Annotated in this window: 104 protein-coding genes, 4 tRNA genes and 1 pseudogene; 42 read left to right on the top strand and 67 right to left on the bottom strand. The window is 73.3% G+C overall.

Annotated features, from left to right (window positions below; translation table 11 throughout):
- Nucleotides 1-189 precede the first annotated feature (189 nt).
- From J7523_RS14265 to J7523_RS14210, 12 genes are all read right to left on the bottom strand, one after another.
- Nucleotides 190-609 (bottom strand): prepilin-type N-terminal cleavage/methylation domain-containing protein, encoded by a 420-nt coding sequence (locus J7523_RS14265; RefSeq protein WP_291887799.1) that lies wholly within the window; start codon nucleotides 607-609, stop codon nucleotides 190-192.
- Between the two features lies 1 nt (nucleotide 610).
- Nucleotides 611-1,843, bottom strand: coding sequence for a type II secretion system F family protein (locus J7523_RS14260; protein WP_291887797.1), 1,233 nt, complete (start codon nucleotides 1,841-1,843; stop codon nucleotides 611-613).
- Complete coding sequence (locus J7523_RS14255) at nucleotides 1,843-3,420, bottom strand: type IV pilus twitching motility protein PilT (RefSeq protein ID WP_291887795.1); 1,578 nt, start codon at nucleotides 3,418-3,420, stop codon at nucleotides 1,843-1,845. The genes J7523_RS14260 and J7523_RS14255 overlap by 1 nt, the downstream gene beginning before the upstream one ends.
- A 170-nt stretch (nucleotides 3,421-3,590) precedes the next feature.
- On the bottom strand, nucleotides 3,591-5,264 hold the full coding sequence (locus J7523_RS14250) for an ATPase, T2SS/T4P/T4SS family (protein WP_291887793.1): 1,674 nt from the start codon (nucleotides 5,262-5,264) through the stop codon (nucleotides 3,591-3,593).
- A gap of 108 nt (nucleotides 5,265-5,372) precedes the next feature.
- A complete protein-coding gene (locus J7523_RS14245; RefSeq protein ID WP_291887791.1) occupies nucleotides 5,373-6,266 on the bottom strand; it encodes a shikimate dehydrogenase in 894 nt (297 codons plus the stop codon).
- Between the two features lie 75 nt (nucleotides 6,267-6,341).
- Complete coding sequence (gene mltG, locus J7523_RS14240; protein ID WP_291887789.1) at nucleotides 6,342-7,490, bottom strand: endolytic transglycosylase MltG; 1,149 nt, start codon at nucleotides 7,488-7,490, stop codon at nucleotides 6,342-6,344.
- A gap of 58 nt (nucleotides 7,491-7,548) precedes the next feature.
- Nucleotides 7,549-8,112, bottom strand: coding sequence for a Holliday junction resolvase RuvX (ruvX, locus tag J7523_RS14235; RefSeq protein ID WP_291887787.1), 564 nt, complete (start codon nucleotides 8,110-8,112; stop codon nucleotides 7,549-7,551).
- Nucleotide 8,113: 1 nt separating this feature from the next.
- Nucleotides 8,114-10,792, bottom strand: coding sequence for an alanine--tRNA ligase (gene alaS, locus J7523_RS14230; protein ID WP_291887785.1), 2,679 nt, complete (start codon nucleotides 10,790-10,792; stop codon nucleotides 8,114-8,116).
- Nucleotides 10,793-10,872: 80 nt separating this feature from the next.
- Complete coding sequence (locus tag J7523_RS14225; RefSeq protein WP_291887783.1) at nucleotides 10,873-11,229, bottom strand: hypothetical protein; 357 nt, start codon at nucleotides 11,227-11,229, stop codon at nucleotides 10,873-10,875.
- Complete coding sequence (locus J7523_RS14220) at nucleotides 11,229-11,594, bottom strand: DUF948 domain-containing protein (RefSeq protein WP_291887781.1); 366 nt, start codon at nucleotides 11,592-11,594, stop codon at nucleotides 11,229-11,231. Before J7523_RS14220 ends, J7523_RS14225 begins: the two co-directional genes overlap by 1 nt.
- Before the next feature lie 156 nt (nucleotides 11,595-11,750).
- Nucleotides 11,751-12,377, bottom strand: a complete 627-nt coding sequence (gene rpsD / locus J7523_RS14215; protein WP_291887779.1) for a 30S ribosomal protein S4 — start codon at nucleotides 12,375-12,377, stop codon at nucleotides 11,751-11,753.
- A 214-nt stretch (nucleotides 12,378-12,591) separates the two neighbouring features.
- Nucleotides 12,592-13,965, bottom strand: a complete 1,374-nt coding sequence (locus J7523_RS14210) for a replication-associated recombination protein A (protein WP_291887777.1) — start codon at nucleotides 13,963-13,965, stop codon at nucleotides 12,592-12,594.
- Between the two features lie 137 nt (nucleotides 13,966-14,102).
- Here J7523_RS14210 and J7523_RS14205 point away from each other — a divergent pair, with 137 nt between their 5' ends.
- Nucleotides 14,103-16,346, top strand: coding sequence for an MMPL family transporter (locus tag J7523_RS14205; RefSeq protein ID WP_291887775.1), 2,244 nt, complete (start codon nucleotides 14,103-14,105; stop codon nucleotides 16,344-16,346).
- Nucleotides 16,347-16,442: 96 nt separating this feature from the next.
- Here J7523_RS14205 and J7523_RS14200 read toward each other — a convergent pair whose 3' ends face one another.
- From J7523_RS14200 to J7523_RS14180, 5 genes are all read right to left on the bottom strand, one after another.
- A complete protein-coding gene (locus J7523_RS14200; RefSeq protein WP_291887773.1) occupies nucleotides 16,443-17,243 on the bottom strand; it encodes a GNAT family N-acetyltransferase in 801 nt (266 codons plus the stop codon).
- Nucleotides 17,240-19,030: an aspartate--tRNA ligase gene (gene aspS, locus J7523_RS14195; protein ID WP_291887771.1), complete on the bottom strand. Its 1,791-nt coding sequence runs from the start codon at nucleotides 19,028-19,030 to the stop codon at nucleotides 17,240-17,242. The genes J7523_RS14200 and aspS overlap by 4 nt, the downstream gene beginning before the upstream one ends.
- 119 nt (nucleotides 19,031-19,149) lie before the next feature.
- The gene (locus J7523_RS14190; protein WP_291887769.1) at nucleotides 19,150-20,208 is read right to left on the bottom strand and encodes an Rv2578c family radical SAM protein; all 1,059 of its coding nucleotides are present in this window, start codon (nucleotides 20,206-20,208) and stop codon (nucleotides 19,150-19,152) included.
- Nucleotides 20,209-20,256: 48 nt separating this feature from the next.
- Entirely contained in the window at nucleotides 20,257-21,642 is a 1,386-nt protein-coding gene (gene hisS / locus J7523_RS14185; RefSeq protein ID WP_291887768.1) for a histidine--tRNA ligase, read from the bottom strand.
- Between the two features lie 45 nt (nucleotides 21,643-21,687).
- A complete protein-coding gene (locus tag J7523_RS14180) occupies nucleotides 21,688-22,419 on the bottom strand; it encodes an MBL fold metallo-hydrolase (RefSeq protein WP_291887766.1) in 732 nt (243 codons plus the stop codon).
- A 159-nt stretch (nucleotides 22,420-22,578) separates the two neighbouring features.
- Here J7523_RS14180 and J7523_RS14175 point away from each other — a divergent pair, with 159 nt between their 5' ends.
- The 3 genes from J7523_RS14175 (at nucleotide 22,579) to J7523_RS14165 (ending at nucleotide 25,800) form a co-directional block, all read left to right on the top strand.
- Entirely contained in the window at nucleotides 22,579-23,364 is a 786-nt protein-coding gene (locus J7523_RS14175) for a peptidylprolyl isomerase (RefSeq protein ID WP_291887764.1), read from the top strand.
- On the top strand, nucleotides 23,361-25,127 hold the full coding sequence (locus J7523_RS14170) for a DUF349 domain-containing protein (RefSeq protein ID WP_291887762.1): 1,767 nt from the start codon (nucleotides 23,361-23,363) through the stop codon (nucleotides 25,125-25,127). Before J7523_RS14175 ends, J7523_RS14170 begins: the two co-directional genes overlap by 4 nt.
- A gap of 112 nt (nucleotides 25,128-25,239) precedes the next feature.
- A complete protein-coding gene (locus J7523_RS14165; protein WP_291887759.1) occupies nucleotides 25,240-25,800 on the top strand; it encodes a hypothetical protein in 561 nt (186 codons plus the stop codon).
- Between the two features lie 13 nt (nucleotides 25,801-25,813).
- Here the strand turns inward: J7523_RS14165 and J7523_RS14160 are convergent, their stop codons facing one another.
- The 10 genes from J7523_RS14160 to pdxT all read right to left on the bottom strand — a co-directional run bounded on the left by J7523_RS14160 (nucleotide 25,814) and on the right by pdxT (nucleotide 36,237).
- Nucleotides 25,814-28,105, bottom strand: coding sequence for a bifunctional (p)ppGpp synthetase/guanosine-3',5'-bis(diphosphate) 3'-pyrophosphohydrolase (locus J7523_RS14160; RefSeq protein WP_291887755.1), 2,292 nt, complete (start codon nucleotides 28,103-28,105; stop codon nucleotides 25,814-25,816).
- A 166-nt stretch (nucleotides 28,106-28,271) separates the two neighbouring features.
- Entirely contained in the window at nucleotides 28,272-28,859 is a 588-nt protein-coding gene (locus tag J7523_RS14155) for an adenine phosphoribosyltransferase (protein ID WP_291887751.1), read from the bottom strand.
- Entirely contained in the window at nucleotides 28,856-29,950 is a 1,095-nt protein-coding gene (gene secF / locus J7523_RS14150) for a protein translocase subunit SecF (RefSeq protein ID WP_291887749.1), read from the bottom strand. Before secF ends, J7523_RS14155 begins: the two co-directional genes overlap by 4 nt.
- On the bottom strand, nucleotides 29,950-31,845 hold the full coding sequence (secD, locus tag J7523_RS14145; RefSeq protein WP_291887747.1) for a protein translocase subunit SecD: 1,896 nt from the start codon (nucleotides 31,843-31,845) through the stop codon (nucleotides 29,950-29,952). Before secD ends, secF begins: the two co-directional genes overlap by 1 nt.
- 129 nt (nucleotides 31,846-31,974) lie before the next feature.
- Nucleotides 31,975-32,385 carry a preprotein translocase subunit YajC gene (gene yajC, locus J7523_RS14140; protein WP_291887745.1) on the bottom strand — a complete coding sequence of 137 codons (411 nt, stop codon included), beginning with the start codon at nucleotides 32,383-32,385 and terminating at the stop codon, nucleotides 31,975-31,977.
- Nucleotides 32,386-32,495: 110 nt separating this feature from the next.
- Nucleotides 32,496-33,548 (bottom strand): Holliday junction branch migration DNA helicase RuvB, encoded by a 1,053-nt coding sequence (gene ruvB, locus J7523_RS14135; protein ID WP_291887742.1) that lies wholly within the window; start codon nucleotides 33,546-33,548, stop codon nucleotides 32,496-32,498.
- A complete protein-coding gene (gene ruvA, locus J7523_RS14130) occupies nucleotides 33,541-34,152 on the bottom strand; it encodes a Holliday junction branch migration protein RuvA (protein WP_291887809.1) in 612 nt (203 codons plus the stop codon). Before ruvA ends, ruvB begins: the two co-directional genes overlap by 8 nt.
- Before the next feature lie 82 nt (nucleotides 34,153-34,234).
- Entirely contained in the window at nucleotides 34,235-34,801 is a 567-nt protein-coding gene (ruvC, locus tag J7523_RS14125) for a crossover junction endodeoxyribonuclease RuvC (RefSeq protein ID WP_291887739.1), read from the bottom strand.
- Nucleotides 34,802-34,854: 53 nt separating this feature from the next.
- Nucleotides 34,855-35,610, bottom strand: coding sequence for a YebC/PmpR family DNA-binding transcriptional regulator (locus J7523_RS14120; RefSeq protein ID WP_291887737.1), 756 nt, complete (start codon nucleotides 35,608-35,610; stop codon nucleotides 34,855-34,857).
- A 15-nt stretch (nucleotides 35,611-35,625) separates the two neighbouring features.
- A complete protein-coding gene (pdxT, locus tag J7523_RS14115; RefSeq protein WP_291887734.1) occupies nucleotides 35,626-36,237 on the bottom strand; it encodes a pyridoxal 5'-phosphate synthase glutaminase subunit PdxT in 612 nt (203 codons plus the stop codon).
- 61 nt (nucleotides 36,238-36,298) lie between these two features.
- On the opposite strand from pdxT, the gene kynU reads away from it, so the two are divergent.
- On the top strand, nucleotides 36,299-37,552 hold the full coding sequence (gene kynU / locus J7523_RS14110) for a kynureninase (RefSeq protein WP_291887732.1): 1,254 nt from the start codon (nucleotides 36,299-36,301) through the stop codon (nucleotides 37,550-37,552).
- Between the two features lie 7 nt (nucleotides 37,553-37,559).
- Here the strand turns inward: kynU and J7523_RS14105 are convergent, their stop codons facing one another.
- From J7523_RS14105 to J7523_RS14065, 9 genes are all read right to left on the bottom strand, one after another.
- Entirely contained in the window at nucleotides 37,560-38,186 is a 627-nt protein-coding gene (locus tag J7523_RS14105) for an NUDIX domain-containing protein (RefSeq protein WP_363267040.1), read from the bottom strand.
- A complete protein-coding gene (pdxS, locus tag J7523_RS14100; protein ID WP_291887728.1) occupies nucleotides 38,183-39,115 on the bottom strand; it encodes a pyridoxal 5'-phosphate synthase lyase subunit PdxS in 933 nt (310 codons plus the stop codon). The genes J7523_RS14105 and pdxS overlap by 4 nt, the downstream gene beginning before the upstream one ends.
- 99 nt (nucleotides 39,116-39,214) lie before the next feature.
- The gene (locus J7523_RS14095; RefSeq protein ID WP_291887726.1) at nucleotides 39,215-39,880 is read right to left on the bottom strand and encodes a hypothetical protein; all 666 of its coding nucleotides are present in this window, start codon (nucleotides 39,878-39,880) and stop codon (nucleotides 39,215-39,217) included.
- Nucleotides 39,877-41,067, bottom strand: a complete 1,191-nt coding sequence (locus J7523_RS14090; RefSeq protein WP_291887806.1) for a glycosyltransferase family 4 protein — start codon at nucleotides 41,065-41,067, stop codon at nucleotides 39,877-39,879. Before J7523_RS14090 ends, J7523_RS14095 begins: the two co-directional genes overlap by 4 nt.
- Before the next feature lie 38 nt (nucleotides 41,068-41,105).
- The gene (locus J7523_RS14085; RefSeq protein WP_291887724.1) at nucleotides 41,106-42,068 is read right to left on the bottom strand and encodes a phosphatidylinositol mannoside acyltransferase; all 963 of its coding nucleotides are present in this window, start codon (nucleotides 42,066-42,068) and stop codon (nucleotides 41,106-41,108) included.
- The gene (gene pgsA / locus J7523_RS14080) at nucleotides 42,065-42,676 is read right to left on the bottom strand and encodes a phosphatidylinositol phosphate synthase (protein WP_291887722.1); all 612 of its coding nucleotides are present in this window, start codon (nucleotides 42,674-42,676) and stop codon (nucleotides 42,065-42,067) included. The genes J7523_RS14085 and pgsA overlap by 4 nt, the downstream gene beginning before the upstream one ends.
- Nucleotides 42,677-42,683: 7 nt before the next feature.
- On the bottom strand, nucleotides 42,684-43,256 hold the full coding sequence (locus J7523_RS14075) for an HIT domain-containing protein (protein ID WP_291887719.1): 573 nt from the start codon (nucleotides 43,254-43,256) through the stop codon (nucleotides 42,684-42,686).
- Between the two features lie 3 nt (nucleotides 43,257-43,259).
- A complete protein-coding gene (thrS, locus tag J7523_RS14070) occupies nucleotides 43,260-45,272 on the bottom strand; it encodes a threonine--tRNA ligase (protein WP_291887717.1) in 2,013 nt (670 codons plus the stop codon).
- A gap of 169 nt (nucleotides 45,273-45,441) precedes the next feature.
- A tRNA-Val gene (locus J7523_RS14065) sits at nucleotides 45,442-45,514 on the bottom strand.
- Between the two features lie 257 nt (nucleotides 45,515-45,771).
- On the opposite strand from J7523_RS14065, the gene J7523_RS14060 reads away from it, so the two are divergent.
- Nucleotides 45,772-46,200, top strand: coding sequence for an SsgA family sporulation/cell division regulator (locus J7523_RS14060; protein ID WP_291887714.1), 429 nt, complete (start codon nucleotides 45,772-45,774; stop codon nucleotides 46,198-46,200).
- Nucleotides 46,201-46,272: 72 nt separating this feature from the next.
- Here J7523_RS14060 and J7523_RS14055 read toward each other — a convergent pair whose 3' ends face one another.
- A complete protein-coding gene (locus J7523_RS14055; protein WP_291887711.1) occupies nucleotides 46,273-47,136 on the bottom strand; it encodes an aminotransferase class IV in 864 nt (287 codons plus the stop codon).
- A gap of 185 nt (nucleotides 47,137-47,321) precedes the next feature.
- Between J7523_RS14055 and J7523_RS14050 the strand changes: the two genes are divergently transcribed.
- From J7523_RS14050 to J7523_RS14030, 5 genes are all read left to right on the top strand, one after another.
- Nucleotides 47,322-47,393, top strand: a tRNA-Gly gene (locus J7523_RS14050).
- A 55-nt stretch (nucleotides 47,394-47,448) separates the two neighbouring features.
- A tRNA-Cys gene (locus J7523_RS14045) sits at nucleotides 47,449-47,519 on the top strand.
- 29 nt (nucleotides 47,520-47,548) lie between these two features.
- Nucleotides 47,549-47,623, top strand: a tRNA-Val gene (locus J7523_RS14040).
- A gap of 143 nt (nucleotides 47,624-47,766) precedes the next feature.
- A complete protein-coding gene (locus tag J7523_RS14035; protein WP_291887708.1) occupies nucleotides 47,767-48,156 on the top strand; it encodes a metalloregulator ArsR/SmtB family transcription factor in 390 nt (129 codons plus the stop codon).
- Nucleotides 48,153-49,832: a SulP family inorganic anion transporter gene (locus J7523_RS14030; RefSeq protein WP_363267051.1), complete on the top strand. Its 1,680-nt coding sequence runs from the start codon at nucleotides 48,153-48,155 to the stop codon at nucleotides 49,830-49,832. Before J7523_RS14035 ends, J7523_RS14030 begins: the two co-directional genes overlap by 4 nt.
- A 23-nt stretch (nucleotides 49,833-49,855) precedes the next feature.
- Here the strand turns inward: J7523_RS14030 and J7523_RS14025 are convergent, their stop codons facing one another.
- The gene (locus J7523_RS14025; RefSeq protein WP_291887705.1) at nucleotides 49,856-52,138 is read right to left on the bottom strand and encodes a S1/P1 Nuclease; all 2,283 of its coding nucleotides are present in this window, start codon (nucleotides 52,136-52,138) and stop codon (nucleotides 49,856-49,858) included.
- Nucleotides 52,139-52,468: 330 nt separating this feature from the next.
- On the opposite strand from J7523_RS14025, the gene J7523_RS14020 reads away from it, so the two are divergent.
- Nucleotides 52,469-52,852, top strand: a complete 384-nt coding sequence (locus J7523_RS14020; RefSeq protein WP_291887702.1) for a hypothetical protein — start codon at nucleotides 52,469-52,471, stop codon at nucleotides 52,850-52,852.
- Between the two features lie 60 nt (nucleotides 52,853-52,912).
- Here the strand turns inward: J7523_RS14020 and J7523_RS14015 are convergent, their stop codons facing one another.
- The 16 genes and pseudogenes from J7523_RS14015 to J7523_RS13940 all read right to left on the bottom strand — a co-directional run bounded on the left by J7523_RS14015 (nucleotide 52,913) and on the right by J7523_RS13940 (nucleotide 69,569).
- A complete protein-coding gene (locus J7523_RS14015) occupies nucleotides 52,913-54,685 on the bottom strand; it encodes a thiamine pyrophosphate-requiring protein (RefSeq protein ID WP_291887699.1) in 1,773 nt (590 codons plus the stop codon).
- 2 nt (nucleotides 54,686-54,687) lie between these two features.
- Entirely contained in the window at nucleotides 54,688-55,494 is an 807-nt protein-coding gene (locus tag J7523_RS14010) for an SDR family NAD(P)-dependent oxidoreductase (RefSeq protein WP_291887696.1), read from the bottom strand.
- A gap of 1 nt (nucleotide 55,495) precedes the next feature.
- A complete protein-coding gene (locus J7523_RS14005; protein WP_291887693.1) occupies nucleotides 55,496-56,704 on the bottom strand; it encodes a zinc-dependent alcohol dehydrogenase in 1,209 nt (402 codons plus the stop codon).
- A gap of 106 nt (nucleotides 56,705-56,810) precedes the next feature.
- Nucleotides 56,811-57,707, bottom strand: coding sequence for an SDR family oxidoreductase (locus tag J7523_RS14000; protein WP_291887690.1), 897 nt, complete (start codon nucleotides 57,705-57,707; stop codon nucleotides 56,811-56,813).
- 212 nt (nucleotides 57,708-57,919) lie between these two features.
- Entirely contained in the window at nucleotides 57,920-58,360 is a 441-nt protein-coding gene (locus J7523_RS13995; protein ID WP_291887687.1) for an Hsp20/alpha crystallin family protein, read from the bottom strand.
- Between the two features lie 167 nt (nucleotides 58,361-58,527).
- Nucleotides 58,528-59,049 (bottom strand): annotated as a pseudogene (locus tag J7523_RS13990) (metallophosphoesterase).
- Nucleotides 59,050-59,069: 20 nt separating this feature from the next.
- A complete protein-coding gene (locus J7523_RS13985; protein ID WP_291887684.1) occupies nucleotides 59,070-59,825 on the bottom strand; it encodes a glycosyltransferase family 2 protein in 756 nt (251 codons plus the stop codon).
- A 127-nt stretch (nucleotides 59,826-59,952) separates the two neighbouring features.
- Nucleotides 59,953-60,150 carry a hypothetical protein gene (locus J7523_RS13980; RefSeq protein ID WP_291887682.1) on the bottom strand — a complete coding sequence of 66 codons (198 nt, stop codon included), beginning with the start codon at nucleotides 60,148-60,150 and terminating at the stop codon, nucleotides 59,953-59,955.
- A gap of 14 nt (nucleotides 60,151-60,164) precedes the next feature.
- The gene (locus tag J7523_RS13975; protein WP_291887679.1) at nucleotides 60,165-60,482 is read right to left on the bottom strand and encodes a hypothetical protein; all 318 of its coding nucleotides are present in this window, start codon (nucleotides 60,480-60,482) and stop codon (nucleotides 60,165-60,167) included.
- 173 nt (nucleotides 60,483-60,655) lie between these two features.
- The gene (locus tag J7523_RS13970; protein ID WP_291887676.1) at nucleotides 60,656-62,596 is read right to left on the bottom strand and encodes an alpha-amylase family protein; all 1,941 of its coding nucleotides are present in this window, start codon (nucleotides 62,594-62,596) and stop codon (nucleotides 60,656-60,658) included.
- A gap of 55 nt (nucleotides 62,597-62,651) precedes the next feature.
- A complete protein-coding gene (locus tag J7523_RS13965) occupies nucleotides 62,652-63,572 on the bottom strand; it encodes a sucrase ferredoxin (RefSeq protein ID WP_291887673.1) in 921 nt (306 codons plus the stop codon).
- Nucleotides 63,569-64,837 (bottom strand): cupin domain-containing protein, encoded by a 1,269-nt coding sequence (locus J7523_RS13960; RefSeq protein WP_291887670.1) that lies wholly within the window; start codon nucleotides 64,835-64,837, stop codon nucleotides 63,569-63,571. The genes J7523_RS13965 and J7523_RS13960 overlap by 4 nt, the downstream gene beginning before the upstream one ends.
- Nucleotides 64,834-65,085: a BatC protein gene (locus J7523_RS13955; protein WP_291887667.1), complete on the bottom strand. Its 252-nt coding sequence runs from the start codon at nucleotides 65,083-65,085 to the stop codon at nucleotides 64,834-64,836. Before J7523_RS13955 ends, J7523_RS13960 begins: the two co-directional genes overlap by 4 nt.
- A gap of 217 nt (nucleotides 65,086-65,302) precedes the next feature.
- A complete protein-coding gene (locus J7523_RS13950; protein ID WP_291887801.1) occupies nucleotides 65,303-66,601 on the bottom strand; it encodes a DUF6421 family protein in 1,299 nt (432 codons plus the stop codon).
- Between the two features lie 686 nt (nucleotides 66,602-67,287).
- On the bottom strand, nucleotides 67,288-68,151 hold the full coding sequence (locus J7523_RS13945) for a YrhK family protein (RefSeq protein WP_291887664.1): 864 nt from the start codon (nucleotides 68,149-68,151) through the stop codon (nucleotides 67,288-67,290).
- The gene (locus J7523_RS13940; protein ID WP_291887661.1) at nucleotides 68,148-69,569 is read right to left on the bottom strand and encodes a glutamate decarboxylase; all 1,422 of its coding nucleotides are present in this window, start codon (nucleotides 69,567-69,569) and stop codon (nucleotides 68,148-68,150) included. The genes J7523_RS13945 and J7523_RS13940 overlap by 4 nt, the downstream gene beginning before the upstream one ends.
- Nucleotides 69,570-69,797: 228 nt before the next feature.
- On the opposite strand from J7523_RS13940, the gene J7523_RS13935 reads away from it, so the two are divergent.
- Together J7523_RS13935 and J7523_RS13930 are read left to right on the top strand one after the other, a co-directional pair.
- Nucleotides 69,798-71,291 carry an SDR family oxidoreductase gene (locus J7523_RS13935; protein ID WP_291887659.1) on the top strand — a complete coding sequence of 498 codons (1,494 nt, stop codon included), beginning with the start codon at nucleotides 69,798-69,800 and terminating at the stop codon, nucleotides 71,289-71,291.
- A gap of 56 nt (nucleotides 71,292-71,347) precedes the next feature.
- Nucleotides 71,348-72,139: a transglutaminase family protein gene (locus J7523_RS13930; protein ID WP_291887656.1), complete on the top strand. Its 792-nt coding sequence runs from the start codon at nucleotides 71,348-71,350 to the stop codon at nucleotides 72,137-72,139.
- Nucleotides 72,140-72,157: 18 nt separating this feature from the next.
- Here J7523_RS13930 and J7523_RS13925 read toward each other — a convergent pair whose 3' ends face one another.
- Nucleotides 72,158-72,682, bottom strand: a complete 525-nt coding sequence (locus tag J7523_RS13925; RefSeq protein WP_291887653.1) for a MarR family transcriptional regulator — start codon at nucleotides 72,680-72,682, stop codon at nucleotides 72,158-72,160.
- Between the two features lie 88 nt (nucleotides 72,683-72,770).
- Between J7523_RS13925 and idi the strand changes: the two genes are divergently transcribed.
- Genes idi through J7523_RS13890 form a run of 7 tightly spaced genes read left to right on the top strand, consistent with a single transcriptional unit; the run spans nucleotide 72,771 to nucleotide 78,404 of the window.
- Complete coding sequence (idi, locus tag J7523_RS13920; RefSeq protein ID WP_291887650.1) at nucleotides 72,771-73,331, top strand: isopentenyl-diphosphate Delta-isomerase; 561 nt, start codon at nucleotides 72,771-72,773, stop codon at nucleotides 73,329-73,331.
- Complete coding sequence (locus J7523_RS13915; protein WP_291887647.1) at nucleotides 73,328-74,362, top strand: polyprenyl synthetase family protein; 1,035 nt, start codon at nucleotides 73,328-73,330, stop codon at nucleotides 74,360-74,362. The genes idi and J7523_RS13915 overlap by 4 nt, the downstream gene beginning before the upstream one ends.
- Nucleotides 74,359-75,270 carry a squalene/phytoene synthase family protein gene (locus J7523_RS13910; protein WP_291887644.1) on the top strand — a complete coding sequence of 304 codons (912 nt, stop codon included), beginning with the start codon at nucleotides 74,359-74,361 and terminating at the stop codon, nucleotides 75,268-75,270. Before J7523_RS13915 ends, J7523_RS13910 begins: the two co-directional genes overlap by 4 nt.
- Nucleotides 75,267-76,862, top strand: coding sequence for a phytoene desaturase family protein (gene crtI, locus J7523_RS13905; RefSeq protein ID WP_291887641.1), 1,596 nt, complete (start codon nucleotides 75,267-75,269; stop codon nucleotides 76,860-76,862). The genes J7523_RS13910 and crtI overlap by 4 nt, the downstream gene beginning before the upstream one ends.
- Nucleotides 76,859-77,185 carry a lycopene cyclase domain-containing protein gene (locus J7523_RS13900; RefSeq protein ID WP_291887639.1) on the top strand — a complete coding sequence of 109 codons (327 nt, stop codon included), beginning with the start codon at nucleotides 76,859-76,861 and terminating at the stop codon, nucleotides 77,183-77,185. Before crtI ends, J7523_RS13900 begins: the two co-directional genes overlap by 4 nt.
- On the top strand, nucleotides 77,182-77,508 hold the full coding sequence (locus J7523_RS13895) for a lycopene cyclase domain-containing protein (protein WP_291887637.1): 327 nt from the start codon (nucleotides 77,182-77,184) through the stop codon (nucleotides 77,506-77,508). Before J7523_RS13900 ends, J7523_RS13895 begins: the two co-directional genes overlap by 4 nt.
- Nucleotides 77,505-78,404, top strand: a complete 900-nt coding sequence (locus J7523_RS13890) for a prenyltransferase (protein WP_291887635.1) — start codon at nucleotides 77,505-77,507, stop codon at nucleotides 78,402-78,404. The genes J7523_RS13895 and J7523_RS13890 overlap by 4 nt, the downstream gene beginning before the upstream one ends.
- A gap of 6 nt (nucleotides 78,405-78,410) precedes the next feature.
- On the opposite strand, the gene J7523_RS13885 is transcribed toward J7523_RS13890, so the two are convergent.
- The gene (locus J7523_RS13885; protein WP_291887632.1) at nucleotides 78,411-79,241 is read right to left on the bottom strand and encodes a phosphatase PAP2 family protein; all 831 of its coding nucleotides are present in this window, start codon (nucleotides 79,239-79,241) and stop codon (nucleotides 78,411-78,413) included.
- Nucleotides 79,242-79,508: 267 nt separating this feature from the next.
- On the opposite strand from J7523_RS13885, the gene J7523_RS13880 reads away from it, so the two are divergent.
- Nucleotides 79,509-80,084 carry a DUF6529 family protein gene (locus J7523_RS13880; protein ID WP_291887629.1) on the top strand — a complete coding sequence of 192 codons (576 nt, stop codon included), beginning with the start codon at nucleotides 79,509-79,511 and terminating at the stop codon, nucleotides 80,082-80,084.
- A gap of 12 nt (nucleotides 80,085-80,096) precedes the next feature.
- Entirely contained in the window at nucleotides 80,097-80,573 is a 477-nt protein-coding gene (locus tag J7523_RS13875) for a Rieske (2Fe-2S) protein (RefSeq protein ID WP_291887626.1), read from the top strand.
- A 96-nt stretch (nucleotides 80,574-80,669) separates the two neighbouring features.
- Here J7523_RS13875 and J7523_RS13870 read toward each other — a convergent pair whose 3' ends face one another.
- The 4 genes from J7523_RS13870 to J7523_RS13855 are packed head-to-tail and all read right to left on the bottom strand — an operon-like array spanning nucleotide 80,670 to nucleotide 84,146.
- Nucleotides 80,670-81,332 carry a class I SAM-dependent methyltransferase gene (locus tag J7523_RS13870; protein WP_291887624.1) on the bottom strand — a complete coding sequence of 221 codons (663 nt, stop codon included), beginning with the start codon at nucleotides 81,330-81,332 and terminating at the stop codon, nucleotides 80,670-80,672.
- Nucleotides 81,329-82,180, bottom strand: coding sequence for a ChbG/HpnK family deacetylase (locus tag J7523_RS13865; protein ID WP_291887622.1), 852 nt, complete (start codon nucleotides 82,178-82,180; stop codon nucleotides 81,329-81,331). Before J7523_RS13865 ends, J7523_RS13870 begins: the two co-directional genes overlap by 4 nt.
- Nucleotides 82,177-82,941, bottom strand: a complete 765-nt coding sequence (locus J7523_RS13860; protein WP_291887619.1) for a glycosyltransferase family 2 protein — start codon at nucleotides 82,939-82,941, stop codon at nucleotides 82,177-82,179. Before J7523_RS13860 ends, J7523_RS13865 begins: the two co-directional genes overlap by 4 nt.
- A complete protein-coding gene (locus tag J7523_RS13855; protein ID WP_291887616.1) occupies nucleotides 82,938-84,146 on the bottom strand; it encodes a mannosyltransferase family protein in 1,209 nt (402 codons plus the stop codon). Before J7523_RS13855 ends, J7523_RS13860 begins: the two co-directional genes overlap by 4 nt.
- Nucleotides 84,147-84,258: 112 nt before the next feature.
- Between J7523_RS13855 and J7523_RS13850 the strand changes: the two genes are divergently transcribed.
- Nucleotides 84,259-85,131, top strand: a complete 873-nt coding sequence (locus tag J7523_RS13850; RefSeq protein WP_291887614.1) for a hypothetical protein — start codon at nucleotides 84,259-84,261, stop codon at nucleotides 85,129-85,131.
- A 4-nt stretch (nucleotides 85,132-85,135) separates the two neighbouring features.
- Nucleotides 85,136-86,254 carry a glutamate--cysteine ligase gene (locus tag J7523_RS13845; protein ID WP_291887611.1) on the top strand — a complete coding sequence of 373 codons (1,119 nt, stop codon included), beginning with the start codon at nucleotides 85,136-85,138 and terminating at the stop codon, nucleotides 86,252-86,254.
- Between the two features lie 194 nt (nucleotides 86,255-86,448).
- Here the strand turns inward: J7523_RS13845 and J7523_RS13840 are convergent, their stop codons facing one another.
- On the bottom strand, nucleotides 86,449-87,678 hold the full coding sequence (locus tag J7523_RS13840; RefSeq protein ID WP_291887608.1) for an FAD-dependent oxidoreductase: 1,230 nt from the start codon (nucleotides 87,676-87,678) through the stop codon (nucleotides 86,449-86,451).
- 161 nt (nucleotides 87,679-87,839) lie between these two features.
- Between J7523_RS13840 and glgX the strand changes: the two genes are divergently transcribed.
- The 3 genes from glgX to treZ are packed head-to-tail and all read left to right on the top strand — an operon-like array spanning nucleotide 87,840 to nucleotide 94,377.
- The gene (gene glgX / locus J7523_RS13835; protein ID WP_291887606.1) at nucleotides 87,840-90,092 is read left to right on the top strand and encodes a glycogen debranching protein GlgX; all 2,253 of its coding nucleotides are present in this window, start codon (nucleotides 87,840-87,842) and stop codon (nucleotides 90,090-90,092) included.
- A complete protein-coding gene (gene treY, locus J7523_RS13830) occupies nucleotides 90,089-92,599 on the top strand; it encodes a malto-oligosyltrehalose synthase (RefSeq protein WP_291887604.1) in 2,511 nt (836 codons plus the stop codon). The genes glgX and treY overlap by 4 nt, the downstream gene beginning before the upstream one ends.
- On the top strand, nucleotides 92,596-94,377 hold the full coding sequence (gene treZ, locus J7523_RS13825; protein ID WP_291887601.1) for a malto-oligosyltrehalose trehalohydrolase: 1,782 nt from the start codon (nucleotides 92,596-92,598) through the stop codon (nucleotides 94,375-94,377). Before treY ends, treZ begins: the two co-directional genes overlap by 4 nt.
- Before the next feature lie 13 nt (nucleotides 94,378-94,390).
- Here treZ and zapE read toward each other — a convergent pair whose 3' ends face one another.
- Complete coding sequence (gene zapE, locus J7523_RS13820; RefSeq protein ID WP_291887598.1) at nucleotides 94,391-95,452, bottom strand: cell division protein ZapE; 1,062 nt, start codon at nucleotides 95,450-95,452, stop codon at nucleotides 94,391-94,393.
- 365 nt (nucleotides 95,453-95,817) lie between these two features.
- Between zapE and J7523_RS13815 the strand changes: the two genes are divergently transcribed.
- The 8 genes from J7523_RS13815 to J7523_RS13780 all read left to right on the top strand — a co-directional run bounded on the left by J7523_RS13815 (nucleotide 95,818) and on the right by J7523_RS13780 (nucleotide 103,257).
- Entirely contained in the window at nucleotides 95,818-97,476 is a 1,659-nt protein-coding gene (locus J7523_RS13815) for a nitrite/sulfite reductase (protein WP_291887597.1), read from the top strand.
- Nucleotides 97,473-97,622 (top strand): hypothetical protein, encoded by a 150-nt coding sequence (locus tag J7523_RS13810; protein ID WP_291887595.1) that lies wholly within the window; start codon nucleotides 97,473-97,475, stop codon nucleotides 97,620-97,622. Before J7523_RS13815 ends, J7523_RS13810 begins: the two co-directional genes overlap by 4 nt.
- Complete coding sequence (locus tag J7523_RS13805; RefSeq protein ID WP_291887593.1) at nucleotides 97,619-98,314, top strand: phosphoadenylyl-sulfate reductase; 696 nt, start codon at nucleotides 97,619-97,621, stop codon at nucleotides 98,312-98,314. Before J7523_RS13810 ends, J7523_RS13805 begins: the two co-directional genes overlap by 4 nt.
- Nucleotides 98,296-99,228, top strand: coding sequence for a sulfate adenylyltransferase subunit CysD (gene cysD, locus J7523_RS13800; protein WP_291887591.1), 933 nt, complete (start codon nucleotides 98,296-98,298; stop codon nucleotides 99,226-99,228). Before J7523_RS13805 ends, cysD begins: the two co-directional genes overlap by 19 nt.
- On the top strand, nucleotides 99,228-100,661 hold the full coding sequence (locus J7523_RS13795; RefSeq protein WP_291887589.1) for a GTP-binding protein: 1,434 nt from the start codon (nucleotides 99,228-99,230) through the stop codon (nucleotides 100,659-100,661). Before cysD ends, J7523_RS13795 begins: the two co-directional genes overlap by 1 nt.
- Entirely contained in the window at nucleotides 100,658-101,878 is a 1,221-nt protein-coding gene (gene cobA, locus J7523_RS13790) for a uroporphyrinogen-III C-methyltransferase (protein ID WP_291887587.1), read from the top strand. Before J7523_RS13795 ends, cobA begins: the two co-directional genes overlap by 4 nt.
- A 78-nt stretch (nucleotides 101,879-101,956) precedes the next feature.
- Nucleotides 101,957-102,775, top strand: coding sequence for a dihydrofolate reductase family protein (locus tag J7523_RS13785; protein ID WP_291887585.1), 819 nt, complete (start codon nucleotides 101,957-101,959; stop codon nucleotides 102,773-102,775).
- Nucleotides 102,772-103,257, top strand: a complete 486-nt coding sequence (locus J7523_RS13780) for a hypothetical protein (protein ID WP_291887583.1) — start codon at nucleotides 102,772-102,774, stop codon at nucleotides 103,255-103,257. The genes J7523_RS13785 and J7523_RS13780 overlap by 4 nt, the downstream gene beginning before the upstream one ends.
- A 64-nt stretch (nucleotides 103,258-103,321) precedes the next feature.
- Here J7523_RS13780 and J7523_RS13775 read toward each other — a convergent pair whose 3' ends face one another.
- Together J7523_RS13775 and gndA are read right to left on the bottom strand one after the other, a co-directional pair.
- Nucleotides 103,322-104,548 carry a hypothetical protein gene (locus tag J7523_RS13775; RefSeq protein WP_291887580.1) on the bottom strand — a complete coding sequence of 409 codons (1,227 nt, stop codon included), beginning with the start codon at nucleotides 104,546-104,548 and terminating at the stop codon, nucleotides 103,322-103,324.
- Complete coding sequence (gene gndA, locus J7523_RS13770) at nucleotides 104,545-105,996, bottom strand: NADP-dependent phosphogluconate dehydrogenase (protein WP_291887578.1); 1,452 nt, start codon at nucleotides 105,994-105,996, stop codon at nucleotides 104,545-104,547. Before gndA ends, J7523_RS13775 begins: the two co-directional genes overlap by 4 nt.
- A gap of 171 nt (nucleotides 105,997-106,167) precedes the next feature.
- On the opposite strand from gndA, the gene J7523_RS13765 reads away from it, so the two are divergent.
- The 5 genes from J7523_RS13765 (at nucleotide 106,168) to J7523_RS13745 (ending at nucleotide 112,359) form a co-directional block, all read left to right on the top strand.
- Nucleotides 106,168-106,752: a DUF3000 domain-containing protein gene (locus tag J7523_RS13765; protein WP_291887577.1), complete on the top strand. Its 585-nt coding sequence runs from the start codon at nucleotides 106,168-106,170 to the stop codon at nucleotides 106,750-106,752.
- Nucleotides 106,753-106,887: 135 nt separating this feature from the next.
- The gene (locus tag J7523_RS13760; RefSeq protein WP_291887574.1) at nucleotides 106,888-107,406 is read left to right on the top strand and encodes a LuxR C-terminal-related transcriptional regulator; all 519 of its coding nucleotides are present in this window, start codon (nucleotides 106,888-106,890) and stop codon (nucleotides 107,404-107,406) included.
- A gap of 73 nt (nucleotides 107,407-107,479) precedes the next feature.
- Nucleotides 107,480-108,820 (top strand): ribonuclease D, encoded by a 1,341-nt coding sequence (locus tag J7523_RS13755; protein ID WP_291887571.1) that lies wholly within the window; start codon nucleotides 107,480-107,482, stop codon nucleotides 108,818-108,820.
- A gap of 144 nt (nucleotides 108,821-108,964) precedes the next feature.
- Nucleotides 108,965-110,224 (top strand): thiolase family protein, encoded by a 1,260-nt coding sequence (locus tag J7523_RS13750; RefSeq protein WP_291887567.1) that lies wholly within the window; start codon nucleotides 108,965-108,967, stop codon nucleotides 110,222-110,224.
- A complete protein-coding gene (locus J7523_RS13745; protein WP_291887564.1) occupies nucleotides 110,221-112,359 on the top strand; it encodes a 3-hydroxyacyl-CoA dehydrogenase NAD-binding domain-containing protein in 2,139 nt (712 codons plus the stop codon). The genes J7523_RS13750 and J7523_RS13745 overlap by 4 nt, the downstream gene beginning before the upstream one ends.
- A gap of 58 nt (nucleotides 112,360-112,417) precedes the next feature.
- Here J7523_RS13745 and J7523_RS13740 read toward each other — a convergent pair whose 3' ends face one another.
- A complete protein-coding gene (locus tag J7523_RS13740; protein ID WP_291887561.1) occupies nucleotides 112,418-112,786 on the bottom strand; it encodes a DUF4180 domain-containing protein in 369 nt (122 codons plus the stop codon).
- Nucleotides 112,787-112,869: 83 nt separating this feature from the next.
- Between J7523_RS13740 and J7523_RS13735 the strand changes: the two genes are divergently transcribed.
- Nucleotides 112,870-113,532 carry a maleylpyruvate isomerase N-terminal domain-containing protein gene (locus J7523_RS13735; protein ID WP_291887558.1) on the top strand — a complete coding sequence of 221 codons (663 nt, stop codon included), beginning with the start codon at nucleotides 112,870-112,872 and terminating at the stop codon, nucleotides 113,530-113,532.
- Nucleotides 113,533-113,550: 18 nt separating this feature from the next.
- Here J7523_RS13735 and pflA read toward each other — a convergent pair whose 3' ends face one another.
- Both pflA and J7523_RS13725 read right to left on the bottom strand, forming a co-directional pair.
- Nucleotides 113,551-114,447, bottom strand: coding sequence for a pyruvate formate-lyase-activating protein (gene pflA / locus J7523_RS13730; protein WP_291887555.1), 897 nt, complete (start codon nucleotides 114,445-114,447; stop codon nucleotides 113,551-113,553).
- A 32-nt stretch (nucleotides 114,448-114,479) separates the two neighbouring features.
- The coding region (locus tag J7523_RS13725) for a pyruvate formate lyase family protein (RefSeq protein ID WP_291887552.1) at nucleotides 114,480-115,254 on the bottom strand (775 nt) is incomplete at its 5' end.

The following is a 115,254-nucleotide window of genomic DNA, read 5'->3' as shown; positions in this document are numbered from 1 at the left end:
GGTCCTTCTCGTCGATCGACTTACGAATGCGAGCGATCATGTGCTCGTCCCCATTTCATTCTCGATGTCCAGATGAAGCCGCAGCACCCTGCCGTGGCAACGTGCCCACCGCACCCTTCGGCGTCCGCGGGCACCCTCGTGAGGCGGCCGGAAGAATGTCCGAAGAGTTCACCCGGACGGCGGCGCCCGTCAGGGCAGCGCGAACGTGACCGCCCCCGCGCAGCTCACGACCGAGGCGTCGGCGAACCCACCCGCGCTCGTGTCGTAGACCCACGCGTGCGAGGCTCCGATCCCCCCGGGGTGGTCCCCGACGAGGCAGAAGTCCTCTCCCGTCACCGAGACGGCGACGGTGTTGCCGGGGCTCATCCGCAGGTCGTCGACCGCGCTCGCCACGGTCGGCAGCGCCCCCTCCTGCGTCCGCGACGCCTCGAGCGCGGTGGCGACGGTCCGCAGGTCCGACTTCAGGCTCGCGTCCGCGGCCTTCTTCCGCTGCCCCACGAGGGCCGGGATCGCGATGGCCGCCAGGATCCCGATGATGATGATGACGACGAGCAGCTCGACGAGCGTGAAGCCCTCGTCCCCCGGGGCGCGGCGCTGTGACGGTCCCATGTCAGTTGATGAGGTTGAAGACGGAGAAGATCGGCATGTAGAGCGCGATGATCATGCCGCCGATGAGCGAGCCGAGGACGACGATCATGATCGGCTCGATGAGCGACGTCAGCTGCTCGGTCGTCGCCTCGACCTCCTGGTCGTAGAACTGGGCGATCTTCTCGAGCATCGTGTCCAGCGCGCCGGTGTCCTCACCGACCGCCATCATCTGCACGACCATGGGCGGGAAGACCGGGTGGGCGGACAGCGGACCGCTGAGCGAATGGCCGGCGCGGACGGACTCCTGGACCGACTTCGCGGCACGCTCGATCACGAGGCTCCCGCTCGTCTCGCCGACGATGTCGAGGGCCTGCAGGAGCGGCACACCGGCGTGGATCATCGTGCCGAAGTTCCGGGTGAACCGGCTCACGGCGATCTTCTTGAACAGGTTGCCGAACACCGGCACCTTGAGCTTCAAAGGGTCGAGCCTCTCGCGCACCGCGCGGTCGTTCTTGTGACGGCCCCACCAGATCGAGAAGGCGACGACGGCCGCCAGGAGCGGCAGCGCCGCGATCTTGAGGAACTGCGACAGCGCCACGAGGACCTTCGTCGGCGTGGGCAGCTCACCGCCCAGGCTCGCGAACATGCCCGCGAACACGGGGACGATGAACAGCAGCATGCCGACGACGGCGAGGATCGCGATGACGAAGACGACCACCGGGTAGGTCATCGCCGACTTCACCTTGCCGCGGAGCTTGACCTCCGCCTCGAAGTTCTCGGCGACGGACACCAGGACCTGGTCGAGAAAACCGCCGACCTCGCCGGCCTTCACCAGGTTGATCATGAGCGGGGGGAACACGTCCGCGTGCTTGCTCAGCGCCACGGAGAACCCGACACCCACCTCGACGTCGCCACGGACCTGGGCGAGCCTCTTGGCGAGCGGCTTGCTCTCCGTCTGCTCGGCCAGGATGGTCAGGGCACGCAGCAGGGAGAGCCCGGCGTTGATCATCGTCGCGAGCTGCCGGGCCATGATCGCCAGGTCCTTCAGCGAGATCTTGTCGCTGAACCCCGGGATCGAGATCTCCTTCTGCAGCCCGGAGTTCCCGACCTCGCTGATCGACATCGGCGCCAGACCCATGGTCTTGAGCCGGTTCGCCACCGCCGCCTGGTTGGGCGCGTCGATCCGGCCCTTGACGATCTTGCCGCCGCGGTCCCGGACCGCGTACTCGAACGTCTTCGTGGTGCCCGCGGCCATCAGCGCGCTCCGTCCGCGTAGAAGTTGCCGCCCATGCCGGCCTTCGCGAGGCCGGCACCTGCGGTGCCACCCGACGCTCGGCCGGTCAGCCGGTTGAAGTCCTCGATGTGGTGGCACTTGTCGAGGCCGGTCTCGTACGAGATCTTCCCGGTCTTGACGAGGTCGGCGAGGTGCTGGTCGAGCGTGTGCATGCCCTGCGCGGCACCGGCCTGCATGGCCGAGTAGATCTGGTGCGTCTTGCCCTCGCGGATCAGGTTCCGGATCGCGGGCGTGGCGACGAGTACCTCGGTCGCGACCGCACGGCCAGGGCCGTCGTCGCGCTTGCACAGCGTCTGGCAGACGACGCCCTGGATCGCGCCCGCGAGCTGCGTGCGCACCTGCGCCTGCTGGTGCGCGGGGAACACGTCGATGACACGGTCGATCGTCTGCGCCGCGTCCTGCGTGTGGAGGGTCGCGAACACAAGGTGACCCGTCTCGGCCGCGGTCAGCGCGACCGAGATCGTCTCGAGGTCACGCATCTCGCCGACCAGGATGATGTCGGGGTCCTGGCGGAGCACGTGCTTGAGGGCGTTCGCGAACGAGTGCGTGTCCGCACCGACCTCGCGCTGGTTGATCAGCGACTTCTTGTGCCGGTGAAGGAACTCGATCGGGTCCTCGACCGTCATGATGTGGTCCTCACGCGTGCGGTTCGCGAGGTCGACGATCGCCGCGAGCGTCGTGGACTTGCCCGAGCCGGTCGGGCCCGTGACCAGCACGAGCCCGCGAGGCAGGCCGGCGAACGTGCCGACGACTGCGGGGATGCCGAGCTGCTCGAGCGGCTTGATCTCGTACGGGATCACACGGAACGCCGCGCCGATGGACTCGCGCTGCTGGTAGATGTTCACCCGGAACCGCGCCAGGCCGCGGACGGCGTACGACAGGTCGAGCTCGAGGTTGGCCTCGTACTTCTCGCGCTGCTTCTGCGTGAGGATCGCGTACAGCGCTCGGCGCAGCGGTTCGGGCGACATCGTCCCGTACTGCTCGAGCGGCCGCAGCGAGCCCGAGACGCGGATCATCGGTGCGGACCCGGTGGTCAGGTGGACGTCCGACGCGCCGAGCCGGACCATCTCGGCGAGCACGGCGTCGATCGGCAGGTCGTCCTCGTGCTGGGTCGCTCGCGAGCGGTCGCGCCCCGCCGGCTTCGCGGGCGTGGCGGGGGGCGCGGGGGCGTGCGGCGCGGGCACGTGGCCGGGAGCTCCCGGGGCGGGCGCGGCGGCGCCCTGGGCGGGAACCTGGTGGCCCGGGGCAGCCGCGGCGGCGCTGTGCGAGGGCGGCGGAGCCTGTGGCGGGACCGGCGCCGGCAGGAACGTCGGACGCGACCCCGCGAGCGCGCTCAGCTCCGAGATCCCGGGCGTCGGGTTCGCCTGGTAGGCGGCGCCAGGCGCGGGCGGCACGGGCGCCGCGTAGTGCTGTGGGGCGCCGGGGGTGAGCTGAGCGCTCTGCGAGGGGATGGGCGAGTACGTCGGCGGAGAGGCGACGGTGCCGGCCTGCGGCCCGACCGGCCGGTACGGCGGCAGCGGCCGCGAAGGCTCCCCCACGTCTCTCTGGTAGTGCTCGCTCACGTCGTTTCCTCCACCTGTCGGCTACGAGCTCGTGCGGCCGTTCGACGTCGCACCGGGCGCTCGCCCTGCTGTTCGGATCATCGGCGGCCACCGTGCCGGACTTGAGGCATCCGCGAGGCTCACCCGGTCGGCGCAACGCTCTGTGGTCACGCGACGACGCGCAGGATCTCCTCGATCGACGTGTGACCGAGCGCCACCTTGTGCCAGCCGTCGTCGCGGAGCGTGATCATGCCATTGGCGACTGCCGTGGCGCCGATGTCGGCGCTCGACGCGTGCGCCACAGCAAGCCGCTCGATCTCCTCCGTGACCGGCATGACCTCGTGCAGGGCGAGCCGGCCGCGGTACCCCGTCTTCGAGCACGCCACACAGCCCACCGGACGCATGAGCTCCGGAAGCGGCTCACCGGGCATCCAGGGGAACCGGGCAGCCTCCATCTCTTCCGCGGTCGGCCGGTACGGCTCCTTGCACTTGCCGCACAGCCGGCGGGCGAGGCGCTGGGCGACGACCGCGTCGAGAGCCGACCCCACGAGGAACGGTTCGATGCCCATCTCCGTCAGACGCGTGACAGCCGACGGCGCGTCGTTCGTGTGCAGCGTCGACAGCACGAGGTGCCCGGTGAGGGCCGCCTCGATGGCGATCTGCGCGGTCTCGTGGTCACGGATCTCACCGAGCAGCACCACGTCGGGGTCGGAGCGCAGGATCGAGCGCAGGGCGGACGCGAAGGTCAGGCCAGCCTTCGGGTTGACCTGCACCTGGTTGATGCCCGGCAGCCGGTACTCGACCGGGTCCTCGACGGTGATGACGTTGATCTCGGGCTTCGACACCGCGTTGAGCGTCGCGTACAGCGTGGTCGACTTGCCCGACCCGGTCGGACCGGTGACCAGGATCATCCCGTACGGCTTGGTGTACGAGTTCCGGTACGTCTCGTAGTTGTGGTCGAGGAACGACAGGTCGCGCAGGTCCAGGCTTGCGGTCGAGTTGTCGAGGATGCGCATGACGATCTTCTCGCCCCACACCGTCGGCAGCGTCGCCACGCGGAGGTCGATCTTGCGACCGTTGTGCACCACGGACATGCGGCCGTCCTGCGGCTTGCGCTTCTCGGCGATGTCGATGTCGCTCATGATCTTGACGCGGCTGATGACGCCGCCCTGGATCTGCTTGGGCGACCTCTGGGTCTCGTGGAGGACGCCGTCGATGCGGTACCGGACGCGCAGGTCATGCTCGGTCGGTTCGATGTGGATGTCCGAGGCGCGGTCCGTGATCGCCTGCGTCACGAGCAGGTTCACGTAGCGGACGATCGGGGCGTCGTCGTCGGCGACCTCGCCCATCTTCGACAGGTCGGCCTCAGGCTCGGCGTTCTCGTCCTCGAACGCCGACGAGAGGTCCTCCATCTCGTCGTCGGCCCGGCAGAACCTGTCGATGGCACGCAGCAGGTTGTCGTACGTCGCGACGACCGAGACGACGGGCATGCCCGAGACGGTGCGGACGTCGTCGACGGCCATGACGTTGCCGGGGTCGGCGGTCGCGAGCACGATCGACCCGTTGCTGAACCCGACGGGCAGCACGGTGTAGCGGCGGCACAGGGCGGCTGGAACGATCGAGACGGCCGACCGGTCCACCGCGAACTCGTCGAGGTCGACGAAGTCCATCCCGACCTGCGCGGCCAGCGCCTTGACGAGCTGGCCCTCGGACAGGATCCCGAGCTCGACGAGGGTGCGCCCCAGGGACAGGCCGCGGGTCATCTGCTCGTCCATCGCCGCGATGAGCTGCGTCTCCGAGACGAGGCCTTCGTCGAGCAGGATCTCCCCGAGCTGCTTCACGCGTGCTCCCTCCGGTCCAGTCCCGGCGTTGTGCCACACCGGTCCACTGCCCTCATCGGCAGCCGGACGGCTGACCCTGAGGGGTTCGGAGGGATACGTCCGTGAGAGCTAGGCCACCAGACGCGCCTCGAGCGCGGCGGCCATCGCGTCGACGGGGCCCGGTCGGCCCGTCATGAGCCTGACCTGCTCGACCGCCTGGTGCAGCAGCATGCGCTCTCCCCCGACGACGACGCCGTCACGGGCTGCCCACGCCGCGGACAGCGCGGTCGGCCGCGGGTCGTACGCGACGTCCAGCAGCACGCCGGCCGGACGGGCGGGGGGCAGCGCGGCGGCGAGGTCGTCGGCGGCGTGCGGCGGCAGCGTCGAGACGACGACGTCCGCTCGACCGACCTGACCGGCCGCGTCGTCGAGCGACCGGAGCACCGGCTGCACGCCCATGCGGTGCGCCGCTCGCAGGAGCCCGCCCGCGCGCTGCACGGAACGCACGTAGACGACCGGGGTCGCGCACCCGAGTTGGCCGAGGGCCGCGAGCGTCGACGCCGCGGTCGCGCCCGCCCCGAGCACCGCGGCCGTGCCGACCCGTGCCGAGGCGCCGCCGGGCAGCCCCTCGCCGAGCGCGGTCACGAGGCCGTACACGTCGGTGTTCGCGCCCACGAGCACGCGGCCTGCACCCGACCCCTGGAGCAGCACCGTGTTGACCGCCCCGACGACCTCCGCGAGCGGCTCCACGTGGTCGAGCAGGCCGAGCACGGTCTGCTTGAGCGGCATGGTGAGGCTCAGTCCCGCCCACGTCTCGTCCAGGGTCGTGACGAACGCCGCGAGCCCGTCCGAGGTGACGTCGACCGCGTCGTAGCGCCAGTCCGTCAACCCCAGAGCGGCATACGCCGCACGGTGCAGTGTGGGCGACAGCGAGTGCGAGATGGGGTGCCCCAGGACGGCCGCACGTGAGCGGGTCCGCATCCCTACCTGCTCGACCGGAGGCTGCGGTGCGTGACGATCCATGGCCCGGAGCATAGGTGTCCGATGGGCGACCACTCGTGCGTGGTCGCCCGTCGGATGGGTCAGCGCCGCCCGAGGTCAGTTGCCCTGCTGGGCCTGCCACTCGCGCAGCTTGTCGACGTTCGCGTTGTGGTCGTCGAGGTTGTTCGCGAAGAGCGTCTCGCCGGTGGTGAGGTTGACGGTCACCCAGAACAGCCAGTCACCGGGCGCCGGGTTCAGCACGGCGTCGATGGACGCCGCACCGGGGTTGGAGATCGGTCCCGGCGTGAGGCCGAGGTGCTTGTACGTGTTGTACGGGTTCGACGCGTCCTGCGTCATCGCGGTCGTGAGGTCCTTGCCCGAGATGCCGAGCCCGTACGCCACCGTCGCGTCGATCTGCAGCGGCATCTGCTTGTCGAGCCGGTTGTCGATCGCGCGCGCGACCTTCGGCCGGTCCTCGTCGAGCTTCGCCTCGCGCTCGACGATCGACGCCTTGGTCAGCACCGTCTCCCACTGGTCGTTCGGGACGGCCTTGGACGTCAGCACCTCGACCGTCTTGGCGGTCATCTGCTGCAGCACGCTCGCCGCGCTGGCACCGGGCTCGACGGGGTACGTCGCGGGGAACAGCCAGCCCTCGAGGTTGCCGCCGGCCTCCGCAGGCAGACCGATGGCCGCCGGGTCGGCAGCGGCCGCCTGGAGGTCCTCGAGCGGGATGAGCGTGACCTCGTTGATCTTCGAGAGGGTCTGCTGGACCGTCTGGCCCTCAGGGATCGTGACGCCCATGGTCGCGCGGCTCGAGGGGTTGAGGAGCGCGAGGACCGCGTCCGACGCCTTCATCTCGAGCAGCAGGTTGTACGTGCCGGGCTGGATCTTGATGGCGTCGGGGTTCGCGGCGTAGGCGCGGTTGAACGCCTTCTCGGTGGCGACCACGCCCGCGACCTGGAGCGTGTGCGCCATCTGGGCGCCCGTGTCGCCCTGGGCGACCACGACGCGCGCCGCCGGGTGGCCGGGGCCCGGGTAGTCCTCCACCCCGGCCTCGTTCGAGCTGCCGTGGAAGAAGCCGCCGACGAGCTCCGAGACCACGTATCCCGCACCCGCGACGAGCACGAGCGCGACGATCAGCACCCAGATCGAGCGACGACGCCGCTTCTGGCGCTCGCGCTGCGCACGCGCGCGACCCCGGGACCGGGAGCGGCGCGAGTCCGGCGACGACGATCTGGCGGCGGGGTCGCCGAAGAGATCTGTCACCTGGTCACTCCGCTCCACCGGTGCCCACCAGTCGGTCTGGCTGTTGCTCACGTGTGCGTCACTCCAGAGTCGTTCCTCCGTCACCTGCAGTCCCCCCGCGCGCCGCTGGGCCGTGCTGAGGTGGATCGGCGTCGACCCGTTCTCCGGGACGCCGCCCCGTCGCACGCTCCGCGTCCAGCGCGTACTGCAGAATCACCACCGCGGCCGCCTGGTCGACGACCTGCCGGTGGCTGCGTCCGGATCGGCCGGACGCATGCAGCGCCTGATGTGCGGACACCGTGCTCATCCGTTCATCGACCAACCGCACCCTCACGGGTGCGACGGCCTGCGCCAGTTGGACAGCGTACGCGCGCGCGGCACCGGATGCGGCACCTTCGGTACCGGACAAGTGCCGAGGAAGTCCGACGTACACAACTGCCGCACCACGTTCGCCCACCTCGTGCACGATCTGCGCGAGGTCCGCAGGCAGGCCTCGGCCGGGCTTTGCCTTGGCGCGCGCGAGCGTTGCGACGGGGGTCGCGACCAGGCCGTCCGGGTCGCTCGTCGCGAGCCCCACCCGGACGGACCCGACGTCGACCGCGAGCCGGACGCCGCGGACGACCTCCTCCTCGTCGCGTGGCACGTCAGTCGCTCAGCGCGCCGACGACCGCCGCGAGTGCGTCACCGAGCCTGGCCGCGTCCGTGCCGCCACCCTGCGCGAGGTCGTCCTTGCCGCCACCGCCGCCGCCGAGGATCCCGGAAGCGGTCTTGACGAGAGCGCCGGCCCGCACGCCTGCGGCGCGCGCCGCGGCGTTGGTCGCGACCACGACGACGGGCCGGTCGTTGCTCGTCCCGCCGACCGCCACGACCGCGGGCGCGGACTCGCCGAGCCGGTTGCGCAGGTCGAGCACGAGCGTGCGCACGTCGTCGGCCGAGACCTCGCCCGCGTCGTGCGTGACGACCCGGGTGCCGCCGACCGTCTGCGCACCGTCGACGAGCGAGCCCGCCGACGCCAGCAGCTGGCCCGCGCGCATCGTCGCGAGCTTCTTCTCGGAGTCCTTGACCCGCGCGAGCAGCGACGACACGCGGTCCGCGAGCTCGTCCGGCCGCGCGCCGAGCAGCCCCGAGAGCTGGCCGACGAGCGCCCGCTCCTTGGCCTGGTAGCCGTACGCACCGGCACCGACGAGCGCGTCGACGCGGCGCACGCCCGAGCCGATCGCCGACTCCGACAGCAGCGTGACGAGGCCGAGTTCGCCCGACCGCTTGACGTGCGTCCCCGCGCACAGCTCGAGCGACCAGCCGTCGCCGATGTCGACGACCCGGACCTCGTTGCCGTACTTCTCGCCGAACAGCGCCATCGCACCCTTGGCGCGCGCCTCGTCGATCGCCATCACCGAGTCGGTGACCTCGAGGTCGTCCTGGAGGCGCTGGTTGACGCGCTCCTCGATCTCGGCGACGACCTCGCTCGGCGTCGCGGACGGCGAGCGGAAGTCGAACCGCAGGCGGCTCGGCGCGTTGAGCGACCCGGCCTGCGTCGCGGACTCGCCGATCGACTCGTGCAGCGCCTTGTGCACCAGGTGCGTCGCCGTGTGGGCGCGCGCGATCGCGCGACGACGGCCGAGGTCGATCTTCGCCGTGCCACGCTCGCCGAACGTCACCGTCCCGTCGACCAGCCGGCCGTGGTGCACGGACAGGCCCTTCACGGGCGCCTGCACGTCGTCGACCTCGATGCGCGCACCGCCGTCGAGCACGATCACGCCGGTGTCGGCCTGCTGGCCGCCCGCCTCGGCGTAGAACGGCGTCACGTCGAGGACCACCTCGACGTCCGCCGGCGCGGTCGCCGCCGGGGCCGGCACGCCGTCGACCAGCAGTCCCACGACCTGCGACCGGGCCTCCGAGTCGGTGTACCCGATGAACTGGACCGGCTTCGCGGTCGCCTCGCTGAGCGTCGAGTGCAGCTCCTGGTAGGCCGCCGTGTCGGCGCGCCCCGCACGCTTCGCGAGCGCGTCGGCCCGCGCACGCTCGCGCTGGGCCTGCATGAGCGTCCGGAACGCCTGCTCGTCGACGGACACGCCCTGCTCGGCCGCCATCTCGAGCGTGAGGTCGATCGGGAAGCCGTACGTGTCGTGCAGCGCGAACGCCTGGTCGCCCGACAGCACCGGCGTCGGCGCACTCTTCGCCGCCTGCACGGCGGTGTCGAGGATGGTGGTGCCCGCCGCGAGCGTGCGCCGGAACGTCTCCTCCTCGGCGTACGCGACCTGGCTGATCCGGTCGAAGTTCTGCGCGAGCTCGGGGTACGACGCGCTCATCGCGTCGCGGCTCATCGGCAGCAGCACCGGCAGCGCGGGGTCGTCGACACCGAGCAGGCGCATCGCGCGGATCGAGCGGCGCAGCAGGCGGCGCAGCACGTAGCCGCGGCCCTCGTTCGACGGCGTGACGCCGTCGCCCATGAGCATGAGACCCGACCGGACGTGGTCCGCCACGACACGCATGCGCACGTCGTCGTCGTGGTTCGCGCCGTAGCGGCGGCCCGACATCTGCACCGCGCCGTCGATGACCGGGCGCACCTCGTCGATCTCGTACATGTTGTCGACGCCCTGCAGCAGGTACGCGACCCGCTCGAGGCCCATGCCGGTGTCGATGTTCTTCTGCTTGAGCTCTCCGAGGATCGGGAAGTCCTCCTTGCCCCCGCCGTCGCCGCGCTCGTACTGCATGAAGACGAGGTTCCAGATCTCGAGGTACCGGTCCTCGTCGACGACCGGGCCGCCCTCGGCCCCGAACTCGGGACCACGGTCGACGTAGATCTCCGAGCAGGGGCCCGCCGGGCCGCGCGCACCCGTGGACCAGAAGTTGTCCTTCATGCCGCGGCGCTGGATCCGCTCGTCGGGCAGGCCGGCGATGCGCTTCCAGAGCGCGACCGCCTCGTCGTCGTCGTGGTAGACGGTGACCCAGATCTTGTCGGGGTCGAACCCGTACCCGCCCTCGGCCTGCGACGACGTCACGAGGCGCCACGCGTGCGTGATCGCGCCTTCCTTGAAGTAGTCGCCGAACGAGAAGTTCCCGTTCATCTGGAAGAACGTGCCGTGGCGGGTGGTCTTGCCGACCTCCTCGATGTCGAGCGTGCGCACGCACTTCTGCACGCTCGTCGCGCGCGGCCACGGCGGCGTCTGCTCACCGAGCATGTAGGGGATGAACGGCACCATGCCCGCGATCACGAACAGCGTCGACGGGTCCGGCGAGATGAGGGGGGCCGACGGCACGACGGCGTGGCCCTGGCCCTCGAAGTAGTCGAGCCAACGCTGGCGGATCTCGGCGGTACGCATGGTGTCCTCGTGTGTCGTTCGGTCCTGTCCCGGTCGGGACATCGTGCTCGGTCGTGCGCCGCTCGGCGACGGCATTCGGGTCAGAAGAAGGCGTACCCGTCGTCGTCGTCCGGGTCCTCCGTGGGGCCCGTCCAGTCCTCGCGGGCACGGCGTGCGCCCCAGGTGCGGCGCAGGTCGGCGACCCGCTCCGGCCGCTGCGCGCGCAGCGCCTCGACGTCCACGTCGCCGACCAGGTCGTGCCGGAGCTGCTCCTCGCGCTCGGCCATCCCGGTGCGGAACTCGTGCTGCGCCGTGCGGACGGCCGTCATGAACCGGCCTACCCCCTGGACGGCGTCGGTGGTGCCTGCCGGGACGTACGCGTCGACGAGCTGGCGGCCCTTGCGGACCACGAGCACGGTCGCGACGACGCCGACCCCGACCCATACGAGCCTGCGCATCACTTGCCCCGACGGGGAGCCGTGAGCCCGGACAGCGCGCGCCGCACGCCGTACGAGAACGCCGCGACCTTGATCATCGGCGCACCGACGGTCGCGGCGAACAGCGACGTGAGCGCCGAGACGTTCTCCGACACCTGTGCGGCTGCCGTCGTCACGGTGTCGATGTTGCCGAGCTGCGTGTTCGACGACGCGACGAGCGTCGCCGTCTCGTCGAGCACGGGCACCGTGTGGTCCGTCAGCTCCTTGAGAGAGGCGGTGGCGCCGTCGAACGCCCGCCCCAGCTTGACGAGCGGCACGGCGAGGAACCCGACGAGCCCCACGAACGCGACCGCCGCGATGAGGCCTGCGACGTCACCGACCGACATGCCACCCCTCCAGTCCGGGGTCCCGACGACCCCGCCCGAAACCCTACCCACGAACCCGCCGCGCACGCGCACGACGCCACCGACCGCGCCGACCGTCCCCTGACGCACGAACGCCCCGCGTGCGACGTGCGCAGCGGGGCGTTCGTGGAGCCTGGGTCAGCGGGCGTAGTACTCGACGACCAGCTGGACCTCGCAGGTCACGGGGACCTCGGCGCGCTTGGGGGCGCGGACCAGGACGGCGCTCAGCTTCTCGAGCTGCACGTCGAGGTAGCCCGGGACGGCCGGCAGGACGTCGCGGTGCGCACCGGCGGCGGCGACCTGGAACGGCACGGTGGCCTGGCTCTTCGGCTTGATCTGCAGCGTCTGGCCGGGCTTCACGCGGAACGACGGGCGGTCCACGATCTTGCCGTCGACGAGCACGTGGCGGTGCACGACGACCTGGCGGGCCTGCAGGATGGTGCGGGCGAAGCCCGAGCGCAGGACGAGCGCGTCGAGACGCGTCTCGAGGTTCTCGACGAGCGCCTCACCGGTCAGGCCCGGCGCCTTGCGGGCGTCCTCGTACGCACGGGCGAGCTGCTTCTCGCGGAGCGCGTACTGCGCGCGCAGACGCTGCTTCTCGCGCAGACGGACGGCGTAGTCCGACTCGGTCCGGCGACGGGCACGGCCGTGCTCACCGGGCGGGTAGGGGCGCTTCTCGAAGTGCTTGACGGCCTTGGGCGTCAGGGCCAGGCCGAGCGCGCGGCTCAGGCGGACCTGGCGACGCGAGCGGGTCACACTGCTCACAGAGATACTTCCTGTCGTTGTTGACGTCACACCCGCGACGGAGACCCGGCGGGCGTGGGGCCGACCGTGGTGCGCGGCGGGTGCTGCGCGGCTAAGGCCCCAGGTGGTCGTCCTCCTGCTCTCGCTGACCGGTGCGCTGCATGCAGGCGCGCCCGTCCCGAGGACGACCTGGCTACCTTACCGTCTTGACGGCCCCGAGCCGAATCCGGGCCGTTCAGTCGCGGGACTCGAGGATCGAGCGCACCCGCTCCAGCCGTTCCGCGACCTGCCGCTCGTAGCCCCGGTCGCTCGGTTGGTAGTACCGCGTGCCGACCAGCTCGTCCGGCAGGTACTGCTGCGCGGCGACCGCGTGCGGCTCGTCGTGCGTGTACACGTAGCCCGTGCCGTGCCCGAGCTGGCGCGCGCCAGGGTAGTGCGCGTCGCGCAGGTGCGACGGCACCGAGCCGAGCCGGCCGGCCTGCACGTCCGCCAGCGCCTTGTTGATGCCGTTGTACGCCGCGTTCGACTTCGGCGCCGTCGCGAGGTGCACGACCGCCTCGGCGAGGATGATGCGCGCCTCGGGCATGCCGATCAGCGCGACCGCCTGGGCCGCCGCGACGGCCGTCTGCAGCGCGCTCGGGTCGGCCATCCCCACGTCCTCGGCGGCCGAGATCACGATCCGGCGGGCGATGAACCGGGGGTCCTCCCCCGCCGCGATCATGCGGGCGAGGTAGTGCAGCGACGCGTCGACGTCCGAGCCGCGCACCGACTTGATGAACGCACTGATCACGTCGTAGTGCTGGTCGCCGTCGCGGTCGTAGCGCACCGCCGCCACGTCGATCGCCCGCTCCACCGTCGCCAGGTCGACGAGCACCGGGTCCTCCCCCGCCTGCTCGTCCGACAGCGCCGCGCCGGCCGCCGCCTCGAGGATCGTCAGCGCCTTGCGCGCGTCGCCGCCTGCGAGCCGCAGCAGGTGCTCCTCGGCGTCCTCCGCGAGCGTGACGGCCCCGCCGAGCCCGCGCTCGTCGGCCACCGCCCGGCGCACCAGCGTGCGCACGTCGTCCGTGCCCAGCGGCTGCAGCGTGAGCAGCAGCGAGCGGGACAGGAGCGGGGAGTTGACCGAGAACGACGGGTTCTCGGTGGTCGCGGCGACGAGCGTGACCCAGCGGTTCTCCACGCTCGGCAGCAGCGCGTCCTGCTGGGCCTTGGTGAAGCGGTGCACCTCGTCGATGAACAGGACCGTCTCCGACCCGTCCGTCGCGAGGCGACGGCGGGCGTCCTCGATGACCGCGCGCACGTCCTTGACGCCCGCGGTGACCGCCGAGAGCTCGACGAAACGGCGGCCCGACGTCGCGGCGATCAGGTACGCGAGCGTCGTCTTCCCGGTGCCCGGCGGGCCCCACAGCACGACCGAGGTCGGCGCCGCGCGGCGAGCGGCGTCGTTCGCGGGCTCGACCAGCCGGCGCAGCGGCGACCCCGCGACGAGCAGGTGCGACTGGCCCGCGACCTCGTCGAGCGTGCGCGGCCGCATGCGCACGGCCAGCGGCGCGTTCGCCCCCACGGCCGGCACGCCGGTGGCGGTCGACGTGACGGAGTCGAACAAGTCCATGCGGGCAGGGTACGCACGCCCACCGACGGTGTCGGACCGCGCCTCGGCACGTCCCCGCCGCGCGGGCGGGCGGCGCGGGTGACCCATCCGCCCCGCGGCGGCCGAGGGCGTGCGCCGCCGGGCGTCGACCTGCGACGATGACCGGCGTGTTCGCGCGACTCGGCCGCACCGTGGCCCACCACCCCCGTCTCACCGTGCTCGTCTGGGTGGTGGTCGCCGTGGCGGGCTACGCCCTCGCGGTGTTCGGCGTGCACGGCGAGAGCCTGTTCGACCGGCTGACGTCGGGCGCCCCCGGGGTCCCCGGGTCGCAGAGCGAGCAGGCGCAGGCCATCCTCGAGGCCAGCGGCGCACGCGGGTCGTCGCTCACGCTCGTGCTGCAGGGCGTCGACCCGGCCGACCCCGAGGTCGCGACCGCGTTCGCGCCCGCACGCGAGGACCTCGCGGCGATCGACGGCGTCACCGCCGTCATCGACCCGCTCGCGCTGCCCGGCGGAGTGACGAACCAGGCGGCGGCACCGCTCGTCGCGAAGGACGGCGACGGCTTCCTCGTGGTCGTCGAGCTCTCCCCCGACCTCGGCGAGGACGCGCGCAAGACGGCCCTCGACGACGTCGAGCAACGCCTCGAGCAGGTGCCCGACGACCTGCGCGACGTCGCCCCGGACGTCACCGGGATCGTCGGCGGGACCACCCTGATCGTCGGCGCGATCAACACGCAGGTCGAGACCGACCTGCGCACGGGCGAGACCATCGCGCTGCCGATCGCGCTGCTCATCATGGTGCTGGTGTTCGGCGGGTTCCTCGCCGCCGCGATGCCGATGGCCGGTGCGCTCGCCTCCATCGCCGGCGGCCTCGCCGTGCTGCTCGGCTTCTCGTACGTGCTCGACCTCGACGCGTCCGTCGTCAACGTCGTCACGCTGCTCGGCCTCGGCCTGTCGATCGACTACGGGCTGCTCATCGTGTCCCGGTTCCGCGAGGAGCTGCACCGTCTCGTCGACGAGGACGGCGGCGAGGGCAGCCGTCGACGGCGTGGCGACGGCGCCGTGATCCAGGCGCTCGAACGGACCATGGCGACCGCCGGGCGGACCGTGACGTTCTCCGCGGTCATCGTCGCGATCTCGATCGCGGGGCTGCTCGTGTTCCGGCCGCAGATCCTGCGCGCGGTCGGTGCCGCCGGCGTCGCCGTGATCGTCGTCGCCGTCGCGACCGCCGTGACGCTCGTGCCCGCGCTGGTGGTGCTCGCGGGCCGGCGGCTGATCCGGCCGAGCATCCTCGCGCGGATCCCCGGGCTGCGCTCGATCCTCGCCCGGACGTCGGACGTGCAGTCCGAGGAGGGCGCGTTCTCGCGGAGCACGGAGCGCGTGCAGCGCCACCCGTGGTGGGTGCTGCTCGGGTGCCTCGCGCTGCTCGGGCTGCTCGCGCTCCCCCTGCGGCACATCGAGCTGCGCAACTCCACGACGGAGCTGCTGCCCGCCGGCAGCACGCAACGGGAGTTCGTCGACCTGCTCGCCGACCAGTACCCCGCGTCGACCACGCCCGCCGTCACGGTCGTCGCGGAGGCCACGCTCGACGAGGCGACCGCATGGGCCGCGACGCTCGAGGACCTCGACGGCGTCGCGTCGGTCGACCCGCCGTCCGTGATCGGCTCGCACGTCGTGATCGGCGTGCGGCCCGACACCGACGACCCAGGCGGTCCGGTCGCGCGGGAGGTCGTGCAGGAGGTCAGGGCCCTTGACGCACCGTTCCCGACCTGGACAACGGGTCAGGCCGCGACGCAGATCGACTTCACCGACGCCCTGAAGGACCGGGCGCGCCTGGCGATCGGCATCGTCGCGCTGGCGACCCTCGTGCTGCTCTTCCTCATGACGGGGTCGGTGGTGATCCCCGTCAAGGCGCTGCTGACCAATGCGGTCTCGCTCGCCGCGTCGCTCGGGGTCCTCGTGTGGGTCTTCCAGGACGGGCACCTGTCCGGCCTGCTCGGCTTCACGTCCACGGGCGGCATCGAGACGTACGTGGTCGCGATGGTCATCGCGTTCGCGTTCGGGCTCGCGATGGACTACGAGGTGTTCCTGCTGTCCCGGATCAAGGAGCTGTACGACGCCGGTCGGCCCAACGACGTCGCGGTGCGCCTCGGCCTGCAACGGTCCGGGCGGATCATCACGTCGGCCGCGGCGATCGTCATCGTCGTGTTCGCCGGCTTCGTCGCCGGGCGGATGCTCGTGATCAAGGAGGTCGGCTTCTCGCTGGCCGTCGCGGTGCTCGTCGACGCGACCCTCGTCCGGCTCCTGCTCGTGCCCGCGACCATGACGATCCTCGGCCGGGCCAACTGGTGGGCGCCGCGGTTCCTGCGCCGGCTGCACGCCCGGTTCTCGATCACGCACTGAGAGAGGCACCGTGCCGGTTCTGCCCGTCGACGAGGACACCGCGTCGGGATCCCACGACAGGCCCGGCGAGAACGCAGCTGGTGGGACCGGCCGGACTCAGGCAGGAGGCCGCTCGGCACCCGCGGGCCCGAACGAGGCGAGCTCCGCGTCGATCGTGAAGCCCAGCCGGGTGTAGAGCCGGCGGGCCACCGCGTTCTGGGCATACATCCCGAGGCTCACGAACGCCACGCCGTCGGCGAAGGCCTGGCGCACCGCCGCCCTGGTCAGGGCCGTTCCGAGGCCGCCCGTGCGCGCGTCCGGCACGACACCGAGCCCGTGCACGTGCCACGACGCACGACCGCGGACGCCCCGCGACGTCGCACCGACGACGCCGAGCAGACCGCCCGGTCCGTCGACGCCCCACCAGCCCGCCTCTCCGGGCCGCGTGGGGTCGGCGGACGTTCCCGGGTTCCCCAGCGCCAGGCAGGCACGGATGGCGTCCGCCTCCGTACCGGGATCGAGTCGCCGCACGGTCGGCTCATCGTCGTGCGCAGGCGGTGCCTGGTCCGTCGACAGCCAGTCCCACACGGAGAACGGCGCAAGTCCCAAGGCGAGCAGCACCGCGGCGGGCACCTCGGCCGCGCGCGTGACGTTGAGCCACGCGGCATGGTCGACGAACCCCGCACGCGCGAGCGGCGAGCCGGGCTCCTGGCGGCGCGCGACGACGTCGGTCAGGAGCCGCCCGGCCTCGGGACCGGCGCCGAGGACCAGCACGAACGGGCCTCGCGGCGACGGAGACGCGAGCAGCACCGCACGGTCGTCGCCGACGACGACGGCGTCCTGCCAGCGCGCGTCGAGCCCGTCGAGCATGCGGTGCCGTCGCCAGCCCTCGGGGAGCCCGTCGAGCAGGCTGCTCACGCGGTCGGCTGCTCCCCCGCCGCCGGCGCAGCCGGCTTCGGCTTCGCGTCGACCCCGGCCTCCCGGCGCTGCTCGGGCGTGATGGGCGCCGGCGCGGCCGTCAGCGGGTCGTACCCGCCGCCCGACTTCGGGAACGCGATGACGTCGCGGATCGACTCCGACTTCGTCAGGAGCGCGACGATCCGGTCCCAGCCGAACGCGATACCGCCGTGCGGCGGGGCGCCGAACTGGAACGCGTCGAGCAGGAAGCCGAACTTCTCCTGCGCCTCGGCGGGACCGATGCCCATGACGTCGAACACGCGCTCCTGCACGTCACGACGGTGGATACGGATCGAGCCGCCGCCGATCTCGTTGCCGTTGCAGACGATGTCGTACGCGTAGGCGAGCGCCGCGCCCGGGTCCTGCTCGAACGTGTCGATCCACTCGGGCGTCGGCGACGTGAACGCGTGGTGCACGGCCGTCCAGGCGCCGCCGCCGACCGCCACGTCGTCGTCCTCGCCCGTGGGCTTGAACAGCGGCGCGTCGACGACCCAGACGAACTCCCACGCGTCCTCGTCGATGAGCCCGCCGCGACGGCCGATCTCGAGGCGCGCGGCACCGAGCAGCGCGCGCGCGTCGGACACGGACCCGGCGGCGAAGAAGATCGCGTCGCCCGGGCTCGCGCCGACGGCCGCGGCCAGACCTGCACGCTCGGACTCGGTGATGTTCTTGGCGACCGGGCCGCCGAGCTCGCCGTCCTCACCGACCGTCACGTACGCGAGGCCCTTCGCGCCGCGCTGCTTCGCCCAGTCCTGCCACGCGTCGAAGCCACGCCGCGGGGTCGAGGCGCCACCGGGCTGGACCACGGCACCGACGTACGGGGCCTGGAACACGCGGAACGGCGTCTCGCGGAAGTACTCGGTCAGCTCGGTGAGCTCGAGCCCGAACCTCAGGTCCGGCTTGTCGCTCCCGTAGCGGGCCATCGCGTCGGCGAACGTCATGCGGCGGATCGGCGTGGGGATCTCGACGTCGATGAGGCGCCACAGCGCGACGATGATCTGCTCGCCGAGCGCGATCACGTCGTCCTGCTCCACGAAGCTCATCTCGACGTCGAGCTGCGTGAACTCCGGCTGCCGGTCGGCGCGGAAGTCCTCGTCGCGGTAGCAGCGGGCGATCTGGTAGTACCGCTCGAGACCGCCGACCATGAGGAGCTGCTTGAACAGCTGGGGCGACTGCGGGAGCGCGTACCAGGAGCCGGGCGCCAGCCGCGCGGGCACCAGGAAGTCGCGGGCGCCCTCCGGCGTGGAGCGTGTGAGCGTGGGCGTCTCGACCTCGACGAAGTCCTGCGCGTCGAGCACCGCGCGAGCCGCCTGGTTCGCCTTGGCGCGCAGGCGCATCGCCCGCGCCGGCGCAGGCCGGCGCAGGTCGAGGTAGCGGTGCTTGAGGCGCGCCTCCTCGCCGACCGGCTCGTCGAGCGACGACGACACCTGGAACGGCAGCGGCGCGGCCTCGTTGAGCACCACGACCTTCGACGCGACGAGCTCGATCTCGCCCGTGGCGAGGTGCGGGTTCTCGTTGCCCTCCGGGCGGCGACCCACGACGCCCGTCACCTGCAGCACGTACTCCGCGCGGAGCCCGTGCGCCACGGACTCGTCCCGGATGACCACCTGCGCGATGCCCGACGCGTCCCGCAGGTCGACGAACGCCACGCCGCCGTGATCCCGGCGGCGGTCCACCCAGCCCGTGAGGGTGACGGTGGTGCCGATGTGCTCGGCTCGCAGCGAGCCGGCCGTGTGGGTGCGGAGCACGGAAGGTCCTTCGGGGTCGGGGTTGGGTCGCGCCCACCGGGCGCCCGCACGATCCTAGTGCCCGCCGTGCGCCACGACGCCGTCCATCAGACCCGTCGGACGGTCAGCGCGCCGAGCGGTCAGAACAGCGTCGGCTGCGCGACCTGCGGGTCGGGCGCCTCGGCGCGTCCCCACGGGATGCTGCCGACCGGGTAGGAACCCTCGCCCCGCTGCGACCGGTGTCCCGCCGACGACGCGAAGCCGTGCCGGGCGAGCAGCGGCGCGACGCGGTCTCGCAGCCACCGCGAGTACTCGGGCGGGACGGACGACCGTGGGCCGTACAGCGCCTCGTACCGGCCGACGAGGTGCGGCTCGTGCTCGGCGAGCCACTGCAGGAACAGCGGCTTGACCGACCCGCGCAGGTGCAGCGGCAGCACGGTCACGCCCGTGGCGCCGGCGTCCGCCAGCCGGGTCAGCAGGTCGTCGAGCTGGTCCGCGCCGTCGGTGAGCCACGGCATCACGGGCGCCACCATGACGCCGCACGGCAGCCCGGCCTCGCGCACCGCCCGGATGAGGTCGAGCCGAGCCCGCGGCGTCGGCGTGCCCGGCTCCACCACCTGCTGCAGCGTCTCGTCGCCCACCGCGAGCGAGACGCCGAGCCCGACCGGCACCTGGTCCGCCGCCTCGACGAGCAGCGGAAGGTCCCGACGCAGCAGCGTGCCCTTGGTGAGGATGGACAGCGGCGTCCCGCTGCCGGCGAGGGCTGCGATGATCCCGGGCATGAGCCGGTACCGGCCCTCCACCCGCTGGTAGGGGTCGGTGTTGGTGCCGAGCGCGACGTGCTCGTGGCTCCAGGAACGCCGGGCGAGCTCGGCGCGCAGCACCTCGACGACGTTCGTCTTGACGACGATCTGCGTCTCGAAGTCGACGCCCGCGCCGAGCTCCAGGTACTCGTGCGTGGGGCGCGCGAAGCAGTACGTGCACGCGTGCAGGCAGCCGCGCGTCGGGTTGATCGTCCACCGGAACGGCATCTGCGACGCCGCCGGCACCTTGTTGAGCGCGCTCCGGCAGAGCACCTCGTGGAACGTGACGCCGGCGAACTCCGGGGTCCGCACCGTGCGGACGAGCCCGGCGAGCGGCAGTCCCGGCAGGGTCCCCTCGTCGCGCTCCGCGGTCAGCCGCTGGCCGTCCCACCTCATGCCGCCAGTCGAACACGTGTTCGACCTGACGTCAACCGTGCCGACGCGTCAGCTCGCGGGCACCACCCGGGGCCAGCGGTCCTCCGCCGGAGGCCGCCAGCTCGACGCGTCCGCGGGCACCTGCTCGCCCGATCGGATGTCCTTGACCTGGTCGCCCGCAACGACGCCGTCCTCGCCCACCTGCCCGAGGAACCACACGTACGGGATACCGCGGCGGTCGGCGTGCCGGATCTGCTTGCCGAACTTCGCCGCCGACGGCGCGACCTCGACCGGGATGCCGCGCGACCGCAGCGCGACGGCCACCGCGTCCGACCGCGACCGGTCCTCCTCGTGCGTGACAGCAACCAGCACGGCGCTCGGGACCGAGCGCGTGGCCTTCACGAGGCCACCGCCGACGAGACGGGACACGAGCCGCGAGACGCCGATCGACAGGCCGACACCCGGGTAGGTCGTCGTGCCGTCCGACGCGAGCGTGTCGTAGCGGCCGCCCGAGCAGATGGACCCGAGCTGCTCGTGCCCGACGAGCACGGTCTCGTACACCGAGCCGGTGTAGTAGTCGAGGCCGCGGGCGATCTTGAGGTCGGCGACGACGACGCCGGGTGCACGCTCCGACGCGGCGCGGATCAGCGCCCCGAGCTCGGTCAGACCGGTGTCGAGCAGCTCGTGCGTCGCGCCGTGCCGCTGGGCCAGGTCGCGGACGCGGTCGACGACCGACGCGTCGTCCCCGCGGATCGCCGCGAGCTCGAGGCACGCGGCCGCCTGCGCGTCGTCCGCACCCGCCTCGGCCACCAGGAGCGCGGCGACGGCGTCCGGGCCGATCTTGTCGAGCTTGTCGATATTGCGCAGGACCGCGTCCACGTCGGTCAGCCCGAGGCCCCGGTAGAACCCCTCGGCGACCTTGCGGTTGTTCACGAGGATCCGCACGGGCGGCACGCCGATCTCCTGGAGCGCCCCGAGCGCCTCGGCCATGACGAGCGGCAGCTCGACCTCGTAGTGGTACGGCAGGTCGCCGGCGCCGACGACGTCGATGTCGGCCTGGACGAACTCACGGAACCGCCCGTCCTGGGGCCGCTCGCCGCGCCACACCTTCTGGATCTGGTACCGGCGGAACGGGAACGCCAGGTGGCCGGCGTTCTCGAGCACGTACCGCGCGAACGGCACGGTGAGGTCGAAGTGCAGCCCGAGCCTGCCGCCGCGGTCGGCGGCGTCGGGCGCGTGGTCCGGGTCCTCCTGCAGGCGCGAGAGCACGTAGACCTCCTTGGAGGTCTCCCCCTTGCGCAGCAGCTGCTCGAGGGGTTCGACGGCGCGCGTCTCGATGCCGGCGAACCCGTGGAGCTCGAACGTGCGGCGCAGGACGTCGAGCACGTGCTGCTCGACGAGGCGGCCCTCGGGCAGCCACTCGGGGAATCCGGACAGCGGGGTCGGTCGTGCCATGGGGCCGAATCCTTCCAGACTCCGGCGGGCCAACGCGTCCTCGTGTCAGCGGACCCCGCGCAGATAGGGGTTGGTGGCCAGCTCGGTCGCGACGTCGCTCGTCGGGCCGTGCCCCGGCACGACGACGGTCTCGGGCGGGAGCACCGCGACGACCTCGCGCAGCGTCCGAGCCATCTCGGCGTCGTCGCCGCCCGGCAGGTCGGTGCGGCCGATGCTGCCCGCGAAGAGGACGTCCCCGGTGAGCGCGACCGGTCCCGCCTCGTCGACGTCGAGCAGGTACAGCGTCGAGCCCTCGGTGTGGCCCGGGGCGTGCCGGGCCAGCAGCCGGACGGTGCCGAACGCGAGCGCGACGTCGTCGGAACGACCGCCCGGACCGGTCCCGAACGCCTCGACGCGCCCGGGCTGGGCGTAGGTCGTCGGGCCGACACGCGCGGCGGCGAGCGCCTGGGCCAGCGGTCCCGACGGGTCGTGGGGCGACTGCCGCCCGCCGAGGACCCCCAGCGTGCCGAACGGGTCAGCGAGGCGGTACGTGTCGGCGGTGTGCAGGACGAACGGCACGTCGAACTGCTCGGAGAGGACCGCCGCGTCCCACGTGTGGTCCACGTGCCCGTGCGTCGCGAGCAGCGCCCGGGGCCGCAGGCCGTGCCTTTCGACGAGCTCCACGACCTGGCCTGCGACGCCCGCACCGGGGTCGACGACCACGCAGTCGCCGTGGTCCGCCACCACGAGCGTGCACCGTGCCGCGAACACCGGGGCGACCACCGTCTGCAGCTGCATGCACCGCACGCTAGACGCACGGGGCCCGACGCGCCGACGTCCGCGCGTCGGTCGCTGGCTCGCGAGGGCCTCCGCTTGCCTAGACTGTCCCGGGTCCCTTCGTGCAGTGCGGCAGGTAGTGCTCCTGCCCCACCGCACCTCGACGCGAGGAGAGTGTGCGTGTCCAGCAAGCGCGAGCGTGAGTACGAGCGCCGCCGGTACGAGAAGTGGCAGGAGCGCCAGGCCAGGTCCCGCGCTCGCCACCACCGTCAGCGGGTCATCGCCGGCAGCGTCGCCGGTGCGCTCGTGCTTGTCGTCGGCATCGGCGCGGCGGTCGCGCTCACGCGACCGGACTCGACGCCCACCGCCGACACCACGACGGCCCCGACGGACGCGGCCACGCCCGACGAGAGCGCGACACCGCGCACCGGCAACGGCGGCGTCCTGCCCGCAGCGTCGCTCGCCGAGGGCCGCGAGTGGACCGGCTCGATCAACCTGACCCAGGGCCCCATCGGCATCTCGCTCGACGGCGCCAAGGCCCCGCAGGCGGTCGCGAACTTCGTGACGCTCGCGCAGGAGGGCTTCTTCGACGGCACGAAGTGCCACCGCCTCACGGACACCGGCATCTACGTGCTCCAGTGCGGCGACCCGACGGCGACCGGCCAGGGCGGCCCCGGCTACGCGTGGGGCCCGATCGAGAACGCCCCGGCCGACAACGTCTACCCGGCAGGCACGATCGCGATGGCGCGCCAGCCGGAGAACGGCAGCTCGATGGGCAGCCAGTTCTTCCTCGTCTACGAGGACAGCACCATCCCGTCGGACTCGGCGGGCGGCTACACCGTGTTTGGCCACATCACGTCCGGCATGGACGTGCTGCAGGCCATCGCTGACGCGGGCACCGTCGACAAGGGCAGCTACACGGCCCCGGCGTCCGACGTCATCATCGAGGGAGTGGAGACCCAATGACCGAGACCCCCGCACCGGCGTCCGAGCCCGACGAGACGACCGCCGCCGCCCCCTCGACACAGGTGACCGACGACGCGACGGACGCGGCCGCGTCCGCTGCGGTGAACGACGCGCCGTCGGACGACGTCTCCGTCGACGGTGCTGCTCAGACCGAGGGCGTCGTGCCGGTCGACGTCGCCGGATCCGCCGACGACGACGCCGCTCCCGTGGCAGCGTCCGCACAGGATGACGCTGCCGAGGACGCGCCGGCCGCCGCTGCGCCGGAGGCCGAGGAGCCGGCCGCCGAGGCCGTCGAGGCACCGGCCGCCGACTCCGACGCGAGCACGACGGACGAGCCCGACGCCCCGGCGGCCCCGACGCCGCCGACGCCCGCCTCGGTCCGGCCGACGCCCCGGCCGCACCCCGGCCCGCGGCCGGTCCCGCACCCGCCGGCGCACCCGGTCGCACCCGCCGCAGGCGCACCCGCCGCTGCCGCCCCGACCGCTCCCCCGCTGGACGCCGCCGAGGCCGCGCACGCCGCGACGTTCGGCCGCGTGGACGACGAGGGCACGGTGTTCGTCCGCGAGAGCGCCGGTGAGCGGGTCGTGGGCCAGTTCCCGGGTGCGACGTCCGACGAGGCGCTCGCGCTGTACGTGCGGCGGTTCCTCGACCTGCAGGCCAAGGTCGCGCTGTTCGAGGCTCGCCTCACCGCGACCGACCTGTCGGTCAAGGAGATCGACCAGACGCTCGCGCGGCTCACGGACGAGGTCGCCGAGCCGGCCGCGGTCGGCGACCTGGACGGTCTGCGGACCCGTCTCGACGCGCTGCGCACCACGGCCGCCGAGCGGCGCGCCGTCGCCGAGGCCGAGCGCGCCGCCGCCCGGGAGGCTGCCGTCGCGGCCCGCACGGAGATCGTCGAGCAGGCGGAGCGCGTCGCGTCGACCGACCCGTCGCGCATCCAGTGGCGTCCGGCCGGCGAGCAGCTGCGCGGCCTCCTGGACCAGTGGAAGGAGGCCCAGCGCACGGGCCCCCGTCTGGACCGGCCGACCGAGGAGGCCCTCTGGAAGCGGTTCAGCCACGCACGGACCACGTTCGACCGTGAGCGCCGGCACTTCTTCGCCGAGCTGGAGACCCGCAACGCCAGCGCGAAGGCCGCCAAGGAGGCGCTGGTCGTCGAGGCCGAGAAGCTGCAGTCCAGCACGGACTGGGGCGCCACGGCGGGCGCGTTCCGCGACCTCATGACGCAGTGGAAGGCCGCCGGGCGGGCGAGCCGAGCCGACGACGACGCCCTGTGGGCCCGCTTCCGGGCCGCGCAGGACGCGTTCTTCGCGGCCCGCGACGCGCAGGCGGCCGCGACGGACACCGAGTTCCGGGCGAACCTCGAGGTCAAGGAGGCGCTCCTGGTCGAGGCCGAGGCGCTCGTCCCGGTCACCGACCTCGCGGCCGCGAAGCAGGCGCTGCGCTCGATCCAGGACCGGTGGGAGTCCGCGGGCAAGGTGCCGCGTGCCGACATCCAGCGGATCGAGGGCCGGCTGCGCGCCGTCGAGACGGCGGTGCGCGACGCGGACCAGAGCCAGTGGCGTCGGACCAACCCCGAGACGCGTGCGCGCGCCGAGGGTGCGGCCGCGCAGCTCGAGCAGGCGATCGCCGGCCTCGAGGCCGACCTGGCCAAGGCTGAGGCCGCGGGGGACGCCCGGCGGATCGCCGAGGCACGGGCCGCCCTCGACGCGCGTCGCAGCTGGCTCGAGCAGGTCCAGCGGGCCGCGGAGGAGGCGCGCGGCTGACGCTCGCGGCACGGTTCCCACGAGCCCCGTCGTCGCCCTCGCGACGGCGGGGCTCGTGCGTCGTCCACAGCCACTCCGACGGCGGGTGGTGGGTTCGGGCCATCCTGCGGGCATGAACCCCCTGCTCGCCGTCTACCGCCCGCCCTCGACGGACCTCCCGTCGCTCGTCCGTCGCGCGGACGTCGGCGCCGCCGCGTGGCACGCACTCGTCCGTGATCGGGTCGTCCGACCCCTGTGGGGCGACGTCGGTGTGGTCGCCGACCTCGACGACACCGCGGAGCTGCGGTCGGCCGCGCTGGCCGACCTGGTCCCTCGTCGGGGCGTCGTCGGCCGGTGCAGCGCCGCGTGGGTGCACACGGGTCGGCGCCCGCCGTCCCGTGTCGACGTGCTCGTCTCGTCCCGGACGCACCGCGCCGACCCGGACCCGCGGCGGACGTCCGCCGAGGCGGCGCTGGGCGCCGACGACATCGTCAGGATCGGCCCGCTGCAGGTCACGACGGTCCAGCGGACCGGTACCGACGTCGCCCGCTGGGTCCCGGCCGCGCGGGCGCTCGTCGTGCTGGCCGACCTGTGCTCCGCGGGCTTCGACCCTCGCCGTGCGCTGCACGACCTGGACGCGATGCCCGGGCAGCGCGGGGTCCGAGGCGCCCGCGCCACCCTCCGGTCGCTGTAGACCGCTGCCCGGGTCAGGCGCGGATGACGGGCTCCTCCGACGCCTTCGCGCCGGTGATCCGGTACACGTCGAACACGCCCTCGACCTTCCGCACGGCGGCGAGCACGGACGCGAGGTGCGACGGCTCCGCCATCTCGAAGACGAAGCGGGACAGCGCGACGCGGTCCCGCGACGTCGAGACCGATGCCGACAGGATGTTCACGTGGTGGTCCGACAGCACGCGCGTGACGTCCGAGAGCAGTCGCGACCTGTCGAGCGCCTCGACCTGGATCTGCACGAGGAACAACGACGAGCTCGTGTGGCTCCACTCGACGTCGACCAGCCGCTCAGGCTGCGCCCGCAGGGCCTCGACGTTGATGCAGTCGCTCCGGTGCACGCTGACCCCGGCGCCGCGGGTGACGAAGCCGACGATGTCGTCACCCGGCACGGGCGTGCAGCACTTGGCGAGCTTGACCCAGATGTCGTCGACGCCCTTGACCACGACGCCCGGGTCGCCGGTCCGGACGCGGCGGCTGACCTGCCCGGGACGAGCGGCCTCGGCGAGGTCCTCCTCGGCCGCGGGCTCACCTCCGAGCGAGTGCACGAGCCGCTGGACGACGGTCGCGGCGGAGATCTGCCCCTCGCCGATCGCGGCGTACAGCGCGGACACGTCCGCGTAGCGCATCTCGTTGGCAAGGGCGACGAGCGACTCGTGCGAGAGCAGTCGTTGGATCGGCAGGTTCTGCTTGCGCATCGCCTTCGCGATGGCGTCCTTGCCGTGCTCGATGGCCTCCTCGCGGCGCTCCTTGGAGAACCACTGGCGGATCTTGTTGCGCGCGCGAGGGCTCTTGACGAAGCCCAGCCAGTCGCGCGACGGTCCCGCGGTCTCGGACTTCGACGTGAACACGTCGACGACGTCGCCGTTCTCGAGCGTCGAGTCGAGCGGCACCAGCCGCCCGTTCACGCGGGCGCCCATCGTGCGGTGGCCGACCTCGGTGTGCACCGCATAGGCGAAGTCGACGGGCGTCGACCCGGACGGCAGCCCGATGACGTCGCCCTTCGGCGTGAACACGTAGACCTCTGACCCGGCGATCTCGAACCGCAGCGAGTCGAGGAACTCGGTCGGGTCGGCCGTCTCCTTCTGCCAGTCGACGAGCTGACGCAGCCACATCATGTCGTTGCCGGCGGTGTCCTGGCCCGCCGCGGCGTTCTTCGCGGTCTCCTTGTACTTCCAGTGCGCCGCGACGCCGTACTCCGCACGGCGGTGCATGTCGTGCGTGCGGATCTGGATCTCGACCGGCTTGCCGCCGGGCCCGATGACCGTCGTGTGCAGGGACTGGTACAGGTTGAACTTGGGCATCGCGATGTAGTCCTTGAACCGGCCCGGCACCGGGTTCCACCGCGCGTGCAGCGCACCGAGCGCCGCGTAGCAGTCGCGGACCGTGTCGACCAGCACCCGCACACCCACGAGGTCGTAGATGTCGGCGAAGTCGCGGCCGCGGACGATCATCTTCTGGTAGATCGAGTAGTAGTGCTTCGGCCGGCCCGTGACCGTCGCCTTGATCTTCGCGGTCCGCAGGTCAGCGCCAACCTGCTCGCGAACCACGGCGAGGTACTCCTCGCGGGCGGGGGCGCGCTCGGCGACGAGGTGCACGATCTCGTCGTAGAGCTTGGGGTACAGCGTCGCGAACGACAGGTCCTCGAGCTCCCACTTGATCGTGTTCATGCCGAGTCGGTGCGCGAGCGGCGCATAGATCTCGAGCGTCTCGCGGGCCTTCTTCTCGGCCGACGAGCTCGCCACGAACTTCCATGTGCGCGCGTTGTGCAGCCGGTCGGCGAGCTTGATGACGAGCACCCGGATGTCGCGCGACATCGCGACGACCATCTTGCGGACCGTCTCGGCCTGCGCGGCGTCGCCGTACTGGACCTTGTCGAGCTTGGTCACGCCGTCGACGAGCATCGCGACCTCGGGACCGAACTCCCGGCGCAACTGGTCGAGCGAGTAGTCGGTGTCCTCGACCGTGTCGTGCAGCAGGGCCGCCGCGAGGGTGGACGGCGTCATGCCGAGCTCGGCGAGGATCGTCGCGACGGCGACCGGGTGCGTGATGTACGGGTCGCCGCTCTTGCGCAGCTGTCCACGATGCGCCCGCTCGGCGACGACGTACGCCTGCTCGACGACCGCGAGGTCGGCCTTCGGGTGGTTGGTGCGGGCAGCCTGGAGCACCGGTTCGAGGGCGGGCGACGCGACGGACGCGCGGGAGCCGAACCTGGCGAGACGCGCACGGACGCGCCCCGACGCGGCGCCCTGGTCCGATGTCGCCGGCACGCCGGTCTCAGGCGTGCGTACGTCCTCGCTCAAACGTGTCCCCTCCCGCCCCGACGGCCCCCTCCCCGCTCTGCGGATCCGCTCGGGGCGGTGGGCCGGAGCCGGCGGGGGGACCGGATTCGCAGCAGTCTACGACCGACCGGCTAGGACCTGGACCGCGGCGGGGTCAGGGGACGTGGACGAGCACGTCGATCGGGTGCTCCCCCAGCTGCCGACGCCCTGCAAGACCGTCCAGCTCGACGAGGAACGACAGGCCGACGACGTGGGCGCCGCAGCTCTCGATGAGCCGCACGGTCGCCGCGGCCGTTCCGCCGGTCGCCAGGACGTCGTCGACGACGAGCACGCGGGAACCCTCGGGCACCGTGAACGGGTGGACCTCGACGGACGCCTCGCCGTACTCGAGCCGGTAGTGCTCGACGACCGTGGGCCCGGGGAGCTTGCCGGCCTTGCGCACCGGGATGACCCCGGCGCCGAGGGCGACGGCCAACGGTGCGGCGAGCAGGAACCCGCGCGCCTCCATGCCGGCGACCAGGTCGACCTGCCCGTCGACAGACGCGGCGAGCTCGTCGATGACGGCCGCGAACGCCTCGGCGTCCGCCAGCAGCGGCGTGATGTCCCGGAACAGGACACCGGGTTCCGGGTAGTCCGGCACGAGCCGGACGAGCTCGTCGATCCGGGCGAGCACGGCCGCGCGGCCGCCGGGGGCGCCCGAAGACTCCCCCGCCGGCCGCGCGAGCTGCGACTGGTCGGTCATCGGCGCCGCTTCGGCTGGGCCTGGACACCTTGGTGGGAACCCGGGCGCAGCTGGCTCGCGCCGTGCACCGCCGACGCGAGCAGGGGCTCGTCGGCCTCGCCACCGGCGTCGACACGTGCCTGGCGCGCCGCGAGCACCTTGCGGGTGTGGTCGCGGATCGCCGGCTCGCGCTCACGCAGCGTCACCTCGAACGGCGTGGCGAGGAAGATCGACGAGAACGTGCCGATCAGCATGCCGACGAACAGCGCCAGCGCGATGTCGCGCAGCGTGCCCGCACCGAGGATGAACGCGCCCACGAAGAGGATCGCGCCGACCGGGAGCAGGGCGACGACCGAGGTGTTGATCGACCGCACCAGCGTCTGGTTGACGGCGAGGTTCGCCTTCTCGGCGTACGTGTACCGGCTCTGGTCCAGCGTGTCCGCGGTGTTCTCGCGCACCTTGTCGAACACGACGACCGTGTCGTAGATCGAGTATCCGAGGATCGTGAGGAAGCCGATCACCGTCGCCGGCGTCACCTCCCAGCCGACCGCGGCGTACACGCCGACCGTGATGATCAGGTCGTGGAACAGCGCGATGAGCGCCGCGAGGGCCATCCGCCAGTTCCGGAAGTAGATCGTCATCACGATCGTGACGAAGACGAGGAACACGAGGATGCCCGTGATCGCCTTCTTCGAGATGTCCGCACCCCACGACGGGCCGATGAACGAGCTCGCGACCTCGTCGTCGGTCACGCCGTACGCGGCCTGGAGCGCCGAGGCGACCTCCTCGACCTGGTCGTTGGCGAGCTTGGAGGTCTGGATCCGCAGGCTGTCGGTCCCGAGCTGGGTAACCTCCGGGGACTCCTCGGGAGCGATGGACTTCACGGTGTCGATCGCGAGCTGCTCGTCGGCGTTCGGGACGCCCGACACGATGAACTGCGAGCCGCCCCGGAACTCGATGCCCGGGTTGAGGCCCGGCTTGATCAAGAGGATCGCCGACAGGATCACGAGGATCGTCGAGATCGTGAACCAGATGCGCCGGTGCCCGACGATGTCGTACGACCGACGACCGGCGTACAGGTCGTTGCCCCACTGGGCGAATCCCGCGGCCATCAGTGCTCGTTCCCCTCGGTGCGACCGGACTCGGTCCCGGACTCCTGCGCGCCGTCGTCAGGGCTGACCCCCGCCGTCGGCGGCGACGCGGCCGACGCGTCCTGCGCGGCGGCCTTCGCCGCGGCGCGGCGCTCGGCGATCGTCTGACCGCCGCCGACACCGACCGGGACGCGCGACGCGGGCGCCGGCGCGGCGTCGGCCGGCACGTCGTCCGTCGTCGTCGTGGTCCGCGGACCCGAGACGACCTTGCCGCGCCCGACGTACCGGGTCGCGTCCACGCCCAGCCGGCGCGGGTCGAGGCCGGACAACGGGTGCCCGTGCGCGAAGAACGGCATGCGGGCGATGAGCTGCATCATCGGGTGCGTGAACAGGAACACGACGACGACGTCGATGATCGTCGTGAGGCCGAGGGTGAACGCGAAGCCGCGCACCCCGCCGACCGCCAGCAGGTAGAGCACGATGGCGGCGATGAAGTTCACCGCGTCGGACGCCAGGATCGTGCGCCGAGCGCGCTCCCACCCGCGGTCGACGGCGGCGGCGAGGGTCCGGCCCTCACGCAGCTCGTCACGGATGCGCTCGAAGTAGACGATGAACGAGTCGGCGGTGATGCCGATGGCGACGATGAGGCCGGCGACACCCGGCAGCGACAGCCGGTAGCCCTGCGTCCACGACAGCAGCGTGATGATGCCGTACGTCAGCGCTGCGGCGACGACGAGCGACGCGACGGTCAGCAGGCCGAGCGCGCGGTACTGCAGCATCGAGTAGATGACGACGAGGATCAGGCCGATGAGGCCCGCGAGGAGGCCCTTCTCGAGCTGCTCGGCGCCGAGCGTCGCGGAGATCTGGTCCTCGCTCTGCACCTCGAACGTCACGGGCAGGGCACCGAAGTTGAGCTGGTTCGCCAGCGAGGCCGCGGACTCGCGCGTGAAGCTGCCGGAGATCTCGGCCTGTCCGTTCGAGATGATCACGTTGGGCGCGAGGCTCGGCGCGGAGATCACGAGGCCGTCGAGCACCATCGCGAACTGGTTCTGGGGCGACGTCAGGCCCTGGAGCCGGGTGGTCACGTCCGTGAACTGCGACGTGCCCTTCGACTTCATCTTGAGGTTGACGACCCACTCGGTGCCCACGCCGCCGTTGGGCAGCACGTTGCGGCCCGAGCTCGCGCTCGCGATCTCCGACCCCTGGATCTCGACCGGGCCGAGGATGTACTTCGCGCTGCCGTCGGGGTCGCAGGTGACGAACGCGACGTCCGGGTCACCCGACGAGCCACCCGTGCGGTTGTCGGCGCTCGTGCAGTCGAGCTGGTCGAACTTCTCCTGCACGGCCGGCGTCACGTAGTACGCGGCGTCGCTGGCGTTGTCCGGCGCCGCCTTGGTCGGCGTGTCCGACGCCGGGGCGCTGGCGGACGGGGTCGGCTCGGGGGTCGCGGCGGCGTCGGCCGGCGCGGTCGCCGCGTCCGTCGGCTGCGTGCCCGAGTCCGTCGCGGCACCGGCCGTGGCGGTCGGCGTCGGCGAGGCCGACGGCTGGTCGGCCGACGTGGGCGTCGGCGCACCGACCGCGAGGACCGGGCGGAACTCCATGTGCGCGGGCGTGCGGACGAGCTTGAGGGTCTCCTCGCTCGGCTTGCCCGGCAGCCCGACCACGATCTGGTCGGAGCCCTGGCTCGTGATCTCCGCCTCCGCGACGCCCGACGAGTCGACGCGCTGCCGGATCACCTCGATCGCCTGCGAGATCGTGTTGGAGGTGACCTTCTCGTCCCCGACGGGCTTCGCCTTGAGGATGATCTGCGTCCCACCCTCGAGGTCGAGCGCGAGGCTCGGGGTCCAGGTCGCGTCCGACCACTTGGTGCCTGCGAAGAGCGAGGCGACGATGGCGACGATGAGGATCCCGAGCACGCCGAGCGTGCGGAAGGGCCTCTGACGGCGTGAGGGAGGGGCCAACGGAGTTCTTCTCTCGTGCGCGCACCAGCCACGGGGAGCGGCCGGTGGGGTCCGGGCCCGGGCGTCGTCACCCGGGCCGTGCGATTACTTGGTGTCCGGCTCGTCATCCTTGCGGACGTCGGACAGCGACGACAGGTCGTCGGGCACATCGATGACCTCGTCGTCGGCCCGCGTGAGGCGGTCGGCCTCGGCGTCAGCCGGCTCGAGCTCGTCGTCGGCGGTGGTGTCCTCGACGACGGGGTCGACGCGCTTCGCGATGGCTGCGCGGATCCATCGCGTCTGTGCGCCGCCCGGGCTCGTCTCGAGGGTGATGACGTCGTCCTCGACGTCCACGACGGTCCCGAACAGGCCGGAGCCTGTCATCACCTCGTCACCTGCCACCAGGTTGTTCCGGAACTCGGACGCGGCACGCTGCTGCTTGCGCGTGCGGCTCGACATGAGCCACAGGGCGCCGAACGCGATGATGAGGATGATGAGGAACGAGAGGTTGCCCATGCGGGTTACAGCTCCGGATCTGTCGTCGGTGTCCGCCGCAGTCTAGGCGTAGCGGCCGGTGCCTCCAACGTGCGACCGGTACGCGAAGTTCCGGCCGGCCCGCACCTGTCTCAGCCGAACAGCGTGCCGGGCCCGGGCGGCACGGCGAGACCCAGGTGCTGCCACGCCGCCGGCAGCGCCACGCGACCCCGCGGCGTCCGCCCGACGAGACCCTCGCGCACCAGGAACGGCTCCGCGACGGTCTCGACCGTCTCGGGCTCCTCGCCGACGGCGACGGCGAGCGTGGTGAGTCCCACCGGTCCGCCGCCGAAGCGCGTGCACAGCGCCGAGAGCACCGCGCGGTCGAGCCGGTCCAGGCCCCGGGCGTCCACCTCGTACACCTCGAGCGCCGCGCGCGCGGCGTCGAGGCTGAGCGTGCCGTCCCCGCGCACCTCGGCCCAGTCGCGGACGCGTCGCAGCAGGCGGTTGGCGATGCGCGGCGTCCCCCGCGACCGCGAGGCGATCTCGGCGGCAGCCTCGCCTGCCAGCGGGACCCCCAGGAGCCCGGCCGACCGGACCAGCACGCGCTCGAGCTCCTCGGTCGCGTAGAAGTCGAGGTGGCCCGTGAACCCGAAGCGGTCGCGCAGCGGCGCTGGGAGCAGCCCGGCGCGGGTGGTCGCACCGACGACCGTGAACGGCGGCAGCGCGAGCGGGATCGCGCTCGCTCCGGCCCCCTTGCCGACCACCACGTCGACCCGGAAGTCCTCCATCGCGACGTACAGCAGCTCCTCCGCCGGACGTGCCAGGCGGTGGATCTCGTCGAGGAACAGCACCTCGCCCTCTTCGAGGGAGGACAGGACGGCCGCGAGGTCGCCCGCGTGCTGGATCGCCGGGCCGCTGGTCACGCGCAGCGATGCTCCGAGCTCGGCCGCGACGATCATCGCGAGCGTCGTCTTGCCGAGGCCGGGCGGGCCGGACAGCAGCACGTGGTCCGGCGCTCGTCCTCGCGCACGCGCGGCCTGCAGGACGAGCGAGAGCTGGTCGCGCACGACGCGCTGCCCGACGAACTCGTCGAGCCGGCGCGGGCGCAGCGCCGCCTCGGCGGCGCGCTCGACGTCGTCGGCGGCCGACCGGACGAGCGACTCCGCGTCGAACCGCTCGGTGACCAGCTCCTCGTCAGCCACGGCCGCCGCCGAGCGTGCGCAGCGCGGCGCGGAGCACGCCCGCGACCTCGTCCGCGCCGACGGGTCCGGGGCTCGACTCCAGCACCGTGTCGACCGCGTCGCCAGCGGCACGCGCGGTCCAGCCGAGGCCGACGAGCGCCTCGACGACCTGGTCCCGGCGGTCGTCCGACGGCACGGGCGAACCGGTGGCGACCGCCGACGACGGCAGCCCGAGCTTGTCGCCGAGCTCGAGCACGATCCGCTGCGCGCCCTTGTGCCCGATGCCCGGCACGCGCTTGAGCGCGGCGAGGTCCTCGTCGGCGACGGCCCGGCGCAACCCGTCGGGCGTGTGCACCGCGAGCATCGCGAGGGCCAGCCGGGGTCCGACGCCGCTGACCGTCTGCACGAGCTCGAAGACCTCGCGCTCGTCGGCGTCCGCGAAGCCGAACAGCGTGAGCGAGTCCTCGCGGACCACGAGGGACGTGGCGAGCTGCGCCGTCGATCCGACCCGCAGGCCCGCGAGCGTGGTGGGTGTCGCCTGCACGAGCAGGCCCACTCCCCCCACCTCGACGACCGCCGCGTCCAGCCGGACCGCCTGCACCGTGCCGTGCACCGACGCGATCACCGGCACACCCCTCTCGTCGACCGAACCGTGCCGCCCCCACTCTGACACACGCAGGCGAACACCTGTACGAAGGACACGCGCGTCAGCCGCGTCGTCGGGCCGCCTGCTCGGCCGCCGCCCACGCGCGCTGCGCCGACGTCATCGACCCGGGGGCCCGCTGCGGGGCGCCGAGCGCACCGGCGGGCCGCCACAGGTGGCAGACGGCCAGCGCGAGCGCGTCGGCGGCGTCCGCGGGCCTGGGGAGCTCGTCGAGCGAGAGCAGCCGCGCCACCATGGTCTGGACCTGCGCCTTCTCGGCCCGGCCGTTGCCGGTGACGGCGGCCTTGACCTCGCTCGGCGTGTGCAGTGCGACGGGGATGCGCCGGCGCGCGGCGGCGACCATCGCGATGCCCGCGACCTGTGCCGTGCCCATCACGGTGCTGACGTTGTGCTGCGCGAACACGCGCTCGACGGCCACCGCGTCGGGGCCGTGCTCCTCGATCCACTCCTCGACCTGCCGCTCGATCGCGAGCAGCCGCTGGTCGACGTCGAGGCCCACCTCGGACCGGGCCACGCCGACCGCCACGAGCCGGGCGCGCCGGCCGGGCAGGCCGTCGACGACGCCGAGACCGCACCGGGTCAGGCCGGGGTCGACTCCGAGGACGCGCACGCTCGTATCGTCGCAGCCCGTGCGGCGCCCGGACCGGACGCCGCACCGGCGCGTCAGTCGTTCTCGAGCTCGGCCATGACCTCGTCGGACGCGTCGAAGTTCGCGTAGACGTTCTGCACGTCGTCCGAGTCCTCGAGCGCGTCGATGAGCCGCAGGATCTTGCGGGCGCCCTCGGCGTCCACCTCGATCTGGGTGGCGGGCCAGAACACGACGTCGGCCGAGTCGTACTCGATGCCGGCCTCCTGCAGGGCCGTCCGGACCGGGACGAGGTCGGTGGCCTCGGAGAGGACCTCGAAGGCCTCGCCCAGGTCGTTGACCTCCTCGCCGCCGGCGTCCAGGACCGCCTCCATGACGGCGTCCTCGTCGGTGCCCTCCTTGGGGACGATGACGACGCCCTTGCGGGAGAACAGGTACGACACCGAGCCCGGGTCGGCCATCTGGCCGCCGTTGCGTGTGAACGCGACGCGCACGTCGGACGCCGCACGGTTGCGGTTGTCCGTGAGGCACTCGACGAGGACCGCGATGCCGCCCGCGCCGTAGCCCTCGTACATGATCGTCGTGTAGTCGGCGCCGCCGGCCTCCTGGCCGGACCCGCGCTTGACCGCACGGTTGATGTTGTCGATCGGGACCGAGTTCTTCTTCGCCTTCTGGACCGCGTCGAAGAGCGTCGGGTTGCCGGCGAGGTCACCGCCGCCCGTGCGGGCCGCGACCTCGATGTTCTTGATCAGCTTCGCGAAGAGCTTGCTGCGCTTGGCGTCGACCACGGCCTTCTTATGCTTCGTGGTGGCCCACTTGGAGTGACCCGACATCGCTCTCGCTACCCCTTACACGCTCTCGCGGACGATCTTGACGAACAGACGGTGCACCCGGGTGTCGCCGGTGACCTCCGGATGGAAGGAGGTGACGAGCAGCGGCCCCTGACGGACGGCGACGATCCTACCGGCGGCGGGCCCGACCTCCACGCGGCCGATCGCCGTCGCGGCCGGACCGACCTCCTCGACCCACGGCGCACGGATGAAGACGGCGTGCACCGGGTCGGTCGCGGAGTCGTCGACGCCGTCGATCACGAGGTCCGTCTCGAACGAGTCGACCTGCCGCCCGAACGCGTTGCGCCGGACCGTGACGTCGACGCCGCCGAGCGTCTGCTGCCCCTCGATCCCGCCGAGCACCCGGTCGGCGAGCAGGATCATCCCTGCGCACGAGCCGTACGCCGGCATGCCGGCGCGCAGCCGCTCCTGGATCGGCCCCACGAGCTCGAACGCCCGCAGCAGCTTGTCGATCGTCGTCGACTCCCCGCCGGGGATCACGAGCGCGTCGACGGACGCGAGCTCGGACTCGCGACGGACCGGGACGGCCCGAGCACCGAGCGAGGACAGGACGTGCACGTGCTCGCGCACGTCGCCCTGCAGGGCGAGGACTCCGATGGTGACGGTCACGACGGGCGATTCTAGGTGGCTGCCCGCCGCCCGCTCGCGCGCGTCCGTAGGCTCCGGTGCCATGCCGCACCCCGCCGACCTCGCCCGACGCGCCGCCGCGCTCGACGACGAGCACGCCGCGACCGACCTGCGCGACCGCTTCCTGCTGCCCGACGGGATCGTGTACCTCGACGGCAACTCGCTCGGCGCGCTGCCCGCGACCGTCCCCGAGACCCTCGCCGGCGCGGTCCGCGACCAGTGGGGCCGCGACCTCGTGCACTCGTGGAACACGCACGGGTGGTGGGACGCGCCGACCCGGGTCGGTGACGCGGTCGGGCGGATCGTGGGTGCCGCCCCGGGGCAGGTCGTGGTCGGCGACTCGACGACCGTCCGGCTGCACCAGACGCTGCACGCCGCCGTCGCGCTGCGGCCCGACGCCGGCGTCGTCGTCACCGACCCCGGCTCCTTCCCCACGGACCTCTACGTCGTCGCGGGCGTCGCCGCGCAGGTGGGGTGGCGTGTCGAGCACTCCGGTCCGGACGCGGTGCCCGCCCTGCTCGACGACCTGGCGCGCCGCGGCGAGCGCGTCGGCGCCGTCGTCCTGTCGCACGTGGACTATCGCACCGGCCGCCTGTGGGACCTGCCCTCGCTCACGCGCGCGACGCACGCGGCGGGTGCCGTCAGCGTGTGGGACCTGTGCCACTCGGCCGGTGCCGTGCCGGTCGACCTGGACCTGCACGGAGTCGACCTCGCCGTCGGGTGCACGTACAAGTACCTCAACGGCGGGCCCGGGTCACCGGCGTACGGGTACGTCGCGGCGCGTCACCAGGAGCGGTTCGTCAACGTGCTGCCGGGGTGGAACGGGCACGCGGAGCCGTTCGCGATGGCGGGCGCGTACGAGGGCGCCCCGGGGATCGCCCGGGCGCGGATCGGGACGCCGCCGATGCTGTCGCTGCTCGCGCTGGAGGCGGCGCTGCACGCGTTCGACGGGGTCGACGTCCGGGACGTCCGGCGGCGGTCGTCGTCGCTCACGCGGTTCCTGCGCGACTGCCTGGAGGCCCTCGTGCCGGGCGTCGAGGTGGTCTCGCCGCTCGACGACGCCGAGCGGGGGTCGCAGGTCGCCGTCCGGCACCCGGACGCGTACGGCGTCGTGCAGGCGCTCGCCGCGCGCGGGGTCGTCACCGACTTCCGGACGCCGGACGTCGTCCGCCTCGGCGTCGCCGCCCCGTACCTGACGCACGGCGACATGCTCGCCGCGGCCGGGGCGTTCGCCGACGTGCTCGCCGCCGGGGACCACCTCGACCCGGCCTACGGGCGGCGCAGCGTCGTGACGTGACCGGCGCTCACTCGTGCGTGAGCCCGAGGTGGCGCGTGACGCCGTCCCACTCGGGCAGCAGCCCCGCGACGAGCTCGACGAGCCGCTCCGGGAACACCTCGATCTCGACACGCGCCAGGTCGTCGAGCGACCACCAGCGCAGCTCGTCGATGACGTCGTGCTCGACGGCCGTCCACCGGGCGCGGTCGATGCCCGCAAACGCCGACGCCGCGACGCGTGCGACGAAGATCTCCTCATCCTGCCGGCAGTGCTGCGCGTAGAAGTCGAAGATCGCCGACCGCGTGAACGCCGGGCCGTGCACGGCGGCCGGGTCGAGCACGATGCCCGTCTCCTCGTGCACCTCGCGCACCGCGGCCGCCAGCGCGTCCTCGCCCGCGTCGATGCCGCCGCCGATCGTGAACCACCAGCTGCGCGCGGGCTGGTCGACGTCGTGCCCGCGGATCAGCAGGACCCGGTCGCGCTCGTCGAGCAGGATCACGCGCGCGGCCCGACGGAACAGCAGCCCGTCGTCGCCACGCACCCAGTCGGGCCCGAGCGCGTGACCGAGCTCGCCGTCGCCGGGCGCAGACGTGCCGGGGGCCGCGGACGCCACGACGTCGTCCACGGCCCCCGGCACCTCGTGCTCCTGGGTCACCAGCCCCGCTCGGCCAGGCGGTGCGGCACGGGAACGTCGTCGACGTTGATGCCGACCATCGCCTCGCCGAGGCCGCGCGACACCTTCGCCAGCACGTCCGGGTCGTCGAAGAACGTGGTCGCCTTGACGATCGCCGCGGCGCGCTCGGCCGGGTTGCCCGACTTGAAGATGCCGGAGCCGACGAACACGCCCTCGGCGCCGAGCTGCATCATCATCGCCGCGTCCGCGGGCGTGGCGATGCCGCCGGCGGTGAACAGCACGACGGGCAGCTTGCCGGCGGTGGCGACCTCCTTGACGAGGTCGTAGGGCGCCTGCAGCTCCTTGGCGGCCAGGTACAGCTCGTCCTCGGGCAGCGAGGACAGCCGCCGGATCTCGTCACGCAGCGTGCGCATGTGCGTCGTGGCGTTCGACACGTCACCCGTGCCGGCCTCGCCCTTCGAGCGGATCATGGCCGCGCCCTCGGTGATGCGGCGCAGGGCCTCGCCGAGGTTGGTCGCACCGCAGACGAACGGGACCGTGAACGCCCACTTGTCGATGTGGTGCGCGTAGTCGGCCGGCGTGAGCACCTCGGACTCGTCGACGTAGTCGACACCGAGGGACTGCAGCACCTGCGCCTCGACGAAGTGGCCGATGCGCGCCTTCGCCATGACGGGGATCGAGACCGCCTCGATGATGCCGTCGATGAGGTCGGGGTCGCTCATGCGCGCGACGCCGCCCTGGGCCCGGATGTCGGCGGGCACGCGCTCGAGGGCCATGACGGCGACCGCTCCGGCGTCCTCGGCGATCTTCGCCTGGTCCGCGGTGACGACGTCCATGATGACGCCGCCCTTGAGCATCTCGGCCATCCCGCGCTTGACCCGCGCGGTGCCGATGACGCCGGCCGCCGGTGCGCCGGTCGTGGTGGTGGGCTGGCTGTTCTCGCTGGTCACGTCAAGCCTCACATCGTGGTGCGGGATGGGTGGGCCGCGCCGTCCGGCGGCCCGATCGGGTCATCGTAGTCCGTGGTGGAGGACGTCTTCCCGCACGTCTCAGACGCCCGAGCGGGACCCGTCGGACCCGTGCGCGAGAGCCCCGGGACGCCCGAGGCTCTCGGGCCACTCGTCGTCGAGGTCGAGCGTCCGCGGGGTCGGCGCGCGCCCCGCGAGGCGCAGCGCGCGGACGACCGGACCACGACGCGCCCGAGCCGCCTGGGCGACGGCCTCGTTGTGGAACCGGCGAGCCAGCTGGAGCCGGTACCAGGCGGACCCGAGGGCGCCGAGGAGCTCGTCGCCGGACGGGTCGGCGCGCAGCACCGCCACCTCGTCCTCGTCGTCGAGGGCCTCGCGCAACGTCGCGGAGAGCTCGCTCTCGACGCGCGAGCGATCGAGCGGGACCTCGTCACCGGCGGGCTCGTGGTCGTCGCCCGCGAGGAGCGCCGCGAGGTCGGGGGGCAGCGTCGTGGTGTCCGAGAGGCCGGACGACAGCGACGCCCAGGCCGCCTCGCCCACGAGCACGGAGCTCACGGGGTCGAGCAGGCCCGACGTCGCGAGCTCTGCGGCGACCGTCGCGCGGCGCACGAGCTGCGCGTCCACGACGGCCCGCGAGGCGTTCATCTTGCGGTGCAGCCGGTCGAGGCGGGACGCCGCGACCCACACGCACCACAGGCCGAGCCCGAGCAGCACGGTGACGACGACGGTGATCTCGGACCAGCTCATCGGGCCTCCCGCCGGCGCAGCTCGAGCAGGCGGGCGCCGCGAACGGACGACGGGTCCTCCCCGACGGGCGCCGCCGCACCCGCGACGACCATCTCGTACACCGCGAGGACCTGGTCGGTGACCGCCGACCAGTCGTACCGGCGGACCGACTCGGACGCCCGTGCGGTCACTGCCGCGCGCAGGTCGGGGTCGCGCAGGACGCGCACGAGGGTCGCCGCGAGGTCCGTGCTGTCGCCCGTCGCGAACAGCACGCCCGCGGCGCCGTCGTCGAGCACGCGGCTGAATGCCCCGAGGTCGCTCGCCACGACGGTCGCGCCCGCGCTCATCGCCTCGACGAGCACGATCCCGAAGCTCTCGCCGCCGGTCTGCGGCGCGCAGTACACGTCGACGGACGCAAGGAGCCGGGCCTTGTCGTCGTCGGACACGCTGCCGAGGAACTCCACCGAACCGGCGCGCTCCCCCAAGAGCTCCCGCGCCTGCTGGGCCCCGGTCTCGCCCCGGCCCGCGACGACCAGCCGCGCGCCGGGGAGCGCGTCGAGCACGCGTCCCCAGGCGCCGAGCAGCACCGGCAGACCCTTGCGCGACTCGTCGAGCCGGCCCAGGAACGCGACCGTCGGCGCGTCCGGCGTCCCGGTCCAGCGCGGGTCGGGCTCGGCGTCGGCGAACTGGTCCACGTACACGCCGTTCGGGATCACGACCGCGTCGCCCCCGAGGTGCTCGACGAGCGTGCGCCGTGCGTCCTCCGACACCGCGATGCGCGCCGAGATCTTCTCGAGCGACTGCTTGACCAGCGGGTACGCGACCTGCAGCGGACGCGAGCGGATGAGCGAGGTGTGGAACGTCGCGACCACCGGGCCGTCCGCGATCCACAGCGCGAGCATGCCGAGGCTCGGCGTCACCGGCTCGTGCAGGTGCAGCACGTCGAACTCGCCCGCGGCCAGCCACTTGCGCACGCGGGCGGCGGTCACCGGCCCGAACGTAAGGCGTGCGACGGACCCGTTGTACCGGACCGGGACCGCCCGGCCCGCAGCCGTGAGGTACGGCGGCACCGGGGTGTCGTCGTCCGCCGGCGCGAGCACCGAGACCTCGTGCCCGCGCGCGAGCAGCGCCTCGGCGAGGTCCCGCACGTGGAACTGCACCCCGCCGGGCACGTCGAACGAGTACGGGCAGACGATGCCGACCCGCAGGGGTCGGCCGTCGGTGCGGCCCGGCGCCGAGGCCGTTGTCACGTGCTGCTCCGCTCCGCCTCGAGCGTCGCGGCGTACCGGGCCGGGTCGAGGTCCTCGACGAACACGGCCTGGAGCATGTGCCAGTCCTCGGCGTGCTCCGCGATGCCCTGCGCGAGCCCGTCGACCCACGCCTGCGTGACGGCACGGACCTGCTCGGCGCGCGGCAGACCCGTGGGCACCTCGACCGGTGCGCCGAACTCGATGACGATGCCCCACGGCGACCCGGCGGCCTTCCGGCGCCCACCGCTCAGCCGCTCGTAGCTCACGACCGTCGGCATCAGCGTGGCGCCGGTGGACACCGCCAGCGCCGCCGGGCCTGCGGCGACGCGCGCGCGGTGACCGAACAGGTCCACCTCGACGCCGCGCGCCGTGAGGTCGCGGTCGGCGAGCAGCGGCAGCAGGCCCGGCCCGCCGCGCGCGGTCCGGACGAGGTCACGGAACACGTCTCCCCCGCCGGTGAGCGGGAAGATCCGCAGCCCGATGGACTCACGGAACCCGACGAACTCCTGGAACAGCTCCTCGGGCTCCAGCCGCTCCGCCACGGTCGTCACCGGCGCGAGCTCGCGGGTGCAGTACGCACCCGCGAGGTCCCAGTTGCCGACGTGCCCGAGGGCCAGCAGGACGGTCCGCCCCGCCGCCAGCTCGTCGTCGAGCCGCGGGTGCCTGATCAGGCGCACGCGCGCGTCGATCTGCTCGCGCGACATCGTGCGCAGCGCGAACGTCTCGCCGAAGTACCGCATGTAGGAGCGCATCCCCGCGCGGCTCAGACGACGTAGCGCACGCTGGTCGAGCCCCGGGCGCACACGCGCGAGGTTGCCCTCGAGCCGGCGAACGCCCTGGCCGTGGCGCCACCACGAGACGTCGGCCGCGACGTTGCACAGCCCCCTCAGGAGCGGGCCCGGCACCCGACCCGCGACACGCCACGCGGTCGAGTAGACCCGGGCGACGTCGACCTTCACTCGGTCACCCCGACCGCCTGCCGGTGCACCTTCGCCATGCGCTGCACGATGGTGATGCCGGACGCGACGGCGAGGAACCCGAGCGCGACCGTCAGCACGCCGTCAGGCGCGCCGAGCCCCACCGCAGCCGTCGCCACGAGGGCGATCAGCAGCCGGTCGGCGCGTTCGGCGATCCCGCCGGACGCGGTCATGCCCAGCCCTTCGGCGCGCGCCCGGGCGTACGGCACGATCGATCCCAGCACCACGCAGGCCAGCGCGAGGACGGCCGTGAGCCGGTCGTCGCCGTCCCCCACGAACCACAGCAGCAGCCCCGCGAAGATCGCGCCGTCGCCGAACCGGTCGAGCGTCGAGTCGAGGAACGCACCCCACGGTCCCGAGCGGCCCGCGCGGCGGGCCATCACGCCGTCGAGCGAGTCGGTCAGCACGAACACCCCGATGATGAGCGCCCCGAGGAACAGGTGGCCCGTCGGGAACGCCCACAGCGCCGTCACGACCACGACGAGCGTGCCGAGGATCGTGACGGCGTCGGGCGAGACACCCGCCCGCAGGAGGGCGTCGGCCGGCGGGGTCATGACGCGTGTCATGAGACCCCGCAGTCGGTTCAGCACGTCTCGATCATCCCTTCCGGTCGGCCGTCGTCGGGTCGGGCCACGCGGCGGCGAGCTTCGCCCGCGTGTCCGCGAGGAGCTCGGGCAAGGCACGGCTGCGGGCGACGATCGGCAGGAAGTTCGAGTCGCCGCCCCACCGCGGCACCACGTGCTGGTGCAGGTGCGCGGCGATGCCCGCCCCAGCGACCGGCCCCTGGTTCATGCCCAGGTTGAAGCCGTGCGGCGCCGACACCTCGCGGATCACCCGCATCGCGGTGCGCGTCAACGACGCGACCTCCGCGACCTCGTCATCCGTGAGGTCCGTGTAGTCGGCGACGTGCCGGTACGGGCAGACCAGCAGGTGCCCCGAGTTGTACGGGTAGAGGTTGAGCACCACGTACGCGACGGCACCGCGCGCGACGATCAGCCCTTCCTCGTCGCCGAGGGTCGGCTGCCGGCAGAACGGGCAGCCCGGCCCTGCCTCGTCGTCCGTCGGCTTGTCCTGGCCGCCGATGTACGCCATCCGGTGCGGCGTCCACAGTCGCTGGAAGCCGTCCGGCTCGCCGGCGAACAGGTCGGCCTGCTCGACGCCGTCGCTCACGTCTCAGACCTGCACACGCTCGCGGACGGCCGACGCGATCCGCCCGATCGCCTCGGCGACGGGCACGCCGTTCTCCTGGCGACCGTCCCGGTACCGGAACGACACCGCACCCGCCTCGGCGTCCTCGCCGCCCGCGATGAGCACGAACGGGATCTTCTGCGTGCTGGCGTTGCGGATCTTCTTGCCGAACCGGTCGTCGGTGCGGTCCACCTCGGCGCGGATGCCCTGGGCGCGCAGCTGCTGGACGACGTCGTCGAGGTACGCCTCGAACGGCTCCGCGACGGGCACGGCGAGCACCTGCACGGGCGCGAGCCACGCCGGGAACGCCCCGCCGTAATGCTCGGTGAGCACGGCGAAGAACCGCTCGACCGAGCCGAACAGCGCGCGGTGGATCATGACCGGCCGCTGACGGCTGCCGTCAGGGCCCGTGTACTCGAGCTCGAACCGCTCGGGCAGGTTGAAGTCGAGCTGGATCGTCGACATCTGCCAGGTGCGCCCGAGCGCGTCCTTGACCTGCACCGAGATCTTCGGGCCGTAGAACGCGGCGCCGCCCGGGTCGGGCACGAGGTCGAGGCCGGACGCCTCCGCGACGCGCCGCAGCGTCTCGGTGGCCTCCTCCCAGGTCGCGTCGTCCCCGACGAACTTGTCGGGGTTCTTCGTCGACAGCTCCAGGTAGTAGTCGTCGAGCCCGTAGTCCTTGAGCAGGTCGAGGACGAACGTGAGCAGGCTCGTCAGCTCGTCGGTCATCTGCTCGCGGGTGCAGTAGATGTGCGCGTCGTCCTGCGTGAAGCCGCGCGCGCGGGTCATGCCGTGCACCACGCCCGACTTCTCGTACCGGTACACGGTGCCGAACTCGAACAGCCGCAGCGGCAGCTCACGGTAGGAGCGGCCGCGCGACGCGAAGATCAGGTTGTGCATCGGGCAGTTCATGGGCTTGAGGTAGTACTGCTGCCCCTGCTTGCGGACGACGCCGTCCGCGTCGACCTCCTCGTCGAGCGTCATCGGGGGGTACATGCCCTCGGCGTACCAGTCGAGATGGCCCGAGACCTCGAACAGCTTCGACTTGGTGATGTGCGGGGTGTTGACGAACGAGTAGCCCGCCTCGACGTGCCGGCGGCGCGAGTAGTGCTCCATCTCCATGCGGATGAGCCCGCCCTTGGGGTGGAACACCGGCAGGCCGGACCCGATCTCCTCGGGGAACGAGAACAGGTCGAGCTCGTTGCCGAGCTTGCGGTGGTCGCGGCGCTCGGCCTCGGCGATGCGCTCGAGGTACGCACGCAGCTCGTCCTTCGTCGGCCACGCGGTGCCGTAGACGCGCTGCAGCTGCGGGTTCTTCTCCGACCCGCGCCAGTACGCGGCGGCCGACCGGGTCAGCTGGAACCCGTTGCCGAGCACGCGGGTGCTGGGCACGTGCGGGCCGCGGCACAGGTCCTGCCAGACGACCTGCTCGCTCTCCCGGCCCGCGCCACGCACGTTCTGGTAGATGCTCAGGCCGCCGAGCCCGACCTCGACGGACGCGCCGTCCGCGGCGGCGGGGTCGCCCTTGAGCCCGATGAGCTCGAGCTTGTAGGGCTCCTCGCGCAGCTCCTTGCGCGCCTCCTCCTCGGTCACGTCCCAGCGGCGGAACGTCTGGCCCTCCTTGACGATCCGGCCCATGACCTTCTCGATCGCCTTGAGGTCCTCAGGCGTGAACGGGGTGTCGACGTCGAAGTCGTAGTAGAACCCGTCGGTGATGGGCGGACCGATGCCCAGCTTGGCGGTGGGGTTGATCTCCTGGACCGCCTGCGCGAGGACGTGCGCCGCCGAGTGCCGCAGCACCGCGAGCCCGTCGGGCTCGTCGATCGTCACGGCCTCGACCACGGCCCCGTCGGGGATCGGCAGGTGCAGGTCGCGCAGCTCGCCGTCGACGCGGACGACGAGCACGTCACGCCGGTCGCCGAACAGGTCGGTGCCCGTCGTGCCCGGCTCCGCCGTGGTCGCAGATCCGTCGACGGTGAGGGTCAGAAGCTCGGGCACCGGTGCTGTTCCCTTCGTGGTGGCCCACCCGGGCGGAGGGCCCCTCGATGCTACCGGCGACACGGCGACCGCCCGGTCAGCAATACCCGCACCCGGCACGGCGCGCCGGGACACGGGTGAAACAACGCAGCGAGGGCCGCCCGTCAGGGGCGACCCTCGCTGTGTCCTGTGGGCGATACCGGACTCGAACCGATGACCTCCTCGGTGTGAACGAGGCGCTCTACCAACTGAGCCAATCGCCCGTCCTGCGTGCGGAGCACGAGGTCGGAGAGCCACCCGGGGGCGGCGTCGAGGAGGATGCTACCCAACCTGGGCGCAGATTCCGAACCGGTCGGCCGCCGGCCGGCCCGTACGCTCACAGCCGACCGGACGGGTGGTGGCACCTACCGGACGATCCCGTCACCGCGTCCCTCCGGGTGAACTCGGGCCGAGGACCGGTCCAATCCGGCACCTGGCCTGCCATGATGAGACCTCCAGCCCTTGTGAACAGGAGGACCCGATGACGCAGCCGTCGTACGACGTCGTCGAGGTCGTCGCCATGCAGCTCATCGGGTCCGACGCCAGTGTCATCCCGGTGAGCTCCGAGTTCTCCTTCCGGACAACCGATCCGTACACGGTGCGCGCAGTCTTCACAGGCCCGCACACCATGTCGACGTGGCTCCTCGGCCGCGAGCTCCTCTCCCTGGGGATGCACGCGGGATCCGATGCGCCCGCCGGGACGGGTGACGTGCAGGTGTGGCGCGACGAAGACCCCGATTACACGCTCATCTCGCTCAGCGGGGTCGAGGGCAGCGCGCTGCTCGCGGCACCCACCGAGCCCATCGCGCGGTTCCTCGCCGCCACCGAGGCCCTCGTGCCGCTCGGCACCGAGAGCGCCCGCATGGAGACGGAGATCACCGCCCTGATCGCCGCCCTCCTGACCGCCTGACGACGACCTCGAAGGCCGGTCCCGCCGCACGGCGGGGCCGGCCTTCGTCATGCCCGGCACGTTCGCCGGGCGTCACGGGTCGACGTTCTCGGCGACCTTCGCCTGGAACAGCCGCTGCGCCTCCACGGACACCGGGCCCAGCCCGACGTCGACCTCGTCGAGGGATGCGACCGGCGACACGTTCCGGATCGACCCGCTGAGCGTGAGGAACGACTCCCCCGCGACGACCTCGTCGAGCACGTCGTACGGGAGCTCGCCGGGCCTGGCCTCGCGGACCGGCAGCCCGGCCCCCGCGGCCCACTCGAGCAACAGCTCGCGCGTGATGCCCGCGAGGCACCCGCTGTCGAGCCGGGGGGTGACGAGCTCGCCACCGCGCTCGACGAGCACGTTCGAGCCCGTCCCCTCGCACAGCTCGCCCACGGTGTTGGCGAGCACGGCCTCGTCGGCGCCGCGGCGGTAGGCCTCGGCCAGCGCGACGACGTTCTCCGCGTAGGACGTCGTCTTGAGGCCTGCGACGGCCGAGCGCTCGTTGCGGACCCACGGCACGCGCACGGCGCGGGACGTCTCGGCGCGGACCGCGGGCCCGGCGAGGACGACGACGGTCTGACGCTGCTCGGCCGGAGCGAACCGGTGCGACCCGAGCGGGCCAGGACCACCCGTCAGAGTGATCCGCAGGCGACCCGTGTCGGGGCCGGCCGCCGCCAGCACCGCCTTGACACCGTCCCGCACGGCGTCCTCGTCAGGTTCCGCGAGCCCGAGGCCGAGCGCGGAGCGACGCAGCCGGCGCAGGTGCCGGGTGAGCGCGAACGCCTCGCCGCCGTACACCGCGCACGTCTCGAATACCCCGTCGCCCACGGTCAACCCGTGGTCGACGCCTGTGACGAGCGCCTCATCGGGGCTGTGCAGGACTCCGTCGGACCAGATCACGACACTCATGGAGCCAGTCTGTCACCCGCTATGACCTGGTCCGCGACGCTTTCCAGGCACCCAGACGGGGGTATTCGAGGGTCTGATCCGCAGGATCACGCGGGCCGCGGGAGCCAGTTGGACTCTCGCCGGAGAACTCGGTTAGAGTCTGGGACGCACACGGAACGCCGGTGAGAACCGGCAGGACGTGCAGCGCGGACGTGGCTCAGTGGTAGAGCATCACCTTGCCAAGGTGAGGGTCGCGGGTTCGAATCCCGTCGTCCGCTCGGAGGCAGACACTCCTGATCGGCTCCTCGCAGCCGCTGAGGACTGCGGTCTCAGGGTGGAGTGGCCGAGAGGCGAGGCAGCGGCCTGCAAAGCCGTATACGTGGGTTCGAATCCCATCTCCACCTCGGTTGCACTCCCCCACAGCACCACCCCTGGGCGATTGGCGCAGCGGTAGCGCGCTTCCCTGACACGGAAGAGGTCACTGGTTCGATCCCAGTATCGCCCACCAGCATTGCCGCAGGTCACAGGCCGTTCCGGAGAGATCCGGGACGGCCTTTCGGCTTTCCGAGGACATTTTCCACGCCGCGCATCGAGGCCGCTGGTCCGGAGTCGCTTGAGCGATTGCTAAACTGCGCAACGACTGGAGGTGCCATGCCCATCACGGAGACGACCGCTCCGCTGTACGCCATCAAGGCCGAGCTGTTCCGCTCCCTCGCGCACCCCACCCGGATCCAGGTCCTCGAGGTGCTCAGCGCCGCCGCCGATCATTCGGCGCCGGTCAGCAGCCTGCTCGGCACGACAGGCGTCGAGGCGTCGGTGCTGTCGCAGCACCTCGCCGTGCTCAAGCGCGCCGGTGTCGTGACGTCGGCGCGCACCGGCAACACGGTCGTCTACCGCCTGAGCCGCCCGCTCGTCGCCGACCTGCTGGTCGTGGCGCGCGCGTTCCTGCGAGAGACGCTCAGCGAGTCCGGCGCCCGCCTCGCCGCGGCCGACGACCTCCCCGCGCTCCCCGACGCGCACGTGGGTGGTGGCACACCCTGAGCTGGTCACCTCGCGGGCTGCTTCCCGGTCGGGCCGACCTGGACCTGCGCCCCCGCACGCTGCGGAACGACCTCGTCGCCGGCGTCACGGTCGGCATCGTCGCGCTCCCGCTGGCCCTCGCCTTCGGCGTCAACGCCGGCGTCGGAGCCTCCGCCGGCCTGGTCACGGCCGTCGTCGCCGGGATCGTCGCCGCCGTGTTCGGTGGCTCCCGCGTCCAGGTCTCCGGACCGACCGGGGCCATGGCCGTGGTGCTCGCGCCGATCGTGGCGACGCACGGGCCGTCGGTCGTGCCCGTCGTGGCGATGCTGGCCGGCGTGATCGTGCTCCTCGCCGGGGCGTCGCGGCTGGGGCGCGTGGTGACGTTCGTGCCGTGGCCCGTCGTCGAAGGGTTCACGCTCGGGATCGCGACGATCATCTTCCTCCAGCAGGTCCCGGCCGCCGTCGGCGTCACGGCGGCGGTCGGCGGCAACCCGCTCGTCGTCGCCGTGGACTCCGTGAGGCACTCCGGGCCCACCGTCGCCTGGACGCTGGCTGCCGTCGCGATCGTCGCCGCCGTCATGCTCGTCCTGCCCCGGCTCGCGCCGGGCGTCCCGGCCTCGCTGGTCGGGGTCGTGGTCGTCACCGTCATCGCGCAGCTCACGGACGCCCCGGTGGCGCGGATCGGCGCGCTGCCCGACTCCCTGCCGGTCCCGACGCTCCCGGCCGTCGATCCCGGGCTGCTCAGGTCGCTGATGGGGCCCGCGGTCGCCGTGGCGGCGCTCGCGGCGATCGAGTCGCTGCTGTCGGCCCGGGTCGCGGCGGCCATGCCGCCGACGACGGTGGGCCGCGGTCGGCCACCGCTCGGACCCAGCGACAACGCGCGGCGCTACGACCCTGACCGCGAGCTCGTGGGCCAGGGTCTCGCCTCGATGGCGTCGGCCGTGTTCGGTGGCATGCCCGCCACGGGGGCGATCGCGCGGACCGCGGTGAACCTGCGCGCCGGCGCCCGGACACGGCTCGCCGCGGTCGCGCACTCGCTCGTGATCGTCGGCGTGATCTACCTCGGCACGAGCGCGGTCTCGGCGATCCCCCTCGCGGCGCTGTCCGGCGTGCTCATGATGACGGCGGTCCGCATGGTCTCGGTGGACGCGATCCGCGCCGTGCTGAGCAGCACGCGCGCGGACGCGCTGGTGCTGGTGGTGACGGCGATCATCACGATCGCCGTCGACCTGATCGAGGCCGTGCAGATCGGTCTGCTCGTCGCCGCGTTCTTCGCGCTGCGCGCGGTGTCACGCGCGACGTCGGTCCATCGCGAGCCGCTGCCCGGCCCCGCCCTCCACGGTGACGAGCACATCGCGCTGTACCGGCTCGACGGCGCGATGTTCTTCGGGGCCGCCGAACGCATCGGCACCGAGATCCGCGCGGACGCGGACGCGCGCGTCGTGGTGCTGCGGCTCTCCCAGCTCCGCCTGATCGACGCCACGGGCGCGCACGCGCTGGCCGAGCTCGTCGCCGACCTGGAGCTGGCCGGGGTCACGGTGCTGGTCAAGGGCATCCAGCCCGCGCACCTGCCACTGCTGACCCGCGTGGGCGTCCTCGACGAGCTCCGCCACGAGAACCACCTGTTCGACGAGCTCGCGCCGGCCCTCGACCACGCCCGGTCCCACGTGAGGCGCTCGGAGCGCGAGGCCGCCTGACCGACGTCCGGTCGAGGAGGACGTCACGGGTGCGGGACGAGCACGGCGCCGATGTCGTCGAGATCCAGCGACGGGACGAACCTGGGATCCTCGTACAGCGCGCGCAGCTCGTCACGGTCCATCCCGACGAGCTGCTCCTGAGCGAACCGCTGCTCGGCACCGGCCTCGACCCACGCCGCCTCCCAGATCTGCGCGAGCGTGACCGCCCCGTCCGCGAGGACGTCGATCGTGGCGTCGCCGAACTGCTGCCACAGCGCCTCGAGGACCGCGTGGTTGTGCGTCGGGTTCTTCGTCTGGCCCGTCTGGGTCGCGGCGTACGCCTCGACGAGCGCCATGGCGTCGATCGTGTGCGCGGCCCGGTCCATGAGCTGCACCACCGCGACCGCGGCCTCCTGCCCGGTGGTGATCGGCGGGCGCGGACCCTGGGCGAGGGCGTCCGCCGCCGCCGGGAGTCGCAGCAGGATCTCGTCGGCCTTGAAGTCGACCAGGTACGTCTCGAACGACGAGTGCACGCCCTTGCCCTTGCCCTGCTGCGGACCGGCGTCGATCCCGTCGGCAAGGTGTGAGCCGTGCAAGGGCTGGGACGCGTCGCCGACGTAGTGCGACATGAGCCCCGCCGCGCACACGTAGCGGCGCAGGTCGCCGGCGGTCAGGGCAGCGACGAGCTCGTCGTAGAACTGCCAGACCCGGAAGGGCAGCAGGCCGCGCTTCGTCGACTCTGTCTCGCCCAGCGCGTCGTAGGTCGCCTGCCACACCGTGACCGCGACGTTCGCGGGGTCGTCGACGCAGCGTTGCCGCAGGGTCGCTCCTGTGGCGTCCTCGACGTCGATGTCGGCGTAGTGGGTCGGGTGCTCGGGCCCCGTGGTGCCGTGCCCGCTGAAGCTCGTGTCGCGGCCGCCGGGCACCTTGGTCGCCAGGTTCTTCCAGATGAGGTCGGGGACGTCGGCGAGCGGCATGAACGAGCCGTTCTTCTTGGCGTCCTTGGTCGCCTGGTCGATCGCGTCGGCGTCGAAGCCGTCGAGCGGGAAGCTGATGCGGTCCACGTTCTCGTGCATGAGCGTCCGCAGCCCCGGGGACGTCACCTGCGCGCACGCGAGGGCCGCGATGCCGTAGTGGCCCGTCTTTCCCCAGAAGGGCTGAGCGCCACGGTTGTGGTCGAGCACGAGCTCGACGTCGAGCAGCCGGATGACGTTCGAGAGGTTGGCCGCCAGGGTGAAGTTGAAGTTCTTCGTGCCGCCGCCGGAGACGAAGCTCTGACCGCCCCACTGCAGCGCGATCGGCCGCAGCCGGTCGGACCCTTCTTCCCGCAGGTGCCACAAGGTGCCCGAGTCGCCCGGCTGGGAGCCCGGGGTGCCGGGCTGCGGGGCGATGAGCAGGTCGGTGACCTCGTCGTAGCCGCCGATGCTGCGGTACCGGTAGAACAGGGCGGCGATGCGACCGTCGAGCCGGCCGGACGCGGCGCCGAAGGCGACGACAGGCGCGTCGATCAGCCGGGTGCCGATGTTGCGCTCGCTCAGGTCCGCGAGCTCGCCCAGGGGCGGCAGACCGTAGATCTGTGACGTCCACTGGTCGAGGTCGCCCACCTCGACGAGACCTGCGTCCAGGGTGAGGTAGGTGCGCCGGGCCGTGAAGTCGGCGTACACCTCGCCGAGCGGCAGCCGCGTGAGCTGCTTGCTCGTCGACGTCCCGACGGTCACGCGCCGGCCGCGCAGCAGCGTCGACACGGGCGTCCCCTCGGGCCCGGCGACGTGACGGCTGGTCAGCGCGTACACGGTGTGGCCGTCGGTGACGAGCCCGCCGACGCTTGCGACGTGGTCGACCCCCTGCGACCGTGCCACGAGAGGGAAGCCTCCCCCGATCACCGACTTCGGCCACGTCCAGGCGGGCAGGAGGTCGCCGGCCGGCTCCTGCGCGTCCACCTGGACGACGCACACGGGGACGGTCCGGCCGTCAGGCATGTACAGCGTCCTGGGCACCATCTCCCCCGGCGGGACCTGGCCCTCCCCGGTGCCGAACTCCTCGCGCTCGACCCAGCGGTCCACCAGCACGAGCACGCACGGCCACGAGTAGGCCCGGACCTCGCTGTTCGCGAACGTCCGGGGGCCCTTGTCCGTGCGGGCCCGACCGGCCTCCGCGGGCGGCGTCTCGTTCGGCCACGGCTCCGCCCGACGGACGTAGTACAGGCCGACGGCGGTCCCGACGACGTTCGTCATCGACGTGAGGTGCCAGTGGTAGTTGTCCCGCGCCTCGAGCAGGTCCTTGAGCGACAGGCTCGCGAAGTTGCGCTCCACAGCCAAGCGGTCCACGACGACCTCCCCGACGACGTACGGCAGCCGGGACGTCCCCGGGCGGCCTGCCGCGGGCCGGTGCGCTCGGGCCCGCGTCGGCCGCGGTGGCGATGCGTCTCGCGCGGAACGACCGCCGGCCGCCGTCGGGCAAGGGCGGACGTCGGCCCGCACTCCCACGGTAGGCAGCCGACGGGCGCCGGTCAGGGCCGCGCGGCCCGCCCCCGCGAGCAGGACGGCTGCCCGAACGGGCAGCGGTGCAGCGGCACCGCCCCAGGCACGTGCGGTTGCGGGTCCATCCGGACGGCAGTCCAATGCCCAGGAGGGGGGCCGATCCGAGGAGGTGCACAGATGGACACGACCGGGTGGATCATCATCGCCGTCGCAGCCGTTCTCGTCGTCGTCGCGATCGTCCTGCTGGTCGGGCGGCGTGGCCGCGGGCGCGAGGAGGCGCAGCGGGCGAAGGCCCAGGAGATCCGCGAGAAGGCCGCCGCCGAGCAGGTCGAGCTGCAGCGGCGCGAGGCGGAGGCCGCACGGCTCGACGCGCAGGCCCGGCTCGCGCAGGCGGAGGCCGACTCGCGGGCGGCCGACGCGGCCGCGATGCAGAACGAGGCGCGCGTGCGCGCCGAGCAGGTGAGCGGGACACGTGCGGAGCTCGACGACCGGCTCAGGACGGCCGACCGCATCGACCCGGACGTCACGGTCGAGGACCCGGGCCCGGAGCCGCGGGCCTGACCGGCTCGTGACCTGCGCGGTTCCACGGGCGACCGCGCGAGGCGTTCGGGCTCTGAGGTCTCAGGCCCGCTCGTGCCGGCGCTGCTCCTCGACGAGCCGGCGCGCGTCGGAGGCGTGCGCCTCCTGGGCGAGACCCCGCAGCATCTGGTCGACCTTCTCGTCCGGCTGCCGGGGTGCGAGGAGGGGGACGTCGCGGTCCATGACCGCCTCGACCACGACGGGCCGGTCGGCCGCGAACGCGGACCGCCAGGCGGTCTCGACGTCGTCCTCGCGCTCGACGCGGATCCCGCGCAGGCCGAGCAGCTCGGCGTACTCCGCGTACGGGAACGACGGCACGTGCTGGGACGTCGGGAAGCGCGGGTCGCCTTCCATCTCGCGCTGCTCCCAGGACACCTCCGCGAGGTCGCCGTTGTGCAGGACGAGGACGACGAACCGGGGGTCGGCCCAGTCGCGCCAGCGGTCCGCGACCGTGATGAGCTCGGCGAGCCCGTTCATCTGCATGGCGCCGTCGCCCGCGAGCGCGACCACGGGCCGGTCCGGGTGCAGGAGCTTGGCGGCGATGCCGTAGGGCAGGGCGCAGCCCATCGACGCGAGCGTGCTGGACAGGTGCGCCGGGACGCCGGGCGGCAGGCGCAGGAACCGTGCGTACCAGTAGGTGACGGACCCGACGTCGACGGCGACCTGCGCGTCGTGCGGGAGGGCGGCGCTCAGGTCGTGCACGACGCGCTGGGGGTTGAGCCGCTCGGTGGTCTGGGTGACGCGGCGCCGGACGACGGCGTGCCAGGTCCGCGTGAACGACTCCACGTCCTGCCGCCATCCGGCCTTCTCGGGCAGGAGCGGGAGCAGCGCGTCGAGCGTGTCGCCCGCGTCCCCGACGAGGGCGACCTCGTCCGGGTACTTGGTGCCGATGTTCCGGGCGGTGACGTCGACCTGCACGGCGCGCGCCTGACCGGGTGCGGGGTAGAACTCGGTCCACGGATCGTTGCTGCCGACGACGAGGAGCGTGTCGCACGACCCGAGCAGGTCCGCGGACGCCGTGGTGCCGAGGTGGCCCATGACGCCGCAGTGGTACGGCAGCCCCTCGTCGAGCACGGGCTTGCCGAGCAGGGAGGTCGTGACGCCCGCGCCGAGCCGTTCGGCGACGGCGCGCACCTGCTCGGCGGCCGCGCGGCCGCCCTGGCCGAGCAGCACGGCCACGCGTTCCCCGGCACCCAGGAGCTCCGCTGCCGCAGCGAGCTCGTCGGGTCCGGGCACGGACCGGCCGCGCGCGAACGCGGTGGACGTGGGCACGAGGCCGTGCTCGTGCCGCTCGTCGTCGGGAAGGTCGGCCTTCTGCACGTCGTGCGGGAGGATCACGGCGACCGGCGCCGACGCCGCGAGCGCGGTGCGGAACGCGTCGTCGAGGACGAGCGGCAGCTGCTCGGGGGTCATGACGGTCTGCAGGTACTCGCCGCACACGTCCTTGAGCAGCGTCGCCAGGTCCACCTCCTGCAGGTAGCCGGAGCCGAGCGCGGTGGTCACGACCTGGCCGACGAGGGCGACGACCGGGACGTGGTCGAGCTTGGCGTCGTACAGCCCGTTGAGCAGGTGGATCGCGCCGGGGCCCTGGGTGGCGAGGCACACACCGACGCCGCCGCCGAACCTGGCGTGCCCGCTCGCCATGAAGGCGGACATCTCCTCGTGCCGGGCGGTGACGAGCGCGATCTGGTCCTGTCGGCGTGCGAGGGCCGCGAGGAGCGGGTCGACGCCGTCGCCGGCGTAGCCGAACACGCGGTCGACGCCCCAGTCGAGCAGGCGTGCGACGACGCCGTCGGCGACCGTGGGGGTCCCCACCGTCAGTCGTCCTCGTCGAGGTCGTCGGGGCGGGTGAAGCGCGCGTGGACGGCGGCCTTGGCGCGGTCGGGCAGCACGGCCGCGGCGGCGGTCTGGCTCCGGGCGCGCAGGCTGCGCACCTCGACCTTGTCCTTGCCGGCCATGAGACCGTCGAGCGCCTGCGCGGCGACGTCGGCGGGGTCGTCCTTGCCGCCGCGGCCGACAGGCGTGTCCTGCATGTCGGCGCGCTCGAAGAAGTCGGTGTCCGTCTGCCCCGGAAGGAGTGCGGTGACGGTGACGCCGGTGTCCTTGAGCTCGTACCGGAGCGCTTCCGCGAACGACAGGACGAACGCCTTCGACGCCGCGTACGTCGCGTAGTACGGCCCGGGCATGAGGCTCGCCGTGGATGCCGTGAACAGCACGCGCCCGGCGCCGCGGGACACCATCGCGGGCAGGAACGCCTTGGCGAGGCGGACGGTCGCGAGGACGTTGAGCATGACGACCTCGACGTCGCCCTCGACGGGCGTGTCGAGGAAGGCCCCGCCGTGCCCGACGCCCGCGTTGAGCGCGAGGACGTCGACGGGTCGGCCGAGGGCGATGACGTCGGCGACGAGCCGGTCCACGCCGTCCTGCCGCGTCAGGTCGGCCACGACGGCGCGGACGGCGCAGTCCTGCCCGGCGACGGCGTCCGCGGCGACGACGACCTGCGGGTCCTCTGCCGTCATGAGCAGGTCGAAGCCGCGCTCGCCGAGCTGCCGGGCGAGCTCGAGGCCGATGCCGCTCGAGGCGCCCGTGACGACGGCGAGCGGGCGGGGAGTCTGCGGTCCCATGTCAGTGCCCTCCCTCGGTCGCGGCGGGGTCTAGCACGACCTTGATGCAGCCGTCGCGCTTCTCCTGGAACATCGCGTACGCGTCCGGCGCCTGCTCGAGCGGGACGCGGTGGGTCCGCAGGTCGAGCACGCCGAGGGGGTCGTCGTCGGCCGAGACGAGCGGGAGCAAGTCGTCGACCCAGCGGCGGACGTTCGCCTGCCCCATGCGCAGGGTGATCTGCCGGTCGAAGAGATCCATCATCGGCATCGGGTCGACCGCACCGCCGTAGACGCCCGAGATGGACACCGTGCCCCCGCGCCGCACGAGCCGGATGGCCGTCTGGAGCGCCGCCATCCGGTCGATCCCGGCCTTCTCGACGAACGGCCGGGACACCGCGTCGGGCAGCAGCCCCGCCGCCCTCTGGGCCGCGGACGCGCCGGGTGACCCGTGCGCCTCCATGCCGACGGCGTCGATCACCGAGTCGGCGCCGCGCCCGTCGGTCAGGTCGCGCACCGCCCCGAGCGAGTCGTCCACCGCCTTCACGTCGATCACGTCGATCCCGTGCCGGCGCGCCATCTCGAGCCGCTCGGGCACCCGGTCGAGCCCGATGACCCGCGACGCACCGCGGTGCGCGGCGATCCGGGCCGACATCTGCCCGATCGGCCCGAGGCCGACCACCACGACGGACCCCCCGGCCGGGACGTCGGCGTACTGGACGGCCTGCCACGACGTGGGCAGCACGTCGGACAGGTACAGGTAGCGCTCGTCGGGAGAGCCGTCGTCCGGGACCACGACGGGCCCGAACTGCGCCTGCGGCACACGCAGGTACTGCGCCTGACCGCCCGGCACCTGGCCGTAGAGCTTGGTGTACCCGAACAGCGCGGCGCCCTTGTCCTGGTCGCGGACCTGAGTCGTCTCGCACTGGGACATGAGCCCGCGGCGGCACATCCAGCAGGTGCCGCACGCGATCCCGAACGGGACGACCACGCGGTCGCCGACCTGGAGGCGGCCCGCTCCCGACCCGACCTCCTCGACGACCCCCATGGCCTCGTGGCCCAGCACGTCGCCCTTGTCGAGGTACATGCCGAGCACGCCGTACAGGTGCAGGTCGGAGCCGCAGATGGCCGTGGACGTGACCCGGACGATTGCGTCGGTCGGCTCCTCGATCCGCGGGTCCGGGACCGTCTCGCCCCGGACGTCCTCACGTCCCTGCCAGGTCAGTGCGCGCACGTCGTCCTCCTCGTTCGACCGCGGGAGGCGACGTCGCTGCACCTGCAAGGCATCGTCGGTGCCGGCGGGCCGATCCGCACCCCGAGACCGGGACGGGACGGCGGCGTCACAGGATCCGGCCGCCCGTCACGGCGATCCGGTCGCCCGTGACGTAGCTCGACTCCTGCGACGCGAGGAACACGTACGCCGGGGCGAGCTCGGCCGGCTGCCCGGCGCGGCCGAGCGGCGTGTCCGCACCGAACGACTCGACCTTGTCCGGCGGCATCGTCGCCGGGATGAGCGGGGTCCAGATCGGGCCCGGGCACACCGCGTTGACGCGGATGCCCTTCTCGCCGAGCTGCTGCGCGAGGCCCTTCGTGAAGTTGAGGATCGCGGCCTTCGTCGCGGCGTAGTCGAGCAGGGGCGGGCTCGGCTGCGTGGCCTGGATCGAGCTCGTGTTGATGATCGAGGAGCCCGGCTCCATGTGCGGCACTGCGGCGGCGGTGATCCAGAACAGCGCGTACACGTTCGTCTTCAGCACCCGGTCGAGCTGCTCGGTGGTGATGCCGAGGAGCCCGTCGTCCTGGGCCATCTGGTAGGCCGCGTTGTTCACGAGGACGTCGATCCCGCCGAGCTCGCGCACGGTCGTCTCGACGAGGTCCCGGCAGTACTGCTCGTCACGGACGTCGCCCGGGCACGTCACGGCGCGCCGCCCGGCCGCCTCGACCAGCCGGACCGTCTCCCGGGCGTCCTGCTCCTCCTCCGGCAGGTAGGAGATCACCACGTCGGCGCCCTGGCGTGCGAAGGCGAGCGCGACGGCGCGGCCGATGCCCGAGTCGGCACCGGTGACGAGCGCCCGCCGGCCCTCGAGCCGTCCGGACCCCTGGTAGGACGACTCGCCGTGGTCCGGCTCCTGCGGCATCTGCTCCGTCAGGCCCGGGTGCGGGATCGTCTCGGCCGGCTGGACCTCGGGGCCGGGGTGCTGGGAGCGGGGGTCCTGCTGCGTGCTCTGGTCGTCGGTCATCAGTCCATGGTGGGGAGTGCACCGGGATCCGCCACCGCAGCGGCGACGACCGGCCACGGACGCGCGACGGCCGACGTCCCGAGGTCGGGACGTCGGCCGTTCGACGCACGGCGCACGCGTCGATCAGGGGTGCGGAGCTCGGCTCGCCCGCACAGGGCGTCCCGGTGTCTCCCCGGGGCGGCGCTCTCGCGCCCACCGCACCCCGCGGCGCGTCAGACGCTCGCGTCCGCCTCCGAGGTGATCCGGGCCGTGTCGCCGGCGTGCTGCACCTCGATGCGGCGCGGCCGGGCCTCCTCCGCGACGGGGATGCTCAGCGTGAGCACGCCGTCCGCGTACGTCGCCGAGATCGCGTCGAGCGCGAGACCGCGGCCGACCGTGAGCTGCCGGGCGTACGTGCCCACGGGGCGCTCCTTGGCGAGCCACTGCACGTCCTGCTCGGTGCGGGCGCTGCGCTGCGCGCGGATCGTCAGCGTGCGGTCGTCGACGTTGACGTCGATGGTCCCGGGGTCGGCGCCGGGCAGGTCGACGTGGAGCACGTAGTGGTCCCCGGAGCGGTACAGGTCCATCGGCATCGTCGCGGACGCCCGCTCGGACGTGAGCGCCTGCGCGACCAGTCGGTCGAACTCCTGGAACGGGTCCAGTCGGGTAGCCATCACCCTCACCTCCTCACGATCGAGGCGCCGGACCACCCGGGCCTCGGGCGCTGCCCGGCCGCTGCCGCCGGGCTGGCTACACACACAGAATTAGCACTCCGGGTGCGCGAGTGCCAGTGGTGCGGAAGCGTCGTTCGCGTGAGGCGAACACACCCCGACGCGCAGCCTCACCTGCGGGTCGGCACGTCCGCGCGCGGCGGCAGGCGGTGCAGGACGACGTCCTCCAGCACGCCCGCGGCGGCCGTCGCGGTCAGGTACGTCCCGAACGGCTGCCTGCGCCGGTCGGTCGGCGAGCCCGGGTTGAGCAACCGCATCCCACGCGGCGTGACGGTGTCCCACGGGATGTGGCTGTGCCCGAACACGAGCACGTCGACGTCGTCGAACTCCTCGTCGCAGCGACGCTCCCGGCCGGCCGCCGCGCCCGTCTCGTGCACCACGGCCAGGCGCACCCCGCCGACCTCGACGTGCGCGACCCGGGGCAGCCGCCGCCGCAGCGCCGAGCCGTCGTTGTTGCCGTGGCAGCCCACGAGCCGCCGCGACCGCGACTCGAGCAGGTCGCAGAACTCGTCCGAGACTCAGTCGCCCGCATGGACGACGAGGTCGGCCTCCTCGACGGCCGCCCACACCTGCGCAGGCAGGTCGCGCGCGCGGCGCGGTACGTGCGTGTCGGCGAGCAGCAGCAGCCGCACCGCCGCCACCGCCGCGGACGTCACCGCGCGACCCGCACGCGCCAGCGCGCCCACGGCGGCGTCGACTCCCAGTTGAGCCGCAGCGTCCGCCAGGCCCGCGCCCACCGCCGGCACCATTGGGCGCTGCCCCGCAGCGACCGCGACGACACCCCGACGACGAGCCCGCGGTCGAGGCGGATCCGCCGGTGCGGACCGAGCGCGAACGCGAGGTCGAGGTCGTCGTGGACGTCCGGGTCCTCCCGGCGGACGGCGGTGCGCACCGCGAGCCACGACGCGCGGCGGACCGCCATCGACGATCCCCACAGGGCCGTGTGCCCGAGGGCCAGGTGGCACAGGCCGTAGTACGCGCCGAGGTAGACGACGGCGGCCGCGGTGCCCACCACGGGCGGCAGGTCGTCGAACGTGCCCACGCCCGTGACCGCCTCGAGGGCCGGCTCGTCACGCATCCGCACACCGATGCGCTCGACCCAGCGCGGGCCGGGCCGCGAGTCGGCGTCGAGGCGCGCGACGACGTCGCCGCGCGCCTCGTCGTAGCCCGTCGACGCCGCCGCCGGGATCCCGATGCGCTCCTCGACGACCACCCGGGCGCCCCACGCCGTGGCGACGAGCCGCGTCGAGTCGCAGGACGCGTTGTCGACGACGACGACCTCGTGGGGTGCCACGGTCTGCTCCGCGAGGAGCTGCAGGCACCGGGCCAGCGCGTCGGCGTCGTCGCGGGCGGGCACCACGACCGAGATCGACGGCAGCGGTCCTCGCCCTGGGACTCCTCGTCGCACGGTGCCTCCTCGCGTTCGCGGCGCCGCGGGCGCGACGTGGACGATCATCGTGCGACGGACCGGGCCCGGCCGCAGCCGGGAGCCCCCACCGGTTGGGTGGGCCGGTGGGGGCTGGTGGTGCCGGCCGTCAGGTCGTGCCGGTCGGTCTGACCAGCCGGCCGACGGCGCGGGCGACCTCGCGCTCGGCGTCCGGCCCGGACAGGGTCGGGAAGTCGTCCGGCAGGTCGATCTGTGCGCCGGGCACGTCGTCGTCGGGCTGGAGGCTCTCGCCGATCCCGAGCGAGGCGACCTTGCCGTCGTTCGTGTACGTCACGTACGCCTTCATGGTGTGCTCCGATCTCACGGCTCGGTGAACGACAGGTTGAGGTACCAGATGAGCGGGGCGTCGGGTCCGACGCTCTCGATCTCGACGTGGACCGTCGGCAGGTTGCCGGACGCCGTGTTCGGGTCCTTCGCGCGGATCGCGACGGACGTGACCTTGAGCTGCCGGTCCTCGTTCGTGGCGTAGAACGGCGTGGCGGACGCGGTCACCGTCGTGTCGGTGAAGAAACCGGCGGCGCGGCGCGGCAGCAGGAGCTTCTTGACCTTCGTCGTCCCGGCGGTGAACCCGGTGGCGTCGAAGAACTCGAAGTGCGCCTTGTGCAGGACGGCGGTCATCGGTGCCTCCGGCGGTGGGTCCCGACGGCGTCGGGACGGTGGTGGTGCTGGCTCATGGTGGGCCCCCTCTTCGTGGTGCGGGCCGCGGATCGGCCCGTCCCGTCGACGGTAGGGAGCAGGGGTCGTGGGACGGCAGCGGGGAAACCCTCGCCCCGGCCCCACAGCCGACGACGTCAGGCGTCGGCCGCCGTGAGCCACACGGCACGCCACGGGGCGAGCCAGAGCTGGTCGTCGTCGCCGGGGCCGACGTCCGCACCGGTGAGCGCGTCGACGGCGTGCCCGAGGCCGTGCTCGCGCAGCCTCCAGCCGGCGACCGGCCGCCACTGCGCGGTGACGTTGTACGCCGCCAGCATCGTGCCGAGCGGGTGCCGACGGGCCACGAGGAGCACGCCGGGGTCGTCCGGCCCCAGCACGTCGGGCCGCACGGAGGCGTGCAGGTGCGGCAGCGCGGCGCGGGTCCGGGCGAGGTGCCGCAGGCCGGCCAGGACGCGCCCCTCGACGGTCGACGGGCCCTGCGCGCGAGCCAGCGCGTCGAGGTCGAGGGGTGGCCGGTGCGCCCATCGGTTGTCGCCCGCGTGGGCGGGGTCGTCCGCCCACGCGGGGTCGTTCGGGAGCGCGACCTCGTCGCCTGACCACAGCACCGGGATGCCGCCCCAGCCCATCACGACGGCGTGCGCGAGCAGCACCCGCGCGACCGCACCGTCGACCGCCTCGTCGTCGCCGGACTCGCGTGCCGCCTCGAGCCCCGCGAGGCTCGCGGTCGTGCCGCTGATCCGCCGGTCGCCCGTCGCCGGGTTGTGCTGGAACACCAGGCCGCGCGCGTCCGAGCCGGGGAACTCGCCCGAGTACCAGTCGGACAGGAACGCCCGGTGGGCGGGCCCGGACAGGCCGACGGCCGCGGCGTCCTCGTCGGCGATCGCCCACCCGATGTCGTCGTGGCACCGCACGTACGTGACCCACGCGGTCGTCGACGGCACCGGCGGCAGCGCGCGCAGCGCGTGCGACGCGAGCCGCACGTCCTTCGCGGCCAGCATCGACCACACGTGGACCATGAGGGCGTTGTGGTAGGCCAGGTCGCTGACCTTGCCGTGCCGGGCACCCGCGCCGAGGTAGTGCACGAGGTCCGCCGGGCCGACGATCGCCTCGGCCTTGAAGATCAGCCCGGGGCACGCGATCCGCGCCAGCGCCCGCAGCGCCTGCGTGATCGCGTGCACCTCGGGCTCGTTCTGGCTGGTCGTGCCCATGCGCTTCCACAGGAACGCGATCGCGTCGAGCCGCAGCACCTCGACACCCTGGTTCGCGAGGAACAGCACCACGCGCGCGAGCTCGGCGAACACGCGCGGGTTGGCCCAGTTGAGGTCCCACTGCCACGAGTTGAACGTCGTCCAGACCCACCCCTGCAGGTCGGCGTCCCACGTGAAGCTGCCCGGGGCGAAGTCCGGGAACACCTCGGGCAGGGTCTGCTCGTACTGGTCGGGCAGGGTGCGGTCGGGGAACACGAGGAAGTAGTCGCGGTGCTGCGCGCTGCCCGCCCGGGCCGCGACGGCCCACGCGTGCTCGCGGGCGACGTGGTTGAGCACCAGGTCGAGCACGAGGCTGATCCCCGCGCGTCGCAGCCGCGCCGCCAGGTCGCGCAGGTCGTCCATCGTCCCCAGGTCGGCGCGGACCTGGCGGTAGTCGGCGACCGCGTACCCGCCGTCGTTGTCCCCGTCGCGTGGGCGCAGCAGCGGCATGAGGTGCAGGTACGTGACGCCGAGGTCCCGCAGGTACCCGATCCCCTCCGCGACGCCCGCGAGGTCGCCCGCGAACCGCTCCGCGTACGTCGCGTACCCGAGCATCTGCGGGCGCTGGAACCAGTCGGGCGCGAGCGTGCGCTCCTGGTCGAGCCGGTGCAGCTCGGGGTCCCGCTCCGCGTACGCCTCAGCGGCGGCGCCGACGAGCTCGAGGAGCAGCTCCGCGGAGTCCGGGTAGACGTGCCCGACGCCGTCCCGCAGGTCGTCCCACCAGCGCGCCAGGCGCAGCTCGAACAGGTCGCGGCGGTCGGCGGTCACGTCCGCGAGCCGCGCCCGTGCGGCGGCGAGGACCTCACCGGGGACCTCGGCGGAGAGGGCCACGCAGCCATTCCAGGGGGCGAGCGTGGCCGGCGCAACCGGACGGGTGCTCACCCCGTCAGCGCGCCGCCGGCGTCCCCAACGACCGGAGCACGAACTCGCGGACGCGCACGGTGTGCGTCGCGCCGCACGTGCTGAGCATCGGCTCGGACAGCTCGGCGCCCAGCTCGACGACCAGCCGCTCCGTGCCGTGGTCCAGCACCACGGTCCACCCGCCGGGGTGCTCGCTGTGCGACACCGTGGAGAACGCGTCGATCCGGTCGTCCTCCGTGAGGTCGCGCGCGAACGCGTGCGCGGCCTGCTCGACGTTCGTGAGAGACGCCCGGCCGCGGAACGTCGGCACGTCGACGCGCCCGGCCCGGTACCGCTCGACGAGCCTCGTGGCGTCGGCCGGCTCGACGCGACCGAACAGCAGGGCCTCCGGGAAGACGACCATCGTGGCGGCGAACCGGTCGCCGCCCAGGTGCGAGCACTCCCACGTGAGATCCGGGTGTGCCGCTGCGAGCGCCTCCACCACCGGTCGGCCACGGACAGCGCAGCACTGGTCGTGCCGGGCGTGGGTGCAGACGCACAGGACCGGGTCGGCGGACGGGACGCCCGCGGAGCCGTCGAGGGGCAGGTCGAGGAGCTCGGCAGGGTCGTCGACGCTCCCCCACCGGACCTCCTCGTGCCCGGGGCGGGCGTCGACCAGCGCCCACGACCAGGTGCGCTGCGCGCGGCGGACGTCCGCGCGCAGACCGGTGCGGCGGATCGCGAGGGTGCGGACGCCGGCGCGCTCGACGCGCCTGACAAGCCGGTCCGCGAGGTCCGCGTCGAGCGTCGAGTCGAGGAACGCGTGCTTGCCCCAGCCGCCGTCGACCTCGACGAGCAGCCAGCGCTCCCCCCGCCCTGCGGTCCCACGCAGCGGGTCGCCTCGTGCCAGGGAGAGGTCGCTGCAGGGCCGCCACCCAGGGGGCCGCGCGCTCGCCCCGGTCGTCATGCGCCGACGGGCACCAGGACGCCCTCGCGCACGAGCCGGCGCGCGACGACGACCGCGGACTCCGCGTCGAGGTCGGGCAGGTCCCCGACGCGCACGGGCGTGCCGGTGAGCAGGGCCTGCAGCGCGGGGTGCGCCGCGACGGGCAGGGTGACCGCGGACCTCGGCAGCCGCAGGACCACGCTCCCACCGTCGACGACGAGTCGAGGGTGCAGCCCGCCGCGCAGCACGACGACGTCGTCGACGCCGAACCGCGACAGCGCGTCGACCGTCGCCAGCGGCCGGACCGGGGCGGCGGGGACGTCGCGCGCGAGGCGTGCCGCGAGCGCGCGGCGCACCCCCTCGGCCGTCGCGGGGTCGGCCTGCGCCTTCTCGAGCACCGTGACGAGCTCGGCGAGGGCCTGCTCCACGACGGGTGTCGCGGCCGCGGGGTCGTCCAGGTCGAGCCCGAACGGGAGCGACCCGCGCAGCTCCGGGCTGGCGGCGACCCGCGCGAGCACCTCTTGGACGACGTCGTACCGCGTGTAGGAGGACACGCCGATCGTCAGGTGGATCGAGATGCCGCCGAGCGCGGTCGCCGAGTGGATCCACCCGCGCGGCAGGTACAGGGCGTCGCCCGGTCGGAACGTCTCGTCGATCGCCGGTCGCTCGGTCGCCCGCTGCGCGACCGCGTCGCGGTGGTCGGACCACGGCTGCGAGCGCAGGGGGTCCGGGTGCACGGGGTCGTGGATCCGCCAGTGCTTCTCGCCGTGCACCTGCAGGACGAACACGTCGTGCACGTCGTAGTGGGGGTCGAACCCGCGGGACTGCGCGGGGGTGACGTACGCGTTCACCTGGCACGGGTGGCCGAGCTCGGCGGCGAGGTGCCGCGTGAGCTCGGCGATGGGCTCCCACGTCCGGTGCAGGCCCTGCAGCACGAGGGTCGCACCGTCGGCGACCTCCTGGAGCACCTTGGCGGAGGCCACCTGGTCACCGACCTCGGCGCCGTACCCTCCCGGGGCGGTGTACCGGGCGGGTGGGAGGACCTCGCCGTCCTTGGCCATCCGGACGAACGGCGTGCGCAGGGCGCGCCGCGAGACCAGCTCGTCGACCGCGTCGAGCGAGAACAGGTCGGCGAAGCCGCCGCCGAGCTCGGCGGCGGGGGTGAGCAGGGGCGCGCGGCCCCAGTGGTCGCGAGCGAACGCGTCCGCCGCGACGGCGACCAGGCGTGCGAGCGCGGGCCGGTCGGTGGACCGGCCCGCGCCGACTCCGTTCACAGGCGCGCTCAAGCGGACCCGTCGGCGCCGCCGTCGTGCCCGGCGGGGTTGGCTCCCCCGTCGGCGGGACCCTCACCGGCCGAGCCGTCGGCACCGCCGTCGTGGCCGCCGGTGTTCGCGCCGCCGTCCGCCGGGCCCTCGCCCGCAGCCGAGCCGTCCGCTCCGCCGTCGTGACCCGACGGGTTGGCGCCGCCGTCGGCGATGCCCTCGCCGCCGGGGACGTCGCTGGTGGTGATGTCGTCGTCGTTGATCGAGCCCATCGGAACCTCCGTAGCCGGTGTCCGCGGCGGTCGCCGCCCGCACTCAACCTACGCGCGGGACGGCCGGCGGCAACCGCTGCGGGAGCCGTCCCGAGGTGCGGTCCCGGCCGCGGGTGCGCAGGTCAGGACGAACGCGTCGCGGTCGTCGGCGAACGCCTCGACGCGCACGGTCGGACACTCGCTCGCGCGGTCCACCGACCCGCGGGTGCGCGGGCCGTCAGGCGGTGATGCCCGACGTCGACGCGACGACGTCGCCGATCTTGCGGGCGAGGGCCTCGTAGAACATCGACAGCGGGAACTCGTCGGGGAGCATCGCGTCGGTGAGGTCCTTGGGCAGGCCGTCGACGGGCAGCGCGGCCTTGCCGCCGGCCCACACGGACGCCGGGTGCGGGGTGAGCGTCGCGGACACGAGGTCGTAGGCGGCGAGCCAGTGGGCGGTCTTCGGCCGGTCGATCGAGCGCCAGTAGAGCTGCTCGATCTGCTCGCCCAGGGCGATGACGGCGTCGGGGACGCGCGGCCAGTCGACGGTCAGGCGGGAGTCGGTCCAGTCCAGCACGTGGTGCTGGTGGAGCCACGCGAACAGCAGCTGCCCACCCAGGCCGTCGTAGTTGCGCACGCGCGTGCCGGTCACGGGGAACCGGAAGATGCGGTCGAACAGCACCGCGTACTGCACGTACCGGGCGTGCGGGACGCCGTCGCGTTCGAGCGCGACGGCGTGCCGGAACGCGGTGAGGTCGCAACGCAGCTCCTCGAGCGAGTAGAGGAAGTACGGCATCCGCTGCTTGATCATGAACGGGTCGAACGGCAGGTCGCCGCGCATGTGGGTGCGGTCGTGCACGAGGTCCCACAGGACGAACGTCTCCTCGGCGAGCCGCTGGTCGTCGAGCAGCCGGGCGGCGTCGGGCGGCAGCGCGAGCCGGGTGGTCTCGGCGGCGGCGCGCACGACGCGGCGGAACCGGGCGGCCTCGCGGTCGGCGAAGATCGCGCCCCACGTGAACACGGGGACCTCGCGCACCGCGACCGTCTCGGGGAACAGCACGGCCGAGTTGGTGTCGTAGCCGGCGGTGAAGTCGAGGAACCGCACGGGGACGAACATCCGGTTGGAGAACCGGGTCGCCTCGAGGTGCGCGACGATCTCGGGCCAGCGGACCTCGAGCAGGACGGCCTCGAACCGTCGGTCGGTGCTGCCGTTCTGCGTGTACATCGGGAACAGCACGAGGTGCCGCAGGCCGTCGACCCGCAGCCGCTCGGGGTGGAACAGCACGAGCGAGTCGAGGAAGTCGGGTACGCCGAACCCGTCGTCGACCCAGCGGGCGAGGTCCTTCGTCACGGCCGCGAGGTAGTCCTCGTCGTGCGGCACGAACGGCACGAGCGTCGAGACCGCGCCCGCGATGGCGGCCGCGAGCCGGCGGGCCTCGGGGTGCGCGTCCGTGTCCGGGATGGAGCCGTCCTTGACCTGCAGGGCGCGCAGCGCGCCGACGTCGGCGCGCAGGCGCAGCCAGGCGGGATGCTGCACGAGGTCCGACGCGTGTGCCGCGGCGGCGGGTTCGGCGGTGAGGGGACGGTCGGCGGCCGCGGCGTGGACGGCGTCGAGCAGCATCTCGACGGCGGCGGGTCCCTCGTCGAGGTCCGCGGAGACGACGACCACGGGGCCGGTGCCCTCGGCGGTCGCGTCGCAGAGCGCGACGACGACCGGACCCGTGGCCCCTTCGGCGTCGGTGTCGCGCAGCACGCGCGCGACGGCGCTGACGCCCTCTCCGTCGAGCACCAGCGTCGCGGGGACGTCGAGGACGGGCGAGGACGTCCAGGCCAGCAGGTCGAGGTCGACCGCGGCGGACGGCAGCGGGACCGGGCGGCCGAGCGTGACGCGGCCCGGGCCGGCGTCCTGCACGGTGACGCCGTGGGCGGCCAGCAGCGCCGTGACCTCGGGCGACGGGTGCGCGCCGGTCAGCACCACGGTGCCGCGTGCGCCGCGGACGGGCGTCGCCCCGGCGGTGACGACCTCGACGTCCGGATGCTCGTGCGCGTCGACGAGGACGATCCCGTGCCGTTCGAGGTGTGCCCGCGAGGCATCGGGCAGGGCGCCGGTCAGGAGCACGGTCGGGAAGAGCGTCATCAGCGATCTCACCATTCGGACGGCAGCGTTACTGCACGGTACGTGCAGCCCGTGGGCCGGTCAACGGTCAGGCGGACGCCACCTGCTCAGCCCGTCGCCCGGTCCCGCGCCGACTCCACCGGCAGCAGCACCGCCCCGACCAGGAACCCGACCGCCCCCAGGAACGTCCCGGCGTTCACGAGCGCCACGTTCGCGAGCTCACCCGTCGACCGCAGGTAGCGCGCCCCCACCGCCGCCGCGCCGAACAGCACCGACCCGGCGAGGTTCACCCCCGCGATCCACCACCCCACCGACCGGTCAGGCCGCGGCAGCACCCCGCGGTTGACCTCGGAGTACGCCAGCCAGCTCGCCACGAGGAAGCACACCGACCCCAGCACGTCGGGCGCCCAGACCAGGCGCCTGTCCTGGTCCACGGCAAGGTCGGCCCGCGTCGCCGCGAACGTGCTGACGTTGAAGAACACGGTCCCGACGAGCTGGATCGTCGCCGCCCACGCGTCGATGCGTCGGGGGTGCCAGTGCAGCAGCGACGTCAGCCGCCACGGTCGTCGTCCCGCCGTCACCATGTCCGTCGGCGCGTGCACGGCCTCGTCGTACTGGAGGTACGCGGCGCTCGTGAAGAAGACCGACCCGACGAAGAACGTCCACCCCACGGCCCGCGGCGGGACCGCGTCGAAGAACAGCGGCAGCGACCCGAGCGCGAAGCACACCGACCCGACCGCGAACAGCGCCCCGATCCACCAGCTCGACGCCGACGCACCGCCGCCCGCCGGCGCCGCACCAGGCGTGCGCAGGCCGAGCCGCTTGCGGTGCCGCCGGGACGTCCACTCGACCTGCACGCCGTCGGGCCGCTCGAGCACCGCGTGCGTCACGAACGGCCCCGGCCCGCGCGTACGGACCGCCGTCCAGCCCGCGGGGAGCTCGGGCAGCGGCCCGACGTCGGGTGCCGTCACCGCTTCAGACCGGTGCGGGCCTTGCTGTGCGCGGCGGCCTTGTCGGGCGACGTCCACACGTCAGGCTTCGTCGTGACGCGCTGCACCGGCTGCTCGGCAGCCAGCGCGTCCCACGCCTGGTCGAGGTCGCGCAGCAGCATGTCGACCATCTGCCGGCTCAGGTCGAGGCGGACCACGACCCGCATCAGATGCACGTCCTCGGCGTCGGGCGGCAGGCTGTACGCGGGCACGATCCAGCCGTTCTCCCGCAGCCGCGACGACAGGTGGTAGACGTCGAAACCCGGGTCGCCCTTGATCCGGAACGTCACGACCGGTTCCGCGAGCCCCGGGTTGAGGATCTCGAACCGTCCCGACGCCTCGAGCGCCTCGTTGAGGTGCCGGGCGTTCGCGAGCATCGTCTCCACGATCGCGGTGTACCCCGCGCGGCCCAGCCGCAGGAAGTTGTACATCTGCGCCTGGATCATCGCAGACCCGCGCGAGAAGTTGAACGTGTACGTCGGCTGCGCACCGCCGAGGTAGTTCACGCTGAACACCAGGTCCTCAGGAAGCTTGGACGCGTCCCGGAACACGAGCCACCCGACACCCGGGTACACGAGCCCGTACTTGTGGCCCGACGCGTTGATGGACGCGACCTGCTCGAGCCGGAAGTCCCAGCGCAGGTCGGGCTCGGCGAACGGGGCGACGAACGCGCCGCTCGCGCCGTCCACGTGCAGCGGGACGTCCCAGCCCTTCTCGGCCTTGATCCGCACCAGCAGGTCGTTGATCTCCTCGATCGGGTCCGCCTCGCCGATGTGCGTCGTGCCGAGCACGGCGCCGACCGCGATCGTGTTCTCGTCGACGTGCGCCTCGACGTCGTCCGCACCCAGCACGAACCGGTCCGGCTTCATCGGGATCTTGCGCATCTCGACGTCGAAGTAGTTCGCGAACTTGTCCCACACCACGTGCGTCTCGGCGCCGAACACGACGTTGGGCCGGTCGGCGGGCAGTCCGGCGGCGACGCGACGTTCCTTCCACGCCCGCTTGTGGGCGAGCAGGCCGAGCATGATCGCCTCCGACGAGCCGATCGTCGCGACCCCCACGACCTTGGCAGGGTCGGGCGCGTTGAACAGGTCCCCGAGCATGTGCACGCACGCCTCCTCGACGAGCGACGCCGCGGGGTACTCCTCGTGGTCGATGTGGTTCTTGCGCAGGGAGTCGTGGATGAGCGCCTCGGCCTGCGGCTCCATCCACGTCGTCACGAACGACGCGAGGTTGAGCGTCTCGCGCCCGTCGAGCATGAGCCCGGTGTGCAGCAGCTCGTAGGTCTCGTCGGGGCTGAGCCCGTCCTCGGGGAACGTCGCACGGTCGAAGTGCGTCCGGAAGCTGGCTCGGCCGTGGATGGGCCCGAACGGGTTCGTGCGGTCTGACGTCTCGCTCACCTTGGCTCCTTGGTCCGTCCTCCGGGGGCCGGCCTGGCTGCCGTCACCGGCGGGGCTCGCGATCTCGAACGTAGCAGCGGAAGTCGTGACGAACAGGACGAGCGGGACATCACGGGCCGCGGATCCCGCGGCCCGCCCGAGCGCCCCGGGTACGATGGGCGCGCCTGCGCGCCCGGCTCCCGTGCCCCTTGCTCGTCGGCTCCCCCGACGACGACCGAGGACACCACCATGAGCGCGCCCACCACCGCCCCTGCGACCGAGCCGACCGGCACCGCCGTGCCGGGTGGCGTCGACCCCGCGGAGCTCGAGGTCTTCCTGCGCGTCGCGGACCAGATCAGCCGGCTGCCGTCCGACCACCCGCACCTGGCCCTCGGCCGGCGCGCGACGTCCGCGCTGTTCAAGGCCGCGAAGAAGCAGCGCCGGGCCGAGCGGCGCGACGCGATCGCAGCCGCCGACCAGGCCGTCATCCACGCGACCGCCACGGGGAGCCCCGGCCGCATCGACGACGAGACGAACGGCATCCCGCTGGTCTCGTCCGTCCAGGGCGCGACCGCCGGCACGCTGCTCAAGGCGCGGCCCTGCTACATCTGCAAGGAGCCGTACGTCCAGGTCGACGCGTTCTACCACCAGCTCTGCCCTACGTGCGCGGCCCTCAACCACGCGAAGCGCGACGCCCGCACCGACCTCACCGGCAAGCGCGCGCTGCTCACCGGAGGGCGCGCGAAGATCGGCATGTACATCGCGCTGCGCCTGCTGCGCGACGGGGCCGCCACCACGATCACCACCCGGTTCCCGCGCGACGCTGCCCGCCGGTTCGCGGCCATGCCGGACAGCGCCGACTGGATCGACCGCCTCGACATCGTCGGGATCGACCTGCGCGACCCCGCCCAGGTCGTCGCGCTCGCCGACACCGTGGCCGCGCGCGGGCCGCTCGACATCCTCATCAACAACGCCGCCCAGACGGTCCGCCGCTCCCCCGGCGCCTACGCGAAGCTGGTCGACGCCGAGCTCGAGCCGTTGCCCGACGGCGTGCTGCCGCAGATCACGACGTTCGGCCGCACGAGCGCCGCGCACCCGGCCGCGCTCGCCGGCTCGGTGACCGAGCTGACGAGCCCGTCGCTCGGCCTGGTCCGCGAGGCAGGCGTCGCCGAGCTCGCCCTCACGGCCGACGCGGCGTCGCTGACCCGGCTCGTGGCCGGCACCGCGATAGACGCCGGCGGGCTCGTGCCCGACACCGCCGAGACCAACAGCTGGGTCGCGACGGTCGACGAGGTCGACCCGATGGAGCTGCTCGAGGTGCAGCTGTGCAACCAGACGGCGCCGTTCATCCTCGTCAGCCGCCTGCGGCACGCGATGCGCGCGACCACGTCCGGTCGCGCCTACGTCGTCAACGTGTCCGCGATGGAGGGCGTCTTCTCGCGCGGCTACAAGGGCCCCGGCCACCCGCACACGAACATGGCGAAGGCCGCGCTCAACATGCTCACGCGCACGAGCGCCACGGAGCTCGCGGAGGACGGCATCCTCATGACGAGCGTCGACACGGGGTGGATCACCGACGAGCGGCCGCACCCGACGAAGGTCCGGCTCGCCGAGGAGGGCTTCCATGCGCCCCTCGACCTGGTCGACGGCGCCGCCCGCGTGTACGACCCGATCGTGCGCGGCGAGGCCGGCGAAGCGCTGTTCGGCTGCTTCCTCAAGGACTACGTGCGCTCGGCCTGGTGACCCGGTCTGACAGCGCTCGCCGGGCGGGCACGGCCCGCGTCCCCCACGATGGGCGCGTGCAGCGCGACCTGTCGGCCCACCTCAGCCTCGACGTCACGTCCTCCGTCACGCTCGCGTTCGAGATCGCGGTCTCGACGCAGCTCGCGGCCGACGAGGAGCTCACGGTCACGCTCGACGGCCGCCACGTCGGCTCGACCGAGGTGCACGACGCGCACGGCACCCGCCTCCACGTGGTCCACGCCGACCCGGGCCGGCTCGTGCTCGACTACGCGGCGTCGGTCCGCGGGCGCGCACCCGGCCTCGCCGCGCAGGACGTCGACCTGCTGCGCTACCTGCGGCCGAGCCGGTACTGCGAGTCGGACACGCTCGGCCCGACGGCGCGCGCCGAGTTCGCGGGCCTCGACGGCGTCGACCTGCTCGCGGCCGTCAGCTCGTGGGTCGGGTCGCGCCTCGCGTACGTGCCGGGGTCGAGCCTGCCGACGGACGGTGCCGTCCGCACGCTGCTGGCCCGCCGCGGGGTGTGCCGCGACTACGCCCACCTGGTCGTCGCGCTGCTGCGGGCCCTGGACGTGCCCGCGCGAGTCGTGTCGGTCTACGCGCCCGGCCTGTCACCCATGGACTTCCACGCGGTCGCCGAGGCGTTCGTCGACGGCCGCTGGTGCGTGGTCGACGCGACCACGCTCGCACCCCGGTCGAGCCTCGTGCGCATCGCGACAGGGCGCGACGCGTCGGACACGGCGTTCCTCAACGTGCACCACGGGTTCGCCCGGCTCGACGAGCTCGTCGTGACGGCGGTCGCGGACGCGCTGCCCGACGACGACGTGCGCGAGCTCGTCGAGCTCGGCTGACCCCCGGCCGTGCGCGTGTCAGAGCGCGGGGTCCTTGGTCAGGGGCGCGACGCCGCCCTCCGAGTCGAGGTGGGCGGCCATCGCCCGCAGGAAGTCGCGGACGTGGGGACGGGCCTCCACGGGGACGTCGCGCGCGATCGCCGCCATGGCGGCGTGCATCCGCTCCAGCCGCTCGCGGATCTCGTGGTGCGCGTGCGGCGTGCTCGAGACGACGACGGAGCGCCGGTCGGTGGGGTGCACCCCGCGCTGCAGGTGCCCGGACGCGGTGAGCCGGTCGAGCAGCTTGGTGGTGGACGCGGTCGAGATCCGCAGGTGGGCGGCGATGTCGCGCGGGTGCACCTGACCGCCGTGGGACTCGGCCGCGATGACGAGCTGCAGCGCCTGGAGGTCGGTCTCGTTCATGTCCATGCCGGCGCTCAGCCGTCGCCGCATCTCGTGGTCGGACCTGCGGAAACGCCGCACGGCCTCGAGCAGCTCCACGACCGACGGCTCGTCGGGGTACCAGTAGTGCGCCGTGTGCCCGGCCGCCGGCTCGTCTTCCACGTCTCGCATCCTAGCCCAGCAAACAACTAGCCTGGCTAGCAATCATGATCTACGGTGATCCCATGCGGCCGAGACCCAGGAGCACGCGATGACCACCACGGCCCACGACGACCTCGTCGTCCTCCTCGACGAGCACGGTCACCCCTGCGGCACGGCGCCGCGGCCCACCGTGCACACCACCGCCACGCCCCTGCACCTCGCCTTCTCGTGCTACCTGTTCTCGCCCGCCGGGCGGCTCCTGGTCACCCGGCGCGCGCTGACGAAGGCGACCTGGCCGGGCGTGTGGACCAACTCGTTCTGCGGCCACCCGCGGCCCGGCGAGCACATGACCGACGCGATCGCCCGTCACGCCCGCCGCGAGCTCGGCATCGCGGTGGACGGCCTCGAGGAGCTCCTGCCGGACTTCCGGTACCGGGCGACCGACGCCGGAGGCGTCGTCGAGAACGAGATCTGCCCCGTTTGGTTCGCGACCACCGACGAGCAGGTCACGCCGAGCCCCGACGAGGTCGCGGAGGTCCGCTGGGTCGAGACCGTCGACCTCGGACGGGCCGTCGCCGCCACGCCCTGGGCGTTCAGCCCCTGGATGGTCGAGCAGGTGCGGCGGCTCGCCGAGATCGGCACGCCCGGCACCCTGGCGCGTGCGTCATGACCGCGCAGGTGCTCGACCGTCGGGTCTTCGCCGAGTTCTTCGCGACCGGCGCGGCCGGCGCGTCCCGCGGCGAGGCGCGCGCGCTGTGGGACGCGATGGGCGACGCCGCCGTCGGCGGCAAGGGGTTGCGGCCCGCGCTGCTGCAGGCGACGTACGAGGCGTTCGGCGGCACCCGGCCCGAGCTCGCACAGCACGTCGGCGACGCCGTCGAGCTGCTGCACACCGCGTTCGTCATGCACGACGACGTCATCGACCGCGACCTGCACCGTCGTGGTCGCCCCAACGTCTCGGGCGCGTTCGAGGCACGCGGACGCGCCGCGGGGGCCTCGGCCTCCCGTGCCCAGCGGTACGGGCAGGCCGCAGGCATCCTCGCGGGTGACCTCGCGCTCGTCGGCGCCACCCGGCTCGTCGCGACCGTCGACACCGACCGCGAGACGGTCGCCCGGCTGCTCGACCTGCTCGACGAGACCGTGCGCGTCACAGCCGCCGGCGAGCTCGGCGACGTCCGGCTGGGCCTGCACGTCGACCACCCGACCCTGGCCGACGTGCTCACCGTCGAGGAGCAGAAGACCGCCGTCTACTCGTTCTCGTTGCCGATGCGGGCCGGCGCGATCCTGGCGCAGGCACCGGCCGCCGTCCTGCCCGCGCTCGACCGCCTCGGGCGGCTCGTCGGGATCGCCTTCCAGCTCCAGGACGACCTGCTCGGCACGTTCGGCGACGAGGCCGAGACGGGCAAGAGCACGCTCTCCGACCTGCGCGAGGGCACCGTCACCGCGCTCGTCGTGCACGCCCGCTCCACCAGCGCGTGGCCGGCGATCGCGCCGCACCTGGGCGACCCCCACCTCACCCGGGCGGCCGCCGACGACGTCCGCGCCGCGCTCACGGCCTGCGGGTCGCGCGAGCTCGTGGAGGAGCTGCTCGACCAGCACGTCCGCGAGGCGCGGCTCCTCGCGCGTGACCTGCGGGCCGTCGCCCCCGTCATCGAGCGCCTCACCGAGGACCTGCTCTCCGGGACGAGGCGGGCGGCGTGAGCGCGGAACCGTCGTCGGCGGCCCTCTACGACGCGGTCGCACGGGCGAGCGCGAGCTGCGTGATCACCCGCTACTCCACGTCGTTCGCGCGCGCGTGCCGGCTGCTCGACGAGCCCGTCCGCGGGCACGTGCGCAACGTGTACGGCCTCGTGCGGCTCGCGGACGAGGTGGTCGACGCGGCCGCGCTGCCGCTGTCCCACGCCGACCGGGCCGCGATCCTCGACGACCTGCAGGCCGAGACCGCGCGCGCGACGGCCCGCGGGTTCTCCACCAACCTCGTCGTGCACGCGTTCGCCCTCACGGCGCGCGAGTGCGGCATCGGCGCCGAGCTCGTCGACCCGTTCTTCGCCTCGATGCGGACCGACCTGGTGCGGTCCACCCACGACGACGGGTCGTTCGCGACGTACGTGCACGGATCGGCGGAAGTCGTCGGCCTCATGTGCCTGCGGATCTTCGTCGCGTGCGAGCCCGGGACGCCCGCCGAGCGTGACGCCCGGTACGCCGCGCTCGCCGACGGTGCCAGCAGGCTCGGCGCGGCGTTCCAGAAGGTCAACTTCCTGCGCGACCTCGCCGCGGACCGCGACCAGCTCGGACGCGGCTACTTCCCCGGCGTCGGCACGGGCCACCTCACCGACGCCGCGCGGGACGCGCTGCTCGACGACATCGACGCCGACCTCGCGGCGGCTGCGCGGGCGATCGCCGCCCTGCCGCCGTCGAGCCGTCGTGGCGTGCGGGCGGCGCACGACCTGTTCGCCGCCCTGTCCCGGCGGCTGCGCGCCACGCCGGCGTCGACGATCGAGCAGCGCCGGGTGCGCGTCCCGGCGCGGGTCAAGGCGTTCGTCGTGGCCCGCACGCTCGTCGGGCAGACCGCCGCCCGGTTCGTGCCGGCCAGGGCGGTGCGCCCGTGACCGCCGCGACGCGCGGGCGCGCGGTCGTCATCGGAGCCGGCGTCGCCGGGCTCGCCACCGCCGCGCTGCTCGCGCGCGAGGGCTACGACGTCGAGGTGCTGGAGCAGCGCGACGAGGTGGGCGGCCGTGCCGGGACGTGGGAGTCCGCCGGCTTCCGGTTCGACACCGGTCCCTCGTGGTACCTCATGCCCGAGGTCTTCGAGCACTTCTTCGCCCTGCTGGGCACGAGCGCGGACGAGGAGCTCGACCTGGTGCGCCTCGACCCGGCGTACCGGGCGTGGTTCACGAGCGGCGCCGAGCCGCTGGAGGTGCGCTCGGACGCGGACGACACCGTCGCGCTGTTCGAGTCGGTCGAGCCCGGCGCGGGCCGGAGGCTGCGCCGGTACCTGGCCTCGGCGCGGGACACGACCGAGGTCGCCCGCGAGCACCTGCTCTACTCGACGTTCCAGTCGCTCCCCCGCCTGCTGTCCCCCGCCGTCCTGCGCCGCGTGCCGAGGCTCCTGCCGCTCGTCGCGCAGACGCTCGACCGGTACGTCGGCCGGCGGTTCCGCGACGAGCGCCTCCGCCGCGTGCTCGGGTACCCCGCGGTGTTCCTCGGCACGTCGCCCGACCGGGCGCCCGCGCTGTACCACCTCATGAGCCACGCCGACCTGGCCGACGGCGTGCTGTACCCGCTCGGCGGGTTCGGCACGCTCGTGGACGCGCTCGTGCGGCTCGCCACCCGCGAGGGCGCCACCGTCCGGACGGGTACCCGCGTCGTCGGCGTCGTCACCACGACCTCGCCCGCGCCGCGCGTGTCCGGCGTGCAGTACCTCGACGCCGAAGGCCGTGAGCACGTCGCCCCGGCGGACGTCGTCGTGGGCGCAGGCGACCTGCACCATCTGGAGACGGCCCTCCTGCCGCCGGACCTGCGGACCTACCCGGAGCAGTGGTGGGCCGACCGCGACCCCGGACCGGGTGCCGTGCTGGTCTACCTGGGTGTCCGTGGGCGGGTGCCCGAGCTCACGCACCACGGCCTGGTCTTCGCGGCCGACTGGCAGGCCAACGTCGACGCGATCTTCGGCGCCGACCGCCACGTGCCCGAGCCCGCGTCGATGTACGTGTGCGCGCCGTCCCGGACCGACCCCACCGTGGCACCACCCGACTCCGAGAACCTGTTCCTGCTCGTCCCGGTCCCGGCCGACGTGTCGCTCGGGGGGCGCGGCGACCCCGTCGTCGAGCAGGTCGCGGACGCGGCGATCCACCGCCTCGCCCAGGTCGTCGGCATCCCCGACCTCGCCGACCGGGTCGAGGTCCGTCGGACGGCCGGCCCGGCCGACTTCGCGCGCGAGCTCTCGTCATGGTCGGGCGGCGCGCTCGGTCCGGCGCACGTGCTGCGCCAGAGCGCCTGGTGGCGGGGGCGCAACGCGTCCGCGAAGGTCGGTGGCCTGCTGTACGCCGGCGGCTCGACCATCCCCGGCGTCGGCCTGCCCATGTGCCTCATCAGCGCCGAGCTCGCCGTCAAGCGCCTGCGCGGAGACACCTCGTCGCGCCCGCTGCCGACCCCGCTCGCCCCGTCCACCCGCACGGCTCCTGCCGGGGAGCGCCGATGAGGGGCTGGTACGTCCTCGCGCTCGTCGTGAGCCTCGCGGGCGTCGTGCTGCTCGACGCCCGGCACCGGCTGTTCGTGTGGCACCGTCCGCGGCGGGCGCTCGCCGTGCTCGCCGCCGGCGTCGCGATGTTCCTGTGCTGGGACGCCGTCGCGATCGCGCGCGGCATCTTCGAGCGGGGCCGCGGCGACGCGCTGCTCGGCGTCGAGGTCGCGCCGCACCTGCCGGTCGAGGAGCTCGTGTTCGTGACGTTCTTCTCGTACCTGACCATGGTGGTGTTCACCGGCGCGCTCCGGCTCCTGCCCATGCGGGAGGCCGGCTCGTGACCTACCTCGTGCTCGACCTCGTCATGCTCGCGGGCGTCGCCGTGCTCGCCGCTGCCGGCGCCCGTGCCGCGCGCCGCCGGGGCGTCCCCTTCGCCGCGCCCGTGGCCGTGACGCTCGGCGTACTGCTCACGCTCACCGTCGTGTTCGACAGCCTGATGATCGCCGCGGACCTGTTCCGGTACGACCCCGCACAGCTCGTCGGCCTGCGGGTCTGGCTCACGCCCGTCGAGGACCTCGCGTGGCCCGTCGCCGCCGCCCTTGCCCTGCCCTCCGTGTGGGTGCTGCTGACGCCCGTGCCGGTCCGCGACGAGGTGGCCGCGTGACCGCCGCGCCCGCCACCGCGCGTCCCGGACCGCTCACCGGGCTCGGGCAGGTGCTCCTCGCGTCCCGGCCCCTCAGCTGGATCAACACGGCCTACCCGTTCGCGGTCGCGTACCTGCTCGCGGGCGGCGAGCCGGGCTGGCTGCTGGTCGTGGGGACGGTGTACTTCCTCGTCCCGTACAACCTGCTGATGTACGGCCTGAACGACGTGTTCGACTACGCCTCCGACCTGGCCAACCCGCGCAAGGGCGGCATCGAGGGTGCCGTCCTGTCCGACCGGTGGCACCGGGCCACGCTGTGGTCCGCGGTCCTGTCGAACGTGCCGTTCCTCGTCGTCCTGCTCGCCGCCGACGGCGTCGCGTCCGCGGCCGTGCTGGCCGTGAGCGTGTTCGCGGTCGTGGCGTACTCCGCCCCGCGGCTCCGGTTCAAGGAACGGCCGTTCGTCGACTCGCTGACGTCGAGCACCCACTTCGTCAGCCCGGCGGTGTTCGCGATCGCGCTCGCCGGGGGCCCGTTCACGGTGCCCGTGGTCGCGACGCTCGCGGCGTTCTTCCTCTGGGGTGCCGCGTCGCACGCGTTCGGTGCGGTCCAGGACATCACCGCGGACCGGAGCGCCGGCATCGGCTCGATCGCGACTGTCCTGGGGGCACGGCGGACGGTGCGGCTCTCCATGGCCGCGTACGCGGCGTCGGCCCTGCTCATGCTCGCCGCCGGCGCGCCCGCCGCGTTCGCGGCCGTCGTCCCGCTCGTCTACCTGGCCTCGGTCGCGCCGTTCCGCGACCTCGACGACGGCGCCTGCGAGCAGGCGCACCGGGGCTGGCGCCGGTTCCTGTGGCTCAACCTCGTGACGGGCTTCCTGCTCACGCAGGCGTTCATCGTCGCCTCGCTGCGCAGCTGACGCCGCTCAGCTCGCGGCGAGCGTCCGCCCGTCGTCCACGTCGTCCGCCGGACGGCGACCCAGGTCGTGGACCGGTGCCTGCGTCGACGCCGGTGGCGGGCGGTGCGCCCGCGACGCGACGACCCAGCACCCGCCGACCAGCACCACGCCGGCGACCGCGTCGAGCACCCAGTGGTTCGCGGTCAGCACGACCACCGAGGTCGTCGTCGCGACGTACGCGTACGCGAGCACCTTGAGCCACCACCGTCGCGCGAGCGTCGCGAGCACGATGCTCACCCACAGCGCCCACCCGACGTGCATCGACGGCATCGCGGCCACCTGGTTCGTCACCGAGCCCGAGCCGCCGGCTGCCGTCTCCGCCGCCGACGGCCACCAGCCGTAGCCCGACGTCTCTGAGAGCGTGTCCACGTAGCCGCCGCCGACGAGGCGCGGCGGTGCGGTCGGGAAGAAGTAGTAGCCCAGCAGCGCGACGAGGGTCGCCGCCATGAGCGCGGTGCGGGCCGGCCGGTACAGCACAGGGTGCCGGCGGTACAGGACGACCAGCACCGCGGGCGTCACGATGAAGTGCATCGTCGAGTACCAGAACGACGCGGGCACCGCGAGCCACGTGACGGGGGTGACGACCGTGTTGAGCCACAGCTCGACGTCGAGGTGCACCGCCCGCTCGACGTGCAGCAGCTGGTCCGCGTGCTCCCGCGCGGCACCCCACTGCCCGCCGACCGCGAGCCGCGTGGCGCTGTAGGCGACGTACAGGCCGACCACGAGCGCGAGCTCCCGCAGCGTCGCGGTGCGCGAGCGGGTGGTGGCGGGCCGTTCGGCCTGGGTGGCGGAGACCACGGACGTCCTTCGTCTGGTGACGGCGCCTGGTGGGTCCGAGCCGGCCTGCCCCCAGGGCGCGGCTCTTCCGTCAGGCTGTTCTCGTGCGCATGTGGCGAGACACGTTCCGGCGCACGTAGCCAGCAGGCTAACCGCAGGTCACGTGCCTGTGGTAGTCGCCGCACGGGCACGTGAGCAACGACGCACGTCGCCCCGCCCTTGCGCCGCGCGGACGAGAGGTGCATACCTGGACGGGACGCACGGCGGGGCGTGCGGCAGGAGGTCGCGATGGGCGCAGCGGCGGAGGTCGGCGACCGCGTGACGCCGGCACGGAACTGGGCGCTCGCCGGCATCGGCGCGCTCGGTCTGGCGGTGTCCGCGTCGCTCGCCGCGTACGCCCGCGTGCATCCCGGCGACGGCGCCGCGCTGACGACGCTCGGGTTCAGCGGCATGCTCCAGATGAAGGCGTGGCTGACCACCGCCGCGGCCCTCCTCGTCGTCGTGCAGGTGCTCAGCGCGCTCGCGATGTGGGGGCACCTGCCGGGCGTCGACCCGTCCGCACGCTGGATCTCGCCCACGCACCGGTGGACGGGCGCGGTGGCGTTCCTGCTCACGCTCCCGGTGATGTTCCACTGCGTGTGGTCGCTCGGGATCACGGATGACGACGCCCGCGTCGTCGTGCACGCGGTGGCCGGCTGCCTGCTGTACGGGGTGTTCGCGGCGAAGATGCTCGCGCTGCGCCTGCCGTCCCTGCCGCGCGGGACGATCCCGCTGCTCGGCGGCCTGCTGGCCGTGGTGCTGCTCGTGGTGTGGTTCAGCTCGGCGCTGTGGTTCTTCACGCGCTCCGGGTACGCGCTGGTGTAGGCGGAGGTGGCCGTGGACGACAGGACGACCGGTCCAGGCCGGCGCGCTGTGCTCGAGGGCGCGGGCGTCGTGGCCGTCGCGGGCGTCGTGGGCTTCGTCGGGTTCCGGGCGATCGCCCCCGCGGCGGGCTCGGGGCCGTCGGGTTACGGGTCGGACGGCGGCGGGGGCACCGACGGCGGCAGCAGCTCGGGTCACGGGTCGGCCCAGGACCGGCTCGCCCCGCTCACCGACGTCCCCGACGGCGGCGGGGTCGTGCTCGCCGACCTGAAGGTCGTGCTGACGCGCGAGGGGTCGGCCGTGCACGGGTTCTCCGCGGTGTGCACCCACCAGGGCTGCCTCGTGCGCGACGTGCGCGGCGGCGAGATCCACTGCCCGTGCCACGGCAGCGCGTTCGACGCGGCGACGGGCGAGGTCGTGCAGGGGCCCGCGACCCGTCCGCTTCCACCCGTCGGTGTCGAGGTGCGCGACGGAGAGGTGGTGAGGACGTGAGGCGACGGCTCGTCGACCGGCTGCCCACGCTGGTCTGGCTCGCCGGCGCGGGGCTGGTGCTCGGCGCGCTCGTCGCCGGGCTGCTCGGCTGACCCGTCAGGCGCGCCGGGCGACGAGCAGGTGGTGCGGGTGCACCCGGCCGGCGTCGAGGCGGTGCGCCTGCACCGTCAGGCCGAGGTCGGTGAGCCAGCCCGCGGTCGTCTCGGGCGCGACGAAGTCGAACGACGACCCCTCGGTGATGCGCAGCACCTTGACCGACAGCGTCTCCTGGAACGTGTTCCAGCGAGCCTTCCACCGCGGTGTCGTGCCCATCTCCTTGATGACGAGGACCCCTTCCGGCGCGAGCCGCGACGCGGCCTCCGTGAGGAGCCGCCGCTGGGCCTGAGCGGGCAGGAGGTAGAGCACGTCGACGACGACGACGGCGTCCCACGGCCCCTCGGGCACCGCGCCGTCCGGGGCGACATCCAGCTCGAGGCGCTTCACACCCTGGACGGCGGCGCGCCCGTGCGCGACCTTGTCCGCGTCGATGTCGACCCCGAGAACCTCGCGTCCGGGGGCCGCCAGTGCGGCGTAGGCGCTGAACAGCCCGTGGCCGCACCCGATCTCGAGCACACGGCCCGCCGGCGGGAGCGCGTCGGCGATCGCGGGGAACGGCGCGCTGAACCAGCGCACGCGCGTGTGCACGCGCACGCCGAGGGGCGCGTCCCGGAACAGGGCGAGCGCGGCCCGCCCCGACGCGTCGGGCCGTCGTGACGTCATGTCGTCCCTCCGGAGGTCGGAACCAGGTCGGCGAACCCGCCGAGCCGGTAGCCGGCGGACTCGATGCGACGGCGCACCGCGGGGTCGGTGAGCATCGCGAGCTCGTCGGCCCACCGGTACGACCACGCGAAGCGGTCGAGGTCCGGGTCGCCCGGGACGGACGGGTGCGCGTTGATCTCGACGGACGGCGCGGCCCGACGGCGGACGGCGTCGAGGGTCCGGCCGAAGCGTGCCGCGTCGAGCGCGCCCGCCTCGTCGAGTCCCGCGTAGTCGTCCGGCGAGACCCGTCCGGCGCGCCGCAGCGTGCGGCCGGTCCCGGCCGACAGCAACGAGACGCCGAGGCCCAGCGGACCGTGCCGGTGGCTGCGGGGCAGGCGCACGGCCGGCACGCCCGCCGTCACGGCGAGGTCGGCGACGACACACGCCACGGCCGGCCAGAGGTGCGTGTGCTGGTGCGTGTCCAGGTGCGTCACGGGCACGCCGACGCCGCGCACCCGTTCGAGCTGCGCGCCCAGCTCGCGCCGCACGTCGTCCGGGTCGATCAGTCCGGCCAGCCCGCGTGCCACGACGGTGCGGTAGCTCAGCGGGAACGACCCGCCCGAGTCGACGAGCGTCGGGATCTCCCGCGCCGACAGCAGCGGCGGATCCTCGCCGACGATCGCCAGGTGCGCCCCGACCTCGAGCGTCGGCAGGTCGCGCAGCATGGCCGCCGCGTCGTCGAACGCCCGCCCGACGGCCAGGAGCGACGTCGCGGTGACCACGCCGTCGACGTGAGCGCGGCGGACGGCCTCGTTGACGCCGACGGTCAGGCCGAGGTCGTCGGCCGTGACGATGAGCAGACGCGTCACGGGTGCTCGCGGGGCGCGACCGGCGCAAGGTGCGTGAGGTCGCGGCGCAGCTGAAGCATCTCCCGCACCATGGCGCGGATGACGCCGAACGACGACAGCGTCGAGACACCTCGGGTACGCGGGAAGTAGTCCACGCCGATCTGGAGGATCTGGAACCCGGCCTTCTGCGTGCGGACCACGAGCTCCGCGTCGATGAACGAGCTCTCGCTCACGAGGCTCACGTGGTCGAGCACCTCACGACGGCACAGCTTGAACGCGAAGTTGATGTCGCGCAGCCGCGTCCCGAACAGCGCGCGCACGAGGCCGTTGTACAGGAACGAGTACACGGCCCGGCGCGGCCCTTCGCCGGTCCGGTCGAGGCGGTACGCGCTGATCATGTCCGCCTCGTACGTCCGCAGCACCCGCAGCGCGCGCGAGACCTCCGTCATCTCGAAAGGGAGGTCTGCGTCGGTGTAGAGCACCACGTCGCCCGACGCCGCCGCGAAGCCGCTCTTGATCGACCCGCCGAGCTTGCGGTTGCGCTCGTGGTGGACGACGACGACGTGACGGTCCTCGGCAGCGAGCTCGTCCGCGATGGCACCCGTCCGGTCGCTCGACGCGTCGTCGACGACGATGAGCTCGTAGTCGAGGATCTGCCCGTTCTCGACGAGCTCGTCGCACTCCCCGCGCGCGGCGTCCACCGCGCGCCGGATGTACTGCTCCTCGTTCCACATCGGGAAGAAGATGGACAGCCGCTTGAACGGCTCGTGGTGGACGGTCACGACACCTCAACAGATCTACCGAAGAACCAGGTCAGGACGAGCAGGAGTGCCGCGCTCACGGACAGCACCGCCACGAGCACCCACCGGTGGCGGCGGGTCGCGAGGTAGTCGCCCGCGGCAGCGAGCACCGGGAATGCGACCAGGGCGTACCGGCCGGTCCCCATGAAGTCCTTGGTGCCGAGGATCGGGATCGCGAGCACGACCGCCGCGTAGGCGAGATAGCCCCAGCCGAACCGCTGCCACACCCGCCGCAGCAGCAGCACGGCGCACAGGCAGACGATCGCCTGGATCGTCAGCAGCACGGCGATGTCGCGCGGCCCCTTCACCATGGTCCCGGCGTACGCGATCTTGAACCACGTCCTCGGTCCGGCCCCCTGGTCCCATCCCGGCGCGGACTCGACCGCGACGAAGGCCACCGGGTCGCCGAACTGGAGCCAGAGGTACGCGCACCAGCCACCGATGCCGAGGAGCGACGCGAGGACTCCGAGCTGGCGCGGTCGCACGAGGCGGACCGCGCCGAGCAGCTCGCCCGGTCCGACGCGGCCGTCTCCGGCGCGGTCCTGGGCGATCATCTCGAGCGTCCGGACCACGAGTCCGACGACCACCGCGACGCCCACCGGCCGGCCGGCGGTGGCGAGCGCGCCGACGAGGCCCGCTGCGAGGTACCAGCGGCGCTCGAGCAGCACGAACGAGGCGATCGCGCACAGCAGGAACAACGAGTCGGCGTACATCGCGCCATAGAGGAACATGGCGTACGGGTACAGCAGGAGCACGCCGACGGCCGCGACGGCCGAGCGCCGAGAGAGCCGCGCCCACGCCCAGCGCGCGAACAGCACGACGGAGGCGGCCCCTGCCAGGAGCGCGAGCAGCGTGCCGGCCAGCGCCGTGTCGCCGACGAGCGTGCTCAGCGCACGCACCCCCATCGGGTAGACAGGGAAGAACGCGATGGACGACTGCTGACCGGGGGTGTACGAGTAGCCGTGCTCCGCGATCTGCTGGTACCAGCCCGCGTCGTACTGGTGCCAGCCGTCGAGCCACGAACTCCCGCTGGGGCGGATTCGTTGCCGCGGTCCGGTCCGGTCCGCGATCGCCACGACGACGGTGAGTGCGGCGGCTACCAGCGCGAACGCGCCGAGCGCCTTGGTCGCCGGGACCTGGGTGGTCGGGACCGCGGGTGCGCTCTCACGCTCCGCGGTGTGCACCACTGGCCCCCCTCGTGTGACGTCGACGGACGCGTCGACGTGGGGAGCATAGGGTGTCTCCGACTGCCCTGAGGTCAGGTCCGCGTCCGATTCGCCCAGGAGGTCCAGTGTGATAGTGGCGCTCGCGTGCGTCGCCGCGGCAGCTCTGTGCTCCGGGACGGCAGTCGTGCTGCAGGCCGTCTCGGCCCGCCGGCTGCCCGCCGAGCTCGGACTGGGCGCGTCGATGGCGCGTCGCCTCGCGTCCGACCGGGTGTACCTCGTCGCGCTGCTCCTGGTGGCGTCCGGCTTCGCCCTGGCGGCGGTGGCGCTGCGCTCCTTGCCGCTGTTCGTGGTCCAGGCCGGACGTGCGTCCAGCCTGGGCGTCGCCGCGGTGCTGTCGGTGGTCGTGCTGGGCGCGCGACTGCGCGCGCTCGAGTGGGCGGGCCTCGGTGCCACGGCCGCGGGGCTCGTCGTGCTCGCGCTCTCCGTCGAGGTGGCGCCGGCGACCACGGACGGCGCGACCACGACGGCGGTCGTCGTCGCCACGGTCGTCCTCGTTGCGAGCGGAGCGCTCGTCGGCCTCGGACGCGCGACCGCCGGCCGCGGCCTCGTCCTGGCGTGCGTGGCGGGCGCGTCGTTCTCGGTGCTCGCGCTCGCCGCACGGACGCTGCCGGTGCTGAGCCCGGCAGTGCTGCTCACCGAACCTGCTGCTTGGTGCGCGGTCGTCGCCGGCGGGACCGGGCTCGGCCTGTCCGCCCTCGCGCTGCGCCACGCCCCCGTCGTGACGGTCACCGCGCTCATGGTCGGCGTGGAGACGGTCGCCAGCGCCGTCGTGGGCGTCGTCCTCGCCGGCGACCGCGCGCAGGCAGGGCGCGGGTGGCTCGCATTCGTCGCGTTCGTGCTGGTCGTCGTCGGCGTCGTCGTGGTCGCGCGGGCCGGGACACCGGGCGCCACAGACCCCCGAGGAGCGCCTGCACCGGGCGAGACGGCCGCCGCTCGCCCACACTGAGCGGATGCGCACGCTCGGGGTCGAAGAGGAGTTCCTGCTGGTGACGCCTGACGGCGCGCCGCACGCCGTGTCGGGAGCGGTGCTGCGGTTCGCGTCGTTGGACCCGCCCGCCGTGCCGGCCCCCGGCCGCGACGAGCCCGGCGGGTCGATCGAGAAGGAGTTCAAGCAAGAACAGGTCGAGATCTCGACGCGGCCCCGGCAGTCGCTGACAGACCTGCTCGCCGAGGTGCGTGCCGGTCGCGAGGTCGCCGACGCGTACGCCCGGCGGGCGGGTGCCCGCATCGCGGCGCTCGGGACCGCGCCGCAGGCGGTCGAGTCGACGGTCCTCGCGGACCGCCGCGCGCACGAGATCCGGGCCCGGTTCGGCCAGACGGCGCGCGAGCAGCTGACGTGCGGCTGCCATGTGCACGTGGAGGTGGCGGACGACGACGAGGGCGTCCTGGTGCTCGACCACCTGCGCGCCTGGACCCCGGTGCTGCTGGCACTCAGCGCGAACAGCCCGTCGTGGCAGGGTCGCACCACCGGGTACGCGAGCTACCGGTCGCAGGTGTGGGGGCGCTGGCCGACGGCCGGCCCGACGGCACCCTTCGGCGACGGGGCCGGGTACCGCCGGGTCGTCGCCGACCTGCTGCGCTCCGGCACGATCCTGGACGACGGGATGGTGTACTTCGACGCCCGACTGTCCGCGCACTACCCGACGGTCGAGGTGCGGGTCGCCGACGTGTGTCTCGACGCCGGCGACGCGGTGCTGCAGGCCGGCCTGGTGCGCGCGCTCGCGGAGACCGCGGTGCGCGAGGGGCGTCGCGACGACCATCCGCGCACCGAGCTGCTGCGTGCCGCGACCTGGCGGGCGGCGCGGTCCGGGCTGTCGGGCGACCTCGTGAGCCCGTCGGACGGTCTCCCCCGGCCCGCGGCCGACGTGGTCGGCGAGCTCCTCGACCACGTGCACAACGCGCTCGTCGACGCGGGCGACCTCGAGCTCGTCGAGCGGCTGCTGGGGCACGTGCTCCGGCGCGGGAACGGAGCCGTCGAGCAGCTCGCGTGGCGGGCGGAGGGCGCCCAGGACGACGAGGTGGTGCGTCGCGCGGTCGACCGGACGGTTCCCGTCGCCGCGCAGGCCTGAGACCCCACCAGCTCGGTCGGCGGGAGGTACAGAGCCGCTCCCGCCGACCGAGTGACCCGTCGCGGCGGCTCGCCAGACGCCGGCCACGGGTGCCCCGTGGTCGCTCACCAGAGCGACGACTCGGAACGTACCAGCAGGTCAGACGCGTGCGGCCGGTCCTGGTGGGACGGAATCGTTTCGGACCGACCTGGTCGTCAGACCAGGTCGGTCAGCGGCACGCTCGTGTCGGCCAGCCGGTCGCGCTCCACGACCGCCCCGGAGCGGATGAGTGCCTGGACGTCGTCGACGACGTCCCACACGTTGACGTTCATCCCGGCGACGACCCGTCCCTCGCGCCGCCAGAACGCGACGAGCTCCCGGCTGCCGAGGTCGCCACGCACCACGACCTCGTCGTACCCGTGCGGTCCGACCCACCCGACGTACTCCATGCCGAGCTCGTACTGGTCGGTGAAGAAGTACGGCAGCCGGTCGTACGGCTCGTCCCGGCCGAGGATCGTCGCGGCGGCGGTGGCCGGCTGGTTGAGCGCGGTGGCCCAGTGCTCGACCCGGACGTGCGTACCGAGCAGCGGGTGCGCGGCGCGTGCGATGTCGCCGACGGCCAGGACGTGCGGGTCGGAGGACCGCAGGTGCGCGTCGACGACCACGCCGTCCTCGACGGTGAGCCCGGCGTCGCGCGCGAGGCCGACCCTGGGCGCCGCGCCGATGCCGACGACGACGAGGTCGGCGTCCACCTGTGTCCCGTCCGCGAGCGCCACCGCGCCGACGCGGGTCCCGTCGCCGGTGGCGACGACCTCGGCCACCTCGGTGCGGGTGCGCAGGTCGACCCCGTTGCCGCGGTGCAGGTCGGCGAACATCGCGGCGAGCTCGGGGCCGAGCACGTGCAGCAGAGGCATCGGGTCGCGGACGAGCACGCTGACCTCGCAGCCGGCGGCGCGCGCCGCGGCGGCGACCTCGAGGCCGATCCAGCCACCGCCGACCACGACGACGCGGGTGCCGGGGACGAGCGCGGCGCGGAGGCGGTCGCTGTCGCCGAGGGTGCGCAGGTAGACGACGCCGTCGAGCTGGGCGCCGGGGACGTCGAGGCGACGCGGCTCGGAGCCGGTGGCGAGGACGAGGTGGTCGAACCCGGTGCGGGTGCCGGTGTCGTCGATCACGTCGTGACCGGCGAGGTCGAGGGTCCGGACGGTGGTGCCGGTGCGCAGGTCGACGTCGTGGGCGGCGTACCAGTCGGCGGCGTGGACGAAGGCGGCGTCGCGCTCGTCGGTGCCGAGCAGGTAGCCCTTGGACAGGGGCGGGCGCTCGTAGGGCCGGTCGGTCTCCGTGCCGATGAGGGTCACCGTCCCGTCGTACCCGCCGGCGCGCAGCGCCTCGACCGTCTTCGCACCTGCGAGCCCCGCACCCACCACCACGACCCGACCGCTCACCGGGAGACCTCCGAAGCTGTTCCGCGGGTGGCCCTGGCGACCGCCGCGTCGGACGGCCCCCAGCCGACCAGCCCTGGCCACCCCGTGCAACCCCCGTGTGAGCCGGCCCACATCTGCCCGCAGCCCGCGCCGTCCCCGGACCTGGCTGGCACATTGGGCGCATGCGCATCTGGCCTGGACGCCCCTACCCGCTCGGTGCGACCTACGACGGCAGCGGGACCAACTTCGCCGTGTTCTCCGAGGTCGCCGAACGGGTCGAGCTGTGCCTCGTCGCGGACGACGGCTCGGAGACCCGGATCGAGCTGACGGAGGTCGACGCCTACGTCTGGCACGGGTACATGCCCGCAGTCATGCCCGGGCAGCGGTACGGCTACCGGGTGCACGGCCCGTACGACCCCTCGCAGGGTCAGCGGTGCAACCCGAACAAGCTGCTGCTCGACCCGTACGCGAAGGCGATCGACGGGCAGGTCGACGGCGACCCGTCGCTGTACTCGTACCGCTTCGACGCGCCCGACGAGCGCAACGACGACGACTCGCTCGGGCACACCATGACGTCGGTCGTCATCAACCCGTACTTCGACTGGGGGTTCGACCGACCGCCGGACCACGAGTACCACGAGTCGGTCATCTACGAGGCGCACGTCAAGGGTCTGACGAAACTGCACCCGGCGGTGCCCGAGGAGCTGCGCGGCACGTACGCGGGCCTGGCGCACCCGGCGGTGATCGAGCACCTCACGACGCTCGGCGTGACGGCGGTCGAGCTGATGCCGGTGCACCAGTTCGTCAACGACCCCTCGCTGCAGGAGAAGGGCCTGTCGAACTACTGGGGCTACAACACGATCGGGTTCTTCGCGCCGCACAACGGGTACGCCGCCTACCAGGGTCCCGGGCAGCAGGTGCAGGAGTTCAAGACGATGGTCAAGGAGCTGCACGCGGCCGACATCGAGGTGATCCTCGACGTGGTCTACAACCACACCGCCGAGGGCAACCACCTGGGCCCGACGCTGAGCTTCCGCGGCCTGGACAACGCGAACTACTACCGCCTCGTCGACAACGAGCGGGCGCACTACTTCGACACGACGGGCACGGGCAACTCGCTGCTCATGCGCTCGCCGCACGTGCTCCAGCTGATCATGGACTCGCTGCGCTACTGGGTCACCGAGATGCACGTCGACGGGTTCCGGTTCGACCTCGCGGCGACGCTGGCGCGCCAGTTCCACGAGGTCGACCGGCTGTCGGCGTTCTTCGACCTGGTCCACCAGGACCCGGTGATCTCGCAGGTCAAGCTCATCGCAGAGCCGTGGGACGTCGGCGACGGCGGATATCAGGTGGGCGGGTTCCCGCCGCTGTGGTCGGAGTGGAACGGCAAGTACCGCGACACCGTGCGCGACTTCTGGCGGGGCGAGCCGTCGACGCTGGGCGAGTTCGCGAGCCGGCTGTCGGGCTCGTCGGACCTGTACGAGCACACGGGCCGGGCACCGATCGCGAGCGTCAACTTCGTGACGGCGCACGACGGGTTCACGATCGCGGACCTGGTCTCGTACAACGAGAAGCACAACGAGGCGAACGGCGAGGACAACCGGGACGGCGAGGGCTGGAACCGGTCGTGGAACTGCGGCGTCGAGGGCCCGACGGACGATCCGGAGATCTTGACGCTGCGCGGCCGCCAGCAGCGCAACTTCCTCACGACGCTGCTGCTGTCGCAGGGCGTGCCGATGATCGCGCACGGCGACGAGCTCGGCCGCACGCAGCAGGGCAACAACAACGTGTACTGCCAGGACAACGAGCTGTCGTGGGTGGACTGGGACCTCGACGAGGCCCGCACGAACCTGCTCGAGTTCACGCAACGGCTCGTGCGGCTGCGCCGCCGGCACCAGGTGTTCCGTCGTCGCCGGTTCTTCGCGGGCCTCCCGGAGCGGGGCGGCGAGTCGGACCTGCGCGACATCGCGTGGTTCTCGCCCGACGGCTCGCACATGGAGGACGAGGAGTGGCAGGCCGCCCAGGCCCGGGCCGTCATGGTGTTCCTCAACGGTGATGCGATCGTCGAGCCCGACGCCCGCGGCGAGGAGATCACGGACGACAGCTTCCTGGTGCTGTTCAACGGGCAGCCGGACGACGCGACGTTCACGCTCCCGCACGACGACTACTCCCCCGTGTGGACGGCGGTGGTCGACACCGACTCGAAGTTCCCGCCGGGTACCGAGGCGGTCGCCGGGGAGGCGCTCACGCTGTCCGGCCGGTCGGTCGTCGTGTTCACGCGACCGCCGCTCGAGGCCGTGCCGACCGCGTCGGGCACCGGTGTGATCGCGGAGGCTGCCCGCGAGGCGTCGAAGGTCGCGAAGGGCGCCCGGAACGAGCCGGTCCCGCAGGACCCGCCGCGGCGGCGCACGGGCTCCGCCCGGGACGGGCAGTGACGGACGCGCGCGCGACACCGGCACGGCGGCTGCCCGCCGCGGGCAGGCCCGTGCCGGTGTCCACGTACCGCGTGCAGCTCGGGCCCGACCTGACGCTCGACGACGTCGCCGCGCAGGTGCCGTACCTGTCCCGGCTCGGCGTCACGCACGTGTACCTGTCCCCGATCCTGACGGCGGCCCCGGGGTCGATGCACGGCTACGACGTCGTCGACCACGACGAGGTCGCCCCCACGCTGGGCGGCCTGCCCGCGCTGCGCCGGCTCGCGGACGCCGCGCACGCCGAGGGCCTCGGGCTGGTCCTCGACATCGTCCCGAACCACATGGCGGTCCCGACGCCCGTCTGGCACAACAAGCCGCTGTGGTCGGTGCTCGCCGAGGGTCCGCAGTCGCCGTACGCGTCGTGGTTCGACGTCGACTGGTCCGCGGGCGAGGGCGACGTGCTCATGCCCGTCCTGGGCGACCGGATCGGCGCCGTGCTCGCGCGGGACGAGCTGCGGCTCGACGAGGTGGACGTGCCGGGCGAGGGCGTGCGGACGGTGCTGCGCTACTACGACCACGTGTTCCCCGTGCGTCCCGGCACGGAGGCGCTCCCGCTCATCGAGCTCGTGGAGCGTCAGCACTACCGCCTCGCGTACTGGCGGGTCGCCGACGAGGAGCTCAACTACCGGCGCTTCTTCGACGTGGGCACGCTCGTCGCGATCAGGGTCGAGGACCCCGAGGTGTTCGACGCGACGCACGCGCTCGTGCGCTCGCTGCTCGCCGACGGCACGATCGACGGGCTGCGCATCGACCACCCCGACGGCCTCGCCGACCCCGCGCGCTACCTGGCGCGCCTGCGCGACGCGACGGCCGGCGCCTGGGTGGTCGTCGAGAAGATCCTGCAGGGCGACGAGGAGCTCCCGCCCGACTGGGACACGGCGGGCACCACCGGGTACGACGCGCTGTGGCGCATCCAGCAGACGTTCGTCGACCCGGGCGGCGCCGCCTGGCTGGGCGCCGTCATGCACCGGCTCACCGGGGACACGTCCGACGCGTTCCCGGCGATCGCCGAGGGCGCCAAGCGGGAGATCGTCGACGGCCCCCTCTATGCCGAGGTGCACCGCCTCACCGCGCTCGCGGCGGGCATCTGCCGGGAGGACCTGCGCCTGCGCGACCACACCTGGCGCGCGCTCGAGGACTGTCTGATCGAGCTGCTCGTCGCGTTCGACCGGTACCGGGCGTACGTCGTGCCGGGCACGCCGGCGCCTGCCGAGGCGGTCGCCGTCGTCGAGGAGGCGGCACGGGTCGCGCGCACGCGGTTGTCGCCCGAGCGCGAGGCGACCATGGACGTGCTCGTCGACCTGCTGCTGGGCCGGGAGGTCGGCAGCGCGGGACGCACGCGCGGCCGTCGGCGCGACGAGCTCATCGTCCGGTTCCAGCAGACGTGCGGCGCCGTGACCGCGAAGGGCGTCGAGGACACCGCCTTCTACCGCTGGACGCACCTCGTGGGCCTGTGCGAGGTCGGCGGCGAGCCCGAGCGGTTCGCGCTCACGCCCACGGACCTCGCGGCGTGGGCGTCGTACCTGCAGGTCTCCTCCCCGCTCGGCATGACGACCCTCACGACGCACGACACCAAGCGCAGCGAGGACACGCGCGCCCGGCTCGGCGTGCTCAGCGAGCTGCCGCACGAGTGGGGTGCGCTCGTCGACGCGCTGCGGGCGACGTCCGCGCCGTACCGGTCGGCGCTCCTCGACGGTAGGACCGAGTACCTGCTGTGGCAGACGCTCGCGGGTACGTGGACCAGCGAGGGCCCGATCGCGACCGACCGGCTCACGGAGTACCTCACCAAGGCGATCCGCGAGGCGAAGAGCCACACCACGTGGACGGCCCCCGACGAGGCCTACGAGAACGCCGTGCTCGAGGCGGCCCGACGCGCGCTCGACGACCCGGTGGCGGTCGGCCTGCTCGCCGACTGGGAGCTGCGCACCCGGCCTGCGGTCCGGGCCGCGACGCTCGGCACCAAGCTCGTCCAGCTCACCCTGCCCGGAGTCCCCGACGTGTACCAGGGCACCGAGGTCCCGGCGGTCACCCTCGTCGACCCCGACAACCGCCGGCCCGTCGACACCGACGCGCTCTCGGAGCGGCTCGCCCGCCTCGACGACGGCGCCGGCCCTCGCGACCTCGCCGACGAGAAGCTGCTCGTCACGTCCCGCGCCCTACGGGTCCGCCGCGAGGTACCGGAGGCGTTCGTCGGGCCCGACAGCGGGTTCCTGCCGCTGGCCCACTCGTCGGGCCACAGCCTCACCTACGCGCGGACCGTCGACGGCGACCCGCAGGTCGCCGTCGTCGCGACCCGGCTCGCCGCCGCCGTCGACCGGCTCGGCGGCTGGGCCGACCACACGGTTGCCCTGCCCGAGGGTGAGTGGCACGACGTGCTGACGGACCGGCCCGTCGCCGGGGGCGTCGTCGAGGTCGGCCCGCTGCTCGACCGGCTGCCGGTCGCGCTGCTCGTGCGAGCCGTCGCATGACCCGCGTCTGGGCGCCGGCGGCCCACCAGGTCGACGTCGTGCTCACCGCCACCGGCGAGCGCAGTCCGCTCGCGCGCGTCGGCGGCGGCTGGTGGGACGGCGCCACGCTCGAGCCGGGCACCGACTACGCCTTCTCGCTCGACGGCGGGCCGCTGCGCCCCGACCCGCGCAGCCGCTGGCAGCCCGACGGCGTCCACGGACCCAGCCGGGTGCTCGACCCCGCGTCGTGGACGTGGACGGACGACGGCTGGTCGGGCGTCGACGTCCGCGGGCGCGTGCTGTACGAGCTGCACGTCGGCACGTTCACGCCCGGCGGCACGCTCGACTCCGCGGTGGAGCACCTCGACGACCTCGTCGCCCTCGGGGTCGACGTCGTCGAGCTCATGCCGCTCGCGGCGTTCGACGGGCCGCACGGGTGGGGCTACGACGGCGTCGCGATCTCCGCGGTGCACGAGCCCTACGGCGGGCCGGCCGCCCTGCAGCGCTTCGTCGACGCCGCGCACGCCCGCGGCCTCGGAGTGTGCCTCGACGTCGTGCACAACCACCTCGGCCCGTCCGGCAACTACCTCGCCGAGTTCGGCCCCTACTTCACCGACGCACACCACACGCCGTGGGGCGCGGCGGTCAACCTCGACCAGGAGGGGTCGCACGAGGTCCGCCGATGGATCTGCGACAGCGCCCTCGGGTGGCTGCGCGACTTCCACGTCGACGCGCTGCGCCTCGACGCCGTCCACGCCCTCGTCGACGGCTCGGGCCGGCACCTGCTCGCCCAGCTCTCCGACGAGGTCGCGGCTCTGTCCGCCGAGCTGGGCCGCCCGCTGTCGCTCGTCGCGGAGTCCGACCTCAACGACCCGACGACCGTCGCGCCGACGCCCGACGGCCTCGGCATGACCGCGCAGTGGGCCGACGACGTGCACCACGCGATCCACACGCTCGTGACGGGCGAGCGGCACGGCTACTACGTCGACTTCGGCAGCCCTCAGGTGCTCCGGACGGCACTGACCGGCGCGTTCGTGCACGCCGGCACGTGGTCGACGTTCCGCGGCCGCACGTGGGGTGGGCCCGTGCCGCCCGGCACCGACGGGCACCGGTTCGTCGTGGCTGCGTCCAACCACGACCAGGTCGGCAACCGCGCGCTCGGCGACCGCCCCTCCGCGCGCCTGGCCCCCGGGCAGCTCGCCGTGGAGGCAGCGCTCGTGCTGCTGTCGCCGTTCACGCCGATGCTGTTCATGGGCGAGGAGTGGGCTGCGTCGACCCCGTGGCAGTACTTCACGTCGTACCCCGACGCCGACCTCGGCGCCGCGGTGAGCCGAGGGCGGCGCGCGGAGTTCGGCGGGCACGGCTGGCGCGACCTGTACGGCGAGGACGTCGACGTCCCCGACCCGCAGTCGCCCGACACGTTCCGGCGCAGCGTGCTGGACCGGTCGGAGACGACGTCGGAGCCGCACGCTCGCGTGCTCGACTGGTACCGCCGCCTGATCGCGCTGCGCCGGTCCGTCCCGGACCTCGCATCGGGCGACCTCGCCGCGACGGACCTCACGTGGGGCGACGGTGCGGGCGGCGAGGGTGCGTTCGACGGCTGGCTCGTGGTGCACCGCGGGGACGCGCGCGTCGTGGCGAACCTGTCCGACGCGCCGCAGGACGTCCGGGTCGACGTCGACGGCCCGCTCGACCTGGCCGAGGCGTGGGAGCCCGTCACGCTGACCGTCGACGACGGCGGCGTCCTGGTCGGTCTCGGCCCCCGCTCGGTCGCGGTCCTCGTCCCACCGGCCGCGTGAGCAGGACGTCAGCTCAGGCGAGCAGCGCCGCGCCGTCCGCGGCGAGCGACCCGAGCCGCGACAGCGCCCGGTAGTACTTCTTGCGGTACCCGCCGGCGAGCATCTCCTCCGAGAACAGCGCCCGCTCCCCCGCGCCGCCGAGGAACACGGGCACGTCGCGGTCGTACAGCCGGTCGACGAGCACGACGAGCCGCAGCGCCACGTCCTGCGTGGGTACCGGTCCGATGCCGGTGAGCCCGACGAGCCCGACGCCGTCGAGCAGCGCACCGTACCGGCTGGGGTGCACGGTCGCGAGGTGGTCGAGCAGCGTCTCGAAGTCGTCGAGCGTCGCGTCCGGGCGGCCGGCGACGGCGGCACGGACGGCGTCCTCGCCGAGCCCGTCGGCGTCCGTCACCACGGCCCGGTGCCGGTAGTCGTCGCCGTCGACGCGCAGCACCTCGAAGCGGGCGGCGAGCGCCTGGATCTCGCGCATGAAGTCGTCGGCCGCGAACCGGCCCTCGCCGAGCGAGCCGGGCAGCGTGTTCGACGTGGCGGCGAGCGCGACGCCCCGGTCGGTGAGCTCACGCAGCAGGCGGCTCATGAGGACGGTGTCGCCCGGGTCGTCGAGCTCGAACTCGTCGATGCAGACGAGCCTGCGGGTCGCGAGCGCCTCGACGGTCGGCTGGAACCCGAGGGCGCCGACCAGGTTGGTGTACTCGACGAACGTGCCGTAGGCGCTGGCGTGCGTGCCGACGGCGTGCGCGAGGGACGTGAGCAGGTGGGTCTTGCCGACCCCGAACCCGCCGTCGAGGTACACCGCGACGGGCGCAGCGGCCTTGCGGAACAACCCCTTGCGCTGCCCGCCCGACGAGATGGTCCGCGCGGCGGCGCGCAGCCGCTCGACGGCGGCCCGCTGGGTGGGGTGCGCCGCGTCCGGGACGTACGAGTCGAACGACGCCTCGGCGAAGTGCCGCGGAGGCACGAGCTCGGCGAGCAGCCGGTCCGGCGTCACGACGGGGCGCCGCTCGGTGAGGGAGGCCGGCACGCCCTCGCGCGCAGAGGGCGCGGCGAGGTGCGCGCCGTCGGGGTGGGTCACCTGGAAAGCGTAAGGCGGCGTCGGTGGACCTTCGTCCCGCGGTGACGAGGCTCACCGGACGCGGCGCCTACACCCTTCCTGGACGCGCGTCCCACATCTCGGGAAGAAGTCTCATCATCCGGACCGGGACTCCCGCCTCCGCCGTTCGCATGACAACCTCGTGCGGTGATCGCGTCCGGGAGCCTCCTCTCGTGTCGGCCCATGTGTGCCGACACGGCGGCCCCGTGCATGTGCTGCTGCTGTCCGCGGATCGACTGACCCCGCCCTTCGTCCCCCCTCGGGCGCGCGGTCTGCCGCCCGAAGCTCCGTCCCTCGCAGACGGTGGGTGCAGCCGCACGTCCATGATCCCCTGGAGGTAGCGCCCGATGGCGCAGACCAGGATCGCCCCGCCCGCAGCCCGCCCCGAGGGCCAGTGGGCGTTCGACCAGCGTGAGCCCCTCAACGGCAACGAGAAGTTCAAGCAGGAGGACGACGGGCTCAACGTCCGTCACCGGATCGAGACGATCTACTCCCGCGAGGGCTTCGCGTCCATCCCCGGCGAGGACCTGCGCGGTCGCATGCGCTGGTGGGGCCTCTACACGCAGCGCAAGCCCGGGATCGACGGCGGCAAGACCGCCACGCTCGAGCCGCACGAGCTCGACGACGAGTACTTCATGCTCCGGGTCCGGTGCGACGGCGGCGCCCTCACGCTCGCCCAGCTGCGCGTGATCGCCGAGATCTCCACGGAGTTCGGCCGCACCACCGCGGACATCACCGACCGGCAGAACATCCAGCTGCACTGGATCCGCATCGAGGACGTGCCGGAGATCTGGCGCCGCCTCGAGGCCGTCGGGCTGTCCACGCAGGAGGCCTGCGGCGACACCCCCCGCGTCATCCTCGGCTCCCCCGTCGCGGGCGTCGCGGCGGACGAGATCATCGACGGCACGCCGGCGGTCCGCGAGATCGCGGAGCGCTACATCGGCGACCCGGCGTTCTCGAACCTGCCGCGCAAGTTCAAGACCGCGATCAGCGGGTCGCCGCACCAGGACGTCGCGCACGAGATCAACGACGTCGCGTTCGTCGGCGTCGTGCACCCCGAGCTCGGCCCCGGCTTCGACGTGTGGGTCGGCGGCGCGCTGTCGACCAACCCGATGCTCGGCAAGCGCCTCGGCGCGTTCGTCACCCTCGACCGGGTGCCGGAGGTGTGGACAGGCGTCGTCGGCATCTTCCGCGACTACGGCTACCGCCGGCTGCGCACGCGTGCGCGCCTGAAGTTCCTCATGGCGGACTGGGGGCCGCAGCTGTTCCGCGAGGTCCTCGAGGGCGAGTACCTGGGGTACTCGCTTCCGGACGGCCCGGAGCCGCCCCCGCCGCCGACGGGCCGCCGCGACCACGTCGGCGTGCACCCGCAGAACGACGGGAACTTCTACGTCGGCGCGGCGCCGATCGTCGGCCGCGTCTCCGGTCCGCTGCTCTCCCAGCTGGCGGACCTCATCGAGGCCGCCGGTTCCGACCGGCTGCGGCTGACCGTCGAGCAGAAGCTCGTGATCCTGGACGTCGCACCGGAGAAGGTGGACGCGCTCGTCGACGGCCTCGAGGCTGCGGGCCTGGCCGTGCGCACCGCGTCGACGTTCCGCCGCGGCACGCTCGCGTGCACGGGCATCGAGTTCTGCAAGCTCGCGATCGTCGAGACCAAGGCGCGCGCGAAGGCGCTCGTCGGCGAGCTCGAGGAGCGCCTGCCGACGTTCGACCAGCCGATCACGATCAACCTCAACGGCTGCCCCAACTCGTGCGCCCGTATCCAGACGGCCGACATCGGCCTCAAGGGCGCGCTCGCGGGCGGCGAGGACGGCTACCAGGTGCACCTGGGCGGCGGCCTGGGCCTGACCAGCGGTCTCGGGAAGACGCTGCGCGGCCTGCGCGTCCCCGCCCACGAGCTGCCCGACTACGTCGAGCGGGTCACGCGCAAGTTCGACGAGCAGCGCACCGAGGGGGAGCTGTTCGCGCAGTGGGTGCACCGGGCCGACGAGGAGGACCTGCGATGAGCGAGTCCGCCCAGCGCGCGGTGCCGTACTACTGCCCGTTCTGCGCGAGCGAGGACCTGTGGCCGGCGAGCGAACGGCACGGCGAGTGGGAGTGCCGCTCCTGCTCCCGGGCGTTCGCGCTGAAGTTCGTGGGGGTGAAGGCATGACCGTGGACACGACCGACCTGCGCCGGCTCGCGGAGGACGCCGGACGCGAGCTCGAAGGGGCTCATCCGTCGGAGATCCTCGCGTGGGCGGGCCGCACGTTCGGCTCCGACCTCGTCGTCGCGTCGTCGATGGGCGACGAGGTGCTCGTCGACCTCGCCGCGAAGGCCGTGCCCGGGATCGACGTGATCTTCCTCGACACCGGCTACCACTTCGCGGAGACGCTCGGCACGCGCGACTACTACGCCGACTTCACGAACATCTCGCTGCGCACGATCCTGCCGCTGCGCACGGTCGCCGAGCAGGACGCCGAGCACGGTCCCCGCCTGCACGACCGTGACCCCAACCTGTGCTGCGCGCTGCGCAAGGTCGAGCCGCTCGAGCGCGGCCTCGCCCCCTACCGCGCGTGGGTGACCGGCATGCGCCGCGAGGACGCCCCGACGCGCACCGACATCGCGGTGGTCGGTTGGGACGTCAGGCGCGACAAGGTCAAGCTCAACCCGCTGGCCGCCTGGACGCAGGCCGACGTGGACGCCTACGTCGAGGAGCACCACGTGGTGCTCAACCCCCTGCGCCAGGCGGGCTACGCCTCGATCGGCTGCGCGCCGTGCACGCGCGCAGTCGCCCCCGGTGAGGACCCGAGGGCCGGCCGCTGGTCCGGTACCTCCAAGACGGAATGCGGTCTGCACACATGACGACGGTGACCCCCACCCGTACGGGCCTGACACAGCTGGACGCCCTCGAGTCCGAGGCGATCCACGTCATGCGCGAGGTCGCCGGCGAGTTCGAGCGCCCGGTGCTGCTGTTCAGCGGCGGCAAGGACTCGATCGTGATGCTGCACCTCGCCCGCAAGGCCTTCTGGCCGGCGCCGGTGCCGTTCACGCTCATGCACGTCGACACGGGGCACAACTTCCCCGAGGTCATCGACTACCGCGACGCCACCGTGGCCGAGCTCGGCCTGCGGCTCGTCGTCGCGAGCGTGCAGGACGCGATCGACGACGGCCGCGTGGTCGAGCGTCCCGACGGGTCGCGCAACCCGCTGCAGACCGTGCCGCTGCTCGACGGCATCACCGCGAACAGGTTCGACGCCGTGTTCGGGGGCGGGCGGCGCGACGAGGAGAAGGCACGCGCCAAGGAGCGGATGTTCTCGCTGCGCGACGAGTTCGGGCAGTGGGACCCCCGTCGCCAGCGTCCGGAGCTGTGGGACCTGTACAACGGCCGCCACAAGCCCGGCGAGCACGTGCGCGTGTTCCCGCTGTCGAACTGGACCGAGCTCGACGTGTGGCGGTACATCGAGCGCGAGGGGATCGTCCTGCCGTCGATCTACTACGCGCACGAGCGCGAGGTGTTCGCCCGCGACGGCATGTGGCTGGCACCCGGCGAGTGGGGTGGTCCGCGTGCAGGCGAGACGCTCGAGACCCGCACGGTGCGCTACCGCACGGTCGGCGACATGAGCTGCACCGGAGCGGTCGACTCGACGGCCACGACGGTCGCCGACGTGATCGCCGAGGTCGCCGCGAGCCGGCTCACCGAGCGCGGCGCGACGCGCGCAGACGACCGGGCCTCGGAGGCCGCCATGGAGGACCGCAAGCGCGAGGGCTACTTCTGATGACGACGGACACCACGCTGCCCGCTGAGGCCGAGGCGACCACCGACCACACGCAGCGCGACCTGCTGCGCCTGGCCACGGCCGGCTCGGTCGACGACGGCAAGAGCACCCTCATCGGGCGCCTGCTCTACGACACGAAGTCGGTGCTCGCCGACCAGCTCGCGGCCGTCGAGGCGGCGACCGCGGCGCGCGGCGGCGGCGCGGTCGACCTCGCGCTGCTCACCGACGGGCTGCGGTCCGAGCGCGAGCAGGGCATCACGATCGACGTCGCGTACCGCTACTTCTCGACGGCCCGGCGCGCGTTCGTGCTCGCGGACACGCCCGGCCACGTGCAGTACACGCGCAACATGGTGACGGGCGCGTCGACCGCCGAGCTCGCGATCGTGCTGGTCGACGCCCGCAAGGGCGTGCTCGAGCAGACCCGGCGACACGCCACGATCACCGCGCTGCTCGGCGTCCCCCACGTCGTGCTCGCGGTGAACAAGATGGACCTCGTGGACTTCGACGAGGCGACCTTCCGGTCGATCGCCGACGACTTCGCGCAGTACGCGTCGGCCATCGGGCTCGCGGACGTGCAGGCGGTGCCGCTGTCGGCGCTCGACGGTGACAACGTCGTCGACCGGTCCGCCCGCACACCCTGGTACGACGGCCCGACGCTGCTCGAGCACCTGGAGTCCGTCCCGGTGGACCGCGACGCGCGCACCGAGGCGTTCCGCTTCCCCGTGCAGGTCGTCATCCGCCCCCGCACACCCGAGCACCCCGACTATCGCGGATATGCGGGGCGGATCGCGTCGGGCGTCGTCCGGGTCGGTGACGAGGTCACGGTCCTGCCGTCCGGCAAGACGAGCACCGTGACGGCCATCGACACGTTCGACGGCCCGCTCGGCGAGGCCCACGCGCCGCAGTCCGTCACATTGCGCCTCGCCGACGACGTCGACGTGGCCCGCGGCGACGTGCTCGTGCCGTCGGGGGCAGTCGTGACGACCGGCCAGGACCTCGAGGGCACGGTGTGCTGGCTCGCCGAGCGGCGCAGCGTCCTCGGCGCCCGGCTGCTCGTGCGCATCGGCACCCGCACCGTGCGGGCGCTGCTGCGCGAGGTCAACGCGCGGCTCGACGTCGACACCCAGACCGTCGAGGTGTGGGACGGGGTCGACACGCTGCACGCCGTCGACGCGACCGACACGTCCTCCGACGTCGCGCCGCGCGCGCTCACGCTCAACGCGATCGGCCGGGTCAAGGTGCGTCTGGCCGAGCCCGTGCTGCTCGACGACTACGCCGACCACCGGCGCACGGGCGGGTTCCTGCTCGTCGACCCCGCGGACGGCACCACGCTCGCCGCCGGCCTCGTGGGTCCGACGCTGCTCGACCGCCTGACGCCCACCGCTCCCCCGAGCGCGCACGACGACGACTGGCTCGCCGGGGCCGGCATATGACGGACGCGCCGCGGCACGCGCTGCTGCTCGACCTGCACGGCCGCAAGGTCGTCGTGGTCGGGGGTGGCCCCGTCGCGGCGCGCCGCACGGCCCGACTCGTCGACGACGGGGCGGACGTGCACGTCGTGGCGCCGGCGCTCTGCGAGGACCTCACCGAGCTCGTCGGGCGTGGCGCCGTCCTGTGGTCCGCGCGCGAGTACCTCGCGACCGACCTCGACGGCGCCTGGCTCGTGCACACCGCGACCGGGGTCCGGCAGGTCGACGACGCGGTCGCGGCCGACGCCGAGGCCGCCCGGCTGTGGTGCGTGCGGGCCGACGACGCGTCGGCGTCGACCGCCTGGACGCCCGCGGTCGCCCGTGCCGGGGACGTCACCGTCGCCGTCGGCGCCGGCGGCGACCCCCGTCGTGCCGCACGCCTGCGGTCGGCGCTCGCGCTGCTGCTCGACACCGGCGAGCTCCCGCTGCGACGGCAGCGACCGGTGGCCACAGGCACGGTGACGCTCGTCGGCGGTGGCCCCGGCGACCCCGGGCTCATCACGACCCGCGGCCGCCGTGCGCTCGCGGAGGCCGACGTCGTGGTCGTCGACCGGCTCGCCCCCCGCGCGCTGCTGGAGCAGCTCGACGCGGACGTCGAGGTCATCGAGGCCGGCAAGTCCCCGCACGCGCACACCCTCACGCAGACCCAGATCAACGAGGTCCTCGTGGAGCGCGCGCAGGCCGGGAAGCGCGTCGTCCGGCTCAAGGGCGGCGACCCGTTCGTGCTGGGCCGCGGCGGCGAGGAGGTCGCCGCGTGCCTCGAGGCCGGCGTGCCCGTCGAGGTCGTGCCCGGGGTGACCAGCGCGATCGCCGTCCCGGGTGCCGCCGGCATCCCCGTCACGCACCGCGGGGTGTCCCGGCAGCTCACGATCCTGTCCGCGCACGACTCGGCGCCCGACTGGGCCACGCTCGCACGGCTCGACGGCACCCTCGTGCTGCTCATGGGCGTCGCACAGCTCGCCGGGCACGCCCGCGCGCTCGTCGAGCACGGGCGCGACCCGTCGACGCCTGTCGCGGTCGTCGAGCGCGGCACGCTGCCCGAGCAGCGCACCACCGTCGGGACGCTCACGGACATCGCCGAGCTGGCAGCCGCGCGGGGCGTCGGCAACCCCGCCGTGGTCGTCGTGGGCGACGTCGCGGCGCTCGCCGACACCCTCGGGCCCGGCACGCGCGCCGACTGACCCGTCCCGTCGCAGGGCGCGCGGCGGCTGCCTCCGCAGGCGGGCATCCCCGGCGAACCCGGCACGAGGACGCCTAGGGTGAACGACGTGCCCGACGACTTCCCCGCCCTCGACGTCCTGCTCCCCGTCGACCGAGCCGGCACGCGCATCGAGCCGCGCGCCGACGAGGCCGAGCTTCTCGGAGCCTTCACCGACCGCCTTCCGCTCGAGCCGCCGCGCGGCGTCCACGTGCGCGCCAACATGGTGAGCTCCGTCGACGGCGGCGCCACGGGCGCCGACCACCGCTCCGGCTCGATCAACGACGCCGCCGACTTCCGGGTCTTCCGCGTGCTGCGGGCACTCGCCGACGTCGTGCTCATCGGCGCCGGCACCGCCCGCGCCGAGCAGTACCGCGCGCTCGACGTCCCCGACGAGCTGCGCGAGGCCCGCCGCGCGCTCGGCCGGACCCCCGAGATCGAGCTGGCGATCGTGTCCGCGTCGGGCGACGTCCCCGACGCGCTCCTCGACGGCGAGCGGCCGCCGCTCGTGCTCACGACCGGCACGTGCCCGCGGCTCGACGAGCTCGGGGACAGGATCGGACCCGAGCGGCTCATCCTCACCGAGGCCGACACGCCGGGCACCGTGGACCTGCGGGTGGCGCTGGCCGCGCTGGGCGCTCGAGGGCTCGCGCACGTCCTCACGGAGGGCGGGCCCACCCTCCTCGGTCAGCTGGTCGGCGCCGACCTCGTCGACGAGCTGTGCCAGACCTTCAGCCCGGTGCTCGTCGGCGGCCCCGCACCCCGGGTCGTCGACCTGCCGATGTGGCTCGACCCCGCCCGAGAGCTGCGACCCCTGCACCTGCTCCACGCGGGCGGTGTGCTGCTCGGACGGTGGCAGGTCGTTAGGCTCGGCGCGTGACCGACACCATCCTGGTCCTCGTCGAGGACACCCTGGCCGCCGTCGACGTGCAGCACCTCCTGTCGCTCCACGAGGGCGAGGTGCTCGCCTACCGGGTGCTGGTGCCGGCGGACAGCGAGCGTCCGCTCCTCTCGACGATCATCGACGACCTCAGCATGGGCGAGATCCGCAGCGCGTGGGACCGCGTGCGCGGCAAGGAGCCCAGCGAGCACCAGGCCCGGGCGACGGCCGCGGAGCAGCTCGAGGGGACCCTCGCGGCGTTCGCGGCCGCCGGCCGTGAGGCCACCGGCGAGATCGTCGCCGACGACCCGCTGCCCGCGCTGCGGACGGCCGTCGCGACCGGCGACGTCCGCGAGGTCGCCGTCGTCACGTACCCGCACGCCGTCGAGGACACCCTCCACACCGACTGGGCGTCGCGCGCACGCGAGGACCTGCAGGTCCCGGTCCTGCACCTGTACGCGGGGACGAGCGAGCTCGGCTGACGGAGCCGCAGACGCACGGACGGCCCGACCCCGTGAGGGTCGGACCGTCCGTGCGTCGTGCCGCTCAGAAGCCCGTGGAGGTGACCTCCGGGTAGTACTTGCGGAACTTGCGCACCTGGTTGACCAGGGCCATGAGGATGTACAGCCGGCGCCGCGGCGACAGGTCGCCGGGGTAGCTCAGCGGGTGCGCCACGGCCTTGGTCTTCACGAGCCGCCGGACGCGCGCAGCGAGCTGCGGGTCGCGCACGTACCGCAGCAGCAGCCGGTGCGGCACGACCGCGTAGAGGACCTCGCGGTCGGCCACGACCGGCGGGACCGACCGGCCCTCGACGACGTCCTCCACGACGAACCGCGTGGGGTTGGCCCCGGCAGCGGTGACGTAGTAGTTGTTCCGGCCGATCCGGGGGTTCACCTCGAAGAACCGGAACTGCCCGCTGCGGGGGTCCACCTTGACGTCGAAGTTGGCGAACCCGCGGTAGCCCGTCGACGACAGGAACGTGCGCGCCTGCTCCAGCATCGCGTCGTCCCGGTCGGTGATCATCGCGGCGGGGTTGCCGAGCCCGGACGGTGTGTGCTCCTCGAGCAGCACGTGCGCCGAGCAGAGCAGCGTGATCTCGCCGTGGCTGTCGACGTACGCCGTGATGGACCGCATCTGCGTGTCGTCACCGGGCACGAGCTCCTGGACGACGAACCGCCCCTGGAACCCGGCGCCGCGCAGCGCGCCCCACAGCCAGGCGAGCTCGCCGGGCGTCGCGATCTCGAAGACCTTCTTCTTGCCCGCGAACTCGACGTCCTGGTAGTCGGCGCTGCTCGCCGCCTTCGCGATCACGGGGAACTCGAGGTCCACCGCGACGTCGGGCGCACCGGTCGCGAAGTCCTGCACGATCGTGCGCGGCACCGAGATGCCGAGCCGCTCGCAGATCTCCGCGAACGTCGCCTTGTCCGAGATCTGGTCGAGCAGCTCCTGGGACAGGAACGGCACGGCGTAGAACTTCTCGAGCTCCTCGCGGTGCTGCACGACCACGCGGACGAGCCAGTCCGAGTTGGCCATGAGCAGCAGGCGACGGTCGGGCATGCTGCGTGCGACCTCGAGCAGGCGGTCGACCAGCTGCTGGGGGTCGTGACCGTCGGCGACGATCTCGTGCCGGACGATCCGCGAGTGCTGGACGGGTCCGAGTGCCGCACCCGCGACGACGACCGACGTCACTCCGTACTGCTCGTGGAACGACCGGGCCAGCGCGTAGACGCCGATGTCGGCGCCGAGGATGACGGGCTGGAGCTCGCCGCTCACGCGTTCTGCTCGGTGCGGTCGGCGGACCACAGTGTGTGGAACGTGCCCTCGCGGTCCGTGCGGCGGTACGTGTGCGCGCCGAAGAAGTCGCGCTGCGCCTGGATCAGCGCGGCGGGCAGCCGCTCGGCGCGGACGCCGTCGTAGTAGGACAGCGAGGATGCGAACGCGGGCGTCGGCACGCCGTGCAGCGCGGCGCCGGCGACGATCCGGCGCCACGCCTCGACGCCGTTGCCGACGGCGCCGGTGAAGTACTCGTCGGCGAGCAGCAGCGGCAGGTTCGCGTCGCGCTCGTACGCCTCGGTGATCCGGTTGAGGAACCGCGCGCGGATGATGCAGCCCCCGCGCCAGATGCGCGCCATCGCACCGCGGTCGATGTTCCAGCCGAACTCCGCGGACGCGGCGGCGATCTGGTCGAAGCCCTGCGAGTACGCGACGACCTTCGAGGCGTACAGCGCGAGGCGGACGTCCTCGACGAACGCGTCGCGGTCCGTGATCTCCCACGGCGTGGTGTGCGCAGGCAGCGTGCCGCGGGCGGCGGTGCGCTGCGGGACCGACCCGGACAGCGCGCGGGCGAACGTGGCCTCCGCGATGCCGGTGATCGGGACGCCGAGGTCGAGGCCGTTCTGCACGGTCCAGCGGCCGGTGCCCTTCTGCTCCGCCTGGTCGAGCACGATGTCGACGAACGCCGCACCGGTCTCGGCGTCCACGTGCTGCAGCACGTCGGCCGTGATCTCGATGAGGAACGACTCGAGGTCGCCCGTGTTCCACTCGGCGAAGATCTGCCCGATCTCGGCGGCAGAGGCACCGAGCCCCTGCTTGAGCAGGTCGTACGCCTCGGCGATGAGCTGCATGTCGGCGTACTCGATGCCGTTGTGCACCATCTTGACGAAGTGGCCGGCACCGTCGGGCCCGACGTACGTGCAGCACGGCACGCCGTCGACCTTCGCGGAGATCTTCTCCAGGATCGGGCCGAGCGACTCGTACGACTCCGCCGTGCCACCCGGCATGATCGACGGGCCCAGGAGTGCACCCTCCTCGCCGCCCGAGACGCCGGAGCCGACGAAGTGCAGCCCCTTCTCGCGCAGCGCGGCCTCCCGGCGGATCGTGTCGGAGAAGTGCGCGTTGCCCGCGTCGACGACGATGTCACCCTCCTCGAGGAACGGCACGAGCTCGTCGATGACAGCGTCCGTGGGACCGCCCGCCTTGACCATGACCACGACCTTGCGCGGGCGGGCGAGGCTCGCGACGAAGTCCTCGACCGACTCGGACGGGACGAACGTGCCCTCGTCGCCGTGGTCGTCGACGAGGGACTGCGTCTTGGCGTAGGACCGGTTGTGCACCGCGACGGTGTAGCCGTTCCGCGCGAAGTTGCGGGCGAGGTTGCGGCCCATCACCGCCAGTCCGGTGACGCCGATCTGCGCTGTTCCGGTCGCGGTGCTGTCAGCCATGCGGGGAGTGCTCCTTCGGTCGACGGTCGACGTGTGCTGCGCCGTGCGTACGGCATGCCACGGGGCGTCGACCGGAGTGGTGGGTGCGGGCGCCAGCCTAGTCGCGCACCACACCCGTCGAAGCGGCGTGCCGGACCGCGAGACGGGCACCCCGGCCGTACGCTCCACCCCGTGACCCCCGCCGGACCCGACGACGTCCCCGCCGAGTTCATCCGCGCCCTGCGTTCGCTGCGCGGCGTGGCCGTCCGGCCCGAGGTGATCCTCGACGAGGTGCCCGGTCCCGCCCGGATCGCCCCGTTCACCGCGGCGCTCACCGCCGAGGTCCGCACCGCCCGCCGGTCGGTCGCGGCGGCCGAGCTCGCGTCGGGCCGGTTCGTCGTGCTGTTCGACCCCGACGGCCAGGAGGCGTGGGAGGGCTCGTTCCGGCTCGTGACGCTCGTGCGCTGCACGCTCGAGCCGGAGGTCGGCGCAGACCCCCTGCTCGCCGAGGTCGCCTGGTCTTGGTTCACGGACGCACTCGAGTCGGCCGACCTCACGCCGCACGCCGCGGGCGGCACGGTGACGCGCGTCCTGTCGCAGAGCTTCGGCGCGCTCGAGCGCCGCTCCGAGCAGACCGAGCTCGAGATCCGCGCGTCGTGGACCGCCGCGGGCGAGGACCTCGGCCCGCACCTGCGCGCGTGGGCGACGCTCCTGTGCACCGCGGCCGGGCTGCCGCCGCTGCCGGAGGGCGTCGTGCCCCTGGCACCGCGTCGCTGACGGCGCAGCAACGCGGACGAGGGCACTGCCGCGTCGTCACCGCTGAGAGCGGCGGGCGCGACCGTCGGCGGGATCGCTCCCAGTCACCCCGGGCGGTGCCTCAAGTCACGAGGGTGCCCTGCCGATGGATCGGTCGTGAGCATCGAGCCCCTGCGTCGCGACGTCGCCCCGGTCCGCCGGAGCCTCGCCCCGCACACCGTCCCGACCGGCAGGCGCGCCCCCGCGCCCGCCGGCCACCAGATGTGCGTCGTCGTGACCGATGTCGCCGACGGCGACGGGACCGTGCTCGTGCGCAACCTCCGCCGGCGCGGCGCCCAGCGTGTGGTGGTGCTCACCCGCCGGGCGAGCCGGTCCGAGCTGGGTGTGCTCCTCGCGGGCGGACTGCGCGGTGCGGTCGCGGGCATGACGGCACCGAGCCTGCGCCGTGCGGTGGCCCCCGCGCCGCCGCGGCCGACGCTGCCCGAGCTGACGGCGCGGGAGGTCAGCGTGCTGAAGCACGTGGCCGACGGCTGCAGCAACCGGGCGATCGGCGACGAGCTCGGCCTGTCCGCGCTGACGGTCAAGAGCCACCTCGCACGCATCTCCCGCAAGCTCGGCACGGGCGACCGTGCGGAGCTCGTCGCGATCTCGATCCGTGCGGGCGTCATCGACTGACCCGGCTCCCCCTGGGCGGCGCACCGCGCCTGCCTGCGCGAACGGCGTGCCCGCGTCGCATACCGTGGTCCTCATGCAGCCCGACGCCTCCGCCGGCCCCTCTGAGGGCGGCGCTCTCGAGGCCGGCACCGTCGACGCCGGCACGCCCGACGTCGGCTCGAACCACTCCGGCACGCCCGCCGCCGAGGGCGAGCTCCCGGCGGCGCCCGACGTCGTCCCGCTCACCGAGCCCGCCGACGGTGTCCCGCCCGTCGTGGACACGCCGGAGGCGCTCGCCGAGGTCGTCGCGGCGTTCGGTGCGGGCACGGGACCGGTCGCCGTGGACGCGGAGCGTGCGTCCGGCTACCGGTACGGCCAGCGCACGTACCTCGTCCAGCTGCGTCGCGAGGGTGCGGGAACCGCGCTGATCGACCCGATCGCGCTGCCCGACCTCTCGGCGCTGTCCGACGCCCTCGTCGGCGTCGAGTGGGTGCTGCACGCCGCCTCGCAGGACCTGCCGGGACTCGTCGAGCAGGGCATGCGGCCCACGCGGATCTTCGACACCGAGCTCGGCGCCCGCCTGCTCGGCATGGAGCGGGTGGGGCTCGCGGCGGTCGTCGCGGACGCGCTCGGTCTTGGGCTGGCCAAGGAGCACTCGGCGGTCGACTGGTCCACGCGACCGCTGCCCGCCGACTGGTTGCGGTACGCGGCGCTCGACGTCGAGGTGCTCGTCGAGCTGCGGTCGGTCCTCGCGGAGCGCCTCGCGGTCGCGGGCAAGGCCGAGTGGGCCGCCCAGGAGTTCGAGGCGGTGCGCACGGCTCCCCCGGCTCCCGCCCGGGTCGACCCGTGGCGCCGCGTGTCGGGCCTGCACACGATCCGGGACGCGCGCCGTCTGGCCGTGGTGCGCGAGCTGTGGCTGGCCCGCGACCAGAACGCGCGGCAGCGCGACATCTCTCCAGGGCGGGTGCTGCCCGACGCGGCGATCGTCGCTGCGGCGCAGGCGCTGCCGCGGTCGGTCCCCGCGCTCACGGCCCTGCCGGCGTTCTCCGGCAAGGGCACCCGGCGCCGGGCGACGCTGTGGCAGCAGGCGATCGACCGGGGTCTCGCGGTCCCGGACTCCGAGCTGCCGTCGGTGCGCGGTCCGAAGAGCGACGCTCCCCCGCCGCCACGTGCGTGGGCCGAGAAGGACCCGGCGGCCGCGGCGCGGCTGACCGCCGCCCGGGACGTCGTGGCCGACCTGTCCTCGACCTACTCGGTGCCCGCCGAGAACCTGCTGCAGCCCGATCTCCTGCGGCGCCTGTGCTGGACGCCGCCCGCGTCGCTCGACGCGGCGTCGGTCGCCGAGTTCCTGCGGGCCGGCGGTGCGCGGCCGTGGCAGGTGGAGCTCGTCGCGGACCGTCTCGCGACGGCGTTCGAGGGGTCGCCGGCCGCCTGATCGAGTCGGCGGTCGCCAGTGTTACTCTTCGGTAACTTAGGCTGGCGTGGGACTTAGGTCCCGGGTAGCGTCGGCCGTCGGTGGCCCGCTCCGCGGGCCTGAGGAACGCCACCCCGGACACCGTCGTCCCGCCCTGGAGGCCCGATGCCGACCGCATCCGCACGTCCTGCACCCCGCGTCCGCCGCGTCGTGTTCGTCGACGGGGTCCGCACCCCGTTCGGCCGCGCCCGCAAGGACGGCATCTACGCCCACACGCGCGCCGACGACCTCGCGGTCAAGACGGTCCGCGAGCTGCTGCGTCGCCACCCCGAGCTCGCCCCCGAGCGGATCGACGAGGTCGCGATCGCGGCCACGACGCAGCAGGGCGACCAGGGCCTGACCCTGGGGCGCACGGTCGGCGTCCTCGCCGGCCTGCCGCGCACGGTCCCCGGCTACGCCGTCGACCGGATGTGCGCCGGCGCCATGACTGCCGTGACGAACGTCGCCGCCGCGATCGGCGTCGGTGCGCAGGACGTCGCCGTCGCGGGCGGGGTCGAGCACATGGGTCACCACCCGATGGGCTTCGACGCCGACCCGAACCCGCGGTTCCTGTCCGAGCGGCTCGTCGCGAACGACGCGCTCAACATGGGCGTGACCGCGGAGAACCTGCACGACCGGTTCCCCGCCCTCACCCGTGAGCGGGCGGACGCGTACGGTGTCGCGAGCCAGGACAAGTACGCCGCCGCGCTCGCCGCGGGCAAGATCGAGCCCGACCTGGTCCCCGTCGCGCTGCGCGACCCCGAGCACGGCTGGGGCCTGGCGACGGCCGACGAGCCGCCGCGACCGGGCACCACGGTCGAGGCCATCCAGAAGCTGCCCACGCCGTTCCGGCCGGGCGGCCGCGTCACCGCGGGCACCGCCGCGCCGCTCACCGACGGCGCCGCGTCGTGCCTGCTCGCCGCCGAGGACACCGCCGCCGAGCTCGGCCTGCCGGCGCGCATGCGGATGGTGTCGTTCGCGTACGCGGGCGTCGAGCCGGAGATCATGGGCATCGGCCCGGTCCCCGCGACCCGCAAGGCACTCGAACGTGCCGGCCTCACCATCGAGGACATCGGTCTGTTCGAGATCAACGAGGCGTTCGCCGTGCAGGTGCTCGCGTTCCTCGACGCGTTCGGCATCGCGGACGACGACCCTCGCGTGAACCCCTACGGCGGCGCGATCGCCGTCGGTCACCCCCTCGCGTCGTCGGGCGTGCGCCTCATGACGCAGCTCGCGCGCCAGTTCGAGGAGCACCCCGAGGTCCGCTACGGCCTGACGACCATGTGCGTCGGCCTCGGCCAGGGCGGCACCGTCATCTGGGAGAACCCGCACCACCCCGACTACGAGCCCGCCGGCTCGACCGTCACCGAGGAGGACGCGAAGTGACCGCGCCGACCGACACCGCCGCCGCTCCCCGCGCCGAGCGGGTCACGCACTCCTACGTCCGCGACGTGACGCTCCCCGGTGGCGCCGGGACGCTCGCGCTCGTGACGCTCGACAACGGCCTCGACCACACGAAGCCGTCGACGCTGGGCCCGATCGGGATGGCCGAGCTCATCACGACGCTGACGCGCGTCCGTGACCGGGTCGCCGCCGGCGAGCTCGCCGCGGTCGCCGTCACGGGCAAGCCGTACTTCCTAGCCGCCGGTGCCGACCTCACGCAGGCCACGGCCCTCACGGGCCGGGACGCCGCGCTCGAGCTGGGCCGTGCCGGGCACAGGGCGTACGCCCTGCTGCAGGACATGGGTGTGCCGACGTTCGCGTTCGTCAACGGCGTCGCGCTGGGCGGCGGTCTCGAGCTCGCGCTCAACTGCCACTACCGGACGGTCGCGTCCGACGTGCGCGCGCTCGCGCTCCCCGAGACCGGTCTCGGGCTCGTCCCTGGCTGGGGCGGCGCGTACCTCGTGCCGCGGCTCGTCGGTATCGAGAAGGCGCTCGACGTCATCCTCACGCGGCCGGCCACCAACAAGCCGTACTCGGCGACCGAGGCTGCGTCGATCGGTCTCGTGGACGTCGTCCTCGACCCGGCGGACTTCCTCGAGGAGTCGATCCGGTGGGCGGCGCGCGTGCTGTCCGGCGACGTCGTCGTCGAGCGTCGCCCGCTCGACCCGGCGCCGGTGTGGGATGCCGTCGTCGACGCCGCCCGGCAGCGCCTCGACGCCGTCGTGCACGGTTCGCGGCCCGCGCCGTACCGCGCGCTCGACCTCGTCGCAGCGGCTCGCGAGGCCGACCGGTCGTCGGCGTTCGCGGCCGAGGACGAGGCGCTCGCCGACCTGCTCATGAGCGACGAGATGCGCGCGTCCGTGTACGCGTTCGGGCTCGTCTCGGGTGGCAAGCGGCCCGTCGGTGCCCCCGACCGGTCGCTCGCGCAGCCCGTCACGCGCGTCGGCATCGTCGGTGCCGGTCTCATGGCCGCGCAGATCGCGACGCTGTTCGCGCAGCGTCTCGGCGTCCCGGTCGTCATGCGCGACCTCGACGAGGAGCGCGTCGCGAAGGGTCTGGAGGCGGTCCGGTCGACTGTCGAGCGGCTCACGGCGACGGGCCGGATGAGCGAGGCGGCCGGCGCCCGGCTGATCGGCTCGGTGCACGGCACGACCGACCTGCAGGAGTTCGCGTCGTGCGACCTCGTCATCGAGGCAGTCACGGAGATCCTCGACCTGAAGAAGCGCGTGTTCGCCGAGCTCGAGACCGTCGTGGCCCCGACCACGATCCTCGCGACCAACACGTCCGCGCTGTCGGTCTCCGCGATGGCGGCGGACCTGCAGCACCCCGAGCGCGTGGTCGGGCTGCACTTCTTCAACCCCGTCGCGGCCATGCCGCTCGTCGAGGTCGTGCAGGCCGAGCACACGTCGCTCGAGGCGCTCGCCACCGGGTTCGCCGTCGTGCAGAAGCTGCGCAAGACGGCGGTGCTCGTCGCCGACCGTCCGGGCTTCGTCGTCAACCGGCTTCTCGTGCTGCTGCTGGGCGTCATCGTCGACGCCGTCGAGCACGGCACGCCGGTGGAGGTGGCCGACCGCGCGCTGCGGCCGCTCGGGCTGCCGATGCCGCCGTTCGAGCTGTTCGACCTCGCCGGTCCCGCGGTCGGCCTGCACGTGCTCACGTCGCTGCGTGAGGACCTCGGCGACCGGTTCCCCCGGTCCCCCGGCCTCGAGAAGCTCGTCGCCGACGGGACGCGCGTCGTGCTGCCCGCCGCCGCCAAGGGGCTCCCGAAGCCCGTCGACCCGGCGATCCAGGCGGTGTTCGACGACGCGCGCGAGGTCGAGGTCTCGGGCACGCCGCTCGACGAGGCCGGCGTGCTGGACTCCGTCCTCACCGCGCTCACCGTCGAGGTCGGCCACATGCTCGAGGAGGGCGTCGTCGCCACGCCGCAGCAGATCGACCTGTGCATGATCCTCGGCGCCGGGTGGGGCTTCCACCTCGGCGGGATCACGCCGTACCTCGACCGCACCGGGTACTCCGAGCGCGTCCTGGGCCGTCGCCTGCTGCCCGACGGCGTCGCGAACGTCCCCGCCGCCGGCTGACCCGCAACGCACGAACGAGGGCCCCCGGACCGTCGCGGTCCAGGGGCCCTCGTCGTCGTCAGCGCCGCGGTCCGGCCAGCTTGGCGGCGAGCGCCTCCTCGTCCGGCAGGAACCACGCGTGGTCGCCGCGGTTCGACTCGTAGACGAAGTCCCGCAGGGCGTCGCTGCGCTCCACGTGGTCCGTGATGTCGCCGATCACGGCGATCCGCACGTGGTAGTTCACGGCCTTCTGCAGGAAGTCGCCGGCCAGCAGCGAGCTGAGCCGGAAGAACTCGGGATCCAGGCGTCCCACCGGCACGGCCACGACGCTCGCCTCGTCGACCCACGCGTTGCCGATGAGGTCCGAGGCGTCCGCCGAGCTGGAGATCACGGGCCCGTCGTGGTCCAGGTACTGCACACGGACGTCGCCGTGCTGCTCGATGCGCATGCCCCGACCCTAGGGAGCGCCGCAGGGTGCGTCCACGGCAAAGACGGCCCGACCAGCGACGTCACGCACGGCAGGATGGGCGCATGACGACGCTGCCTCCCCTGTCCCTGGCCGGCTCCCTCGACCGCGCCGCGCTCGCGCCCGCGGTCGACCTCCTCGCGGACCTCGTCGCACGCCCCGAGGTGGGCGCCCGGTGGGACGAGGAGTCGTCGTGCGCGGGCATGACGGTCGGCGCGCTCGCGTGGCACCTCGTCAACCAGCCGCAGCGCGTGGTCGAGGTGCTCGGCGGCCCGACGCCCGAGGTCGAGCCCATCTCGCTCGACGAGCACTACGCCCGCGCGGCGTGGCTGCAGCAGGACCTCGACGGTCCGGCGAACGTCGGCGTGCGCGAGCGGGGCGAGGAGCAGGCCGAGGCCGGTCAGTCGGCAGCGGTCGCGGCGGCCCGGGAGGCGCGCGACGCGCTCGCCGCCACGCTCACCGCAGCGGGTCCGACCGTCGGCCTGCCGTGGGCGGGGACCGCGCTGCGGACGGACGACTTCCTCGTCACGCGGCTCATGGAGATCGTGGTGCACAGCGACGACCTCGCGGCGAGCGTCGACGTCCCCGTGCCCGCGTTCGCCCCCGAGGCGCTCGGCCCGGTCCTCACGCTGCTCACGGACCTGTCGCTGCGCCGGCACGGACAGGACGCGCTCGTACGGACGCTCACGCGGCCGCAGCGGGCGCCGGGGTCGATCAGCGCGTTCTGAGGCCCTCCGACCGGGTGCTCAGAAGACCGTGAGCCCGTGGGCCCGGAACTGCCCGCGCACCCGCTCGACCAGCTCGACCGACGGAGGCTCGGTGTCGCCGAGCTCGTACCGCATGCCGAGGTCGTCCCACTTGTCGCGGCCCATCTGGTGGAAGGGCAGCACCTCGACGCGGGTCACGGCGGCACCGAGCGACGCGACGTACTCGGCGACGAGCTCGACGTTGGCCTCGTCGTCGGTGAGGTCGGGGACGAGCACGAACCGCACCCAGATCTCGGTGTCGCCACGGTCCGCGACGCGTCGGCCGAAGTCGAGCGTGGGCTGCAGGGCTCGGCCGGTGACGCGGCGGTACGTGTCGGGGTCGCCCGACTTCACGTCGAGCAGCACGAGGTCGAGGTTGTCGAGCATCTCGTCGGTGCAGGCTGCGCCGAGGAAGCCCGACGTGTCGATCGCGGTGTGCACACCCATCGCCTTGGCACCGCGCAGCAGGCGCCGCACGAACGCGGGCTGCATGAGCGGCTCGCCGCCCGAGATCGTCAGGCCGCCGCCGGTGGCCTTCATGACCCCGCGGTACCGGGCGACGCGGCGCAGGATCTCGTCCGCGGCGACGTCGGTGCCCCGGCGCATCTCCATGGTGTCGGGGTTGTGGCAGTACAGGCAGCGCAACGGGCAGCCGGCGAGGAACGTGGTCATGCGCGTCCCCGGGCCGTCCACGGCGGTGACGAGCTCCCACGAGTGGACGGACCCGATCTCGCCTGACCGGACCGCCGCGATCCGCTCGGACCGTGCGCGCTCGTCGTCCGCCGCCAGGCCCTCGGTCCCCGCACCGGAGACCCGGCCGTGCGCTCCGCCGACGAGCGGCACGCCGAGCGGCACCACAGGTGCGCCGGTGGGCCGTGCGTCGGTCAGGGCGGTCATGGCCGGGTCTCCTCGGGCGTCGATCGGGCGGGTCAGACCGCGCCGTGGAACGTGCGGGACAGCACGTCGAGCTGCTGCTCGCGGGTGAGCCGCACGAAGTTCACCGCGTACCCGGACACCCGGATGGTGAGCTGCGGGTAGTTCTCGGGGTGCTCCATGGCGTCGAGCAGCGTCTCGCGGTTCAGCACGTTGACGTTCATGTGGTACCCGGACGACAGCGTGTACGCGTCGAGCAGACCCACGAGGTTCGTCACCTGCTCGTCCGGCGTGCGGCCGAGCCCGCTGGGCACGACCGACGACGTCAGCGAGATGCCGTCCTGCGCCTCCGCGTAGGGCAGCTTCGCGACCGACAGCGCCGAGGCGAGCATGCCGTGCGTGTCGCGGCCGTTCATCGGGTTGGCGCCCGGTGCGAACGGCTCGCCCGCGCGGCGGCCGTCGGGCGTCGAGCCGGTCGCCTTGCCGTAGACGACGTTCGACGTGATCGTCAGCACGGACTGCGTGTGCAGCGCGCCCCGGTACGTCGGGTACTGCCGGATCTTCTCCATGAACGTCTTGACGATCCACACCGCGATGTCGTCGGCGCGGTCGTCGTCGTTGCCGTACGTCGGGTAGTCGCCGGTCACGCTGTACTCGGTGACGAGCCCGTCCGTGGTCCGCAGCCCCTTGACGGTCGCGTACTTGATGGCCGACAGCGAGTCGACGACGACCGACAGGCCGGCGATGCCGCAGGCCATGGTCCGCAGGATCTCGCGGTCGTGCAGGGCCATCTCGATGCGCTCGTAGGCGTACTTGTCGTGCATGTAGTGC

Source organism: Cellulomonas sp. (genome assembly GCF_017744555.1).
In the GTDB taxonomy this organism is placed as follows: domain Bacteria; phylum Actinomycetota; class Actinomycetes; order Actinomycetales; family Cellulomonadaceae; genus Cellulomonas.
This window is presented reverse-complemented; position numbering and strand designations above follow the sequence as displayed.

Bases quoted from the DNA above. Each gene is read 5' to 3' on its own strand.
- J7523_RS14265 (WP_291887799.1), bottom strand. From the start codon at position 609: ATGGGACCGTCACAGCGCCGCGCCCCGGGGGACGAGGGCTTCACGCTC.
- J7523_RS14260 (WP_291887797.1), bottom strand. From the start codon at position 1,843: ATGGCCGCGGGCACCACGAAGACGTTCGAGTACGCGGTCCGGGACCGC.
- J7523_RS14245 (WP_291887791.1), bottom strand. From the start codon at position 6,266: ATGGATCGTCACGCACCGCAGCCTCCGGTCGAGCAGGTAGGGATGCGG.
- alaS (WP_291887785.1), bottom strand. From the start codon at position 10,792: ATGCGTACCGCCGAGATCCGCCAGCGTTGGCTCGACTACTTCGAGGGC.
- J7523_RS14225 (WP_291887783.1), bottom strand. From the start codon at position 11,229: ATGCGCAGGCTCGTATGGGTCGGGGTCGGCGTCGTCGCGACCGTGCTC.
- J7523_RS14220 (WP_291887781.1), bottom strand. From the start codon at position 11,594: ATGTCGGTCGGTGACGTCGCAGGCCTCATCGCGGCGGTCGCGTTCGTG.
- J7523_RS14210 (WP_291887777.1), bottom strand. From the start codon at position 13,965: ATGGACTTGTTCGACTCCGTCACGTCGACCGCCACCGGCGTGCCGGCC.
- J7523_RS14205 (WP_291887775.1), top strand. From the start codon at position 14,103: ATGACCGGCGTGTTCGCGCGACTCGGCCGCACCGTGGCCCACCACCCC.
- J7523_RS14190 (WP_291887769.1), bottom strand. From the start codon at position 20,208: ATGAGGTGGGACGGCCAGCGGCTGACCGCGGAGCGCGACGAGGGGACC.
- hisS (WP_291887768.1), bottom strand. From the start codon at position 21,642: ATGGCACGACCGACCCCGCTGTCCGGATTCCCCGAGTGGCTGCCCGAG.
- J7523_RS14180 (WP_291887766.1), bottom strand. From the start codon at position 22,419: ATGCAGCTGCAGACGGTGGTCGCCCCGGTGTTCGCGGCACGGTGCACG.
- J7523_RS14170 (WP_291887762.1), top strand. From the start codon at position 23,361: ATGACCGAGACCCCCGCACCGGCGTCCGAGCCCGACGAGACGACCGCC.
- J7523_RS14165 (WP_291887759.1), top strand. From the start codon at position 25,240: ATGAACCCCCTGCTCGCCGTCTACCGCCCGCCCTCGACGGACCTCCCG.
- J7523_RS14155 (WP_291887751.1), bottom strand. From the start codon at position 28,859: ATGACCGACCAGTCGCAGCTCGCGCGGCCGGCGGGGGAGTCTTCGGGC.
- secF (WP_291887749.1), bottom strand. From the start codon at position 29,950: ATGGCCGCGGGATTCGCCCAGTGGGGCAACGACCTGTACGCCGGTCGT.
- yajC (WP_291887745.1), bottom strand. From the start codon at position 32,385: ATGGGCAACCTCTCGTTCCTCATCATCCTCATCATCGCGTTCGGCGCC.
- J7523_RS14120 (WP_291887737.1), bottom strand. From the start codon at position 35,610: ATGTCGGGTCACTCCAAGTGGGCCACCACGAAGCATAAGAAGGCCGTG.
- kynU (WP_291887732.1), top strand. From the start codon at position 36,299: ATGCCGCACCCCGCCGACCTCGCCCGACGCGCCGCCGCGCTCGACGAC.
- J7523_RS14095 (WP_291887726.1), bottom strand. From the start codon at position 39,880: ATGAGCTGGTCCGAGATCACCGTCGTCGTCACCGTGCTGCTCGGGCTC.
- J7523_RS14060 (WP_291887714.1), top strand. From the start codon at position 45,772: ATGACGCAGCCGTCGTACGACGTCGTCGAGGTCGTCGCCATGCAGCTC.
- J7523_RS14055 (WP_291887711.1), bottom strand. From the start codon at position 47,136: ATGAGTGTCGTGATCTGGTCCGACGGAGTCCTGCACAGCCCCGATGAG.
- J7523_RS14035 (WP_291887708.1), top strand. From the start codon at position 47,767: ATGCCCATCACGGAGACGACCGCTCCGCTGTACGCCATCAAGGCCGAG.
- J7523_RS14020 (WP_291887702.1), top strand. From the start codon at position 52,469: ATGGACACGACCGGGTGGATCATCATCGCCGTCGCAGCCGTTCTCGTC.
- J7523_RS14010 (WP_291887696.1), bottom strand. From the start codon at position 55,494: ATGGGACCGCAGACTCCCCGCCCGCTCGCCGTCGTCACGGGCGCCTCG.
- J7523_RS14000 (WP_291887690.1), bottom strand. From the start codon at position 57,707: ATGACCGACGACCAGAGCACGCAGCAGGACCCCCGCTCCCAGCACCCC.
- J7523_RS13995 (WP_291887687.1), bottom strand. From the start codon at position 58,360: ATGGCTACCCGACTGGACCCGTTCCAGGAGTTCGACCGACTGGTCGCG.
- J7523_RS13980 (WP_291887682.1), bottom strand. From the start codon at position 60,150: ATGAAGGCGTACGTGACGTACACGAACGACGGCAAGGTCGCCTCGCTC.
- J7523_RS13975 (WP_291887679.1), bottom strand. From the start codon at position 60,482: ATGACCGCCGTCCTGCACAAGGCGCACTTCGAGTTCTTCGACGCCACC.
- J7523_RS13965 (WP_291887673.1), bottom strand. From the start codon at position 63,572: ATGACGACCGGGGCGAGCGCGCGGCCCCCTGGGTGGCGGCCCTGCAGC.
- J7523_RS13955 (WP_291887667.1), bottom strand. From the start codon at position 65,085: ATGGGCTCGATCAACGACGACGACATCACCACCAGCGACGTCCCCGGC.
- J7523_RS13935 (WP_291887659.1), top strand. From the start codon at position 69,798: ATGAGCGCGCCCACCACCGCCCCTGCGACCGAGCCGACCGGCACCGCC.
- idi (WP_291887650.1), top strand. From the start codon at position 72,771: ATGACCACCACGGCCCACGACGACCTCGTCGTCCTCCTCGACGAGCAC.
- J7523_RS13915 (WP_291887647.1), top strand. From the start codon at position 73,328: ATGACCGCGCAGGTGCTCGACCGTCGGGTCTTCGCCGAGTTCTTCGCG.
- J7523_RS13900 (WP_291887639.1), top strand. From the start codon at position 76,859: ATGAGGGGCTGGTACGTCCTCGCGCTCGTCGTGAGCCTCGCGGGCGTC.
- J7523_RS13880 (WP_291887629.1), top strand. From the start codon at position 79,509: ATGGGCGCAGCGGCGGAGGTCGGCGACCGCGTGACGCCGGCACGGAAC.
- J7523_RS13870 (WP_291887624.1), bottom strand. From the start codon at position 81,332: ATGACGTCACGACGGCCCGACGCGTCGGGGCGGGCCGCGCTCGCCCTG.
- J7523_RS13845 (WP_291887611.1), top strand. From the start codon at position 85,136: ATGCGCACGCTCGGGGTCGAAGAGGAGTTCCTGCTGGTGACGCCTGAC.
- glgX (WP_291887606.1), top strand. From the start codon at position 87,840: ATGCGCATCTGGCCTGGACGCCCCTACCCGCTCGGTGCGACCTACGAC.
- treZ (WP_291887601.1), top strand. From the start codon at position 92,596: ATGACCCGCGTCTGGGCGCCGGCGGCCCACCAGGTCGACGTCGTGCTC.
- J7523_RS13815 (WP_291887597.1), top strand. From the start codon at position 95,818: ATGGCGCAGACCAGGATCGCCCCGCCCGCAGCCCGCCCCGAGGGCCAG.
- J7523_RS13810 (WP_291887595.1), top strand. From the start codon at position 97,473: ATGAGCGAGTCCGCCCAGCGCGCGGTGCCGTACTACTGCCCGTTCTGC.
- J7523_RS13805 (WP_291887593.1), top strand. From the start codon at position 97,619: ATGACCGTGGACACGACCGACCTGCGCCGGCTCGCGGAGGACGCCGGA.
- cysD (WP_291887591.1), top strand. From the start codon at position 98,296: ATGCGGTCTGCACACATGACGACGGTGACCCCCACCCGTACGGGCCTG.
- J7523_RS13795 (WP_291887589.1), top strand. From the start codon at position 99,228: ATGACGACGGACACCACGCTGCCCGCTGAGGCCGAGGCGACCACCGAC.
- cobA (WP_291887587.1), top strand. From the start codon at position 100,658: ATGACGGACGCGCCGCGGCACGCGCTGCTGCTCGACCTGCACGGCCGC.
- gndA (WP_291887578.1), bottom strand. From the start codon at position 105,996: ATGGCTGACAGCACCGCGACCGGAACAGCGCAGATCGGCGTCACCGGA.
- J7523_RS13755 (WP_291887571.1), top strand. From the start codon at position 107,480: ATGCAGCCCGACGCCTCCGCCGGCCCCTCTGAGGGCGGCGCTCTCGAG.
- J7523_RS13750 (WP_291887567.1), top strand. From the start codon at position 108,965: ATGCCGACCGCATCCGCACGTCCTGCACCCCGCGTCCGCCGCGTCGTG.
- J7523_RS13740 (WP_291887561.1), bottom strand. From the start codon at position 112,786: ATGCGCATCGAGCAGCACGGCGACGTCCGTGTGCAGTACCTGGACCAC.
- J7523_RS13735 (WP_291887558.1), top strand. From the start codon at position 112,870: ATGACGACGCTGCCTCCCCTGTCCCTGGCCGGCTCCCTCGACCGCGCC.
- pflA (WP_291887555.1), bottom strand. From the start codon at position 114,447: ATGACCGCCCTGACCGACGCACGGCCCACCGGCGCACCTGTGGTGCCG.